At 63.5% G+C, this 114,597-nt stretch carries 101 protein-coding genes; 43 read left to right on the plus strand and 58 right to left on the minus strand.

Annotated elements, in window-relative coordinates:
• Window positions 1-57: 57 nt before the first annotated feature.
• The 4 genes from PO883_RS10730 to PO883_RS10745 form a co-directional block, all read right to left on the minus strand.
• Entirely contained in the window at window positions 58-618 is a 561-nt protein-coding gene (locus tag PO883_RS10730; RefSeq protein ID WP_289309750.1) for a lytic transglycosylase domain-containing protein, read from the minus strand.
• A gap of 786 nt (window positions 619-1,404) precedes the next feature.
• Window positions 1,405-2,865 carry an NAD(P)(+) transhydrogenase (Re/Si-specific) subunit beta gene (locus PO883_RS10735; protein ID WP_289309751.1) on the minus strand — a complete coding sequence of 487 codons (1,461 nt, stop codon included), beginning with the start codon at window positions 2,863-2,865 and terminating at the stop codon, window positions 1,405-1,407.
• Window positions 2,862-3,185 carry a proton-translocating transhydrogenase family protein gene (locus PO883_RS10740; protein ID WP_289309752.1) on the minus strand — a complete coding sequence of 108 codons (324 nt, stop codon included), beginning with the start codon at window positions 3,183-3,185 and terminating at the stop codon, window positions 2,862-2,864. Before PO883_RS10740 ends, PO883_RS10735 begins: the two co-directional genes overlap by 4 nt.
• Window positions 3,186-3,224: 39 nt before the next feature.
• Window positions 3,225-4,337 carry a Re/Si-specific NAD(P)(+) transhydrogenase subunit alpha gene (locus PO883_RS10745; protein ID WP_289309753.1) on the minus strand — a complete coding sequence of 371 codons (1,113 nt, stop codon included), beginning with the start codon at window positions 4,335-4,337 and terminating at the stop codon, window positions 3,225-3,227.
• 245 nt (window positions 4,338-4,582) lie between these two features.
• Here PO883_RS10745 and PO883_RS10750 point away from each other — a divergent pair, with 245 nt between their 5' ends.
• Genes PO883_RS10750 through PO883_RS10760 form a run of 3 tightly spaced genes read left to right on the plus strand, consistent with a single transcriptional unit; the run spans window position 4,583 to window position 6,730 of the window.
• Complete coding sequence (locus PO883_RS10750) at window positions 4,583-5,068, plus strand: NUDIX hydrolase (RefSeq protein ID WP_289309754.1); 486 nt, start codon at window positions 4,583-4,585, stop codon at window positions 5,066-5,068.
• Window positions 5,069-5,083: 15 nt separating this feature from the next.
• Window positions 5,084-6,199 carry a tRNA 2-thiouridine(34) synthase MnmA gene (gene mnmA, locus PO883_RS10755; protein WP_289309755.1) on the plus strand — a complete coding sequence of 372 codons (1,116 nt, stop codon included), beginning with the start codon at window positions 5,084-5,086 and terminating at the stop codon, window positions 6,197-6,199.
• On the plus strand, window positions 6,200-6,730 hold the full coding sequence (locus PO883_RS10760) for a DUF2812 domain-containing protein (protein ID WP_289309756.1): 531 nt from the start codon (window positions 6,200-6,202) through the stop codon (window positions 6,728-6,730).
• A gap of 27 nt (window positions 6,731-6,757) precedes the next feature.
• Here PO883_RS10760 and PO883_RS10765 read toward each other — a convergent pair whose 3' ends face one another.
• The 4 genes from PO883_RS10765 to PO883_RS10780 are packed head-to-tail and all read right to left on the minus strand — an operon-like array spanning window position 6,758 to window position 9,971.
• Window positions 6,758-8,110, minus strand: coding sequence for a tetratricopeptide repeat protein (locus PO883_RS10765; RefSeq protein ID WP_289309757.1), 1,353 nt, complete (start codon window positions 8,108-8,110; stop codon window positions 6,758-6,760).
• A 6-nt stretch (window positions 8,111-8,116) separates the two neighbouring features.
• Entirely contained in the window at window positions 8,117-8,500 is a 384-nt protein-coding gene (locus tag PO883_RS10770; protein WP_167090379.1) for an ANTAR domain-containing response regulator, read from the minus strand.
• Window positions 8,501-8,518: 18 nt separating this feature from the next.
• Window positions 8,519-9,295, minus strand: coding sequence for a 5'-3' exonuclease H3TH domain-containing protein (locus tag PO883_RS10775; RefSeq protein WP_167090381.1), 777 nt, complete (start codon window positions 9,293-9,295; stop codon window positions 8,519-8,521).
• A gap of 4 nt (window positions 9,296-9,299) precedes the next feature.
• Complete coding sequence (locus tag PO883_RS10780; protein ID WP_289309758.1) at window positions 9,300-9,971, minus strand: glutathione S-transferase; 672 nt, start codon at window positions 9,969-9,971, stop codon at window positions 9,300-9,302.
• Window positions 9,972-10,042: 71 nt separating this feature from the next.
• Here PO883_RS10780 and PO883_RS10785 point away from each other — a divergent pair, with 71 nt between their 5' ends.
• Together PO883_RS10785 and PO883_RS10790 are read left to right on the plus strand one after the other, a co-directional pair.
• On the plus strand, window positions 10,043-11,668 hold the full coding sequence (locus PO883_RS10785; RefSeq protein ID WP_167090385.1) for an FMN-binding glutamate synthase family protein: 1,626 nt from the start codon (window positions 10,043-10,045) through the stop codon (window positions 11,666-11,668).
• 212 nt (window positions 11,669-11,880) lie between these two features.
• Window positions 11,881-13,809, plus strand: coding sequence for a CocE/NonD family hydrolase (locus PO883_RS10790; protein WP_289309759.1), 1,929 nt, complete (start codon window positions 11,881-11,883; stop codon window positions 13,807-13,809).
• Window positions 13,810-14,154: 345 nt separating this feature from the next.
• On the opposite strand, the gene PO883_RS10795 is transcribed toward PO883_RS10790, so the two are convergent.
• On the minus strand, window positions 14,155-14,454 hold the full coding sequence (locus tag PO883_RS10795) for a hypothetical protein (RefSeq protein ID WP_289309760.1): 300 nt from the start codon (window positions 14,452-14,454) through the stop codon (window positions 14,155-14,157).
• A gap of 3 nt (window positions 14,455-14,457) precedes the next feature.
• Between PO883_RS10795 and PO883_RS10800 the strand changes: the two genes are divergently transcribed.
• Window positions 14,458-15,846: an alpha/beta hydrolase gene (locus tag PO883_RS10800; RefSeq protein ID WP_289309761.1), complete on the plus strand. Its 1,389-nt coding sequence runs from the start codon at window positions 14,458-14,460 to the stop codon at window positions 15,844-15,846.
• A 70-nt stretch (window positions 15,847-15,916) separates the two neighbouring features.
• On the opposite strand, the gene PO883_RS10805 is transcribed toward PO883_RS10800, so the two are convergent.
• Genes PO883_RS10805 through PO883_RS10815 form a run of 3 tightly spaced genes read right to left on the minus strand, consistent with a single transcriptional unit; the run spans window position 15,917 to window position 18,328 of the window.
• The gene (locus PO883_RS10805; protein ID WP_289309762.1) at window positions 15,917-16,147 is read right to left on the minus strand and encodes a hypothetical protein; all 231 of its coding nucleotides are present in this window, start codon (window positions 16,145-16,147) and stop codon (window positions 15,917-15,919) included.
• Window position 16,148: 1 nt separating this feature from the next.
• Window positions 16,149-18,041, minus strand: coding sequence for a ferrous iron transporter B (locus tag PO883_RS10810; RefSeq protein ID WP_289309763.1), 1,893 nt, complete (start codon window positions 18,039-18,041; stop codon window positions 16,149-16,151).
• Window positions 18,042-18,061: 20 nt separating this feature from the next.
• Window positions 18,062-18,328, minus strand: a complete 267-nt coding sequence (locus tag PO883_RS10815; protein ID WP_167090398.1) for a FeoA family protein — start codon at window positions 18,326-18,328, stop codon at window positions 18,062-18,064.
• A 236-nt stretch (window positions 18,329-18,564) separates the two neighbouring features.
• Here PO883_RS10815 and PO883_RS10820 point away from each other — a divergent pair, with 236 nt between their 5' ends.
• From PO883_RS10820 to bfr, 3 genes are all read left to right on the plus strand, one after another.
• Window positions 18,565-18,777 carry a bacterioferritin-associated ferredoxin gene (locus PO883_RS10820; protein WP_167090400.1) on the plus strand — a complete coding sequence of 71 codons (213 nt, stop codon included), beginning with the start codon at window positions 18,565-18,567 and terminating at the stop codon, window positions 18,775-18,777.
• Between the two features lie 8 nt (window positions 18,778-18,785).
• Window positions 18,786-19,490 (plus strand): energy transducer TonB, encoded by a 705-nt coding sequence (locus PO883_RS10825; RefSeq protein WP_289309764.1) that lies wholly within the window; start codon window positions 18,786-18,788, stop codon window positions 19,488-19,490.
• A 104-nt stretch (window positions 19,491-19,594) separates the two neighbouring features.
• The gene (gene bfr / locus PO883_RS10830; protein WP_054265020.1) at window positions 19,595-20,071 is read left to right on the plus strand and encodes a bacterioferritin; all 477 of its coding nucleotides are present in this window, start codon (window positions 19,595-19,597) and stop codon (window positions 20,069-20,071) included.
• Here bfr and PO883_RS10835 read toward each other — a convergent pair whose 3' ends face one another.
• From PO883_RS10835 to PO883_RS10865, 7 genes are all read right to left on the minus strand, one after another.
• Window positions 20,072-20,995, minus strand: coding sequence for a PfkB family carbohydrate kinase (locus tag PO883_RS10835; protein WP_289309765.1), 924 nt, complete (start codon window positions 20,993-20,995; stop codon window positions 20,072-20,074). It lies immediately after the preceding gene.
• A gap of 37 nt (window positions 20,996-21,032) precedes the next feature.
• A complete protein-coding gene (locus PO883_RS10840; protein ID WP_289309766.1) occupies window positions 21,033-22,379 on the minus strand; it encodes an MFS transporter in 1,347 nt (448 codons plus the stop codon).
• A 17-nt stretch (window positions 22,380-22,396) separates the two neighbouring features.
• Entirely contained in the window at window positions 22,397-23,335 is a 939-nt protein-coding gene (locus PO883_RS10845; RefSeq protein WP_289309767.1) for a PfkB family carbohydrate kinase, read from the minus strand.
• Between the two features lie 43 nt (window positions 23,336-23,378).
• Window positions 23,379-25,229 carry an alpha-amylase family glycosyl hydrolase gene (locus PO883_RS10850; RefSeq protein WP_289309768.1) on the minus strand — a complete coding sequence of 617 codons (1,851 nt, stop codon included), beginning with the start codon at window positions 25,227-25,229 and terminating at the stop codon, window positions 23,379-23,381.
• 63 nt (window positions 25,230-25,292) lie between these two features.
• Window positions 25,293-27,575, minus strand: coding sequence for a TonB-dependent receptor domain-containing protein (locus PO883_RS10855; protein ID WP_289309769.1), 2,283 nt, complete (start codon window positions 27,573-27,575; stop codon window positions 25,293-25,295).
• A 204-nt stretch (window positions 27,576-27,779) separates the two neighbouring features.
• On the minus strand, window positions 27,780-28,826 hold the full coding sequence (locus PO883_RS10860; protein WP_289309770.1) for a LacI family DNA-binding transcriptional regulator: 1,047 nt from the start codon (window positions 28,824-28,826) through the stop codon (window positions 27,780-27,782).
• A 17-nt stretch (window positions 28,827-28,843) separates the two neighbouring features.
• On the minus strand, window positions 28,844-29,452 hold the full coding sequence (locus PO883_RS10865) for a glutathione S-transferase C-terminal domain-containing protein (protein ID WP_167090411.1): 609 nt from the start codon (window positions 29,450-29,452) through the stop codon (window positions 28,844-28,846).
• Window positions 29,453-29,629: 177 nt separating this feature from the next.
• On the opposite strand from PO883_RS10865, the gene purB reads away from it, so the two are divergent.
• Together purB and PO883_RS10875 are read left to right on the plus strand one after the other, a co-directional pair.
• The gene (gene purB / locus PO883_RS10870; RefSeq protein ID WP_289309771.1) at window positions 29,630-31,009 is read left to right on the plus strand and encodes an adenylosuccinate lyase; all 1,380 of its coding nucleotides are present in this window, start codon (window positions 29,630-29,632) and stop codon (window positions 31,007-31,009) included.
• A gap of 151 nt (window positions 31,010-31,160) precedes the next feature.
• The gene (locus tag PO883_RS10875; RefSeq protein WP_289309772.1) at window positions 31,161-31,730 is read left to right on the plus strand and encodes a glycine zipper 2TM domain-containing protein; all 570 of its coding nucleotides are present in this window, start codon (window positions 31,161-31,163) and stop codon (window positions 31,728-31,730) included.
• 192 nt (window positions 31,731-31,922) lie between these two features.
• Here PO883_RS10875 and PO883_RS10880 read toward each other — a convergent pair whose 3' ends face one another.
• The gene (locus PO883_RS10880; protein ID WP_289309773.1) at window positions 31,923-33,848 is read right to left on the minus strand and encodes a TonB-dependent siderophore receptor; all 1,926 of its coding nucleotides are present in this window, start codon (window positions 33,846-33,848) and stop codon (window positions 31,923-31,925) included.
• A gap of 184 nt (window positions 33,849-34,032) precedes the next feature.
• Here PO883_RS10880 and PO883_RS10885 point away from each other — a divergent pair, with 184 nt between their 5' ends.
• The 3 genes from PO883_RS10885 to PO883_RS10895 are packed head-to-tail and all read left to right on the plus strand — an operon-like array spanning window position 34,033 to window position 35,763.
• Window positions 34,033-34,560, plus strand: coding sequence for a cytochrome b (locus tag PO883_RS10885; protein ID WP_289309774.1), 528 nt, complete (start codon window positions 34,033-34,035; stop codon window positions 34,558-34,560).
• A 28-nt stretch (window positions 34,561-34,588) separates the two neighbouring features.
• Window positions 34,589-35,143 (plus strand): YceI family protein, encoded by a 555-nt coding sequence (locus PO883_RS10890; RefSeq protein WP_167090421.1) that lies wholly within the window; start codon window positions 34,589-34,591, stop codon window positions 35,141-35,143.
• A 50-nt stretch (window positions 35,144-35,193) separates the two neighbouring features.
• Window positions 35,194-35,763 (plus strand): YceI family protein, encoded by a 570-nt coding sequence (locus PO883_RS10895; RefSeq protein ID WP_289309775.1) that lies wholly within the window; start codon window positions 35,194-35,196, stop codon window positions 35,761-35,763.
• Between the two features lie 89 nt (window positions 35,764-35,852).
• On the opposite strand, the gene PO883_RS10900 is transcribed toward PO883_RS10895, so the two are convergent.
• Window positions 35,853-36,995 (minus strand): hypothetical protein, encoded by a 1,143-nt coding sequence (locus PO883_RS10900; RefSeq protein WP_289309776.1) that lies wholly within the window; start codon window positions 36,993-36,995, stop codon window positions 35,853-35,855.
• Between the two features lie 460 nt (window positions 36,996-37,455).
• Between PO883_RS10900 and PO883_RS10905 the strand changes: the two genes are divergently transcribed.
• The 15 genes from PO883_RS10905 (at window position 37,456) to PO883_RS10975 (ending at window position 55,270) form a co-directional block, all read left to right on the plus strand.
• Entirely contained in the window at window positions 37,456-37,725 is a 270-nt protein-coding gene (locus tag PO883_RS10905) for a GlsB/YeaQ/YmgE family stress response membrane protein (protein ID WP_289309777.1), read from the plus strand.
• Window positions 37,726-37,785: 60 nt separating this feature from the next.
• Window positions 37,786-39,063: a cardiolipin synthase gene (gene cls, locus PO883_RS10910; protein WP_289309778.1), complete on the plus strand. Its 1,278-nt coding sequence runs from the start codon at window positions 37,786-37,788 to the stop codon at window positions 39,061-39,063.
• A gap of 159 nt (window positions 39,064-39,222) precedes the next feature.
• Window positions 39,223-41,379 carry a S46 family peptidase gene (locus PO883_RS10915; RefSeq protein ID WP_289309779.1) on the plus strand — a complete coding sequence of 719 codons (2,157 nt, stop codon included), beginning with the start codon at window positions 39,223-39,225 and terminating at the stop codon, window positions 41,377-41,379.
• 457 nt (window positions 41,380-41,836) lie between these two features.
• Window positions 41,837-43,054, plus strand: a complete 1,218-nt coding sequence (locus PO883_RS10920; RefSeq protein WP_289309780.1) for an MFS transporter — start codon at window positions 41,837-41,839, stop codon at window positions 43,052-43,054.
• 20 nt (window positions 43,055-43,074) lie between these two features.
• Window positions 43,075-44,544, plus strand: a complete 1,470-nt coding sequence (locus tag PO883_RS10925) for a glycosyltransferase (protein ID WP_289309781.1) — start codon at window positions 43,075-43,077, stop codon at window positions 44,542-44,544.
• Window positions 44,528-45,136, plus strand: a complete 609-nt coding sequence (locus PO883_RS10930; protein ID WP_289309782.1) for an N-acetyltransferase — start codon at window positions 44,528-44,530, stop codon at window positions 45,134-45,136. Before PO883_RS10925 ends, PO883_RS10930 begins: the two co-directional genes overlap by 17 nt.
• On the plus strand, window positions 45,133-46,104 hold the full coding sequence (locus tag PO883_RS10935) for a phytanoyl-CoA dioxygenase family protein (RefSeq protein WP_289309783.1): 972 nt from the start codon (window positions 45,133-45,135) through the stop codon (window positions 46,102-46,104). Before PO883_RS10930 ends, PO883_RS10935 begins: the two co-directional genes overlap by 4 nt.
• A gap of 29 nt (window positions 46,105-46,133) precedes the next feature.
• The gene (nagZ, locus tag PO883_RS10940; protein WP_289309784.1) at window positions 46,134-47,675 is read left to right on the plus strand and encodes a beta-N-acetylhexosaminidase; all 1,542 of its coding nucleotides are present in this window, start codon (window positions 46,134-46,136) and stop codon (window positions 47,673-47,675) included.
• A gap of 136 nt (window positions 47,676-47,811) precedes the next feature.
• Window positions 47,812-49,557: a GMC family oxidoreductase N-terminal domain-containing protein gene (locus tag PO883_RS10945; protein WP_289309785.1), complete on the plus strand. Its 1,746-nt coding sequence runs from the start codon at window positions 47,812-47,814 to the stop codon at window positions 49,555-49,557.
• 9 nt (window positions 49,558-49,566) lie between these two features.
• On the plus strand, window positions 49,567-50,202 hold the full coding sequence (locus PO883_RS10950) for a hypothetical protein (protein ID WP_289309786.1): 636 nt from the start codon (window positions 49,567-49,569) through the stop codon (window positions 50,200-50,202).
• Window positions 50,203-50,206: 4 nt separating this feature from the next.
• Entirely contained in the window at window positions 50,207-51,244 is a 1,038-nt protein-coding gene (locus PO883_RS10955) for an AraC family transcriptional regulator (protein ID WP_289309787.1), read from the plus strand.
• Window positions 51,244-52,236: a hypothetical protein gene (locus PO883_RS10960; RefSeq protein ID WP_289309849.1), complete on the plus strand. Its 993-nt coding sequence runs from the start codon at window positions 51,244-51,246 to the stop codon at window positions 52,234-52,236. The genes PO883_RS10955 and PO883_RS10960 overlap by 1 nt, the downstream gene beginning before the upstream one ends.
• A gap of 17 nt (window positions 52,237-52,253) precedes the next feature.
• A complete protein-coding gene (locus PO883_RS10965; protein WP_289309788.1) occupies window positions 52,254-53,627 on the plus strand; it encodes a peptidylprolyl isomerase in 1,374 nt (457 codons plus the stop codon).
• Entirely contained in the window at window positions 53,624-54,157 is a 534-nt protein-coding gene (locus PO883_RS10970; RefSeq protein WP_289309789.1) for a hypothetical protein, read from the plus strand. The genes PO883_RS10965 and PO883_RS10970 overlap by 4 nt, the downstream gene beginning before the upstream one ends.
• Window positions 54,158-54,247: 90 nt before the next feature.
• Window positions 54,248-55,270, plus strand: a complete 1,023-nt coding sequence (locus PO883_RS10975; RefSeq protein ID WP_289309790.1) for a phospholipase — start codon at window positions 54,248-54,250, stop codon at window positions 55,268-55,270.
• 27 nt (window positions 55,271-55,297) lie between these two features.
• Here PO883_RS10975 and PO883_RS10980 read toward each other — a convergent pair whose 3' ends face one another.
• The 3 genes from PO883_RS10980 to PO883_RS10990 form a co-directional block, all read right to left on the minus strand.
• Entirely contained in the window at window positions 55,298-55,912 is a 615-nt protein-coding gene (locus PO883_RS10980; RefSeq protein ID WP_289309791.1) for a hypothetical protein, read from the minus strand.
• A 54-nt stretch (window positions 55,913-55,966) separates the two neighbouring features.
• Window positions 55,967-57,439: an amino acid permease gene (locus tag PO883_RS10985; RefSeq protein ID WP_289309792.1), complete on the minus strand. Its 1,473-nt coding sequence runs from the start codon at window positions 57,437-57,439 to the stop codon at window positions 55,967-55,969.
• Between the two features lie 150 nt (window positions 57,440-57,589).
• Window positions 57,590-58,495, minus strand: coding sequence for a DUF2167 domain-containing protein (locus PO883_RS10990; RefSeq protein WP_289309793.1), 906 nt, complete (start codon window positions 58,493-58,495; stop codon window positions 57,590-57,592).
• A 153-nt stretch (window positions 58,496-58,648) separates the two neighbouring features.
• Between PO883_RS10990 and PO883_RS10995 the strand changes: the two genes are divergently transcribed.
• From PO883_RS10995 to PO883_RS11010, 4 genes are all read left to right on the plus strand, one after another.
• Window positions 58,649-59,113, plus strand: coding sequence for an Rrf2 family transcriptional regulator (locus tag PO883_RS10995; RefSeq protein ID WP_289309794.1), 465 nt, complete (start codon window positions 58,649-58,651; stop codon window positions 59,111-59,113).
• A gap of 87 nt (window positions 59,114-59,200) precedes the next feature.
• Window positions 59,201-60,397 (plus strand): globin domain-containing protein, encoded by a 1,197-nt coding sequence (locus tag PO883_RS11000; RefSeq protein ID WP_289309795.1) that lies wholly within the window; start codon window positions 59,201-59,203, stop codon window positions 60,395-60,397.
• Between the two features lie 129 nt (window positions 60,398-60,526).
• Window positions 60,527-60,967: a hypothetical protein gene (locus tag PO883_RS11005; protein ID WP_289309796.1), complete on the plus strand. Its 441-nt coding sequence runs from the start codon at window positions 60,527-60,529 to the stop codon at window positions 60,965-60,967.
• 241 nt (window positions 60,968-61,208) lie between these two features.
• Window positions 61,209-62,003, plus strand: a complete 795-nt coding sequence (locus PO883_RS11010; protein WP_289309797.1) for a PEP-CTERM sorting domain-containing protein — start codon at window positions 61,209-61,211, stop codon at window positions 62,001-62,003.
• Between the two features lie 32 nt (window positions 62,004-62,035).
• Here the strand turns inward: PO883_RS11010 and PO883_RS11015 are convergent, their stop codons facing one another.
• The 9 genes from PO883_RS11015 to PO883_RS11055 all read right to left on the minus strand — a co-directional run bounded on the left by PO883_RS11015 (window position 62,036) and on the right by PO883_RS11055 (window position 76,621).
• Complete coding sequence (locus tag PO883_RS11015) at window positions 62,036-63,148, minus strand: NADH:flavin oxidoreductase/NADH oxidase (protein WP_289309798.1); 1,113 nt, start codon at window positions 63,146-63,148, stop codon at window positions 62,036-62,038.
• Window positions 63,149-63,198: 50 nt separating this feature from the next.
• Complete coding sequence (locus PO883_RS11020) at window positions 63,199-64,221, minus strand: succinylglutamate desuccinylase (protein ID WP_289309799.1); 1,023 nt, start codon at window positions 64,219-64,221, stop codon at window positions 63,199-63,201.
• Window positions 64,222-68,922, minus strand: coding sequence for an NAD-glutamate dehydrogenase domain-containing protein (locus PO883_RS11025; RefSeq protein ID WP_289309800.1), 4,701 nt, complete (start codon window positions 68,920-68,922; stop codon window positions 64,222-64,224).
• Between the two features lie 126 nt (window positions 68,923-69,048).
• On the minus strand, window positions 69,049-70,392 hold the full coding sequence (gene astB, locus PO883_RS11030; RefSeq protein ID WP_289309801.1) for an N-succinylarginine dihydrolase: 1,344 nt from the start codon (window positions 70,390-70,392) through the stop codon (window positions 69,049-69,051).
• An 8-nt stretch (window positions 70,393-70,400) separates the two neighbouring features.
• Window positions 70,401-71,882, minus strand: coding sequence for a succinylglutamate-semialdehyde dehydrogenase (astD, locus tag PO883_RS11035; RefSeq protein ID WP_373890051.1), 1,482 nt, complete (start codon window positions 71,880-71,882; stop codon window positions 70,401-70,403).
• Window positions 71,875-72,909, minus strand: a complete 1,035-nt coding sequence (gene astA, locus PO883_RS11040) for an arginine N-succinyltransferase (protein ID WP_289309803.1) — start codon at window positions 72,907-72,909, stop codon at window positions 71,875-71,877. The genes astD and astA overlap by 8 nt, the downstream gene beginning before the upstream one ends.
• Before the next feature lie 11 nt (window positions 72,910-72,920).
• A complete protein-coding gene (locus PO883_RS11045; protein ID WP_289309804.1) occupies window positions 72,921-73,952 on the minus strand; it encodes an arginine N-succinyltransferase in 1,032 nt (343 codons plus the stop codon).
• A gap of 72 nt (window positions 73,953-74,024) precedes the next feature.
• Entirely contained in the window at window positions 74,025-75,278 is a 1,254-nt protein-coding gene (gene astC / locus PO883_RS11050) for an acetylornithine/succinylornithine family transaminase (RefSeq protein ID WP_289309805.1), read from the minus strand.
• 362 nt (window positions 75,279-75,640) lie between these two features.
• Window positions 75,641-76,621 (minus strand): GlxA family transcriptional regulator, encoded by a 981-nt coding sequence (locus tag PO883_RS11055; protein ID WP_289309806.1) that lies wholly within the window; start codon window positions 76,619-76,621, stop codon window positions 75,641-75,643.
• 273 nt (window positions 76,622-76,894) lie between these two features.
• Between PO883_RS11055 and PO883_RS11060 the strand changes: the two genes are divergently transcribed.
• The 4 genes from PO883_RS11060 to PO883_RS11075 all read left to right on the plus strand — a co-directional run bounded on the left by PO883_RS11060 (window position 76,895) and on the right by PO883_RS11075 (window position 79,912).
• A complete protein-coding gene (locus tag PO883_RS11060) occupies window positions 76,895-77,362 on the plus strand; it encodes a MarR family winged helix-turn-helix transcriptional regulator (RefSeq protein WP_289309807.1) in 468 nt (155 codons plus the stop codon).
• Entirely contained in the window at window positions 77,359-77,640 is a 282-nt protein-coding gene (locus PO883_RS11065; RefSeq protein WP_167093335.1) for a hypothetical protein, read from the plus strand. Before PO883_RS11060 ends, PO883_RS11065 begins: the two co-directional genes overlap by 4 nt.
• A 120-nt stretch (window positions 77,641-77,760) precedes the next feature.
• The gene (locus tag PO883_RS11070; RefSeq protein ID WP_289309808.1) at window positions 77,761-78,594 is read left to right on the plus strand and encodes an HDOD domain-containing protein; all 834 of its coding nucleotides are present in this window, start codon (window positions 77,761-77,763) and stop codon (window positions 78,592-78,594) included.
• A 289-nt stretch (window positions 78,595-78,883) separates the two neighbouring features.
• Window positions 78,884-79,912, plus strand: coding sequence for a LacI family DNA-binding transcriptional regulator (locus PO883_RS11075; RefSeq protein WP_289309809.1), 1,029 nt, complete (start codon window positions 78,884-78,886; stop codon window positions 79,910-79,912).
• Between the two features lie 204 nt (window positions 79,913-80,116).
• Here the strand turns inward: PO883_RS11075 and PO883_RS11080 are convergent, their stop codons facing one another.
• The 20 genes from PO883_RS11080 to queA form a co-directional block, all read right to left on the minus strand.
• Complete coding sequence (locus PO883_RS11080) at window positions 80,117-82,468, minus strand: GH36-type glycosyl hydrolase domain-containing protein (RefSeq protein ID WP_289309810.1); 2,352 nt, start codon at window positions 82,466-82,468, stop codon at window positions 80,117-80,119.
• A 20-nt stretch (window positions 82,469-82,488) separates the two neighbouring features.
• On the minus strand, window positions 82,489-83,847 hold the full coding sequence (locus PO883_RS11085) for an MFS transporter (protein ID WP_289309811.1): 1,359 nt from the start codon (window positions 83,845-83,847) through the stop codon (window positions 82,489-82,491).
• A gap of 203 nt (window positions 83,848-84,050) precedes the next feature.
• Window positions 84,051-84,665 (minus strand): glutathione S-transferase family protein, encoded by a 615-nt coding sequence (locus PO883_RS11090; RefSeq protein WP_289309812.1) that lies wholly within the window; start codon window positions 84,663-84,665, stop codon window positions 84,051-84,053.
• A 62-nt stretch (window positions 84,666-84,727) separates the two neighbouring features.
• Window positions 84,728-85,075 (minus strand): YafY family protein, encoded by a 348-nt coding sequence (locus PO883_RS11095; protein ID WP_289309813.1) that lies wholly within the window; start codon window positions 85,073-85,075, stop codon window positions 84,728-84,730.
• A 68-nt stretch (window positions 85,076-85,143) separates the two neighbouring features.
• Window positions 85,144-85,548, minus strand: a complete 405-nt coding sequence (locus PO883_RS11100; protein ID WP_289309814.1) for a thioredoxin family protein — start codon at window positions 85,546-85,548, stop codon at window positions 85,144-85,146.
• Entirely contained in the window at window positions 85,545-86,894 is a 1,350-nt protein-coding gene (locus PO883_RS11105; RefSeq protein ID WP_289309815.1) for a hypothetical protein, read from the minus strand. The genes PO883_RS11100 and PO883_RS11105 overlap by 4 nt, the downstream gene beginning before the upstream one ends.
• A gap of 67 nt (window positions 86,895-86,961) precedes the next feature.
• Window positions 86,962-87,939, minus strand: a complete 978-nt coding sequence (locus PO883_RS11110) for a hypothetical protein (RefSeq protein WP_289309816.1) — start codon at window positions 87,937-87,939, stop codon at window positions 86,962-86,964.
• A 24-nt stretch (window positions 87,940-87,963) separates the two neighbouring features.
• Entirely contained in the window at window positions 87,964-88,941 is a 978-nt protein-coding gene (locus PO883_RS11115; protein WP_289309817.1) for a hypothetical protein, read from the minus strand.
• A 10-nt stretch (window positions 88,942-88,951) separates the two neighbouring features.
• Entirely contained in the window at window positions 88,952-90,328 is a 1,377-nt protein-coding gene (locus PO883_RS11120) for an HNH/endonuclease VII fold toxin-2 domain-containing protein (protein ID WP_289309818.1), read from the minus strand.
• A gap of 8 nt (window positions 90,329-90,336) precedes the next feature.
• The gene (locus PO883_RS11125) at window positions 90,337-90,726 is read right to left on the minus strand and encodes a DUF4150 domain-containing protein (RefSeq protein ID WP_167093312.1); all 390 of its coding nucleotides are present in this window, start codon (window positions 90,724-90,726) and stop codon (window positions 90,337-90,339) included.
• Between the two features lie 20 nt (window positions 90,727-90,746).
• On the minus strand, window positions 90,747-91,778 hold the full coding sequence (locus tag PO883_RS11130; RefSeq protein WP_289309819.1) for a hypothetical protein: 1,032 nt from the start codon (window positions 91,776-91,778) through the stop codon (window positions 90,747-90,749).
• A 39-nt stretch (window positions 91,779-91,817) separates the two neighbouring features.
• On the minus strand, window positions 91,818-92,909 hold the full coding sequence (locus PO883_RS11135; protein WP_289309820.1) for a DUF2169 domain-containing protein: 1,092 nt from the start codon (window positions 92,907-92,909) through the stop codon (window positions 91,818-91,820).
• A 13-nt stretch (window positions 92,910-92,922) separates the two neighbouring features.
• Window positions 92,923-93,450, minus strand: a complete 528-nt coding sequence (locus tag PO883_RS11140) for a DUF6484 domain-containing protein (RefSeq protein ID WP_289309821.1) — start codon at window positions 93,448-93,450, stop codon at window positions 92,923-92,925.
• On the minus strand, window positions 93,450-95,717 hold the full coding sequence (locus PO883_RS11145; RefSeq protein WP_289309822.1) for a type VI secretion system Vgr family protein: 2,268 nt from the start codon (window positions 95,715-95,717) through the stop codon (window positions 93,450-93,452). The genes PO883_RS11140 and PO883_RS11145 overlap by 1 nt, the downstream gene beginning before the upstream one ends.
• 285 nt (window positions 95,718-96,002) lie before the next feature.
• Entirely contained in the window at window positions 96,003-96,695 is a 693-nt protein-coding gene (locus PO883_RS11150) for a YafY family protein (protein WP_289309823.1), read from the minus strand.
• 125 nt (window positions 96,696-96,820) lie between these two features.
• Window positions 96,821-97,840, minus strand: a complete 1,020-nt coding sequence (gene secF, locus PO883_RS11155; RefSeq protein ID WP_167093252.1) for a protein translocase subunit SecF — start codon at window positions 97,838-97,840, stop codon at window positions 96,821-96,823.
• 27 nt (window positions 97,841-97,867) lie between these two features.
• Window positions 97,868-99,742 carry a protein translocase subunit SecD gene (gene secD / locus PO883_RS11160; protein ID WP_289309824.1) on the minus strand — a complete coding sequence of 625 codons (1,875 nt, stop codon included), beginning with the start codon at window positions 99,740-99,742 and terminating at the stop codon, window positions 97,868-97,870.
• 55 nt (window positions 99,743-99,797) lie between these two features.
• Entirely contained in the window at window positions 99,798-100,133 is a 336-nt protein-coding gene (gene yajC / locus PO883_RS11165) for a preprotein translocase subunit YajC (protein ID WP_289309825.1), read from the minus strand.
• Between the two features lie 326 nt (window positions 100,134-100,459).
• On the minus strand, window positions 100,460-101,599 hold the full coding sequence (gene tgt / locus PO883_RS11170; protein WP_054265073.1) for a tRNA guanosine(34) transglycosylase Tgt: 1,140 nt from the start codon (window positions 101,597-101,599) through the stop codon (window positions 100,460-100,462).
• 12 nt (window positions 101,600-101,611) lie between these two features.
• Window positions 101,612-102,634 (minus strand): tRNA preQ1(34) S-adenosylmethionine ribosyltransferase-isomerase QueA, encoded by a 1,023-nt coding sequence (gene queA / locus PO883_RS11175; protein ID WP_289309826.1) that lies wholly within the window; start codon window positions 102,632-102,634, stop codon window positions 101,612-101,614.
• Window positions 102,635-102,737: 103 nt separating this feature from the next.
• Between queA and recG the strand changes: the two genes are divergently transcribed.
• Complete coding sequence (gene recG, locus PO883_RS11180) at window positions 102,738-104,789, plus strand: ATP-dependent DNA helicase RecG (protein ID WP_289309827.1); 2,052 nt, start codon at window positions 102,738-102,740, stop codon at window positions 104,787-104,789.
• An 88-nt stretch (window positions 104,790-104,877) separates the two neighbouring features.
• Here recG and PO883_RS11185 read toward each other — a convergent pair whose 3' ends face one another.
• From PO883_RS11185 to pyrC, 3 genes are read right to left on the minus strand one after another with little or no spacing between them, the layout of a single operon-like run.
• Complete coding sequence (locus tag PO883_RS11185) at window positions 104,878-105,861, minus strand: Gfo/Idh/MocA family protein (RefSeq protein ID WP_289309828.1); 984 nt, start codon at window positions 105,859-105,861, stop codon at window positions 104,878-104,880.
• A 9-nt stretch (window positions 105,862-105,870) separates the two neighbouring features.
• Complete coding sequence (locus tag PO883_RS11190; protein ID WP_289309829.1) at window positions 105,871-106,662, minus strand: DUF3025 domain-containing protein; 792 nt, start codon at window positions 106,660-106,662, stop codon at window positions 105,871-105,873.
• 3 nt (window positions 106,663-106,665) lie between these two features.
• Window positions 106,666-107,715: a dihydroorotase gene (gene pyrC, locus PO883_RS11195; protein WP_167093266.1), complete on the minus strand. Its 1,050-nt coding sequence runs from the start codon at window positions 107,713-107,715 to the stop codon at window positions 106,666-106,668.
• 157 nt (window positions 107,716-107,872) lie between these two features.
• Here pyrC and PO883_RS11200 point away from each other — a divergent pair, with 157 nt between their 5' ends.
• Both PO883_RS11200 and PO883_RS11205 read left to right on the plus strand, forming a co-directional pair.
• Window positions 107,873-108,145 carry a YlcI/YnfO family protein gene (locus tag PO883_RS11200; RefSeq protein WP_167093267.1) on the plus strand — a complete coding sequence of 91 codons (273 nt, stop codon included), beginning with the start codon at window positions 107,873-107,875 and terminating at the stop codon, window positions 108,143-108,145.
• Entirely contained in the window at window positions 108,142-108,441 is a 300-nt protein-coding gene (locus tag PO883_RS11205; protein ID WP_289309830.1) for a type II toxin-antitoxin system RelE/ParE family toxin, read from the plus strand. The genes PO883_RS11200 and PO883_RS11205 overlap by 4 nt, the downstream gene beginning before the upstream one ends.
• A 23-nt stretch (window positions 108,442-108,464) precedes the next feature.
• Here the strand turns inward: PO883_RS11205 and PO883_RS11210 are convergent, their stop codons facing one another.
• Entirely contained in the window at window positions 108,465-109,190 is a 726-nt protein-coding gene (locus tag PO883_RS11210) for an amino acid ABC transporter ATP-binding protein (protein WP_289309831.1), read from the minus strand.
• Between the two features lie 206 nt (window positions 109,191-109,396).
• On the opposite strand from PO883_RS11210, the gene PO883_RS11215 reads away from it, so the two are divergent.
• The 3 genes from PO883_RS11215 (at window position 109,397) to PO883_RS11225 (ending at window position 113,183) form a co-directional block, all read left to right on the plus strand.
• A complete protein-coding gene (locus tag PO883_RS11215; protein WP_167093270.1) occupies window positions 109,397-110,656 on the plus strand; it encodes a dicarboxylate/amino acid:cation symporter in 1,260 nt (419 codons plus the stop codon).
• Between the two features lie 126 nt (window positions 110,657-110,782).
• Entirely contained in the window at window positions 110,783-112,066 is a 1,284-nt protein-coding gene (locus PO883_RS11220) for an amidohydrolase family protein (protein WP_289309832.1), read from the plus strand.
• A gap of 58 nt (window positions 112,067-112,124) precedes the next feature.
• Entirely contained in the window at window positions 112,125-113,183 is a 1,059-nt protein-coding gene (locus PO883_RS11225) for a type II asparaginase (RefSeq protein WP_289309850.1), read from the plus strand.
• 266 nt (window positions 113,184-113,449) lie between these two features.
• Here PO883_RS11225 and PO883_RS11230 read toward each other — a convergent pair whose 3' ends face one another.
• Window positions 113,450-114,553 (minus strand): hypothetical protein, encoded by a 1,104-nt coding sequence (locus PO883_RS11230; RefSeq protein ID WP_289309833.1) that lies wholly within the window; start codon window positions 114,551-114,553, stop codon window positions 113,450-113,452.
• Window positions 114,554-114,597 lie beyond the last annotated feature (44 nt).

Raw genomic sequence — 114,597 nt, forward strand, 5'->3', positions numbered from 1 at the left:
TGCAATTGAAATGTCAAGCTATTTATCGCATTTTCAGCATATTTTCGAGGAAATTCCTTAACTTGGGAGGATTGGGACCGCACTGCCACTGCGCGCCACGACGGCACGCCTGATAGATGCCGCTGCGCGCGCTTGATTGACCGGGATTCGCGGTAATGCAGCCTTACCGTTGCCGCTCGCGCTCACTACTTTCAATACATACCCCAGCCGGAATCCGCTGATGAAATTACCTGAGTAATAGCAACTGAAGGCCGCACGCAACGCATCCTGCTCACTGCGCCCGGTCTTGCCGGCGCGCTGATAGCATTCCGCAAGGATTGCGCTTCCCGCACTCAGGTTTCGGCACGGATCAAAGGCGGTCGCCAGCGTCAGTCCGTACTTGGCCAGATTGCGCTTGTTCACCTGCGCCAGGCCCATGCTGAAGTTGTAGCCATTCTTCTCCAGCCACTCCGCAGTGGCCAGCGCCTCGCCGCTATTGCGCGGCTGGCGGTCGAGCCGCCCACCGACCACGCCAATAGCATAGGGATTAAACGAGGACTCGACACGAACAATCCGTTGCATCGTGTCAACATGGACACCCGGCGCACACTGTTGCGCGAGAAACACAAAATCGATCATTCGTCCATTTGCCTGTGTGACACCACTTGTTGTGATCCGCGTCATTCGACCCTACGGACAAACCTCAAATACTCTCCAAATCACTCACAGCAGCAAATTTTTACCTAGCAAGGTTTCTTCATGGGAATTATTTTGCAACAATGTCACAGATAATCATTTAGTGAGTGGGAAATACTTTATTTATCTTATTGTCAACTTACACATGCATACTGTCAACTCATATTGTGTAAAAATGTTGACTTCATGCAACATACCACCTTTTCGACGAGACTCACCTGCGCCCCGTCAAGGAAGCAACAACGCCCTGGGCTGGCGCCATGCCGGGCTACCTTTTACGCGAGCTTTACTGCTTCTATCACTGCGCCAAACACTATTCTACCTAGAAAAAATAGCTGCAAATAAATTTCACCAGAGAATCATTGGACTTGATTTCGCGGGACGACTGATGTGTTGTTTTCAACGCAAACTGATATTGCCATTTAACCAATTTTCTTGTCGGAAATTTTCTGCGGCGCGCGTATGTGCCGTGGTGAGTTCACCCTGCCGCACATGTTGCGCAAGCTGCTCCGCCACCCCGAAAATTTGCCGATCGTTTTTCTGTTTGTCGGCGCAGTGAGCCTGACCAAGCCACATCCCTGCCGAGTTTGTGCGCCCCACGCCAACATCTGGCGCGCTGCTGGCGCAATGCCGCATCAAAATGGCCGGATGCAGGCCGCAGCGGCACCCAAAAGTAAAAAACGCGCCAGCCTCATCGGGTGGCGCGTTTTTTGCTTGGCGCAGCCGGTACTAGTCGACTGCCTTGACCATCGCCTCGATCACCTTCTTGGCATCGCCGAACACCATCATGGTATTGGCCTGGTAAAACAGGTCATTATCCAGGCCCGCATAGCCGGACGCCATCGACCGCTTGTTGACGATGATGCTCTTGGCCTTGTACGCCTCCAGGATCGGCATTCCGGCGATCGGCGACTTGGGATCCTTGGCCGCCGGATTGACCACATCGTTCGCGCCCAGCACCAGCACCACGTCGGCCTGGCCGAATTCGCCGTTGATGTCCTCCATCTCGTACACCTGGTCGTACGGCACCTCGGCTTCGGCCAGCAGCACGTTCATGTGCCCCGGCATGCGCCCCGCCACCGGGTGGATCGCATACTTGACGATCACGCCCTTGTGGGTCAGCTTCTCGACCAGCTCCTTGAGCGAATGCTGGGCGCGCGCCACCGCCAGGCCATAGCCCGGCACGATGATCACGGTTTCGGCATTGCTCATGATGAAAGCCGCATCGTCGGCGGAACCCGACTTGACCGGACGCTGTTCCTGCGCGCCGCCAGTGGCCGCCGCCGCCGGGTCGCCGCCGAAGCCGCCCAGGATCACATTGAAGAACGAGCGGTTCATCGCCTTGCACATGATGTACGACAGGATCGCGCCGGACGAACCGACCAGCGACCCGGCGATGATCAGCATCGAGTTATTCAGCGAAAACCCGATGCCCGCCGCCGCCCAGCCGGAATAGCTGTTCAACATCGACACCACCACCGGCATGTCGGCCCCGCCGATCGGAATGATGATCAGCACGCCCAGGATGAAGGCCAGCACCGCCATGAGGATGAACGGCGTCCATGCCGGTTCCACGCCGGGCGCGAAGCAAAACACCAGGCCGAGCGCGATCAGGGCGATCGCGATCCCCAGGTTGAGCATATGCTGGCCGGGGAAGCTGACCGGCGCGCCCTGGAACAGGCGGAACTTGTATTTGCCCGACAGCTTGCCGAAGGCGATCACGGAACCTGAGAACGTCACCGCGCCCACGAAGGTCCCGATGAACAGCTCCAGGCGGTTCCCGAACGGCAGCGCCACGCCGGCGGTGGTGATCTGGAACACCCACGGTTCGGCCACCACGGCCACCGCGATGCACACTGCCGCCAGGCCGATCAGCGAGTGCATCGCCGCCACCAGTTCCGGCATCTTGGTCATCTCGACTTTTTTGGCCGCATACGCGCCAATCCCGCCGCCCACCACCACGCCCAGCAGCACCAGGCTGAAACCCAAGCCGCCGCTGCCGGCCGCCTGCGCCTGCAGCTTGAAGATCAGCGCCACGGTGGTAAGCGTGGCAATCGCCATGCCGCTCATGCCGAAGGCATTACCGGTGCGCGCCGTGGCCGGCGACGACAAGCCCTTGAGCGCCTGGATGAAGCACACCGACGCGATCAGGTAAAACATCGTTACCAGGTTCATGCTGATATAACTCATGCGTGATCCCCCGCCTTGGCCGCTGCCGCCTTGGGTTCCTTCTTGCGGAACATTTCGAGCATGCGCTGGGTGACCAGGAAGCCGCCGAACACATTGACCGCGGCCAGCGCCACCGCCACCGTGCCGGCCACCTGCCCGACAATCCCGGTAGTGAGGCCGGCAGCGAGCATGGCGCCCACGATGATGATCGCCGAAATGGCATTGGTGACCGCCATCAGCGGCGTGTGCAGTGCCGGGGTGACGGTCCAGACCACGTGGTAACCGACGTAAATCGCCAGTACGAAGATGATGAGATTAATGATGGTGTGACTGACTTCCATGCTGCCTCCTCTAAAGTTGATGTGATGTGGCGGCGCGCGCTAGGTGCGCAGCACCGTGCCGTCGGCGCACACCAGGGTGGCCTTGAGGATCTCGTCTTCGCGGTCGATCACCAGCTGTTCATCCTTGTCGATGACCAGCTTGAGGAAATCGAGCACATTGCGCGCATACAGGGCCGAGGCATCGGCCGCCACCAGGGTCGCCAGGTCAGGCTCGCCGATGATATGCACACCGTATTTGGTGACCGTCTTGTTCAGTTCCGACAGCGGGCAGTTACCGCCCTGCGACACGGCCAGGTCGACGATCACGGAACCGGGCTTCATGGCCTTGACCGTCTCTTCGGAAATGAGCACCGGCGCGGCGCGCCCCGGAATGAGCGCGGTGGTGATGATGATGTCGGCCAGCTTGGCGCGTTCGTGTACCAGTTCGCCCTGGCGCCGCATCCAGTCGGCCGGCATCGAGCGCGCATAGCCGCCCGAACCCTTGGCGATTTCCTTTTCCTCGTCGGTCAGGTAGGGCACGTCGATGAACTTGGCGCCGAGCGACTCGACCTGCTCCTTGACTGGCGGACGCACATCCGACGCCTCGATCACGGCGCCCAGGCGCTTGGCTGTGGCAATCGCCTGCAGGCCTGCCACGCCCACGCCCATGATCAGCACGCGCGCCGCTTTCACGGTGCCGGCCGCGGTCATCAGCATCGGCATGAAGCGCTGGTAGGTATTCGCCGCCATCATCACCGCCTTGTAGCCGGCGATGTTGGCCTGCGAGGACAGCACGTCCATCGACTGCGCGCGCGTAATGCGCGGCACCGCTTCGAGCGCAAAGGCGCGCAGGCGGGCGGCGGCCATGGCGGCGATATTGTCGGCATCGAAAGGATTGAGCATGCCGATCAACACGGCATCCGGTTTCATGAGGGGGCGTTCGGCGGCGTTCGGTGCGCGCACCTTGAGCACCACGTCGCAGCCGAAAGCATCAAGCGCGGTGCCGATGCTGGCGCCGGCCGCCGCATACGCTTCATCGGTGACGGATGCCATCAGGCCGGCGCCCGCCTGGACGACGATCTGGTGCTTGACGGCGAGCTTCTTGACCGTCTCGGGAGTTGCAGCAACACGTGTTTCACCCGACCGCGTTTCGGCCGGTATGCCTATTCTCATGACGCCTCCATAGAATTAATAAACTGCTCACGATAGTACACGCAAACTTCAAAATGGCACGACCATCCGTTTTTTCTAGATGAACTCTTCCACATCCAAACCGGTTGCACTGCGCGCTACGCAAAATCCCGCATTTTCTTGTATCAGATCAATACCGTGTTCCCCGATTCAGGCTTGTGTTCGGTGACGGATCGGCAAGCGATGCTGCATGAAGGTAAAATGACGGCTCATTTTGAAGGACACGCATGCCGCATATCTGGAAACCCTCCGTTACCGTTGCCGCCATCATCGAGCGTGATGGCAAGTTCCTCCTGATTGAAGAAGAGACCAGTGAAGGCATCCGCCTGAACCAGCCGGCGGGCCACCTCGACCCGCTCGAAACGCTGGCCCAGGCGGTGGTGCGCGAAGTGCTGGAAGAGACGGCGCATGACTTCACGCCGCAGGCGCTGGTGGGCGTGTACATGTCGCGCTACGCCTCCAGGCGGCGCGGCACCGACGTGACCTACCTGCGCTTCACCTTTTGCGGCGAGGCCGGCGCCGAACATGACCAGCCGCTCGACGATGGCATCATCCGCACCTTGTGGATGACGCGCGACGAAATGGCGGCCTGCCAGGAGCGCCACCGCAGCCCGCTGATGCTGCAGTGCGTGGACGACTACCTGGCCGGCCGGCGCGCGCCGCTGGACATGCTGCACACCCACGCCTCGGTGTTCGAGGGTGGATTAACCTAAGACGGATGTAATGCAATGACAAACGCAGGGAAAAAGCAGAAAGTCGTGATCGGCATGTCGGGCGGAGTCGACTCCTCGGTCGCGGCGTGGATGCTCAAGGAACAGGGCTACGACGTGGTCGGCCTGTTCATGAAAAACTGGGAAGACGACGACGATTCCGAATACTGCTCCACGCGCCAGGACTGGATCGACGCGGCCAGCGTGGCCGACGTGGTGGGCGTGGACATCGAAGCGGTCAATTTCGCGGCCGAATACAAGGACCGCGTGTTCGCCGACTTCCTGCGCGAGTACCAGGCCGGGCGCACTCCGAATCCGGATGTGCTGTGCAACGCCGAGATCAAGTTCAAGGCCTTCCTCGACCATGCGATGCACCTGGGCGCGGACCTGATCGCGACCGGGCACTATGCGCGTGTGCGCCAGAACGGCGCCAGCTTCGAGCTGCTCAAGGCCTTCGACCATACCAAGGACCAGAGCTACTTCCTGCACCGCCTGAACCAGGCGCAGTTGTCGCGCACCCTGTTCCCGCTGGGCGAAATCCCCAAGACCGAAGTGCGCAAGATCGCCGAAAAGCTGGCGCTGCCCAACGCCGCAAAAAAGGATTCGACCGGCATCTGCTTCATCGGCGAGCGTCCGTTCCGCGATTTCCTGAACCGCTACCTGTCGTACAAGCCGGGCCCGATGAAAACCGACGACGGCACGACGGTGGGCGAGCACGTGGGGCTGTCGTTCTACACGCTGGGCCAGCGCAAGGGTATCGGCGTGGGCGGCATGAAGGCATACAAGAACCCGGACGGCAGCAGCGACGCCTGGTATGTGGCGCGCAAGGATATCGCCACCAACACCCTGTACATCGTGCAGGGACACGACCATCCGTGGCTGTTGTCGAGCGCCCTGCGCGCCGACCAGGCCAGCTGGGTGGCGGGCGCGCCGCCCGCAGCGCGCGCCATGTCGGCCAAGACCCGCTACCGCCAGGCCGACGTGCCGTGCGTGGTCACGCCCGACGCCATGGGCAATTTCAGCTTGAGCTTCAGCGATCCCCAGTGGGCGGTCACGCCGGGGCAGTCGGCGGTGCTGTACGACGGCGACGTGTGCCTCGGTGGCGGCATGATCGATACGTCGACGGCGGCCTGAGTGGGCGCGCACGTCCGGATCTTCAAGTGGTTCTGGGCGGCCCGCGAGCACGAGCAGGAGCTGTGGCTGCGCCGGATGGCGCAGCAAGGCTTGCATCTGGCGGGCGTGAATGTGCTCTCGCTCTGGACGTTCAAGCAGGGCGCGCCGGCCGATGTGGTGTACCGGCTCGATTGCAGCGACAACGTGGACGAACCGGAGCAATACTGGGGACCGTTCGCGGCATTGGGCTGGGAACGCGCGGCCGATGCCGGCGGCTGGAAGTATTTTCGCCAGACCGCCGTCAACGGCAAGGTGCCGGCATTCCCGCCGGACCAGTATTCGAAGCGCGACAATCTCAGGGCCATGCTGTTCCTGCTGGCCGTCATCGGCGGCTGCCTCGGCCTGTCGGCCTGGCTCATGGTCGACTGGGACGAGCTGCGCACGCTGTCGGGAGATTACCTGCAGCTGGCGCTCGCCTTCGGCGCCGTGGCGGCGCTCGTGTACGGGTACGGCGTGTACCGGCTGGTCATGCGCATCCGCCAGTTGCGCTGAACCGGCGTTCGCCGCTTGCTATGCCGCTCATGCCGGCGCCAGCGATGCCGGGTCAATCTGGTCCCAGTCGACGCTGACCGGATTGAAACCCACGACGTAGGTGCTCGCCACGTCGTAGTACCCGTTCTGGAGCCAGTGCCGGGCCGCCTTGGCGTGGAAGGCGCGCGCCTGATCGTGCTCGCCGCGCCGGAAGCACAAGAAGCCCATCAGCCAGTTGGGCTGCGGCTGGTCCGCGTCAAAGCGCAGCGCCTGCGCCAGGTCACGCTCCGCGGCGGCGAAGTCGCCTTGCGCGATGCTGGCCTCGCCCCGGATCCAGTAAGCTTGCGTCAGCGGCTGATCGTTCCAGTGCGAGACCTGGGTAAAATCGATCGACTGTGTCGCCAGCTCGCGCGCCAGTTCCAGCCGGCCCAAGCGCAAGGCGAGGCGCGCGGCGGCGTTGAGGGCTTCGTTCACCAATCCGGTTTGCTCCGGCGGGAACAGCTTGCTCGCTTCCAGGTACAGATCGAACGCCTGGGCGTACGCCTGGCCCGCGCGCATGGCGTCGGCCATGCCCATGGTCGCGGGATAGTAAGCCGGCGCCATGGCCGCCGCCTGCTTGTACCGCACATGGCCCAGCCGGAAGTCAGCGCTTGCCATCGCCGCGCCGGCCGCGTCCATCGCTTGCTCGCAACGCAAGTCGACACCGGCGCGGTAGATGCTCTCGCCAGCGGCCAGGGCGTTGATGATGGCGCGGCTGTCCCAGATGTCTTCTTCCGTGTTGATGCAAGTGTAGGGCTTGAGGAAACGGCTGTCGATCACATGGATCATTTGCTGGTGAGCGTAGCAGCGGTTCGGCAGCGTGGAACCCCACCACTCGAAACCGAGGACGAACATGACGGCGTCCGGGTTCAGGTCGATGTTGTCGGGTTTGAAGTTCCATAAAAACAGCAAGGGCGTGTCGATGCGGGTGGCTGGCAAGTCGAGCATCCACCCCTCGTCGCTGGCGCTGACGAACACGCAATCGCTGGCGAACACGCGCCCGCACACCGAGAAGCTGGCCCAGGCCTTGTCGATCCCCAGCCAGTTGCAATACAGGTTGCCACTGACGGCAAACAAGGCGTCCGTTCCACCGTCGACGCGCACGCTGCCGTCGACGGCAATGCGCAGCGTCCAGTTCTCTTCGAGTTCCAGTGCCGCTTCCATTTCCCTGGCCTGCTCTTGCGAGATGCTGACGTCGCCGCTGATCACAATGAATTCGAGGTCGTCGATATCGCCGTCGGTCAGACCGGTCTCCCCGGCCTCGTAGGCCGCGTCGATCACGGGAAAACGCTCGAAAAATTTATCGACGTTCAGGCGCGGCAAATCGGACCACGCGGTCAGTGCCGGAAATGCGGGAGTCATCGCGTCCTAAGTGGCTTTCTGTTTTCTGATCACGGCGATCACCGTGTTGCGGATGGTGTTAAGCACCGCATCGGCCTTGAACGGCTTGACGATAAACCCGTGCACCCCGCGCGCCACCGCTGCCTGCACGGTGGGCGCGTCGAGCGTGCCGGAGACCATGAAGATCAGGGTCTTCGGAAAATGCGCGCGGATCTGTTCGACGATCTCGCCGCCATCCTCGACCTGTTCCAGCGCCACGCAGACAATCTGCGGGTGATGCTTCTGCACCATCAGATAGCCCTTGGCGCCCGTGTGCGTGTCGCCGAGGACGTTGTAGCCACCCTCGCTCAACACGCTGTTCAACAAGCCCCGCGAAATCGCATTTCCATCGACGATCACTGCTCTTAACATCGCGTCTTTTCCTTTTCGTCAGAACGTCTCGAATGCCAGCATGTTCCAGGTCACGCCCAGGCGCACATCGGTCTTGAGCTGCACCAGCTGGCGCGACAAATACAGGACCTCGCGCTCGGCGCGCAGGCGTTCGCCGACCGGGGTCTTGAGAATGCCGGCGCCGGCCATCACCGCATCGAGGTTGCCGTAGGCGTTGAGCAGCTTGGCCGCAGTCTTCATGCCGACCTTGGACACGCCCGGCACGCCGTCGGTCACGTCGCCCATCAGCGCCAGCAAATCGACCAGCAGCTCGGGCGCGACGCCGAATTTCTTGCGCACCCAGGCGTCATCGTGCCACTCGCCCTTGAAATGGTCCCACACCAGCGCCCCTTGCGCAATCAGGCCGTGCAAGTCCTTGTCGGTGCTGGCCACGATGGCGTCGCCGCGCCCTTCGGCCAGCCAGCGCAGCACCCCGGTGCCGATCACGTCATCGGCTTCGACCCCGGGCAGCGTTAGCACGTGCAGGCCTTCCCCCGCCAGCTTCGCATGAAACCCGGGAAGCGCGTCGCGCAGGAAGGTTGGCATCGGCGCGCGCTGCTCGCGGTAGCGCGGATACAGCGCGTGGCGCCACGTGGGCCCGCCAAAGTCGAACGCCGCCAGCACGTGGGTCGGCGCGTGCGTGGCCAGCAGCTTGCGGAACGACGAGAGCGCGTGGCGCAGCGCGATATCGGCCTTCTCGGCCGAATCGGGCTCCGGACTGGCCTCGTACACGCGCCGTACGATATTGAGCCCGTCGATCGCAAGCAGCTTGCCCACGGCCTTACCTGAGCAGTTCGTACAGGCCGCCGCGCTCCAGCGCGCGCTGGTAGGCGGCACGCGCATGGATGCGGTTCAAGAAGTCCATCAGCTTGGGGTACCTGTCGCCCAGGCCACCGCGTGCGGCCGCCGCCTCCAGCACGAAGCTGATCTGGATATCGGCGCCGCTGAACTCCGGGCCGGCGAACCAGCTTGACTTGGCCAGTTCGCCTTCAAGGTAGGCCAGGTGCTGCGCGATCTGCGGCAGGATGAAGGTGCTCCTGACCTTTTGCGCGATACCGCGCGCAATCGGCTTGGCGAAGAACGGCATCGGGCTCTTTTCAACGCGGTCGAACACGAGCTTCATCAGCAGTGGCGTCATGGCCGACCCTTCGGCGTAGTGCATGAAGTAGGTGTAGCGCAGCTTGTCCGGGGTACCGGCGGCGGGCACGAATTTGCCGTTGCCATGGCGTTCGAGCAGGTATTCGATGATGGCGCCCGATTCGGCCACCGTGTTCGCGCCATCGGTAATCACCGGCGACTTTCCCAGCGGGTGCACCGCGCGCAACTCGGGCGGGGCCAGCATGGTCTTGGCATCGCGCTGGTACTTCTTGATCTCGTACTCCAGTCCCAATTCTTCCAGCAGCCACAAAATACGCTGGGAGCGCGAATTATTCAAATGGTGGACAATGATCATCGGGTTCTTTCGCCGGTATGGAATCGGCGCTAGCTTAGCATTGTTGCTGCCTATTGACCATGGAGTCACCAATGAGTTTCGCCGCGCCGCGCTATCTGCCGTTCCTGATCTCGCTGATCGTCTTTGCCTGGTCGGGCGCCCTCGCGCTGCGCGGCGAAGGCCCCGGATGGTGGCTGGTGGTCCTGAGCGGGGCCCTGGGTGCGGTCGGCATCGCCGACCTGTCCCAGACCCGGCGCGCGCTGCGCCGCAACTACCCGATCCTGGCGCACTTCCGCTTTTTCTTCGAATCGATCCGGCCCGAGATCCGCCAGTACTTCCTCGAAGACGATACCGACGCCAAGCCGTTCTCGCGCAACCAGCGCAGCATCGTCTACCAGCGCGCCAAGATGGAAACCGACAAGCGCCCTTTCGGCACCCAGCTCGATGTCTACCAGCCGGGCTACGAGTGGATCAACCACTCCATGGCGCCGGCGCCCATGGGCGACTATAACTTTCGCATCGAGATCGGCAACCACCCGTCGTGCCCGCGCGCGCAGCCTTATAGCGCCAGCGTCTTCAATATCTCCGCGATGAGTTTCGGTTCGCTCTCGGCCAACGCCATCCTGGCGCTCAACGGCGGCGCGCGGCTGGGGGGCTTCATGCACGACACCGGCGAGGGCAGCATCAGCCGCTATCACCGCCAGAACGGCGGCGACCTGGTATGGGAGATCGGCTCCGGCTACTTCGGCTGCCGCAACCCGGACGGCAGCTTCTCGGAAGCGAACTTCGTCGCCAACGCCATTCAGCCGCAGGTGAAGATGATCGAACTCAAAATGTCGCAGGGCGCCAAGCCGGGCCAGGGCGGCATTCTGCCGGGCGCCAAGGTGACCATCGAAATCGCCGCCGCGCGCGGCGTCACGGTGGGCGTGGATTGCCTGTCGCCGGCCAGCCATTCGGCCTTCTCGACGCCGATCGAGATGCTGCACTTTATCGAGCGCCTGCGCACGCTCTCGGGCGGCAAGCCGACCGGCTTCAAGCTGGCCATCGGCCACCCGTGGGAATTTTTCGGCATCGTCAAGGCCATGCTGGCGACCGGCATCCTGCCCGACTTTATCGTGGTCGACGGCGGCGAAGGCGGCACCGGCGCCGCGCCCGTCGAATTTTCGGACCACGTCGGCACGCCGCTGCAGGAAGCGCTGCTGCTGGTGCATAACACGCTGGTCGGCGCACGCCTGCGCGAGAAGATCAAGATCGGCGCCTCGGGCAAGATCATCACCGCGTTCGACATCGCGCGCACCATCGCGCTGGGCGCCGACTGGTGCAATTCGGCGCGCGGCTTCATGTTCGCGCTGGGCTGCGTGCAGTCGCAAAGCTGCCACACCGACCGCTGTCCGACCGGCGTGGCGACCCAGGACGAGCAGCGCCAGAAGGCGCTCGACGTGCCCGACAAGACCGCGCGCGTGGCCAACTTCCACCAGAATACGATGAAGGCGCTGGCGCAGCTGATCGCCGCCGCCGGGCTGACCCACCCCAACCAGCTCAACCCGCATCACCTGGTGCGGCGCGTCTCGCCGAACCAGGTCAAGCAAGTCTCGACCCTGCTGCCTTACCTGAGCGAAGGCGAACTGCTCGACCCGGACCAGCTCGAACGCCTGCCGCCGGTCTTCGGGCTGTACTGGCCGATTGCGCAGGCCGAATCGTTTCATCCCCTGTCTTGAAGGATGGAGCGCTTGTCCGCGCGGGAAGCGCACGGCGGCGAGCATACACGGATTATCCGGCTGAAAAAGCGCGGTTTGTCACAACGGCACTGAATTTTCCATTCGCCGCAAATGTCGCCGCATGCGGATTGCATACGTGTGTTTGATTAGGTACTATCAAGCAATATTGCAATAAAGATCGCATTGACGATCAGTTCACCCTGGAGACATGAATGCCGCGCCAAAGCACCATCCGCCTGTCCGCCCTATCCCTGTTACTCCTTTCCGTGCCGCCGCTGGCCTCCGCCCAGACCGCGCCGATGGCGCCCGACATCGCCGCCACCGCGTTTGTCCAGCCCGATAACGGCGCCGATTACGTCAAGCGCATCGTGATGATTCAGATGCGCGACGGCGTCAAGCTGCACACCGTGATCGTGATCCCCAAGGCTGCCGCACGGGCGCCGCTGGTCCTCTCGCGCACGCCGTACAACGCGGCCAAGCGCACCGAGCGCAATGTCAGCCCGCACATGGCGTCGATGCTCTCCGAGGGCGACGACGGCTACGTCGCCAACGGCTACATCCGGGTGTACCAGGATGTGCGCGGCAAATACGGCTCGGAAGGCGACTACGTGATGACGCGCCCCCTGCGCGGCCCGCTCAACGACAGCGCGGTCGACCATGCGACCGACGCCTGGGACACGATCGACTGGCTGGTCAGGAATATCCCGGAAAGCAATGGCAAGGTCGGCATGGTCGGCTCGTCGTACGAAGGCTTCACGGTGCTCATGGCGCTGACCGATCCGCATCCGGCGCTCAAGGCCGCGGTGCCGATGAGCGCCATGGTCGATGGCTGGCGCGGCGACGACTGGTTCCACAACGGCGCCTTCCGCGTCACCAACCTGTCCTACATCGCCGGCCAGACGGCCACGCGCGGCAATGGGCCCGGCCTGGCCACGGGCGTCTACGACGACTACGAATACGCGCTGCGCGCCGGTTCCGCGTCCGACTACGCCAAACGCTTCGGCGTCGACCAGCTCACCTTCACCAAGAAACTCTTCGAGCACCCGGCCTACGACAGCTTCTGGCAGCACCAGGCGCTCGACCGCATCCTCGGCGCGCGCCCGCTCAAGGTGCCGACCATGCACGTGGTGGGGCGCTGGGACCAGGAAGATATCTACGGCCCGTACGCCGCCTACGCCGCCGCCGAAAAGCTCGACACAACCAACAGCATGAACCACCTGGTGGTCGGCCCGTGGCGCCACAGCGGCGTCAATTACGACGGCTCGAACCTGGGCGCGATCCGCTTCACCGGCGACACCGCCGCCGAATTCCGGCGCGAAGTGATGCTGCCTTTCTTTAACCAGTACCTGCGCGACGACGCCACTAGGGCCGACACGGCGCCGGTGCTGTCGTACCGCACCGGCACCAACAAATGGCAGCGCCTGGACAAGTGGCCGCTCACCGAGGCCATGAAACCGGTCTACCTGAAAGCCGGCGCGCGCCTGGACTTCGACAAGCCGGCCGCCGCTGCCAGCCTTGGCGCGGCCCAGGCCGACGACTACGTCTCCGATCCGGCCAAGCCGGTGCCCTTCATTGCGCGTCCGGTGCGCATGCACGATGGCGCGGTCTGGAAGCCATGGCTGGCCAGCGACCAGCGCTCGTTCTCGGACCGCCCCGACGTGCTCACCTACGTGTCGGACAAGCTCGATGCGCCGCTGCAGATTTCCGGCCAGCCGATGGTCAACCTGTTCGCCGCCACCACCGGCAGCGACGCCGACTGGGTCGTGAAACTGATCGACGTGTATCCGGACGAAGTGGCCTCGCAGCCGGAACTGGGCGGCTACCAGCTGGGCATTGCGATGGATATCTTCCGTGGCCGCTACCGCACGGGCCTGGACAAGCCGGCGGCGATCGCGCCCAACAAGGTGGAACGCTACCGCTTCGCCCTGCCCAACGCCGACCACGTGTTCCTCAAGGGGCACCGGATCATGGTGCAGGTGCAATCGAGCTGGTTCCCGCTGTACGACCGCAATCCGCAAACCTTCGTGCCGAATATTTTCTTCGCCAAACCGGGCGACTACCGCAAGGCCACGCACAAGGTGTTCCACGCGCCGGGCATGGAAAGCGCGGTCGAACTGCCGGTGGTGCCGGCGGCGAAGTAAAACTGGCCGCGGGCACGGGCTCTTGCGGGACAGCCTATAATCGTGCACAGGCAAGTTCCTTCGGCTTGCATTGTTTCTGAATAGGGGTCTCGTGCGAAATCGATCCGGCTTGGTGTTGGCACTTCTCTGTTTCTGCCTGAGCGCGTGCTCGCTGGTCAGGCTCAAGGAAGCATCGAAGAACTTTTATTCGTCCACGGTGCTGGCCGGCGACATCTCCAGCGCCGTTGCGTGGGACAAGCCGGTGGTGGTCGCCGCCTACACGCGGCGCAATGGCCAGATCGAGATCGCGCACTACACCATGCTGCATGAAGCCGGCGGCTACGAACTGATTGTGCAAAAGGGCGACTACGCCCTGTTTGCATTCGGCGACGCCAACGGCAACCTGACCCTGGACGCCGGCGAACCGGTCGGCGAATACGGCGTGGCGCCGGTGCGCGCCAGCGGCACCGGCTCGCTGGTCAATCTCGATCTGGTGATGTCCGACAAGGCGCAAAGCGCCATCCCGATTGGCACGGCGGTAGGCACGGCGGTAGGCACGGCGGTAGGCACGGCGGTCGGCACGGCGGTCGGCGCACGGCGGTCGGCGCACGGCCGTCCGGCAAAGCGCACAGTACCCAGGTCGGCGCCATCGCCACGCTCGACCATCCCTTGTTTTCGGCCGATGCCGGGCGCCGCGGCTACTGGGCGCCGGTCGATTTTTTCAAGGAAGTGGGCGGCAATATCTACTTCCTGGAAGAGTACGATCCGCGCAAGACGCCGGTGCTGTTCGTGCACGGCGCGGCCGGCTCGCCACAGGACTGGGCCTACTTCCTCCAGCACCTGGACCGCAGCCGCTACCAGCCATGGATTTTCTATTACCCGTCCGGCTCCTCGCTCGATTCCATGTCCTACCTGCTGTACTGGAAACTCGGCAATCTGCAGAGGCGCTACCATTTCGACCGGCTCTACCTGACCGCGCACAGCATGGGCAGCCTGGTGGTGCGCTCGTTCCTGGCCAATTATGGCGACCAGTTCCCGGGCGCGAAACTGTTCATCACCTTGTCGGCGCCGTGGGGCGGCGACGCGCTGGCCGACCAGGGCGTCGCGTACTCTCCCGCCGTCATCCCGTCGTGGAACGATGTGCGGGCTGGCGGGCGCTTCGTGCAAACGCTGTTTCAAAAACCGCTTCCGCGCGAGATCGATTATTACCTGTTCTTCGGCCACGGCGGACGTTACAGCATGCTGCGCCCTGCCAGCAGTGACGGCGTCATCACCCTGGCCAGCCAGTTGCGGGCGGACGCGCAATCGGAAGCGCGGCGCGTGTTCGGCTACGACGAAGACCATGTCGGCATCCTGTCGTCGCCGCAGGTGTTCGCGCAGTACGCGGCACTGCTCAAGGAGGCCGACCAGCGCGGGAGCGATGAGCATGCGGCGGGCAAGGGCAATCTGCGGGTGGCGTTCTCGTACGCGCGGCCGGACGAGACATCGGCCTCGACGCCGGTGCTGGTACTGACACCGCTCGATGCGGCGCGCGAGCGGATCGTGTGGCCGCTCAACGCGCTCGACAGCGGGCGCGAACTGGGCCCTTTCCCGCCCGGCACCTACAACGTGGGCCTGGTGACGCGCGCATTCAAGACCACGCCGGCCAGCACGCAGGTGACCATCGGCCCCGGCGGCATCCCCGACCTGGCCTTCCAGCTCACGCCGCAGGGCATCCTGTCCGGCTACATCGGCGCCGACGTCACGCCGGCCGACAACCCGGCCGGCAGCTTCCGCGCAGGCCGGCGCGACATCGAGATCGAGTCGATCGTACTTGCCAACGGCAGCGACCGGCGCGAGATCACGCCGAGCGCCGACACCAGGGACCGCACCCTCGAAGCCAACATGGCAGGCCAGGATTACATGTTCAAATCGTTTTTTTCGTTTGTCGGCTTGAACGAAGGCAGGTATGAATTGACGATCAAGGTAAGGGGTTACCCGCCGTACCGGCATACCTACGATGTGGTGCCGGGAAAATATGGCTATGTGACGCCGATCGATTTGAGTGCACCGGACTAAACGTCCAGGCGCGAAGAACCCGGCGGCGGGTCGCGCCGGCCAATGCGCGGAAGCACTGAGGGAAGCCGGTTTACTTCAGGTGAAGCTGGATCACCCGCCGTGATGGCGGCGCGCCCGCATCGATGCGCGGCGCCGCCGGCCCATCCTCGCACGTTCCGCAGCTGCTGCACCCGCTGCCGCAGCCGGCGGACGCTTTCTTCTTGCCGAACAGCTTGGCCCGCAAGGTGGCAGGCAGGTATTTCGACGCCGCATACCATGCGGCCACGGCGACGATCAATGCAACGATCAGGTTCTCCAGCATATCAGGCTCCCATCGCGATCGCGGCGCGGTAAGTGATGAACGAGGCGGCATACGCCAGCGCGAACATATAGCCGGCCATGATGAAGGCGTAACGCACGCTGCCCGTTTCGCGCCGCACCACCGACAGGGTGGCGATGCACTGCGGCGCGAACACATACCAGGCCAGCAGCGACAGCGCGGTCGGCAGCGACCACGATTGCGAAATGATGGGCGCGAGCGTGGTGGCCAGTTCGTCGCCGGTCTGCGACAGCGCATACACGGTGCCCAGTGCGCCCACGGCCACTTCGCGCGCGGCCATGCCCGGCACCAGCGCGATGCAGATTTGCCAGCCGAAGCCGATCGGCTCGAACAGCACGGCCAGCGCGCGGCCCAGCATGCCGGCGATGCTGTAATAGATCGGCGGCTGGGTGGCGCCTTCCGGCGCGCCGGGGAAGCTCGACAGGAACCACAGCAGCACCATCAACGCCAGGATCACGGTGCCGACGCGGACCAGGAAGATCTTGGCGCGCTCCCACAGGCCCAGCGCCAGGTTGCGCAGGTGCGGCCAGTGGTAGCTGGGCAGTTCCAGCATCAGCGGCTGGTGGCTGTTGGCGCCCATGAAGCGCTTGATCACCCAGGCCACCGCCATGGCGCTGAAGATGCCGGCAAAGTACAGGATGAACAGCACCAGCCCCTGCAGATTGATCCACCCGCCGCCCACGTCGCGGTTGGGAATGAAGGCGGCGATGATCAGCGCATACACCGGCAGGCGCGCGGAACACGTCATCAAAGGCGCGATCATGATCGTCACCAGGCGGTCGCGCGGATTCTGGATGGTGCGCGCGGCCATCACGCCCGGAATGGCGCAGGCAAAGCTCGACAGCAGCGGAATGAAGGCGCGTCCCGACAACCCGACGCCGCCCATGACGCGGTCGAGCAGGAAGGCGGCGCGCGGCAGGTAGCCGCAGTCTTCCAGCACCAGGATGAAAAAGAACAGGATCAGGATCTGCGGCAGGAATACCAGCACGCTGCCGACGCCGCCGAGGATGCCCTCGACCAGCAGGCTGCGCAGCAAGCCCTCGCTCATCATGCCGCCGACCCAGGCGCCGACCGCTTCGACCCCGCCGCTGATCATTTCCATCGGCACCGCGGCCCAGCTGAACACCGCCTGGAACACCAGGAACATCAGCACCGCCAGCAGGATCGGGCCGAACACGGGATGCAGCACCACGTCGTCGATTTTTTCGGACAGGTTGCCGGTATCGTTGGCGTAGCTCACGCACGCCTCCAATATGCGGCGCACTTCGCGCTGGGTTTCTTCGACCGGCACGGCATCGATGGCCGACAGCGGCGCGGCCTTCACGGTAGCCGCGTGCGGCATCAGGTCGAGCGCCTTGAGCAGCGCAATTTCGCCGCCGCTCTGCACGGCCACGGTTTCGACCACGGGCATGCCCAGTTCGCGCGCCAGCTTGGCGCTGTCGATCTTGATGCCGCGCTTGTTGGCCACGTCGACCATGTTCAGCGCCAGCACCATCGGCAAGCCGAGGCGCTTGATTTCGAGGACCAGGCGCAGGTTCAGGCGCAGGTTGGTGGCATTGACCACGCAGACGACGGCGTCGGGCGCCGGTTCGCCCGCACGCAGGCCGCCGACCACGTCGCGCGTGATGGCTTCGTCGGGGGTGGTGGCCGCCAGGCTGTACGCGCCCGGCAAGTCCAGTACTTTATAGGCGCGCCCCATGGGCGAAGTGAAACTGCCCTCCTTGCGCTCGATGGTCACGCCGGCGTAATTGGCGACCTTCTGGCGCGCGCCGGTGAGGCGGTTGAACAGGGCAGTCTTGCCGCAGTTCGGATTGCCCAACAGCGCAATGAGCGGCGTGCGCGTCACTGCCTGGACTTGTGGTTCTACAGCACCCATTGTCGTTTCCGTTGTTTCGGTTATTCCGGTTTGAGCGAGATCAGCGACGCCTCGAAGCGGCGCAGCGCGAAGGTGGAGTCGCCCACCTTGACCGCCACCGGATCGCCGCCCGGCAAGCGCTTGAGCATGCGGATCGACTCGCCCGGCACGAAGCCGAGCTCCATCAGGCGGCGCGCGACATCGACGCCGCCGCCCGCGTCCGCCGCACACGGCGCGATATGGATCACGGTGCCGCTCTGGCCGGGAACGAGGGCATCGAGCGTGATCAGGGTGGGGGCAAGAGTCATATTGTCACTTCACTAAGATAAGTGGAATTCGCGCTACATCGTGTTGGATACTAGCATCATAAACGTAAATGCGACTTATTTCTATTTGGAGTTGGCCCTTTTTTGAGAAAACCACTTGCAAACGATCTGGAGTTGCGACAGAATACAAATCTTAATGATAATGATTCTCATTATAGTGAAAGCGGCAAGATTGTCCGCTGAGCCAACGCAAAGCCAAGTCAAAGGAAGGTGCTTCGATGATCGTCTGTGTTTGCAATAACATTTCCGACCGCGAAATTCGTCAGGCGGTCGATCTGGGCCTGTCGTCGATGGCCGAGCTGCGCCGCGACCTGGGCGTGGCCACCTGCTGCGGCAAATGCGCCAGCTGCGCCAAACAAGTGCTGAACGAACACCTCGACAGCAAAATCCACGCCACCGAGCTGTCGTTCCGCTCGGCGCAAACCGCCTGAGTATCGCCATGAGCGCAATGACCTTTTCCACCGACGCCGGCATGGGCGATCCCACCGCCGTGGTGGCGAAGCTGCGCGCCAAGTTCGGCCCTTTCGCCGCCGTGCTTGCCATCCACGCGGTGCTGTTCTACCTGATTTCGAGCGGCCTGCTGCACCGCATGGTCGAGGTAGCGATCCCGCAAGCGGTGATGGTGACCTTTGTCGCCCCGCCGCCACCGCCACCCAGGCCGGCCGCCCCCGCCGCGCCGAAAACCGTCTCGATCGCCAGGCTGCGGCCACCGCCGCCGGTGATCGTGCCGCCGACGCAGATCGTGCAAACGCCGCTCCAGAATACGATTACCGCGTCGCCCGCGTCGGCCCCTGCCGTGACCGAGGCGCCAGCCGCGCCGGTGGCCGTGGCGGCGCCGCCGGCCCCGCCGGCGCCAGGTCCCAAAACGATCACCTCCGGCGTCGAATACATCCAGCCGCCGCAGCCGGTGTACCCGACCATGTCCAAGCGCATGGGCGAACAGGGCAAGGTCGTGCTGCTCATCCTGGTCAATGAAAAAGGCATGCCCGACCAGGTCAAGGTACAGAGCTCATCGGGCTCCTCGCGCCTCGACGAAGCGGGCCGCCAGGCCGCCTTGCGCGCCGTGTTCAAGCCGCACGTGGAAGATGGCCATCCGGTCTCGGTCTACGTGATTGTCCCGCTGACCTTCCAGCTCGCCAGCTGATCGGTTTGGGAGCAACAAACGATGGCCCCGCGAGGGGCTTTTCGTCATTCTGCCGCGTTTTTTGCTATGATGAACATACTCTCCATCATTAAAGAAAGCCTCCCATGAAGGGCGACAAGAACATCATCCGGCTGCTCAACGCACAGTTGACCAATGAGCTGTCCGCGATCAACCAGTACTTCCTGCATGCGCGCATGTACCGCCACTGGGGCCTGGAAAAACTGGCCAAGAAAGAATACGAAGAATCGATCGGCGAGATGAAGCACGCCGACAAGCTGATCGACCGCATCCTGATGCTCGACGGCTTGCCGAACCTGCAAGCGCTGCACAAGCTGCTGATCGGCGAATCGACCCAGGAAATGATCGAATGCGACCTGAAACTTGAGCAAGCCGCGCACGCCACGGTCAAGGAAGGCATCGCCGCGTCCGAAGTGGCCGGCGACTACGTCACGCGCGACCTGTTCCTGATGATCCTGGAAGACACCGAGGAACACATCGACTGGCTCGAAACGCAGCTGGACCTGATCGTCAAGGTCGGCATCCAGAACTACCTGCAAAGCCAGATGGGCGAGCACGCATAATTACCCGGCGCGCCAGCGCGCCACCCACTTGTCGTAAAAGGCGAGATTCCTCGGTACCGCACCGGGGATCGCGCACACCGCGCCGGCGAACTCGTTGGCGCGCGCCAGGGTCATGCCAAGTTCCCAACCGCGCATGCGGCCCAGCAAGAACATCGCCGAAAACGCATCGCCCGCCCCTACCGTATCGATCACGAACGGTGGCAGCGGATTGTCGCGATGGACCAGCACCGTGCCGTCGGCCCCGAAGTACACCGAACCGCGGTGGCCCAGGGTCACGATCAGCGCCTCGAGCCCGAACAACTGCACCAGCACCGCGCACGCGGCGCGCACCTCGTCGCCTTCCAGCGGCGGCGACGTTGGATGGATATCGACATACCACGCAAACAGCGATTGCAGTTCTTCCTCGTTGACCTTGGCGATATCGGCCGCGTGCAGCGAATGGAACACGCAGCGCTCGTCGAACTGGCCTTCGCGCAGGTTCAGGTCGAGGTAGCGCGTGGCATTGCTGGCGTCGAGCAGCGCGTACAGCGTGTCGCGCGAACGCGGACAGCGCTGCGCCAGGGTGCCGAAATAGATCGCCGACGCAGCCACCGACTCGATGGCGGCCAGCGCCTGCTCCGGATTGATGTAATCGTAGGCCTGGCCCGGCAAAATCACGAAGCGGTGGCCGCGCATATGGCGCCGGGCCGCGACGCGCCCGGTTTCTTCCATCTGGTCGAGCTGCAGGCCGGCGTCGGACATGGCGAAGCGCTCGAACTCGGCGCGCACGATGGCGCCGTTACGGTCGTTGCCGATGCGCGTGATCGCCAGCTGCGGCGACATGAATGCCGCCAGGTGGCGCGCCACGTTGAACGGCGCGCCGCCCACCACCTGCTCGCTGAGGAAGTCGTCGACCAGGGCCTCGCCATACACTACGGTTGTCATCTTCTGCGTTCCTTGCGCATTGCGGCGCCGGGAACGCCTATGGCTTGGCGCCGGCGAGCGCGGACGGCGCATCGGCGCGCCGCGGTTGATCGACCTTTACGCGCAGCACCGCCGCCGCCGCGCACAGCATGAGGGCGCCGGCCAGCATTATAACGTTCTCGGGATTGCCGCCAAGCCAGCTGCGGTAGTACAGCGGCAGCGTGACAATCTGGATGATCATCGGGATCACGATGAACATGTTAAAGATGCCCATGTAGACGCCGGTGCGCTCGGGCGGAATGCTCCCGGCCAGCATGATGTACGGGTTGCCCATGATGCTGGCCCAGGCCAGGCCGATGCCCACCATCGGTATCAACAGCAGCGCCGGCGACTGAATCTGGGGAATCGCCAGCATGCCGATCCCGGCCAGCGCCAGGCACACGCAATGCGTGGCCTTCGGTCCGTGGCGGCGCGTGTACGGCACCAGCGCGAAGGCGCCGATAAAGGCAACGAAGTTATAGAACGCCCCGACCTTGCCATTGAGTAGCCCGGCGTCGCGAAAGCCCTGCGAGGCCGGGTCGGTGGTGCCGTAGATGGTGGTGGCCAGCGACAGCGTGATGTATTGCCAGTAGCAAAACATGGCGTACCACTGGAACAGCTTGACCAGCGCCAGCTGCTTCATCGTCGGCGGCATCTCGCGCATCGCGCTGCCGATCTCGCGCAGGGTGTGCGTAAAGCCCTGCGGCTGGCTGCGGATCGCCGCCAGCTCGCGCGCGCTCAACGCATGCTCCTTGGTGGTCCTGAGTGTCCACAGCACCGACGCGATCGAAAACACCGCGCCGATCAAGAACGCGGCGATGACGATGTGCGGAATCTGGCTGGCGTTGACGGCATCCTTGTTCATCCCCGCCAGCACCAGCAGCGACGGCGTGAGGTAGGCCAGGGTCTGCCCCAGTCCCGTGAACGCGCTCTGGGTCATGAAGCCCAGCGAATGCTGCGCGGGATCGAGCTTGTCGCTCACAAAAGCGCGGTACGGCTCCATCGTCACATTGTTGGCCGCATCGAGAATCCACAGCAGGCTGGCGGCCATCCACAGGGTGGGACTGAACGGCATGACCAGCAGGCCAATGCTGCACAGGATCGCGCCGAGCAGGAAGTACGGCGTGCGCCGCCCCCAGCGCGTGACGGTGCGGTCGCTCAGGGCGCCCACGATGGGCTGGACGATCAGCCCCGTCACCGGGCCGGCCAGCCACAGGTAGGGCAGGCTGGCCTCGTCGGCGCCGAGGTAGTTGTAGATCGGGCTCATGCTGCTTTGCTGCAGGCCGAAGCTGAACTGGATGCCGAAGAATCCGACATTCATGTTCACGATCTGCCAGAACGACAAGGTGGGTTTGGTGGTCGACATGGTGCTCTTTCGTGGGGTCAGTCGGCGAGCCAGCGCGCGACATAGGGCGCGTAAAAGGCGCGTTCGGCCGGCACCGCGCCGGCAATGGCGCAGACGGCGCCGGCAAACTCGTTGGCGCGGGCCAGGGTGAGTTCGAGCGGCCAGCCGCGCTCGCGTCCCAGCAGGAAGAGCGCGGAAAAGGCGTCGCCGGCGCCGACCGTGTCGACCATGCGCGCCGGCTTGACGGTATCGGCATGGACCAGGGTGGCGCCGTCGGCGCCGAAGTACACCGAGCCGCGCGGCCCGAGCGTGACGATCAGGGCGTCGAGCGCGAAGATGCGGATCAGGGCCGTGCAGGCGCCGCGCACCCCGCTGCCGCCCATGTCGCCGGTGTCCTGGCGCGTGTGGGTGTACCAGCCGAACAGGTCCCGCAGTTCCTCTTCATTGACCTTGACGATGTCGGCTTCGTGCAGCGACTCGAACACGCAGCGCTCGCTGACCTGGCCTTCGCGCACATTCAGGTCCAGGTAGCGCACTGCGTCGCAGGAGCGCAACAGCGCGCGCAGCGCCGCGCGCGAGGTCGGGTGGCGCTGCGCCAGCGTGCCGAAATACACGGTCGATGGCGTGCATGCCGCGGCCGCGGCCAGCGCGGCGGCGCTGTCGATGTGGTCATAGGCCTGGTCGGGCAGGATGGTGAAGCGATGACCGTGCTCGCCGCGTTCGACCAGCACGCGTCCGGTCGGCTCGGTGGGATCGCGCTGCAAACCCTGCTGCGCCAGGCCGAAACATTCGAATTGCGCGCGCAGCAGCGCGCCGGCCTGGTCGTCGCCGATGCGCGTGATCATCAAGGGCGCGCTGCCGAATGCCGCCAGGTTGCGCGCCACGTTGAAGGGCGCGCCGCCCACCACCTGCTCGCTAACGAAATCGTCCACCAGCGCCTCCCCGAACACCACGATCGATCCTGTCGCCATCTCCATGTCTGCCGCCCTCATTAAACCTGATCCATCGTTAAAAATCATACTACGCCCGGCGTTCCAGCCACAGCATGTCCCAGGGCGCCAGCGTGATGGCGTCGCCCGCGCCCGGCCACTGCCCCGCGCCGATATCGGACAGGCGAAACGAGAGCGGCTGCGCCGAAAAATTCGACAGGCTCAAAAAACGCTCGCCGCGCGCCAGGGCCAGCAAGGCGGGGTATGGGGTGTCGAGCAGCGTGCGCGGCGCATCGGCGGCCAGCACCGGCAAGCTGCGCCGCCGTTCAAGCAGCGCGCGCAAGGCGCCAAACACACGCCCGGCCGGCGTCGATGGATCGTGGCGCTGCGCGTAACGCAACTGGTCGAACGGTGCGCGCTGCACCCAGCGCGTGTCGCGCGCACGCTCGGCATCGTCGAGATACGCGTGATCGTTTTGCATGCCCAGTTCATCGCCCATGTACAGCATCGGCATGCCGCCGAAGGCCAGCGCCAGGCCATGCAGCAGCATCAGGCGGCGCAGCGCGCATGCCTCCTGCTCCGGGCCGCGGGCCGTCTCCAGGCCCGCCAGCGCGGCGGCGCTGCCATTGGTGCCATGCACGGCGCGCCCGGCGCTGGTCTGGAACGCCACGCCGGCGGCGAAGCTGGCGCTGTCGCCGCCCCCGTAAAAATCGGCGATGGCGGCCAGCCGCTGCGGCGACCGGGCCTCCGCGCGCAGCACGTTCCAGCCGATGTCATCGTGGCAGCGCACATAGGTCAGCCAGTTGGCGGCCGGCGGCAGTGCCGGCGTGGCGGCGGCGACGGCGCGCAGCAGGCCGGCGTCCTGCTCGGCCAGCGCGGCCCAGCCGGCCGCCATCAGGGTGCTGTGGTAAGCCAGGTGGCATTCGCGCGCGCCGCCGCCGGCGTCGCCGAAGTAGGCGGGCAGTTCGCGCGTGGGCACGATGGCTTCGGCCTTGAGCAGCACCCCGGGCGCGGCGATCTCCACGATCGCGCGCAGCACCTGCAGCAGTTCGTGCGCCTCCGGCTGGTTCATGCAGTCGCTGCCCTCGCGCTTCCACAGGAAGGCGGTCGAATCGAGCCGGAACACCTCCACGCCGCGGTTGGCAAGGCCCAGCAGGCTGCGCACCATCGCCGCCAGCACGTGCGGATTGGCGTAGTTCAGGTCCCACTGGAAGGGATAGAAGGTGGTCCAGACCCACGCCTGCATCGGGTCGACCCAGGTGAAGTTGCCGGGCGCCGCCTCGGGGAAGATCTGGCCCACCGTCTGTTCGTAGCGATCCGGCTGTTCGCGCTCGGGGAAGACATGGAAGTAGTCGCGCAGCGCCGCGTCGCCATCCTTGGCGCCAAGCGCCCAGGCGTGATCGTCGGCCACGTGATTGAGCACCAGGTCGCAGCACAGGCTGATGCCGGCGCCGCGCAGCGCCGCCGTCAGGTCCAGCAGGTCGGCCGCGCTGCCGAGGGCCGGATCGACCTCGTCGAAGCTGGCCACGGCAAAGCCGCCGTCGCTATCGCCGGCGCGCGGGCGCAGGAACGGCAGCAGGTGCAGGTAAGTGACGCCCATCTCGCGCAAGTGGGGAATGCGCCCGATCACGCCGCGCAGGCTGCCGCCGAACTGCTGCACGTAGGCGCTGTAGCCGAGCATGTGCTCGCTGGTGAACCAGGCCGGATCGGCGGCGCGCCTGGCGTCCTGCGCCAGCAGCTCGGGCGAACGCGCGCCGTGCAGCGCGCCGACGGCGCCCATCAGGTCCGCGTACCACGCGTGAAAATCGGCGCGATGGCCGTACAGCCGCCGCAGGCGGTCCAGCAGCACCGGTTCGTGCCGGGTGTAGCGCTGCGCCGCCTGCTCGCGCAGGTGAAGCGGCAGCGGATCGAGCATGCGCTGGCGCGGAGAGAGTGTGGTCATGGTTGCCAAAAAAGAGAGGAGGCAGCGGCCGGCGCGCTGGGAATGCGCCGGCCGCGGCGGGACTTAAAACGCGTACTTGATGGTGGCCTTGATGGCACGGCCGCTGATCGAACGGGCGGCGTGGCCGTCGCCTTCGACTTCGGTGTAGCCGATCTTGTTGAACAGGTTGTTCGCGCTCAGCGCGAGCTGGGTACGCTCGCCCAACTGGTAATTGAAGAAGCCATGCACCACCGCGTAGGCCGGCATGATGATCGTGTGCGGGTCGTCGGCCCACGACTTGCCGGTGCCGATCACGCTCACGCCGAAGCTGGCGTCCCCGATCACGTAGCTCGGCGTGAGCTGGTACACCACCTTGGCCTGGCGCCGTGGCGTGTTGCCGATAATGGCCTCGGCGCCGGGCGCGGTGGCGGTGATTTTGGCATGCGTCCAGGTCAGGCCGCCGGCCACGCGCAGCGCGCCGCCGTTGTAGGCCGCTTCCAGCTCGACGCCCTTGGCGTCGTAGCTGTTGGCGGTGCTGCGCTGGGTGGTCGCCTCGTAATTCGATTCGCGCGTCTTGGCCTGGAACACCGTGGCGAAGGTGCTGATGCCGCCCTTGCGCCACTTGACGCCGCCTTCGAGCTGCTTGACCGTGTTGATGCTGACCGGCGCGCTGCCGTCCAGCGGAGCGCCGAACAGGATGCGGTCGGCATTGAAGGCGACGCCGTCGCTGGCGCGCGCGAACACCGCCAGGCCGGTGCCCAGCCTGTAGTTGCCGCCCACCGAATACGAGGTGCGCGCAAGGTCATAGTCGATCCGCTGCGCCGTCGCCGGATCGTAGCGCGTGGCGCCGGTGGCGATGTTGGCGCTGCCGCTGGCGCTTTGCATGTCGCGCCGCAGGCTGGCGTCGACATTCAATGCGCCGCGCTCGACACCCAGGTTCACGTACGGAGAGGTCAGCTTGTATTGCATGTCGACCGCGCGCGAACAGCAGGCGCTGAACGCCGGTCCGACCAGGCCCGGGGTGGCGCTGGCGGTGCGCAGCAGCGCCGGCTGGTCGCCGCTGGCCTGCATCAGGTACTCGTTGAAGTTCCAGGTCAGCCCGAGGTTTTGCACCGACAGGTACAGGCCGCCCGTGGCGGTCAGCCTGGTGCCCTGGTCCAGGGTAAAGGTCTTCGACAGGCGGGTGTCGTTGAACACCGCGCCGGCGTCGTCGATCGAGGTATTGAATACCACGGCGGAAAAGGCGCGGCCGCTGTAGGCCTTGCCGGCGTTCGGCCCGGTGGCGAAGGTGTACTCGCCCATGCTGCCGTTGTTGCCCGCGAAGACGCCGATAAAGCGGCCCGTGTTATCCGACCAGCGCAGGTTGTCGCTCAGGGTCCAGGCGTCGCCCAGGGTGAAGCGCGCTTCCAGGCCGATGGCGGTGCTCTTGACCGCCAGGCCATCGTTCACATCGCTAGCGACCTTGCCGTTATCCTTGGCGAGCGTGACGTCGCGCACCCAGTGCGGCGAATAGAAGCTCACCTCGCGCGGATCGATGCCGGGAATCTCGGAGATGACCTTGTTGTTCACCTGGACCGGCACCGGCATGCCGGCCGGCGTCCTGTCGTTGACGTGCTTGAACGACAGCCGGATGAAACCATTATCCAGTTCATGGGTGACATTGGCGCGGATCTGGCCGCCCTGCTCGGTGTTCATGCCAGTCTTGCGGATACCTTCGCCGTAGCGGTAAAAGCCGCCCACGAAGAAGCGCGTCTTGTCCGACAAGGGCGCGCCGTAGTCGAAGTCAACCCGCGTGGTGTCGTAATCGAGGCCCTTGGTCAGGCCGACGCTGCCGCCCTTCTCCACCCCGTTCTTGCTGATGAAGTTGATGATGCCGCCCGGCGCATTGCTGGCCAGGGTCGATGCGGAACCGCCGCGCACCACTTCCAGGTGATCGAGGCCGCCGTCGATCTTGACGTAGCTGTCGGGCGTGATGAAGTTGAAGTCGCCCGATTGCAGCACCGGCAGGCCGTCTTCCTGGATCTGCACGTAGCGCGCGCCGCCGGCCGACACCGGCACGCCGCGCACCGAGATGTTGGCATTGCCTTCGCCCCCGGATGACTCCGAGCGCACGCCAGGGATAGCGCGCAGCACGTCGGCCGCGCTGGTGGGCGCGGTCTTGAGGACGGCGTCGAGCTCCAGGGTGCTGAGCGAGACGCTCGACTTCATTTTTGACGAGCCGCCGCTGGTGCCGGTGACGACGACGCGCTCCATGTTCAGGCCATCGCTGGCGGGCGCCTCGGTGGACGGGGTTTGCTGGGCGGCGGCGCCGATGTGAAGCACCGCGATGGACACGGCCGCGGCCATGCGTGTGGTCTGGAATTTCATAGTCTCCTCCGGTAGGGGATGCGCCGTAGACCGGCGCTTATTGGTGTGTGCGAATAGATTATGACTCAGGCAAATTCTTAATGCAATCGATTGCATAACTGTTCAATACAACGAAATGAGGCATTTTTGCCGCAACATCGTGGATTAATGCAATCGATTACATTCTAGCCGAACAGGCGCTGGAAGGAAGATGCGAACGGAAGATCAGGCGGACGTGGCGCGCACGATCAGCTCGGTCGGCAATTGCAGGGAGCCGGCCGGCTTGCTGTCGATGATCGCCAGCAGCGCCCCCACCAGGGCCTGTCCGGCGGCGCGGATCGGCTGGCGGATCGTGCTCAGCGGTGGATGGAAGTAAGTGGCCAGTTCAATGTCGTCATACCCGACCACGGCGACATCATCAGGCACCTGCTTGCCGAGCGCGCGCAGGGTGTTAATCGCGGTCATCGCCAGCAAGTCGCTGCAGGCAAACGCCGCATCGTAGGGCACGGCGCGGCGCTCGATTTCGCGCACCGCCTGGTCGCCGCCCTCGGGCAGGAACGACACCGACACCCGCAGTTGCGGGTCGAGCGGCAAGCCATGCGCGGCCAGCGCGTTGCAATAGCCGCTGTAGCGCTGCGCGACTTCAGGCAGGTTGATATCGCCAAAAAACGCGATGCGCCTGCGCCCGGCCGCGATCAAGTGTTCGGTGGCCAGCATGCCGCCGCTGACGTTGTCGCCGCCGACGGTGGTATAGAGCTGCTGCGGCAGCTGCGCGCCCCACACGACGATCGGCACGTGGCGCGCCGCCAGCTGGTTGAGCTGGTCGTGATGGCGCCACTGGCCGATCAGGATCAGGCCGATCACGCGCCCGGTATCGAAAGGCATGGCGGCCGCGTCGAGCTGCTCGGCGTCCACGCGCGAGAGCAGCATGTCGAAACCGCGCTCGGTCAGCGCATCGGCCAGGCTGCCGAGCATGCTCAGGAAAAACGGATCGGACAAATGCTGGCGCGTCGCCGAATCGTAGGGAACCACCACGCCGATCGTGCGGTTCTGCTTGAGCCGCAGGTTTTGCGCGCCGATATTGATGGTGTACTTGAGGGAACTGGCCAGCTCCAGGATGCGGGTGCGGGTTTCCTCGTTGACCAGCGGGCTGCGGTTCAACGCGCGCGACACGGTCGCTTTCGACACGCCGGCAAGGCGCGCGATGTCGGCCATCTGCAAACGCTTTTGCGCGGCGCTGCCTGCAGCGTGATCCGGTGGAGAAGTACCCATTGCCCCGCAGTGCGCGTTTAGAACGGCACCGTGTCTTTGAACGACTGGCGCTCCGACAGCTTGTCGAACAGCTTGGCCAGGTTGGGGTAGTCGGTGCGCCAGTCGATCTCGGGGAAGCGGAAGGCGATCCAGCCGAGCGCGCAGCCGACGGCGACGTCGGCCAGGGTGTAATGGTTGCCCTTGCAGAAAGGCGACTCGCCCAGGTTGGCCGACATGATGGCCAGGCCCGCATGCACCTTGCCCATCTGGCGTTCGATCCAGGCGCCGCTCTGCTGCTCTTCCGGACGCAGGGTTTTTTCCAGGCGCACCAGCACCGCCGCGTCGAGCACGCCGTCGGCCAGCGCTTCCCAGACCTTGATGTCGGAGCGGTCGCGCCCGTTCGGCGGCAACAGCTTGCATACCGGCGTGAGCGTGTCGATGTACTCGACAATGACGCGCGAATCGTACATCGAGCTGCCGTCTTCCATGATCAGGCAGGGCACCTTGCCCAGCGGATTGGACAGATGAATTGTCGTTTCGGCGGTCCAGACGTTTTCGAGTTCGAGATCATAGTCGAGCTTTTTCTCGGCCATGACGACACGAACCTTGCGGACAAACGGACTGGCGGTGGAACCGATGAGTTTCATAGATGCTTAGAGTGGACGATTGACCGACAGTATAGCATCGCGTCCGGCGTGCGATGGCCCCCGACAAGCCGCCCGGACGCGCTTGCAACATGGGCTTGACAAGGCCGCCGGTGGTAAAATGTCGGTCTTTGCAGCCATGCACACAGTTCACCCACTCCTCCTTAAGCGCCCCCTCCCATGACCTCTACCGCTCCTTACTCCACGCTGTCGGCCCTGTCCCCGCTGGACGGCCGCTACGCCGCCAAGACCGACAAACTGCGTCCGATCCTGTCCGAAGCCGGCTTCATGCACCACCGCGTCAAGGTGGAAATTTCCTGGCTGCAGGCGCTGTCGCAAGCCGGCTTCGCCGAGATCAAGCCGTTCTCGGCCGAGGCGACGGCCCTGCTCGACAAGATGGCCAGCGATTTCACGGAAAACCATGCGGCGCGCATCAAGGCCATCGAAGCGGTCACCAACCACGACGTCAAGGCGGTTGAATACTGGCTCAAGGAACAGGTCAAGGATGTGCCGGAACTGGTCGCGGCAACCGAATTCATCCACTTCGCATGCACCTCGGAAGACATCAACAACACCTCGCACGGGATGATGCTCAAGGCCGCGCGCGATGGCGTGATGCTGCCGGCGCTGCAAGGCCTGGTCGCCAGGCTGACCGAGATCGCGCATGCCAATGCCGAACTGCCGATGCTTTCGCGCACGCACGGCCAGACGGCCAGCCCGACCACCCTGGGCAAGGAAATGGCGAACGTGGTTGCTCGCCTGAAACGCGCGATCAAGCGCATTGCCGACGTTGAAATCCTGGGCAAGATGAACGGCGCGGTCGGCAACTACAACGCCCACCTGTCGGCCTATCCAGATTTCGACTGGGAAACGTTCTCCAAGAACGTGATCGAACAGCGCCTCGGGCTGAGCTTCAATCCGTACACGATCCAGATCGAGCCGCACGATTACATGGCCGAGCTGTTCGACGCAATCGCGCGCACCAACACCATCTTGCTCGATCTGAACCGCGATATCTGGGCCTATATTTCGCTGGGCTACTTCAAGCAGACCACCAAGGCTGGCGAGATTGGTTCCTCGACCATGCCGCACAAGGTCAACCCGATCGACTTCGAAAATTCCGAGGGTAACCTGGGGCTGGCCAATGCCGTCCTCAAGCACATGGCGGAAAAGCTGCCGGTGTCGCGCATGCAGCGCGACCTGACCGACTCGACCGTGCTGCGCAATATCGGCGTCGGCTTCGGCTATGCGCTGCTGGCCTACGACAGCTGCCTGCGCGGCCTGAACAAGCTGGAAGTGAACGCGGCGCGCCTGGAGCAGGACCTGGACGCGAACTGGGAAGTGCTGGCCGAGCCGGTGCAGACCGTGATGCGGCGCTACGGGATTGCCAACCCGTACGAGCAGCTCAAGGAGCTGACGCGCGGCAAGGGCATTTCCAAGGATGCGCTGCGCGAGTTCGTGCTGACCCTGGCGATTCCGCAGGAAGCGAAAGACTTGCTGCTGGCGATGACGCCATCCAATTACGTGGGCATTGCGGCCAAGCTGGCCAAGGCTATTTGAGTTGGTGGACCGCGTGATGTGACGCACAACGTAAAAACGGGCCTGCGGGCCCGTTTTACATTCACTTACGACTGATACGGCTTTCGGGCTAGCTGCCGGGGGTATCCTCCGTTAATCTTTTACTCAAGATCAAACGAACAGGAGCACTACCATGGAACAGATCAACAAAGCCTCGCGGATTCACCCATTGATGGCGGCAGCGGCGCTGTCGGTCATCGCGCTCAGCGTGGCGGGCACGGCGGCCATCACTGGCCTGCTTCCAAGCTCCAAGGCCGACACCAGCGCGGCCGCCACGGCGCCGCAAGCACTGCTGGCGCCCCAGGCACTCGCGGCACAGCCAACCCCGACGGCCCAGCAACTGGCCGACGCACAGATGATGGTGGCAAAGTATTCGCCGCCAGCCGCGCAGCCGGCACCGGAAGTCGTGTACGACAAGCCGGTGGCAAAGAAAGCAGTTCATACGCAGCACCGTGCACCGCAGCACACCCGGGTTGCGCAACACCGGTCGGACAACTACCGCGCACTGCCGGTGCAGCAGCAGCAGCCGCAGCCGCAGCCGCAGGCCAGCCAGCCTAACTATGTGGGCATCGGTGCCGGCGCTGTCATCGGCGGCCTGATCGGTAACCAGATTGGCGGCGGCAAGGGCAAGAAGATTGCCACGGTGGCCGGTGTGATCGGTGGCGGCTTCCTGGGCAACGAAATCGCCAACCGCAACAAGTAAGACGGCGGCGCGCGAAGCACACTGACTCAAAAAAGATCGCTAAATGACGATCCCGTCGTTTCCGGCAGTGCCGGGAAGTCGTTTCCGGCAGTGCCGGAAAGTCGTTTCCGGCAGTGCCGGAAACGACGGATCATAAGTCAACGGCGCACAGGATCGGCGCCGCAGTAACCGGTAGCGCGACACCTGGCTACGTCAATTGAGCCACACCAGCTTGAGCGCGATCTCGCGCGGCACTTCGGAGCGCGTGGCCAGCGGCCCGTACTCGGCGTGCGCGCCATTGAGGTTATTCCCCGACACCGACAGCTCGACATTGCGGCGCAGGCGCCAGCCGAAGCGCGCATCGAGCGCATGGTAGCCGGGCACCTTGTCGCTTTCCAGGCGCGCCACCTTGCGCACGGCCAGCTCCAGTTCCTTGCCATCGGCCACGGTGAAGGTGGAACGCAGCTGCGCCGTGTGCGAGGGATCGCGTCCGCTGGTGCGCGGTCCGGCCGCGTCGTTGCTGCCTGGCTTGAGCCAGAAGCGCTGGTGCAGCACCATCCAGCCCGCGCTCAGGCGCCAGTACGGCGTGGCTTGATAGCTGCCCCACATCTCGATGCCGCTAGCCTTGCCTTCCATCTTGCTGTCGAAGGTCAAAAAGGTGCCGCTCACATCGACTTCCTGGGTGCGCAAGTAATCGTAGCGGTTGTGGAACACCGTGGCCGAGTACGACAGCTGCGGCAGCGGCCGGCCGCGATAACCGAGCTCGAACACCTGCGCCACTTCGGAGCGCACCTGCGGCCCGCCGCGCAGTATGAACGGGGCGTTGCCGGGAATAAAGGTGTCGGCGCCGAGGCGCGACGGCGCGCGCACCGTGCGCGAGGCGCCGCCCCACAGCGCATGGGTGGGCGTGAGCTGCCAGGCCAGGCGCATGCTGGGGAGGTATTCGGCGCCGGTGTAGTCGTTGCGCTCGACGCGCGCCCCGAGGATCAGGCGCAGGTCCTCGCGCACGGCCAGCTCGTCCTGCACGAACAGGCTGGCCCAGTCCTGATTCACCTTGGCGGGCAGGAAGGCGACCGTCTTGCTGTTGGTCACCGCATCCCAGGTGTGGCGCACATTGGCACCCCACACCAGTTGACCGATGCCGCTGGCCGGCAGGCTGTGCTGGAATTGCAGGTCGGCCACCTGGATCCGTTCGGCATACGTCGGCGGCACCTCGCGCTCGCTGTGGTCGATGTAGCCCTGCAGCATCACGCTGCCGCCGCCGGCCAGGGCGTGGGTCCAGCGCCCCGTCAGGCTGGCGCCGGACGAGCGGACCGTGCCCAGGTCGAGCTTGGTGCCGGTGGAGAGCGCGCCCGGCTCCGGCTGGTCGAGCGCGCCGCGATAGGCATTGCCGGCCACGCTGAACTGCTCGGCGCCGCTGCCCCAGTCGCGCCGCATCCCGGCCTGCCACTGGTGGCGCGCATCCCTGACCGGCGCGCCGCTGGCCAGTTCCGTGTGGCGCTCGTTGACATCGGTGGCGTGCAGGCGCCAGTCGCCGCCCCCGCCCTGGCGCAGCGCCACGCTATTGCCGCGCTGGCCGGCGCGCAGCGCCACCAGGCTGCCCTGGGTCGCGCTGGCGGCGCGCGTGCTGATATTGATGACGCCGTTGACGGCATTCACGCCCCACAAGGTGCCGCCGGGGCCGCTGATGACTTCGATCCGCTCTATGTCTTCGAGCATGACTTGCTGGGCATCCCAGCTCACCCCGGAAAAGAAGGGCGAATACACCGAGCGTCCGTCGATCAGCACCAGCAGTTTGTTGGGGACGGTATTGCGGCTGCCGTTAAAGCCGCGCGCGCTGATGGCGTAGCCGTAGCCGCTGGCCTGCGCCACCTGCAAATTGGGCGCCAGGCGCAGCGCCTCGGGCACCGTGGCCGCGCCCGAACGGCGGATGTCGTCGGCCGTGATCACGAACACCGAGGCGGCGGCGGCGGCCAGGCGCTCGGGCTTTTTCGACACCGACGTGACCTCGTTATTGGCCAGTTCCTCGATCGACATGTCGGCCACGGTGCCCGCCGCGAACGCCGATAGCTGCGCCGACACCGGCAGCGCCAGCAGCAGCGGCGCGAGTCCGATCCAGCGAGAAAAAGTCGTAGTCATGCCGCTCCAAGCTCAACGATGCAACCAGGATTCCCGGCATCGACGCCGAACCGGGCATCAGGCAATTTTACGATAGTCAACGCGCTGCACGGCGCCCACACTATGGTAATCTGCCCTTCGCAAGCGGCGATGCTGTTTATTTGGTATATTAGTCCTAATACGTACTATTTCCAGGAGCAGGTCCATGCAGGAACGCTACACGCTGACCGCGATTATTTTCCACTGGCTCATCGCCCTGCTGATCGTGGGCGCCTTCATCATGGGCCTGGTGATGACCGACATTCCCGGCCTCACGCCGACCAAGCTCAAATACTATTCCTGGCATAAATGGGCCGGCGTGACCGTGCTGGCGCTGGCCGCCCTGCGCCTGCTGTGGCGCCTGACCCACGCCGCGCCCGCCTATCCGGCCGCCATGCCCGCCTGGCAAAAAGGCGCCGCCCACGGCTTGCACGGCGTGCTCTACCTCCTGATGTTCGCGGTGCCGGTGTCGGGCTACCTGTACACCCTGTCGGCCGGCATTCCGGTGGTCTATTTCGGCCTGTTCCAGCTGCCCGTCATCATGGCTGCCGATCCGGACTTGAAACCGGTGCTCAAAGGCGTGCATTTCTGGCTCAACATGGGGCTGGCCAGCGCCGTCGCCATGCACCTGGCGGCCGCCCTGAAACACCAGTTCATCGACCGCGATGGCGTGCTCAAGCGCATGCTGCCGTAAGCCACCCTATTCATCCCAAGGAGATTGTATGAAGTTTACCAATGGCACTTTGCTTGCCTCCCTGCTCGCCGTGGCGCTGGTCGCCAACGCCGTGCCGCTCAAGACCGACCCGGCCAAAAGCATGGTGTCGGCCTCGTTCAAGCAAATGAACGTGCCGGTCGAAGCGACGTTCACCAAATTTACGGCCAGCATCGATTACGACGCGGCCAAGCCGGACGCCGCCAAAGCCAGTGTCGAGATCGACACGACCAGCCTGGACCTGGGCGATCCGCTGATGAACAAGGAAGTAGCCAAGAAAGACTGGTTCAACTCCGCACAGTTTCCTAAAGCGACGTTTGTCTCTTCGGGAATCAAGGCGGCCGGCCCGGGCAAGATGACGGTGACCGGCAAGCTGTCGATCAAGGGCAAGACGACCGATGTCAGCTTTCCGCTGACGGTGAAAACCGAGGCCGGCAAGCACACCTTCGACGGCACCCTGCCCATCAAGCGCCTTGCTTACAACATCGGCGACGGCGAGTGGAAAGACACCAGCATGGTGGCCGATGAAGTCGTCATCAAATTCCGCGTCAGCGCGGCGCAGTAAACGCACTAGCTTCTTCCTCACACACCAAACAGTTAACTCAAGGGACACCCATGAAACTCAAGCACCTGATCGTTGCCATGCTCGCCACCGCGACCGCGACCGCCGCCTTCGCCGCCGACACCTACAAGATCGACCCGACCCATACTTTCCCGAGCTTCGAAGCCGACCACATGGGCATTTCCATCCTGCGCGGCAAGTTCACCAAGACCGAAGGCAGCGTGACGCTCGACCGCGCCGGGAAAACCGGTGCGATCGATATCAAGATCGATGCCGATTCGCTCGATTTCGGTAACGAAAAACTGAACAAGCACGCCAAGAACGAAGACATGTTCGATGTCGCCAAGTTCAAGGACGTGACCTACACCTCGAAATCGATCACCTTCAAGGGCGACGTCCCGGTATCGGTCGACGGCACCCTGACCTTGCACGGCATCAGCAAGCCGGTGACCCTGACGATCAACAAGTTCAAGTGCATCATCCACCCGATGCACAAGAAGGAAGTCTGCGGCGCCGATGCGTCGGCTGAATTCAAGCGCACCGATTTCGGCATCAGCTACGCCGTGCCGCCATTCGCACCGGAAGTCAAATTGATGATCCAGGTCGAAGCGGTCAAGAACTAAGCAATCCTTCGCGCCAGATGTAAAAAAGCCTCGCTTCCCTGACGGGAAGCGAGGCTTTTTTACGTGCCGCCTGGACTAGTCAGTCCGGCTTAGCGGCCATCGCGGTCGAAGTCGCCCGGAATGGCGCGCTCGACTTTATCCCATGCCGCGCGGGTGGCCGACTTGGCTTGCTGCCAGTTCAGGCGCGATTTGCCCTTGACGGTTTCCCACTCGTCCGACAGGTTGTTCTCCACCGAATCGAAGCTGGTACCGGCATAACGGCCGCGGCTGTTGTAGCCGAGTTCGTAGGCAGGACCGTAATCGTCATAGGTGTAGCCTGGCGAATAGTACGGCGCGCTCTGGTACGAGCTGCGCCAGTAAGCCGACTCTTCTTCCGGATTGACCAGCTGGCCAGCCGCTTTACCGGCCATGCCGCCCGCCATTGCACCGATTGCCGCGCCTGCCGCCATGCCGACCGGACCACCGACCGCACCGGCGGCCGCGCCCATCGCCGCGCCGCTACCGGCGCCCATGCCCTTGGCAAAATGATGCTCGTGCAGGTCGTCGCCCAGTTTCGGGTTGATGACTTCGGCAGCGCCCTTGCCTGCCAGGCCGCCGGCGATGCCGCCGATGGCCGCACCGGCCGCCATGCCGATCGGGCCGGCAGCGGCGCCGATACCGGCCCCGGTCAGTGCGCCAGCGCCGGCGCCGACGCCGGTACCAATGATGTGCTCGCCTTTGTTTTCAGTCCAGCTGCGCTCGATGTGGGTGGCGTCCTCGTCGTTGCGTGGATTCACGCCCATCAGGATGCCGCCGCTCTTGATGCCTTCTTCGTAATGCACGACGCGCTCTTCAGGGATGCCGGCGCCGATCAGTGCGCCAACCAGGCCGCCGGCGATGCCGCCAGCGCCAGCACCGGCCAGTGCCGCTGCGATCGGACCGGCCACCACCAGGCCAATGCCAGGCAGGACCAGGGTGGTGCCGACGGCGGCGATGCCAGCCAGGACAGCGCCGATGGTGCCGCCGATGCCGGCGCCAACGCCAGCGCCTTCAGCCGCTTTGCTGCCGAGTTCAGTATCGGTATCGTTGAAATAGGTTTTCCGGGTATCGTCCGACATCATCAAGGTGACGTCGTCCTTGCTGTAGCCGCGGTCGGAGAGGGAGGTGTAAGCCCGCTCCGCACTGTCGCGATCACGGAACAGGCCGGTGACCATGCGGGAATCTTTTTGGGTCGTGCTGTCGTCATTGCTCATTTCAATTTCCTTTCGAATTTTTGATGTGCGGGGCTCGCATGCAAACCTGGAAATCAATGCCAGTGACGAAACGATAATGCCGGCGGAACAATGCTTCCGTACGTTGCCGCACTCAAAAACAGTGTTTCCAAATGGCATAAAAATTGGTGCGGCGCAGCGTGCGACGCTCGCTGGCCTATATCAACGATGCGCGTGGCGGCAGCGGCACAGTGGGAATGGATAGGGCTGGGTTCGCCTTATCGGCGGCTGCACCGTAGCGTGCACGCCCGCTGCCGGCGGCGCGCCGCCCCGCACGGGATGATGGCCGGCGTAGCGGCGACGAATCATCGGAAAGATGTTGATTCGTCCATTACGTTCGTTGCCGCACCGACCGTGCAAAACGGGCGAATTATTCTTTTCCCATGGCCCGGCGATTGCATGGGGCCGGGGGTAAATCACTTAACCAACTGGAGGAATCATTATGTTATTCATCATCTGGATCATCGTCGGCGGCATCTTGGGTTGGCTGGCTAGCATGGTCATGAAAACGGATGCCCAACAAGGCATGATCCTGAACGTGGTGGTCGGCATTGTCGGCGCCTTCCTGGGCGGCTGGCTGCTCTCTCCCCTGTTCGGCACCGGCACCATCAATGCCGATGACTTCAGCATGTCGTCGCTGCTGGTCTCCTTCCTGGGCGCCGTCATCCTGCTGGCCATCGTCAACCTGCTGCGTCGCGGCAAAGTACGCTGAATGCCGCTCTCCCCATGACCAACGCACACGTGCGTTGGTTTTTTTTTGCCTGGAATATCGATGACCAAGAAACCGCTCTACGTCGCACTGATCAGCTGCGCGCTTACCTTGCTGGGCGTGTTTTTGGTTTTCAACTTCATGCCAAGCGAAAAGAAAATCGAGCGCCAGCTGCACCGTCTGTACAACACGGACGACCCGCAATTCCGGCGCTCCATGGGCGTGCTGCTGGGTCCGCCAATTCTGGAAGGAAACCAGGTCCAGGTCTTGTTGAATGGCGACCAGATCTTCCCGTCCATGCTCAAGGCCATCCGCGAAGCCAGGCACACGATCACGCTGGAAACCTATATCTACTGGTCCGAATCGATCGGCCAGGAATTCACCGAAGCGCTGAGCGAACGCGCGCGCGCCGGCGTCAAGGTCCACGTCATGCTCGACTTTATCGGCAGCATAAAAATGGATAACGCCGCGATGGAGCAGATGAAGCAGGCCGGGGTCCAGCTGCAGCGCTACCACAAGCCGGTCTGGTGGAAATTCACGCGCCTGAACAACCGCACCCACCGCAAGCTGCTGGTGGTGGATGGCAACATCGGCTTTACCGGCGGGGTCGGCATCGCCGACCAGTGGCGCGGTGCCGGCCAGGACAAGCAGCACTGGCGCGACACCCACTTCCGCGTCGAAGGCCCGGTGGTCGGCCAGATGCAAGCCGTGTTCGCCGATAACTGGACCAAGGCCACCGGCGCCGTCCTCGACGGCCCGCATTACTTTCCTCCACTCAAGCCGCTGGGCGGCCACGCGGCCCAGATGTTCAGCAGCTCGCCCAGCGGCGGCAGCGAAAGCATGCTGCTGATGTACCTGATGGCCATCACCGCGGCGCGCGACACCATCCACCTGTCGAGTTCCTACTTCGTGCCGGACCAGCTGACCATCCACGCGCTGGTGGCTGCTGCCAAACGCGGGGTCAAGGTCAAGATCATCACCCCGGGCGAAGACATCGATTCGGACCTGGTGCGCATCGCCTCGCGCGAGCGCTGGGGCGACGTGCTCGCGGCGGGCGTCGAGATTGCCGAATACCAGCCCACCATGTTCCACGTCAAGGCGCTGGTGGTCGACTCGCTGATGGTCTCGGTCGGCTCCACCAACTTCGACAACCGCTCCTTCAGCCTCAACGACGAAGCCAACCTGAACGTCATCGACCGCGCCTTTGCCAGCGAGCAGGTCGCCATCTTCGACCAGGACTGGCGCCAGGCGCGCCAGATCACCCTGCAGGCATGGCAGCAGCGGCCATGGACCGAGAAAGTGGCGGGCCAGCTGGCCTCGCTGGTGGGCGACCAGCTGTAAAGAAGGAGCGAAGAAGGAGCGCGCAGGCGGCGCATGTCCCGGCGCGCGCGGCCGGCAGTCCATCAAAATTTGATTGACTATTATTTGGGCGATACGGATACTCTAGGGCGCTCAGCGAGCCAAGACAGTTCCGATTGACCAAAACGAGACGAAATTCGAATGAAAAAGACCTTCCTAACGCTAGCCATCCTCAGTACCGTCGCACACGCCGACGAAGGCATGTGGATGCCGCAGCAGCTGCCACAAGTAGCCAAGCAACTCAAGGCCGCCGGGCTCAAGCTCGATCCGGCCAGCCTGACCAAGCTCACCGAATTCCCGATGAATGCGATCGTCAGCCTGGGCGGCTGCTCCGCATCGTTCGTCTCGCCGCTGGGTCTGGTAGCGACCAACCACCACTGCGTGTACAACAGCGTGGCCGTCAACTCGACGCCGGAGCGCGACCTGCTGGCCAACGGCTTCCTGGCCAAGACCCATGCGCAAGAACTGCCGGCCGCGCCGGGCAGCCGCATCTACGTCACCAAGGACGTCGCCAACGTCAGCGACAAGATCATCAGCCCTGACGTTGCCAAGCTGGCCGGCAAAGCCCGCGTCGACGCGATGGAAAAGAACATGAAGTCAATGGTAGCCGAGTGCGAAAAAGACGCCGGCCACCGCTGCACCGTGGCCAGCTACTACGGCGGGCTCGAGTTTTACCTGATCAAGCAGCTGGAAATCCGCGACGTGCGCCTGGTGCACGCGCCACCGTCGGGCGTGGGCAAGTTCGGTGGCGACACCGACAACTGGATGTGGCCGCGCCACACCGGCGACTACGGTTTTTATCGCGCCTACGTGAGCAAGGATGGCAAGGCTGCCGACTTCTCCAAGGACAATGTGCCGTACGTACCGAAAACCCACCTCAAGATCGCCAGGGAAGGCGTGAAAGAAGGCGACTTCATCATGGCGCTGGGCTATCCCGGCCGCACCAACCGTCACCGCCTGCCGTCGGAAGTGGCGTTCACCTTCGACTGGAGCTACCCGGCCTTCGTGAAAGCCTCGGCTGAAACGCTGGCCATTATCGAACGCGAAACCAAGACCAACGAAGATGCCAAGTTGAAATACGCGGGCCAGGTCGCCAACGTCAACAACTACTACAAGAACCGCAAGGGCATGCTGACCAGCTACGAAGGCAGCGACTTCCTGGCACGCAAGACCCGCGAACATGCGGACATGAAAGCCTGGGTCAACGCCAACCCGGCGCGCCAGAAAGAATACGCGGCCGACATCGAGCAGGTCGAGAAACTGATTGCCCAGCGCGATGCCGAAACCAAGCGCGACTTCTTCCTGAACGCGTCCGCACCGCGCCTGCTGACGGTGGCACGGCGCCTGTACCGCCTGTCGAACGAAAGCACCAAGCCGAACGTCGAGCGCAAGTCGGGCTACCAGGAACGCGACCTGCCGGCCCTGAAATCGGCCGTGGCCGCGATCGAGCGCACCTACGATGAAAAAGTCGACAAGGCGCTGGTCCTGAACAGCCTGAAGAAATACGCAGCCCAGCCAAAAGCCGAGCGCAACGCCAGCTTCGACGCTGCGGTCGGCATTGCCGACGGCATGAGCGAAGCGCAGCTCAAGAGCGTGCTCGACACCATGTACGCCGGCTCCAAGCTCGGCACCGCGGCTGAGCGCGCGGCATGGATCGGCAAGACCCCGGCCGACTTCAAGGCCAGCGGCGACAGCTTCATCAAGGCTGCCGTGGCCATGTACGACGCCGGCATGAAAAGCGAAGCCGAGGAAGAAGAGCTGGCAGGCAAGATCCAGCAAGCCTACGCCAACTACATGAAGGCCAAGATCGCCTACATGACCGGCAAGGGCCAGGCGGTCTACCCTGACGCCAACAGCACCCTGCGCGTCACCTTCGGCAAGATTGCCGGACGCGATCATGGCGCCGACGGTACCGGTTCCTGGACGGCGTTCACGACGGTCAAGGGCGTGGTAGCGAAAGCGACGGGCGAAGGCGAGTTCAACGCCCCGGCGGCGCAACTGGCGGCGATCAAGGCCAAGGACTTCGGCAAGTATGTCGATCCGAAGCTCAAGACCGTGCCGGTGAACTACCTGGCGACCTTGGACATCACTGGCGGCAACTCCGGTTCGGCTGCACTGAACAGCAAGGCCGAGTTCATCGGTTTGGCGTTCGACGGCACCCTGGACTCGATCATCTCCGACTGGGACTTCAACAAAGCCAACACGCGCGACATCCAGGTCGACGTGCGTTACATGCTGTGGAACATGAAGCATGTCGACAAAGCCGACAACCTGCTGAAAGAAATGAACGTGGAATAAGCCGACGCCGGGCGCCGCCCGGGAGGCGGCGCCAGCCCAGCGTCCACCAAGAATGCCTGCCTCCTCCGGGACGCGGGCATTTTTTTCGTCCGTACGGCCCGTGGCCGGGCGGCAAGCTCGGTCCCAATGACAAATTTCTACAATTTATTAATACCAATCTACGACCAGTCGAGTTACTATACATTCCAATCTAAGACCACATTCCCAAACCGGGGTCTGACCTCTGATTTGAAACATTTGCCAAACCGACTCGTTTCCTAACCGGGGTCTGACCCCGGTTAGACCCCGGTTAGGAAACTATTGGGATGGATGTCGCCGAAAGTGACGGTTTTTAGCAACCAGGCAGGTCGAGCCGCCGGTTTGGCATCAGTTTGTTGCTAATCAGAGGTCAGACCCCGGTTGTAGGAGTTCGGGATCTCAGCCATAGGACTTTTAGAAGATTTTTCAGGTGGAAAACATGTTCGAAAAACGCCCGCAGTTGCTCTACTTTTCCCTGTTTTTCATCCTCTACGAGCTGACCGTTTACTTGTCGAACGATATGATCATGCCGGCCATGCCGCAGGTCGTGCGCGAGTTCCAGGCGTCGAACCGCACGATCGGCCTGTCATTGAGCCTGTTCATTCTCGGCGGCAGCATGCTGCAGATCTTCCTCGGCCCCATCGCCGACCGCATCGGCAAGCGCAAGGTCATGCTGGCCGGCGTCGCCCTGTATCTGGTGGCGACCTTGTTCGTGCCCTTTTCCGCCACCATCGCCCAGTTCCTCACCGCCCGCTTCTTCCAGGGCATGGGCTCGTGCTTCATCTTCATCGGTTACGCCGCCATCCACGAATTGTTCGACGATGCCGATGCCGTCAAGCTGACCGCCATGCTGTCCAATACCACCGTGTTCGCCCCCCTGATCGGCCCCGTGGTCGGCAGCGCCGTCATCAGCATCGCTCCGTGGGAATCGATCTTCGGCATCGGCTTCGTACTCGGCAGCATCGCCTGGCTCGGCCTGTTCGCCTTCATGCCGCGCGCCGACACCGTCAAACCCCGGGCCGACCTGGCGTCGATCCGCGCCAGCTACCTGACCATCGTGCGCAACAAGAAATTCATGTCCGGAATCCTGATCGCGGCAATGGCCATCACACCGCTGACGGCGTGGATCGGCCTGTCGCCCGTGATCATCATGGAACACATGGGCAAGTCGTACGGCACCTATATCCTGTACCAGCTGGTGATTTTCTCGGGATTCATCCTCAGCACCATGGCGATTCAAAAACTGGGCGACGGCTTTTCGCTCACGCGCCTGATTCGCCAGGGCGCGGGACTGGCCGTGATCGGCATGCTGGGCGCGGGACTGGTGCATCAGCACGGGCATCTGTTCATCGTCTGCATGTTCATTTTCTCGGCCGGCTTCGGCCTGTTCAACGGCGCCCTGATCCGCCTGTCGCTGACCGCCACCGGCGTGTCGATGAACCTGACCTCGTCCGCAATGAGCCTGCTGTATTGCGTGTATATCGCCGCCGGGGTCCAGATCTATAACCTGGTGTGCGCCCAATTCAATTATTCGCTCGCGTCGTACGCGCTATTCAACGTGCCGCTGGGTCTGGCGCTTGGCGCCTGCCTGATGCGCTTCGCGAAAAACCACGATCAACAGGAACCAGCCCTGGCGCAATCGCCCCAGGCCGAGTAAGCAATCGGACAGGAGGCAGCATGCATGTCGATCTGGAATATGAAGTGCTGATCAAGGATCTGAAGGCCGAATTCCTTGCGTACAAACAGTGGGAAGCGTTCTGCCGGCAGGATGCGCATGGCGGCGCCGATGCCCAGGCCCGCCTGCAGGCATCGGCATCGGCCTACTACGGCCATCTGCGCGAATTGCGCCACTTCGTGCGCCGCCACGCCAGCGGCTTCGATGCGCGCAAGATGTCGTCGCTGCTCGCGCTCCCCACCCAGCCGCTGGGCGCCGACGAAATGATCATGCACCGGATCTGGCTCGGCGGCCCGCTGCCGGCCATGGCGCGCGAATCAATCCGCCAGTGGGATTGCGCCCTCGACGATATCGGCCCGCTCGACGCCGGCCCTTATCGCCTGATGCTGTGGGTCTGGAATGGCGAGCAATTGCGCGGCGACCCGTGCTTTCATCCCGCGCCAGCCGCGCAGCATGTCATCGGCACCTATCTGTGCGGGGCGCGCCTGTTGACGGTGCATTCGCTGCAGGCGCTGGCGCGCGAGCATGGCGCCGATAGCGCGCCGCTGCTGGCGCAATTGCACTGCAAGCGCTATTTCGTCAATCTGGCCGATTATTTCCGGCTGCTGATCCTGCACCGCTGCGGCGGCATCTATCTCGATGCGGACACCCTGCCCTACCGCGCCGCCACGCTGTTCCTGTGCAAGCCCGAAGTCCCCGATTACGTCAGCTTCACGGTGAACCGCGACAGTGGCCGCATCGACGCCAGTTTTGTCTGCTGGATGAATCTGTACAACGATGAAAATGGCGTACTGGTGGCCCGCAAAGCCAATCCGGCGATAGCGCAGCTGATCGCGCGGATCGACGCGAACCTGGCCGCCATGGGCCACGACGTGCCCGCTAAAGCCGCTGGCGGCGGCGCCTGGACCGCCGCCCTGCACGACGCCACCTACGGCGCCTGGCACGCCACGATCGGCCGCTCGCTGACGGCCTACCACGACCTCGCCGCGCGCCACGGCGTGCTGCATGACGACACCACCGAACACATCGTCAGCGGCCTGCACGGCATGCGCCTGCGCATGGACGCGCTCACGCACACCCCGGTGCCGCTCACCAGCGCCGAACAGCACAGCTACGAGCGCTGCATCGCCGGCCTGGAACAGCGCGGCTGGTCCCTGCCCGAGATCCGCGAACTGGCCAGCGTGGCCCAGGTCCTGAGCACCACGGAACTGCCGCGCATGGCCTACGCCGCACAGTTGCGCGCAACGCCCGAGGGCTGCCATTACTATTCCTTCCTGTCGCAGGACCCCAGGCTGGACCGGGTCAACGATTTATTCGGCGTCTATCTGATGGCGATCAATGCCGACCGCATCCTGCGCGGAAACTTCTGGCGCAAGACGCACGGCCCCGACGCGCCGCGCGAGCGCAGGTATGCCAGTGTCCACGCCGCCACCGCAACACGCATCCATAACGCCCATGCAAACGAACGCTGACACGCAGGTCTTCGTGCCTGGCCCCTTGCTTCCCGATGCCTGCCGCGAGCGCATGGCGGCGCTGCTGTTTGCCACCAGCTATCTCGAATACTGCTCGTTCGGCAATCGCCTGCGGCTGCCGCTGGTGGCTTTGCAGCGGCGCCAGAATATCGATCCATTCATCGCTCATTCGGTCGGCCTGTTCGACGCCGCCGGCCAGTTCAACGGTTTTTACACGGCCGCCACCATCGGCGAATTCGGAAAAATCAAGACGGTATCGTATTACCGCGACGAAATGCACGCGATGGATGCCGCCTACGACGCCTTTATCGCCCTTCACGCGCGCGAAAACGATCTGTTCGTGGCTAACCTCGCGGTCGAGGAATGCTATCGCGGGGGTGGCCTGTTCAATGTCATGCTGGCCCATATCGGCACACTGGCGCGCAGCAAAGGCAGCCCGCGCATCGTGCTGACGGTGTGGGAAAACAGCGCCGCCATGGGCATTTACCTGAACAAGGGCTTCCGCTCGCGCGCGGTGTTCGATTACGCCGCCGAGCTGTTTTTCGACCGCCTGCATTTCATGGAACTGGCGCTACCTGGAGGATCGCAATGAACGGCAATATCGAGGCAATCGGCAAGCACAGCGTCGACACGCGCAATCAGTCGACCGTGACGCAGGCGGCGGCACGCCTGAACGACCGTTCCAATGGCGCGCCTCTGCGCGTGCTGTCGGAACAGGACTGGGATTTCTGGATGAAGAATGGCTATATCGTCATTCCCAAGGCGGTCGATGGCGCCGCGCTCGAGCGGCTGGAGCAATTGATCTGGGAATTCGAGGAACTCGACCCGGATCATCCCGGCAGCTGGTATCCGCCCGAAAAATCGCGCCTGCGAAAAACAGAGCTGAGCTTCAATGCGGGGATGATAGAGTTATACAACCACCAGTATCTGTGGGATACGCGCCAGATGCAGCGGGTGTATGACGCCTTTGTCGATATCTGGGGCACGCACAAACTGTGGGTATCGATCGACCGGATCAACCTGAACCTGCCGCCCGAGCCGGGATTCGAATTCAAGAGCTTCATGCACTGGGATTACGACCCTGAAAGTGCGTCGCAAAATGTGCAGGGCGTACTATCGATCAGCGACCAGACGGATATTGAAGTAGGCGGCTTTGTCTGCGTACCGTCGCTGTTCCAGGATTTCGAGGCCTGGCGCCGCACCCAGCCGGCCGATTGGGACTGGTACCGGCCGGACGTATCCAGCCTGCCGCACGTGCCGGTGCTGCTGAAAAAGGGCGATCTGCTCATTTTCAACAGCCGCCTGTGCCACGGCATCCGCCAGAATGTCTCGGCGGATAAGGTCAGGATGGCGCAATATATCTCGATGATGCCGGCGCAGGAGCACGACGAGGCATTGAAACAATGGCGCATCCGCTCCTGGCGCGAGCGGGAAGCGCCGGCCGGATACAGCCTGCACGGCGATCCGCGCCAATGGGAACAGACCAGATACGCGCGCGCGCAATTGAGTGCGCTGGGCGAACAACTGCTGGGCCTGCGCCCATGGCAGGACACGGAATAACGTTTTTACGGATAGCGAGGAAATTCAAGATGCAATCGGATATGCAGCACAAGATCGGACAGTTATTCATGGTGGGCTTCGACGCCCTGGAACCGAACGACCATATTATCGGCCTGATCCGCGAGCGCCGCATCGGCGGCGTGATCCTGTTCCGGCGCAATGTCCACACGCCGGCGCAAGTGTCCGCGCTGTGCCAGAAGCTGCAGGAAATCAACGCCGAGGTCAGCGACGAGCCCCTGCTGATCGCGCTCGACCAGGAGGGCGGCATGGTGATGCGCATCGAACAGGGCGTCACGCCGATTCCCGCAGCCATGGCCTTCCAGGCGGCCGGTTCGGTGGACGAGTGCCGCCAGATCAATTTCATCAATGGCGACGAAATGCGCCAGATCGGCATCAACATGATGCTGGCCCCGGTTCTTGACGTAAACAACAACCGCCTGAACCCGATCATCGGCGTGCGTGCCTATGGCGAAGATGCCGACACCGTGGTGCGCTACGGCATGGCGGCCCTGCGCGGCCAGCAAGAAGCCGGCGTGATCGTCACCGCCAAGCATTTCCCCGGCCATGGCGACACCGCCGTGGACTCGCATTATTCGATGGCGCTGGTGCCGCACGACCTGGAGCGCCTGCGCGCGGTCGAGCTGGTGCCGTTCCGGGCGGCCATTGCCGGCGGCGTGGACGCGATCATGACGGCGCACGTGGCCTTTCCCGCCATCGAAGCGGACCCGTCGGTGCCGGCCACGCTGTCCAGGGCCGTGCTGACCGGGCTGCTGCGCGAAGAGATGGGTTATGAAGGCGTGATCATCTCCGACTGCCTGGAAATGGGCGCGATTGCCGATGGCGTGGGCGTGGCGGCGGGCGCGGTGGCGACCCTGCAGGCGGGCGTCGACATCGTGCTGATCTCGCACCGCGAAGACCAGCAGCGCGCGGCGCTGGCGGCGGTGTCCGACGCCGTGACGCAGGGCGCAATCGGGGCGCAGCGCATCGACGACGCGCTGGCGCGCGTGCGGCGCGTGAAACAGGCGCGCGCGGTGGGCGGCTGGCGCGAGCGCACGGCCACCCCAAGCGGCCTGATGACGGCCGCATCGATTGCGCTGGCAAAAAAAGTGCAAAAAGCGGCGCTGCGCGTGCAGGGCGAATTCCGCCCGCTCGACCGAACACTGCCGGTGAGCCTGATCACGGTCGAGGTGCGTTCGCGCAGCGAAGTCGACGAAGTGGCCAACGGGCGCAACAACGAAGCGCGCAGCTCGATGCTGCCGGCGCTGAAGCAAGCCGGGTTCGACGTGCGCGAGTACGCGATGTCGGCCGACGCGCTCGATGCCGAAGTGGCCGCAGCGATTGCCTTTGCCGCCGGCGCGCCGCAGATCGTGGTGCAGACCTACAACGCCATGCTGGTCGAGGGCCAGCGCCGCCTGCTGGCCGCCATGCCGTCCGACAAACTGTGGGTGGTCGCGGGCCGCCTGCCGTACGACCTCGACCTGGCGCCGCAAGCGCAAGGCCGCTTGGCCGCGTTCGGCTGCCGTCCGGCCGCGCTCGAACCGGTGGTCGAACGCCTCGCCGGCGCCGCCTGAGCCGATCCGACTGGCGATAACGGATCGCTTACCGATGGCGGTTTTGGCGTAACTCCACCATTGCCTGTCGCATTCGGACAAGACGCTGTACATATGCTCCTTTACATTGGCTGCTCCATCGCACGGAGGAGCCACCATGTCGGACAGCATCAAGCGGCGTCATTTTATGGCAGCACTGGGCAGCCTGGTCGCAGGCGCCAGCCTGGCCCCATCCCCGGCCCGGGCCGCCACGCCCCCTCCCCGCATCCCGCTCAGCCGCGCGCCGGGCCAATTGGCGAGCGTCTACGATGTGCTGGTGGTCGGCTCCGGCTACGGCGGCGCGGTGATGGCGGCGCGCCTGGCGCCGGGCCGCTCGCTGGCCGTGCTCGAACGCGGCAAGGAATGGTCGCCGGACGCCTTTGCCACCGGCCTGGTTGATACCCTGGCGCAATTTCGCACCGCGTCCTCACCGCTCGGCCTGTTCGATTACCGGGCCGGCGGCAGCATCGATGTTCTCAGCGGCAATGGTGTCGGCGGCACCTCGCTGATCAATTCGAGCGTGGTGCTGGCCCCCGACCGGGATATTTTCGGACGCTGGCCGCAGGCCATCCGGGACGCCTACGCCAGCGGCGCCATGGATGGCTACGAAGCCCGCGTGCACAGCATGCTGGGGGCCGACACCGTCACCGAGGCGGACGCCCTGCGCAAGAGCTGGTTCCACCTGTCCACCACGGCCGCGCGCAAGCGCCAGGGCGCGCCGGTGCAGCCGCGCGCGCTGCCAATCGCGGTCAACCTGCGCCGCTACCAGGGCCAGCCGAATGCCCAGGGCGTGTTTCAAGCGGCCTGCACCCATTGCGGCGATTGCGTCACCGGTTGCCGCATCGGCGCCAAGAACAGCCTCGACGTCAACTACCTGCCGCTGGCGCGCAGCGGCGGCGCCCAGATTGTCGCGCGCATCGAGGTCGACTGGATCGAACGCCTGCCTGACAACCGCTGGCGCGTGCATTACCTGGCGCGGCCCGACAGCGGCCCCGCCGTGGCCGGTTCGGTGGTGGCCGCCAGCGTGATCCTGGCCGCCGGCTCTCTCGGCAGCACCCAGATCCTGCTGCGCTCGCAGGCGCGCGGCCTGGCCCTGTCGCCCGCGCTCGGTACGCGCTTTTCGACCAATGGCGACCTGCTGGGGCTGGCCTACAACACGCGCGTGCAGACCAATGTGATGGGTTTCGGTGCCGCGCCCGCGCCGTTCGGCCTCAAGCGCGTGGGACCGACCATCACCGCCATGGCCGACTACCGCGCTGCCGGCACCCCGGTGGCGCAGCGCTACCTGATCCAGGATGCGGCCATCCCCAGCGCCCTGGTCGACGCCCTGCGCCTGGCCATGCCGCTGGCCGCGCCCGGCGGCAGCGATTTTCCGGCGCTGCAGCGGATCGCGCGCGATGTTGCCAAACGCGGCACCGATGGCGCCCTCAACCACAGCATGGTGTACCTCGGCATCGGCCACGACAGCGCCTCCGGCAAGGTCGAGCTCGACGCCAGCGGCAACGCGCGCGTGCTGTGGCCCGGCATCATGAAGGAACCCTTCGGCCAGCGCATGCGGGCCGAAATGGCGCTGCACGCGCAAGCCTTCGGCGGGCGCTACGCCGACGGTCCGCGCAGCAGCCCGCTGTTCGGCGGTGCCATGACCACCGTACACCCCTTGGGCGGCTGCCCGATGGCCGACCGGGTCGAGGATGGCGTGGTCGACGCCGACGGCCGCGTATTCAATCCGCATGGGGCGCCGCAAGCGGTGTACCCGGGCCTGCGCGTGATCGACGGCGCCATCGCGCCGGCCTCGCTCGGGGCCAATCCCCTGCTCACCATCGCCGCGCTGGCCGAGCGCGCCGCCGACCGCTATCGTCTCTGAGGACCGACCATGACCACGTTCCTGCACAAACTGTTGCTGCTGACCGGTCTCGCGCTGCTGCCCGTCCTGGGCTGGGCGCGGGGCATCGCATTTTCCGAGGAAATGCATGGCTACGCCTATCACCAGGGCGAGTACCGCTACGTAAGCGTGTATTTCAAGGTCGTCATCGACGATATCGATGCCTGGCGCGCCAATCCCCAGCATCTCGCCAAGCTTAGTGGCGAACTGGTGCTCGACCGTGTGCCGGCCGGCAGCGTCAGCGGCAGCTTGCAGATCCTGGCGCCGGCGCCGGGCGCGGACGGACGGGTGCTGACTTACCGCTTCCAGGGCGCGGCGCTGCAGTTCGTCGGCATCAAGCACGTCTACAACAATGCCGGCCCCGACATGCTGGACGACATGAGCACCCTGCGCGGCGTGTTCCAGACGCAGGGCCAGGCCCAGCCGAGCGTGCCGGATTTGCTCAAGGGCGATGCCTGGACCTCGGAACTGCACTTCGAGTGGTGGCAGCCGGCCACCTTGTGGAATTTTTCATGGTCGTTCAGCACCATCGCCACGCCGTGGTACGAGGAACTGGCGGTGAAGATCCTGTTCCTCAAGACGATCTTCGGCAACCTGGCCAAGGTGCTGTTCCCATGGGCGGTCTGAAGCGATGCTGACGCGCGCCGCGCCCAGCGTATCGACCCTGTACGCCGATGCGCTGGGCGCGTTCCTGGCCGAGCAGGGCTTGCCGCGCGACGCAGGCCCGGCACCGCTTGGGCCGCGCCTGTGCGGCAGTGCCTTTGCCGGACTGATGACGGGCGGCGCGCGCGAGCTGGGCGACCCGGCGCTGGGCCTGCGTTTCGGCACCCGGGTGGGCGCGGCGGGCTTTGGCATGCTGGGCATCGCCGCAGCCAGCGCGCCCACCCTGCGCGACGCCATCGGCCACCTGACCGAACTCGAATCGATCACCAGCACGCTGGGACGCGCGCGCGTGCTGCGCCGGGGCCAGCGCGTGCATCTGGTGTGGCAGCCGGCGCAGACGGTGGCGCCGGCCGTGATCGAGGGCATCCTGGCCGGCTGGGTCTCGTTCGGCCGCTATCTGCTGGGCGGGCAGGCCGACGTGGCGCACGTGTCGCTGCGCCACAGCCGCATCGCGCAGCTAGCAGAGTACGAGGACGCCTTCGCCTGCCCGCTGCGTTTCGGCACCTGCTGCTACGGCGTGACGATCGCCACGGAGCTGCTCGACGCCACCCCGCGCTTTGCCGACGCTGCGCTCAATGCGGCGCTCGGCACCTGGCTGGGGCATTGCGCCCGCACCAGCGCGCGTGACGGGGCGGTCGTGACGCGCGCGGTGGGGGTGCTGTTCGCGTCCAGCGTGCCGCTGGCGGAGGCCGACGAAGCGCGCACTGCCGCCGCCCTCGGCCTGGCGCCGCGCGCATTGCAACGGGCGCTGCGGCGCGAGGGAGCCAGCTTTCGCCAACTGCTGGGCGCGGCGCGCGCGCAGCAGGCGCTGATCGGCGTGCTGCGCGGCGACGCGCCGCTGGCGCAGCTGGGCGCGGCGGTCGGCTTCGAGGAGCAATCGTCGCTGTGCCGTGCCTTTCGCGGCTGGACTGGCTATCCGCCGCTGGTGTTCCGGCAACGCATGGCGCAGGTATTTCGTCCGCTGCGGCTGGCGCAAGAGCCGTTCGGCGCAGGGCCGCACGCGTGATGACACTGGCCGACGCCAACCGCTGCCGCTTCGTGCCGGGCAGCCGCGCCGGCCATTACGAGAGCTATTTCCTCAGGGCCAACGAAGCTGGCCGCGTGCGCGCGTTCTGGATCCGCTACACCTTTTTCAGCCCGGCGGGACAGCCGCGGGAGGCCGTGGGCGAAGTCTGGGCCGTGTTCTTCGATGGCGAACGGCGCCGCATCGTGGCGGCGAAGAACCAGTTTGCGCTGGACGACTGCGCAATCGGCCCGGACGCGCCGGACTTGCTGATCGGCCAGTCGCAGCTCAGCGCCAGCTGCCTGATGGGCAGCGCCGCCACGCCCGCGCATCGGATCGCATGGGCGCTCGGCTACGACGCGCAGCAAGCACCGCTGCTGCTGATGCCGGCCTCGATGTACGCGGGCCGCTTTCCGCAATCGAAGGTGCTGGTCGGAGCACCGGGCGCGCTGTTTGCGGGTGAGCTGGAGGTCGATGGCGAAACGGTCGCCGTGCAGCAATGGCGCGGCAGCCAGAACCACAACTGGGGCAACCGCCATACCGATACCTATGCCTGGGGCCAGGTGGCCGGCTTCGACGATGCGCCCGAGGTGTTCCTCGAATGCTCGACGGCGCGCCTGAAATTCGGCCCGGTCTGGTCTCCGCAGATGAGCCTGGTAGTACTGCGCATCGGCGCGCTGGAATTCTCGCTCAACAGCATCACGCAAGCCTTGCGCACGCGCGCGCGGATCGACGGTTTCAGCTGGGACATCGACGCCCTCGCCGCCGGCGTGCGCGTGCAGATCCGCATCGACGCGCCGCGCGCAGCCTTTGCCGGCTTGCATTATCCGAATCCTCCGGGCGGCGTCAAAACCTGCCTGAACTCCAAACTGGCGTCGTGCACGCTGACCGTGACCCTGCGCGGGCAACCGCCGCGCATGTTCGTCTCGCGTCACGGCGCCGCCTTTGAAATCCTCACCGACCGCACCGACCACGGCGTGGCCATTCTCGCTTGAAAACAATGACAACCGACATGACACTGATCACTCCCACCCCACGCCTTCTGGCCGCGCTGCTCGTGCTGGCAAGCACCCTTGGTCCTGCACATGCCGCGCATGCCACGCCCGACGATGCCACCGTTGCCGCGCACATCAACGGTGCCCCCGTGCATGCGCTCACCTTGCGCGCGCTGCAACACCAGGCGCGCGACCAGCCCGGCCACCCGTCCGCCGATGCGGTACTGGCCGACATCGTGGCCGACCGCCTGCAAGCGGACTGGTCGCGTGCGCGTTTCAGCGCCGCCCAGTTGTATCCCGCCAGCACGGTCGGCTTCGCACCCGAGGTGGGGGTGGACGACCGCCTGGTCGGCCTGCTGCGCAGCATGTACGCCAAGGAACTGGAAGCGGCCCTGCGCGCCCTGCCCGGCGCCACCCTGGCCGGCGTGATCGAGGCCACTTTCCCCTTGGCGCCGGCGCAGCTCGAGCGCCTGTTCGGCGCACCGCGCGCGCTGCGCCTGGGCTACGACTTCAATCCGGAGCAGGCCGCGCTGGCCGCGCAAACGCCGCTGCTGCGTTTTCGCCTGGGCAGCGCGGCGCCGGTCACGCTGACGCTGCGCGATGTGTACCAGCGCCAGAATGTGCAGGGCCGCATGGACTTCTTCAACCGCAAGCTCGACTTCATCTATCAACAGGCGCGCCTGCGCGTGGCCAGTCTGTTCGTGCTGGACTGGGCGGAGCGCAAGTTCGGCGCGCAGGCGCTGACCGACCTGCGCCAGGCGCTGGGCGAGCAGGAAGCGGTGCGCGGCGCCATGCGCCAGTACGGACTGGCCGACGGCGCTGAAGCGCACAGCCCGCTGCAAACGGCGCTGGCGCGCCAGGTGACGCAGGCCGAGATCGGTGCGTTCTACACCGCGCACAAGGACCAGTTCCGGCGCACCGAGAAGGTCCGGGCGCGCCACATCCGCGTCGACAGCGAAGCGCTGGCGCAGCGGCTTGCGGCCGAGGCGGCGGCCGGCAAGGACTTCGGCCTGCTGGCGCGGCGCCATTCGGCGGCGCCAAACGCGGCCCGTGGCGGCGACCTGGGCTGGGTGATGCAAACCGAGGCGCCGGACTGGCTGTCGGCGCTGGCGCTGTTGCAGCCCGAAGGCAAGGTGTCGAGCCCGTTCCGCGCGCCGGTGGGACCGGGCGCGCAGGCGACCTGGGACATTGTGCTGGTCGAAAAGCGGGTCGAGGGCTATCACCCGCCCGACTCGGAAACGGTGCGCTACATGGCGCGCAAGGCCATCGCCCACGAGCGTGCGCGGGCGGAATTCGCCGCCGCGCGTAGCAAGCTGGTGCGCGCGGCCACGGTCGCGCTCAACCGCAAGCTGATCGATGAACCGGCGCGCGGCACCGGGGGCGCGCCATGAAGCCGGTGCTGCTGGCGCTGGCCGGCGCGGCGCTGGTCGGCGGCGCGCTCTGGCTGGTATGGCCGCAGGATGACTTGCCGCCCGATGCAGGCGCGGCCCAGGCCAGCGCCGGCACGCCAGCGCCGCCTGCCGCAAGGCCGTGGCTGGATGCCTGGCCTGCGCCCACCCAGGCCGCGCCGGCCGGCGAGGCAGCGCTGCCAGCGGCGCAAAGCCTGGCGCAGACGCGCCTGCACGGCGACCCGCAAGCGCCGCCGATTGCGCTCGACGTGCCGGCGCGGGCTCGCCCCACGGCCGAAGAACTGGCGGACCCGAAGGCTTACCAGGCATTTGAAGCGCGCCAGAACGCGCAGGTCATGGCCGCTTACGTCAAGGCGGTGGACGAGGAACTGCCGCGCCTGCGCGACGACATCGCGCGCGGGCGTGCCATGGGCATCGCCGCCGACAAGATCGCCAAGGCGGAAGACAAGGCCCGCGGGCTGGAGAGCATGCGCGCGCAGCTGTTGAAAGATCATCCCGCTAGCGGGAAATGAGGCCGCACACGCGGTCGTGACAATGCAGCAAGCCAGTCGGGCATCGCCTTCGCGCTGTCCGTACACATAATGAAAATAAAAGGAGAACTGATGAAAGCAGTATTCAAGCTCGCCCCCGTCGCATTCGCCCTGCTCGCCTGCCTGCCGGCCAAGGCATGGAATACCGAAACGCACCGCCGCATCGTGCTCGACGCCGTCGAATTCATGAAAGCGCATCCAGACCAGACCCGCTACGCGACGCTGGTGGCGGGCGTGACGCGGGCGGGCTACACGATCGAGCAGTTCGCCGCCGCCATTGGCCAGGGCGCGCACGATGTCGACTATTTCGAGGATACCTACATCTGCGGCGCGACCACCGGCAACTGCCAGGGTTCGCCGCTGTGGGGCTTGGGTTCCGGGCTGGCGCGCTACACCTCGTTCTGGCACTTCCAGAACCACACGGCCGGCGCCGACGTGCACGGCAACGACTTCGGCGGCTACCACTACGCCAAGCTGGGCAATCCGGGCGACATCGACAAGCTGGCGGCGGTGTGGCTGGTCAACGATTACCTGGATGACGGGGCCGGCGGGATGGGCGGCTGGTTCGGCGACGCCAGCAAGTACAACAGCTTCGGCGTCACGGAAGCGCGCTACCGCCAGGGCGGCTATTCGACCGCCAGCATGTACCAGGATTACCAGCAGTTCCCGTTCCAGCCGCTCGACAACCTGGCGCAGCATTTCTGGACCCGTTTCCTGCAAGCGCCGTCGGCGCAATCGCTGGGATTCACCCTGCACTCGACCGATTTGCTGCAGCCGCACCACACTTTCAACGTGCTCGGCCACAACCATTCCGGCTGGGAAGGCTGGATCGGCGACTATTACGATACCGAAAAGCTGAACGACCCGGCGCTGGTGCTGGCAGCGCTGAACGATTTCACGCCGCTGGCCAATACCGCGACCGATATCCGGCCGCTGCTGACGCAAGGCGGCACGTATTCGTATAAATATGGAGGCGCGGTGATGTCGTCGACCGATCACGCGGTGCGGCGTGGCGTGGCCAAGAAAATGGTGCCGCACGCGATTGCCATGGTGGTGCGCGTGCTGGACCGGGCGGCCGTGCGGCTGGCGCTCTAACAGCCAACAAGCGCTGTCGCTCTGGCGTCAGCGCTTCTGCTCTTCCAGCAACTGCAACATGCTTTCGGTGGGGACTGTCACGATATTCGACTCGACATAGGAGCCGGTCCACATCGCACCGCCAGTGATGCGCCAGCACAGATCGGTCCTGGCTGTTTGAGGATCAAACACGCGTCTCGTGTTCCGGTCTGGAATCACGCTTTTTTGACGCCAACGCAGCACGTCGCCATCCAGCGGAATCAGTGCGGTGTAGGCGATACGGCCATTGCTTTCGCGCAGATGCTCAAGATTCGCAAATTTCTCGAAGTAGACAGCAGTCTCCAGCGACATATTGTCGGCACGCAGATACGGGATCGCAAATACCTCCGTTCCCAACGCTTCCCCTGGCTTGCAAAGGAAGGCTTGATGGGAAAAGTGAAGCGCATGTTTTTTCGCGGATTTTACAATATCCAATGTCGTGGAAACGGTCAGTTTTACCAGCGCGATGTCGCTCCTTGCCGCCCCGCTTTCGTCCCTGACTGAACGCCAGGCATCCGGCACATCGGAGAGCTTTATGAGCTCAACCTTCTCCAGCCGCAAGTCCAGCGGCGCCGTTCCACATCCTGCCAACATCAGGCACGCAATGAAGAGGACGTATCGCAAAGGCGGCCCTCTTCTTATCGGTGCCGGACCTGGCAAACGGGCAAGCCCCAGCCGTCAGGCCGCGCTATCGTTCAGCCGCGAATGGCGGATGCTGTACGCGAAATACGCCAGCACCGCCACGCTCATCCAGATCGCGAAGACGGTGAACGTGGTCTTGGACAAGTCTTTCATGATGTACAGGCAGGCACAGATACTCAGGCCCGGCACCACGTACGGGCCGAACGGCACGCGGAAGCCCTTGACCAGCGATTCGCCCATCTTCTTGCGCATCACCGGCACCGCCACCGACACCACGATGAACGCCGTCAAGGTGCCCATGCTGACCATGTCCCACAAATAGGTCGAGTCGACAAATCCCGCCACCAGCCCCACCACCAGGCACACGATCAGGGTATTGCTGACCGGCGACTGGGTACGCGGGCTGACTTTCTGGAACGTTTGCGGAATCAAACCATCCTTGCTGATCGCATACAAGATCCGGGTCTGCCCATAAATCGTCACCAGCGTCACGCTGAACACGGAAATGACGGCGCCGGCCGACAGGATCAGCGCCGGCCAGGTCTTGCCCGTCACATTTTGCAGAATCACCGCCAGGCCGGCTTCCTGGCCTTCGAACATCTTGGCCGGCTGGGCGCCCAAAGCGGCGACCGCCACCAGCATATAGAACACGGTGACGATGCCGAGTGCCGCCAGAATGCCGATCGGCACGTTGCGGGTCGGATTGCGCACTTCTTCGCCAGCCGTGGCCACTGTATCGAGGCCGATGAACGAGAAGAACACCGTGCCGGCGGCGGCCGTCACCCCGGCCATGCCGGCAAAGCCCTTGCTATTGTCAGTGTTAAAGAACGGCTTGAAGTTATTGATGTCGAAGCCGGAAAACGCGATCACCACGAAGAACACCAGGATCGCCAGCTTGACCAGCACCATGATGGCATTGGTGGTGGCCGATTCCTTGGTGCCGCGAATCAGCAGCACGCAGCACATGATCACCAGCAAAATCGGCGGCAGGTTGATGTGCCCCGCCCGGATTTCCATGCCGTGCTCCCCGGAGACGAACATCGGCGTTCGCAGCAGCTCCGGTATCTGCCAGCCGAAGGCGTTGGTGAGGAAGTTGTTCAGGTAGGCCGACCAGCCGATGGCGGTGGCGCTCGCCGCCAGCCCGTATTCGAGCAGCAGGCAGGCAGCCATGATGAAGGCGGCGAATTCGCCCACGGTGGCATACGCAAACGAGTAGGACGAGCCGGACGCCGGAATGCGGAACGACAGTTCGGCGTAGCACAGTGCGGTCAGACCGGCGGTGAGCGCAGCCAGCAGGAACGACAGCACGACCGAGGGGCCGGCCTTGGGCACCGCCTCGACCATGGTGAAGAAAATGCCGGTGCCGATGGTGGCGCCCACGCCGATCATGGTCAGCGGGAACAATCCCATGGTGCGCGCCAGGCCCGTTCCTGCGTGCCCGGGTGGGGGGTTGGTCGTGCTACCGGCAGGTTTGATGCGGAACAGCTTCTGGCCCAGAGTTTGATTCACGGATTCGTCCCTTTTGTCGCGCTAGATGAATGGCAGCAGCGATTATAGGGGCTATTGCCATTTACTTATACACATCTTTTGCACGCGAAAAACGGGCTGGGTCAGACTGACAACGGCCCTTCCAGGCCGGGGCGCGAACAGGCCGCCATATCACTTGCCGAGATCGACTTTGTCGCCGCGCTTGCCCCGGAAAAAGTTGACAATCGCCACGCCAGCGCCGCCGACGGCGATGATGATCAGCTTCTTGAAGGCGAGCAGAAAAACCAGCAGTTTGCCGAACAGGCCGAGCTTGGAGGCCACGCCACCGGCGACCAGGGCCGCCAAGCCGTATTCGGCCATCTTGTCAGTGGCCGGGTTGTAGTCGGCGTAGCGGTTGCCCGGCGTGAAGTCGCTGAAGGCTGTCACTTTGCTCATTTCCTGGCGGATGCTGGCGATCTGGTCCATGCTGGCGACCGCGTTGAGCACCAGCACGCCCTGGCGGCCGAGCACACGGATGTTGTAGTTCAGGCTATGTTCCGCCTCGCCCGCGATCGACAATTCCTTGGCCCAGAACATCTTGTGCGTGGTTTTTTCGTAGCTGGGCTTCTCGGCCCAGCCGACCAGCTGCATCGCCGCGTAGCCCTGGGTCTTGCGCTCCTTGTTTTCCTCCAGCACCGCTTCCTGCATGTCCTTGAGCAGCTCGTCGTACTTGATGGTATCGGCTTCATTGTCCGCGACGTGGCCGTCGCCTTCATAGGTGATGATCACGCCCCAGCCATCCTTGCCCATCACGCCGCTGGCCGGCACGATCATGCCCAGGCTTTTGTGGCCGGGTGGATTGCCCCAGGCCTGCACCAGCACGCGCTCGGCGTCGGCCGGCGCGAGGTAACGGAAGCTGTCGGGCAGGTTCAGGGTGGCCAGTCCGCCGGGCAGGTCGATCTTGCCGCTTTGCGGCTTGAGCGAGGCGACGAATTGCTCGACGCTGACGGCCTTGTCGTCACCAGGCGCCTGGGCGTGGGCGCCGGTCATGCAGCCGAGCGCCAGCAGGAACAGGGCCAGGGAAAGGTGTTTGAACATGGCATTCTCATCTGTACATATAGGCCGGACATTTTACGGCTGAATCATTGCGTATAGAATAATTATTTCGCTGAAACAACATCCTGTCGTATTTTAAACATGCATTTCCAATGCACCTTTGCTAGAATGCATGTGTTCATCCCGGGAGTTCCCATGCGCCTCACCCGTTTTACCGATATCGGCCTGCGCGTCCTGATTTACCTGGCGCGTGCGGGGGAGCGGCGCGTGCCGGTGACGGTGGCCGAAGTCGCCGCCCAGTTCGAATTGCCGGTCAACCATCTGGTCAAGGTGGTGGGCCATCTGGCGCGCGCCGGCTGGGTCAGCGCCATTCGCGGACGCAACGGCGGCCTGCGCCTGGCCGCCAATAGCGCCACCCTGTCCATCGGCACGGTATTGCGGGCGCTGGAAGGCGACAGCGAACTGGTCGACTGCGAAGGCAGCGGTTGCCGCCTGAGCGGCGACTGCCAGCTGCGCGCCGCCCTCAAGACCGGCATGGATGCGTTTTATGGCGCCATGGACAAGGTCACCCTGGCCCATATCACCCACGGCAACACGGGTGAGAAAATCGTGCTCATGCACAGGATGTTCCTCGACCAGGGCAAGGGCATCGCTGCCTGACACCGCTGGTTGGCACGGACGCGTCGATATGCGTCTTTTTTACGACATTAAAGTTGCATCTTATATGCAACATATTGAAAGGTTACCATGATTTCTGCCGCATCCCGTCCCTACATCGACGCCAGCGTTCCCGTGCTGCGCCAGCATGGCGTGGCCATCACCACCACGTTCTATCGCAATATGTTCGCCGAGCATCCTGAGCTGAGCAATCTGTTCAATATGGGCAACCAGGCGACTGGCGTGCAGCAGCAATCGCTCGCGTCTGCCGTGTTCGCCTACGCCGCCAACATCGGCGACCCGGGCGCACTGGCGCCGGTGATCGAGCGCATCGTCCACAAGCATGTGTCGATCGGCATTCGCGCCGACCATTATCCGATCGTGGGGCGGCACCTGCTCGGCGCCATCGCCAGCACCTTGGGCGAGGCCGCCACGCCGCCGCTGCTGGCGGCCTGGGACGAGGCTTATCACGCGCTGGCCACGCTGTTCATCGAGGCCGAGCGCGCCATGTACGCCAACGCCGGCATCACCCCGGGCCAGCGGCGCGCCATGCGCGTGACCGAGGTGACGCAGGAAAGCGCGGACGTGGTGTCGATCCGCATGGCGGCGGACGATGGTGCACCGGTGGCCATGGGCAAACCCGGGCAGTACCTGAGCGTGGAGGTCGACTTTGTCGACGGACATCGCCAGATTCGCCAGTACAGCCTGTCCGACACCACCCAGCCGGGCAGCCTGCGCATCTCGGTCAAGCGCGAAGCGGCCGGGGATGGCACGCCGGCGGGGGAGGTGTCGAACTGGATTCACGACAATGTGCGCGTGGGCAGCGTGTTGCAGGTGTCGCCGCCGTTCGGCGACTTCGCCCCCGAGTCCGAATCGGACGAGCCGCTGGTGCTGCTGTCGGCCGGGGTCGGCATTACGCCGATGATCGCGGCACTGAAACGCATTGCCCAGGTCAATCCGCAGCGCCGCGTGATCTTTGCGCACGCCGCCCGCAATGCCGCGCATCACGCGCACCGGCTTGACATGTCCGCTGCGCAAAGCGTCATGCCGCACTTGCAGCTGGTCACGTTCTACGAGGAAGTAAGCGCTCACGACGGCGGTGTCTTGCCCGGATGGATGGAGGTGGCGCGCCTGCCGGCCTGGCCGCGTACGGAAGTCAATGTCTATATGTGCGGCCCGCTGCCATTCATGCAGGCCCAGTGGCTGGCGCTGGTCGGCGCAGGGGTGCCGGTGACGCGTCTGCACCGCGAAGTGTTCGGGCCGGACATGCTCGATCATTTGTTGTAAGCCGCGCGGAGCCGCAGACCTGACAAAAAAAGGTACTGCCCTCAACGCAATATAGGAATTATGATAAGGGAGCACGCCGGAGGAGTTGCTGGCGTGTCCGCGTCGTCCCTCCCTATACGAAAGAAATTGATGGCACAACAATACCGGCCGGCGGCCGGCGCCGCCGCCCTGGCGCTCGTCCTGGCAGCCTTGCCCGGGCTTGCCGGCGCCGCGCCGCGCTTCGGGGATTACCCGGCCGCCGCCATCTATCAGGGCCCCAGCGCCAGGCCGCTGCTGGCCAACGCACAGAGCCGCAACTACGCGACCCGTCTGCGTGCCGCCGCCAGCGGCAAGCCCGACTTCGCCGGCCGCTACGTGCTGGCCACTTGGGGCTGCGGCGCATCCTGCACGATGTCGGCCGCCATCGATGCCAGGACGGGGGCGGTCACCTGGCTGCCCTTCACCGTGTGCTGCTGGGATGCGGACGTCGAAGACCATCTGGAATACAAACTCGACAGCCGCCTGCTCATCGTGCACGGGGCCCGTAACGAACAAAGGCGGCGGAACCCACTACTACCAGTTCAACGGTAAACGTTTTACAGAGATCCGCCAACCGCCACGCCGTGCCCCTCACCCATCCGTAGAACACCGGTGACACGCCTTCAGCGCATGAGCAAGGATACGTACCGCCCTGCTCAGGTTAACGCTGCCCGGGCGCGGGCAACATGCTTGCAAAAGATAGCTATCAATTTTGCAATGTGGGATTTATGATAAGCCGCTTCACGCAAAACCTTGCCGCGTGACAGCTATTATCCCTACAAGAAAGAAATTGATGACAAAGACATACCGCCTGACCAGCATAACGGCCGCCCTGTTCGGTTTTTCCCTGGCGCTGGCCGGGCACGCCGCGCAAGCGGCGCCCGGCATCAGCGTCGGGGCCTCGATCAGCAAACCTGCATTCACCGTGATCGATCTGACGCCGAATGACGACTACAGCGCAGCTTATACGCTGATGCCGAACTTCTCCATGGCGCGCTCCGACATCATTACCCCTGCCATATCCGTGGGGAAAGAATTGAACGCGAAACACGGCGAATTCGAGCCGATTACCGCCACCACAACCCACGGCACATCGACTTCGGCCAGCAGCGCGGATCAGGCGGGCGAACTAAGCTCACGGATTGAAGTACTGGACGCCGGCACGAAAGCCTACGGCTACGTTCTGCAATCGATAGAAGTGCAGATCGCTGCCCACACGCAGCTTGTTTTTACGGGATACAGCACGCTGTCGATCAGCGACCCCAGGCAGCATGGCGCCCTAAACTTTGCAGGCGAAGTGTCCACGTTTCTGTCCTTCTCCGAACAACCCGCCATATTGGGGTTTCTCATGAGGCAACGCTTGGGGGAGTCCGGCGATCGCGGCGTTCGTACCGATCCGTTTTCATTAACCGTCGACAATAATAGCGATCAAGACATGTCGACGACCTTGGTCATGACCGTGCTCGCCAGCGCAGTCTACCAAGCACCGTCCCCGGTGCCGGAACCGGCTACCTACGCCATGTTCGGCCTGGGCGCGCTGATGGTCGGCGCCATGGCACGCCGCCAGCGCCGCCGCGCGCAAGCCTGACGGGCGAGCGCTGACGGGCCCCGCCAGCGAGCCTAGCGCTGGCCCAGCATGGTCGCGCCGAACAAGTCCTTGTACTCGCGCGGCTGCGAGCGCCAGTACTGGGGCGGCGCTTCCACCTGCGCGCCCAGCTGCGCCGCCGCATGCCACGGCCAGCGCGGATCGAACAGCATCGCGCGCGCCAGCGCCACCACGTCGGCGTCGCCGCGCGCGACGATGTCTTCGGCCTGCTGCGCCTCGGTGATCATGCCCACGCCGATGGTCGGCACGCCGGTCTCCTCGCGGATGCGGGCGGCAAAACCGATCTGATACGACGGCCCCACCGGAATTTTCTGCAGCGGCGAAATGCCTCCGCTCGACACGTGAATGAAGTCGGCGCCGGCGGCGCTGAGCTCCTGCGAAAAACGCACGCTCTGTTCCAGGTCCCAGCCGCCGTCGACCCAGTCGGTGGCCGAGATGCGCACGCCCACCGCCATCGATGCCGGCACCGCCGCGCGCACCGCCGCGAATACTTCCAGCGGAAAGCGCATGCGGTTTTCCAGCGCCCCGCCGTACTGGTCGCCGCGCTGGTTCGACAGCGGCGACAAAAATTGATGCAGCAGATAGCCGTGCGCCGCATGCAGTTCGATCGCGTCCAGGCCCAGTGCATGGCTGCGCTGCGCCGCCGCGACAAACGCGTCGCGCACGCGCGCCAGGCCGTCGTCGTCGAGTTCGAGCGGCACCGTCTCGCCGTCCGCATGCGGCAGTGGCGAGGGCGCCACCGTTTGCCAGCCACCATCGCCGATGGCGATATTCGCGCCGCCTTCCCACGGCACCATGGAAGACGCCTTGCGCCCCGCATGCGCGAGCTGGATCGCCAGGCGGATCGGCGCGTAGCGGCGCATGGCGGCCACGATGGGGGCCAGCGCGGCGGCATGGTCGTCCGACCAGATGCCAAGGTCTTTGGGAGAAATGCGTCCTTCGGGCGACACGGCGGTCGCCTCCAGGAACAGCAGGGCCGCCCCGGACAATGCCAGGTGGCCCAGATGGATCATGTGCCAGTCGCTGGCCATGCCTTCGTCGGCGGAATACTGGCACATCGGCGCGATCGCGATGCGGTTGGCCAGCGTGAGCGGACCCATACTGAAAGGTGTGAACAAGGTACTCATGGACTGCCCTGTGAATCATCCGAAAAACGATACGGGGCAAGCCAGGCCGGCTAACGCGTCCGCACCACCATCAATCCGGCGCGCAGACCGACGCGCACATCCGGGTTCGGGAATACTACCAGCTCCTCCGGATGTTTGACGGCGTACACGATGTCGCCATCGGTGGCGATCACCTGCCCCTGCCCGAGCGCGGTGAAGTTCTGCGTGCCGCGGTCGAACGCCATCGTGAAAGCGTCGCTATGCTTGATGATCTCTTGCGCCACATCGAACACGTGCGGTTCGACTTTCGGCCCGGCCGGCTTGGCACCGCGCAGCAGGTCGTCGAGCGCGGTGCCGACGTCGGCGAACAGGCTCAGATCGTTCTGCCCCAGGGTACCGACCCGGCCCAGTTCCACGGTGCTTGCCGCCGCGCCGTGAAACTCGGCCGAATAATAACTGTACGTTCCGGCCGACTGCGGATTCATGACAATGGCGCCGATGGCGGCCTGGCCCAGCCAGGCGATCAGCGCACACTTGCCCTCTTCCGCGATCAGGTCCGGCACGATCGCAAACGTCGGGTACACCGACGGCCGGATCGCCGTATGCAGGTCAAGGTGCCAGCGATCCGGCCCGGCACCGTCGAAGAACGCCACCGTGGCGGCGATCATGGTGTCTGCGCGGGCCGCTTCCGCCGCGCTGGCGAGCGAGCCGCGAACAGGACGGAACATCCGGTTCAGGTCCGCATCGATGAAGCGCTTGCCGGCGGCGATGGCGTCGATATTGCCGACGCAGACCATCAAGTCCACCGCCAGCGCGTCCGGTCCCTGCGACAGCGCATCGAGCACGTACGCCAGCACTTCGATCGGACCGGTTTCATCGCCATGCACGCCGACCGACACGATCACGCTGGCGCAGGCGGGCGCCTTGCCGGACTTGATCGTCACGATGCCGGGCGCCGGTTGCAGCACGCTGAAACCGGCATCAAGGAAGCGCTTGGCCAGCACGCCGAAATCGGCGCCGGCCAGCGCCCGCACGGCGGCGGGAAGCGCCTGCGCGCCCCCTTCCGCTGCCGTTGGTGGAACGTAGGCGGTCATTTACGCCGCCACCGGCGCCGCGTTGGTCGCCTCGGACAAGGCCCACACGTCCAGCATCGCCTGTTCCAGGTCGACCGCCGGCGCGTAGCCCGACAAGCCCATGGTGTTGGTCACCACTTCAACCGCTTCCAGGGTGTCGCTGCCATCGCTGGAACGGGCCAGCACTTGCTGCAACAGGCGTTGCTGGGTGCGGCGCAGTGCCTGCATCGCGTAGTTGCGCAACTGCTCCTGCGACTTGCTGTGCGGCGCGAGCTTGAGGCCGCGTTCCAGCGTATCGATGCCGGCCTGGCCGCGCAGCGCCATCCCCACCTGCAGGAATTGCGCCAGACTCATGCCCGCCGGACGGTTGACCGACACCGCCGCGAACAGGAAGGTGGCCACCGCTTCGATCGCGTCGACCGCTTTCCAGGCATGCGTGAACGATGCAGGCAGGGACACGAAAGCATCGGCATCGGCAGTTGCCGGCAGCAGCTGCTTGAGCATTTCCGGCTGGGCGAACAGGCGCGACAATTCTTGCATGCCGCCCGTGGCGCTTGGTGCCGACAGCACGCCTTCGACGATCGCCTTGAACAGCACGCGGGTGCGCGCATCGACCTTGACCGACACAGCGCGCGGCACGCTCAAGGCATCCGCATCCAGGGCGGCGAAGATCGGCGCCAGGTGCAGCGCGGACCACGACTGGCCCCAGGCCTTGACCACCTCGGTCTCGTCGACCTGGTGGGCGCTAGCGAGGTCGCGGATCATCAGCGGACCGCAGCGGTTGACCGATTCATTGGCCAGCACGGTCGCCAGGATCGCATTGGCCAGCGGGTGCGCCAGCGCGTTACGGGTAGCGACCAGCTGCGCCGGGAAGTAAGGCTTGAGCACCGACTCGGCCCAGCTCAGTTCCGTCAGCGGCAGCGCGGCCAGCAGGCGCTTGAAGCGGTTCTTGACGTTGGCAATCACCACCGCCAGTTCCGGCGCCGTGAGGCCGGCGCCCAGCGTCTTGCGGCGCTGCAGTTCGGCGTCGGTCGGCAGCTGTTCCAGTTCGCGCGAAAGCGCACCTTCCGCTTCCAGGCTGGTGATCAGCGCCGCGTAACCGTCGACCACCGCAGGGTCCACCTGGGCCTGCACTTCGCGCACCAGCAGGTGGGTTTGCAGGGTGTTGTCGCGCAGGACCAGGTCTTCGATGTCCAGGGTCATCTCGTTGAGGATGCGGTTGCGGTCAGCTTCCGGCAGTTCACCGGCATTGACTTCCGTGTCGAGCCAGATCTTGACGTTCACTTCATGGTCCGAGCAATCCACGCCGGCCGAGTTGTCGATCGCATCGGTGAAGATGCGGCCACCGGCAAGGGCGAATTCGATACGGCCGTTCTGGGTCGCGCCCAGGTTACCGCCTTCGGACACCACCTTGCAGCGCAGCTGGTTGCCGTCGACGCGGATATTGTCGTTGGCACGGTCCTTGACCTGCGCGTGGGTTTCGGTCGATGCCTTGATGTAGGTACCGATGCCGCCGTTGTAGAACAGGTCCACTGGCGCGAGCAGGATGCGGTGCATCAGTTCTTCAGGCGGCAGCACGGTTTCGGTGATGTCGAGCGCGGCGCGCACTTGCGGCGACAGTTCGATCGAACGGGCGCTGCGCGGGAACACGCCGCCGCCCGCCGAAATCAGGTCCTTGTTGTAGTCTTCCCACGACGAGCGTGGCAGCGCGAACATGCGCTCGCGCTCGGCGAACGAGGTAACGACGTCCGGAGTCGGGTCGAGGAAGATGTGGCGGTGGTCGAACGCGGCCAGCACTTTCAGTTGGCGCGACAGCAGCACGCCGTTACCGAACACGTCGCCCGACATGTCGCCCACGCCGACCATGGTGATCGGGGTGGTGTTCATATCGTGGTCCATCTCGTAGAAGTGGCGCTTGACCGCTTCGAACGCGCCCTTGGCGGTGATGCCCATTTTCTTGTGGTCGTAACCGTTCGAGCCGCCCGACGCAAACGCGTCGCCCAGCCAGAAGCCGCGCTTGACCGCGATGCTGTTGGCGATGTCCGAAAAAGTTGCGGTGCCCTTGTCGGCGGCGACCACCAGGTACGGATCGTCCTGGTCGTAGCGTACCGTGTCCGCTGGCGGCACGATGGCGCCGCGCACGCGGTTGTCGGTCACTTCCAGCAGGCTGGCAATGAACAGGCGGTAGACTGCTTCGCCTTCAGCGGCGATGGTTTCGCGCACGGCGTCCTTCGGCATCTGCTTGCAGACAAAACCGCCTTTGGATCCGGCCGGCACGATGACCGCGTTCTTGACCATCTGCGCCTTGACCAGGCCCAGCACTTCGGTGCGGTAGTCTTCCATGCGGTCCGACCAGCGCAGACCGCCACGGGCGACCGGGCCGCCGCGCAGGTGCACGCCTTCGAAGCGGCGCGAGAACACGTAGATCTCGCGGTACGGACGCGGTTCCGGCACCAGGGCCAGGTTGCTGGTGTCGAACTTGAAGATGATCTTGTCGCCTTGCTGCTCGTTCTGGAAGTAGTTGGTACGCACGGTGGCCAGGATCAGGTCGACCAGGGCGGCGACGATTTCCTCGGTGTCGGCATGGTTGACGGTGGCAAGGCTGGTCTTGATGGCGGCGATGCGCTCGGCCGCGGCCAGGCGCTGCTCTTCCGGCACGGATGGATCGAAACGCTGGCGGAAGCCTTCGACCAGTTCCTTGACCAGCACCGGCTGGCGGCGCAGGGTGTCGGCCATGTAGCGCACCGAGAATTTGCTGCCGGTCTGGCGCCAGTAGCTGATGTAGGCGCGGATCAGCTGCACTTCGCGCATGCGCAAGCCGCCTTCGATCACCAGCCCGTTCATGCGGCCATCTTCGGCTTCATTGTTGAACAGCGAGGCAAACAGTTCCTGCGCCACGGTCACCACGTTCGGCTTGGCCAGCTTGGCCGCGCTTTCGGCGTCGACCGCCAGGCTGGTAACAAAATGGCGGCTGCCGTCGGCCACGGCAATCGCGTACGTCTGTTCGCGGTCGATGGCAACGCCGGCATTATGCAGCGCCGGCAGGATGCGCGACAGCGACGGCACGCCGTCCACCGAGTACAGGCGGATGGTGGCGCTGCCGGCGTCGTCGGACTCCACACGCACCGATACGCGGCCGGCGTGGCCGTTGTGCAGGATGGCATTGAGGTCGCGGAAGGCGACCGCCGGCGCGGTGGCGCTGACGTAGTTGACCGGCAGGGTCGAGCAGAGCTTGCGCAGGGTGCTGCGGGTCGGTACATCGAACACGTTATCGGTCAGGGCGGCGAACTTGTCGTGCCAGCCGTCGAGCACCGACAGGAGCGGCTGCTGGATATCGGTTTCGAGGTCGAGCGGATTGCGCGCGGCGTGGGCGATCAGGTACACGCGGGCCAGCGGGCCGTCGGCCACCAGGGTTTGCGAACGCACGTCGGTCGCGCCCGAGCTTTCTTTCAGCGCGTGGGCCAGGCTGGCGGCAACGCTGGCGCTGTAACGCTCGCGCGGCATGTAGACCAGCACATTGAGGTGGCGCGCGTAGACGTCGCGGCGCGCGAACACTTTGGCGCGCGGCTGCTTGTACAGCGACACGACCGAGCTGCACACCTGCGACAGCCATTCCGGATCGGCTTCCAGCGCTTCGGTGCGCGGCAGCGATTCGAGGATTTCGAGGAATTTCTCGGCACGGAAGCCTTCCTGGCGCACGCCGGCCAGGCTCAGGACCTTGGCCACGCGGCCGCGCGCGAACGGCAGGCGCGCCAGCGGGGTGGCGGTGGCGGCGCGGGTGAACAGGCCGACGAAGCAATGCTCGCCGCGGATATTGCCCTGGGCGTCGGTGTCGCGCACGCCGATGAAGTCGAGCGGCTGGTCGCGGTGCAGCGTGCCTTCGACGTCGGCCTTGACGATCGACAGCGCATCGAGGCGCTTGGAGAGGGTATCGAAGTCGCCCGGAATATTGGCCAGGCAAGTGCCGTAGACCGGGTGCGAGGTATCCTGCAGCACGCCGATGCGGCTCGGGATATCGCGTTCCAGTTCACGCTCGCCGGCCTTGACGACGTAGTAGGCGTAACCGAACGGCTCGAAGCCTTCGTTCTTGGCCCACTCCAGGAAGGCAGCGGCTTCCTGGCCTTCGGTGCCGTTGGCGGCGGCAGCAGCGGCCACCGCGGTCAGGCGGTCGCCCATCGCGACGGAATCGCGGCGCACCACGGCGGCGTCGCGCGCCACCATGTGCAGCTTGGCGACCAGCGCGGCCAGTTCGTCGGCGCCCAGGTCTTCGGCCAGCAGGCACAGGACCACGGATTCGAGCGGTGCGCCGGCTTCGCCGACGGCGACGGCGGTGCCGCTGGCGTCACGGCGCACGGCCAGCACGGAATTCATCACGCCATTGACGGCCACGCGCTGCTTGCGCATCGCCATGACGATCGAATCGACCAGGTACGGCATGTCATCGTTGAGGACCAGCAGGGCCGTGGCTTGTCCGCCGCGGCCATCGGAGTAGCGCAGCTGCGCGATCTGGCAGCCGGCGGCGGTGCGCCGGGCTGCTTGCGTAAAGCCGTCGCGCAGGACCGGCGCCAGATTGCCCGGCGACGTGCCCGCGAGATCTTCGTCGTCGAGCGAACCGAGCCAGGCGGTGATCAGGGCCGGCACCTGGCCGCCATCGGCGGCAGGCTGGCTCGCATTGATCAGGTCCAGCGTCTGTTTACGCAAATCTTGTGGCATCTGTTTCATCGTTGCTTCTCCGTTGCTTGGTTTGTATTCCATCGGTCCGGCGCCTGCTTGTGGCGGCGCGTTCGCGATTTGCAGGTAGGCGGGTTTACCCGCCCAAATAGGGGGCACCGTCCGGCTGGCGGTATTCTACGTCAGGTCGTACAGGCCGGGCAGTCCCAGGATGCGGCTCAACTCCTCCAGTGCGGCGCTGCATTCAAGCGCCAGCTGGGGGTCGGCCAGGTCTTTCGGTTCGAGGTGGTCGCGGTAGTATTTACCTACCCACGCGACCAGGGTGTCGTACAGCGCCTCGGTCATGATCACGCCCTGGTGCATGGCCGCGCTTTCCGCCCCGGTGAGCGCCACGCGCAGGCGCAGGCAGGCAGGCCCGCCGCCGTTGCGCATGCTCTGGCGCAGGTCGAAGTGAATCAGTTCGTCGACCGGGCCGCCGCTGGCGACCAGTTCTTCGAGGTAGCGCGCCACGGCGCGGTTTTCCTGGCATTCCTGGGGAATCACCAGCGCCATGGTGCCGTCAGGCTTGGTGAGCAGCTGGCTGTTGAACAGGTAGCTGGCCACCGCGTCGCCCACCGCCACCACCTGGCTGGCCACGCGGATCGCCGTCAGTTCGGTCTCGACGCCGGCCAGCGCATTCCTGAGCGAATTCAATACCGCGCCTTCGTCGTGGAAGGCTTGCTCGTGATAGAACAGCACATTGCCGTTACCGACCGCGATGACGTCGTTGTGGAACACGCCCTGGTCGATCACGTCCGGGTTTTGCGCGGCGAACACGGTGCGTGCCGAGTCCAGCCCGTGCAGGCGCGCGATGGCTTGCGACGCTTCCAGGGTCTGGCGTGCCGGGTATTTTTTAGGGGCCGGCGCGGACGGATCGAACTCCACCCGGCCATAGGTGAAGAACTCGACGCCCTTGCCGCCGTGGGAGGCGCTAAAACGCGTATGGTTGGCAGCGCCTTCGTCGCCGAAGGCCGACGTTGGCGGCAGCGCTTCGTGCACCGCAAAATGGCGCTCGTCGGCGAACAGCGCGCGCAGCGTGCGGGTCGATTGCAGATGCTCTTCCGAGCGGTGCAGCTTGTTATTCAGGTTGGCGGCCGTGAAGTGCGCGCGGCCGTCGAAGGTGTCCGCCGACGGGCTGACCGTGGCCGCGTTGGCGGTCCACATGGATGAAGCCGAATAGGCGCACGCCAGGATCACGGGCGCCTCGCGGTAGGCACGCGCCAGCACGTCGGCGTCGGTGCCGGTGAAGCCGATGCGGCGCAGCAGGCGGAAGTTGGGACGCGCCTGCGGCGGCATGACCGCCTGCGCAAAGCCGCGCGCGGCCAGTTCGCGCATCTTGGCCAGGCCCTGCAAGGCCGCCTCGCGCGGGTTCGACGCGCTCTTCACATTGCTGAAAGAGGCGACGTTGCCGAACGAAAGGCCGGCGTAGTTATGGCTCGGCCCGACCAGGCCATCGAAGTTGAATTCGCGTGCGCTTTGCATGGTGGATCCTAGAAAGTGAGACCGGGCGACAGCTTGGCCGGCATGTCAAGTTCGCTCGTTTCGATCGAAGCGACCGGATAAGCGCAATAGTCGGCCGCGTAGTAGGCGCTCGGGCGGTGGTTGCCCGACTTGCCCACGCCGCCGAACGGCGCGCTGCTTGCCGCGCCCGTGGTGGGGCGGTTCCAGTTGACGATGCCGGCGCGTGCCTGCACCGAGAACTGCTTCCACAGCGCTTCATCGTTCGACAGCAGCGCGGCGGCCAGGCCGAATTCGGTGGCGTTGGCGACCTTCACGGCGCTGGCGAAATCCTTGACGCGGATGATTTGCAGCAGCGGTCCGAACCACTCTTCGTCCGGGATGCCGGTGGCGTTGGTAACATCGACGATGCCGGCCGTGACAAAACCGGCGTTCGGGTCGAGCTGCTTCATTTGCAGCAGCACGGTGCCGCCCTTGGCTGCCATGTCGGCCTGCGCCTGCACCAGGCGCGCCGCCACGGCGCTCGATACCACGGGGCCCATGAACGGTTGCGGTTCGGCGTTGGACGCGCCCACGGTCAGGGTGGATGCGACTTCGACCAGGCGTTTCACGAAAGCTTCGCCGGCCGGGCTGTCCTGCACCACCAGGCGGCGCGCGCAGGTGCAGCGCTGGCCGGCCGAGATAAACGCCGACATCACGGCGTGATGCACGGCGGCGTCGACATCTTTGACGTCCCACACCACCAGCGGATTATTCCCGCCCATTTCCAGCGCCAGCATCTTGCCCGGCTGGCCGCCGAACTGCTTGTGCAGCGCGACGCCGGTCTGGCAGCTGCCGGTAAACAGCACGCCGTCGAGGCCCGCATCCTGGCCCAGCGCGACGCCGGTATTGCGCCCGCCGTTGACCAGGTTGATCACGCCGGCCGGCACGCCGGCCTGCTGCCACAGCTGCACGGTCTTGATGGCCGTGCGCGGTGCGTACTCGCTCGGCTTGAACACCACCGTGTTGCCGGCGATGAGGGCCGGGACGATATGGCCGTTGGGCAGGTGGCCGGGGAAGTTATACGGGCCAAACACGCCGAACACGCCATGCGGGCGGTGACGCAGCACGGCATCGCCGTCGGCGACCTTGGCCGCCACTTCGCCAGTGCGCGCGCCGTAAGCCTGCACCGAAATATCCACCTTGTTGGCCATGGTGGCCACTTCGGTGCGGGCTTCCCACAATGGTTTACCGACTTCTTCGGAAATGGTTTGCGCCAGGTCCTCGGCGTTGGCCTTGAGCAGGTCGCGGAAGCGGCCGCACAGGGCGATGCGTTCGTAGAGCGGGGTCAAGGCCCAGGCGTCGAAGGCGGTGCGCGCGGACTGCACGGCGCGCGCCACATCGTCGGCGGTCGACTCCAGGCTGCTCCAGGTCTGCTTGCCGGTGGAGGGATCGATGGTGACAAGTTCAGCGCCGCTGCCGGCCAGCCACTCGCCGTTGACGAAGTTACTTACTACGTTACTCGAATCAGACATGGACATTTTTCCTTACATTGAGTGACAGCGTGCGAACCGTGTCGCCGCCTTGGCAATGCAGCAGCGCCTGTTCGTCCGGGGTCAGGGCAAGCTTGCCCGAGACCGGATTGGCGTGTGCGACGATCATGCGAAAATCATTGAGCTTGGTGTTCGATACCAGCAGCGGATCGGTATCAAGCGGCGTGGCGCCGGCATCGACCGTGGCCACCGTGCTGTCGCGCATGGCGCGCAGTTCCGACACGCGCGCCTGCAGCACCGGGCCGGCGTCGAAAATGTCGACGTAGCCTTCGAAGTGCATGCCTTCCTGCTCCAGCAGGCGGCGCGCGGGGGCGGTCGACAGGTGCACCTTGCCGATCACTTCCTGCGCCGATTCGGGCAGGTAGGCCACGTACAGCGGCTGGCGCGGCATCAGTTCGGCGATGAAGGACTTCTTGCCCATCGCCGTCAGGTGATCGACGTGGTTGAAATCCATCTTGAAGAAGTGGCGTCCCAGGCCTTCGTAAAACGGCGAGCTGCCGTCGTCAAGCTGGTAGCCGCGCATTTCGGCGATCAGCTTGGCCGTGAACAGGTGCGGGAACTGGGCGATGAACAGGAAGCGGCTTTTCGAGAGCCACTTGCCGTTGTTCCCGCTGCGGTAATCCGGATGCAGGAACAGCGAGCACAGTTCGGTGGCGCCGGTCAGGTCGTTCGACAGGTACAGCGTGTCCATGCGCGTGAACACATCGAGTTCGCGGCTGGAGTGGACCAGGGTGCCGATGCGGTAGTTATAGAACGGCTCGTCCAGGCCGACCGCGCCCTTGATCGCGCACACGCCGGCCAGGCGTCCGCTGGTGGTGTCTTCCATCACGAACATGTAGTCGCGCTGTTCGGGCGGGATGGTCTCGGCAAAGGAAGCCACGGCCACCGAGACACGGTCGCCCAGCATCTTGCGGTCCGGTTTGAGCGTGGTCATGCCGCTGCCGACCTGGCGCGCCAGTTCGATCAGGGCATCCAGATCGGACGCGTGAATTGCGCGTACAACTAGCATAGGGTTCTCTTTCAGATTCTGACGCAAATGACGTTATCGCCCGGGGCCACCATCAGCGCGTCCTGCGCGTCCTGCGGCAGGAAGACGGTGTCGCTGCCTTCGGCGGACGGGCACGAGACGGTGATGGCGCGGAAATTCTGCTCGTTGCTGGCGGCGACCGCGTACATCACCGGCAGCTCGGACGACATGCCCGCATCGAGCGGCGCCACGCGGCGCGGCATCGAGCCGGCGAAGGTGCGCAGCGCGTTCTTGTGGGCTTGCAGGATCGGGCCGCCGTCGAAGATATCGACGTAATCGTCGGCCTCGAAGCCTTCCTCGGTCAGCAGGTTGAAAGCGAGTTCGCCGTCGCCGTGGATCTGGCCCATGGCCGCCTGGGCGTCGCCCGGCAGCAGCGGCACGTAGACTGGATAGTGCGGCATCAGTTCGACGATCAGGGTGCGGTTGCGCGCGCCGCCGATGACCCGTTCGGCCTCGAGGAAATCCATCTTGAAGAATTTGCGGCCCAGCGCTTCCCAGAACGGCGACTGGCCGTTCTTGTCAGTGACGCCGGCCAGAGGGACGAAGAAGCGGTCGCCGAAACGGTGCGGCGCGAGTACCGCGAACAGCAGGCGTGCGCGCGACAGCAGGGCCGCTTCCAGGCCCGCCGAACTGCGGTTGGTGACGTAAAAGCCGGACAGCTGGGAGTACGCGGTCAATTCCGAGCAGAGCGTCAGCGCATGCACGCTGTGGCTGATATTGAGGTCGCGCGAGACCTGCTGGATGACGTCGTTACGGAACGAAAAATAGGTGCCGTTGGAACCGGCCGACGCGAAGATGGCGGCGGTGCCGACAATGGCGCGGGTGGCCTGCTGTTCGAGCACGAAGAGGTACGACTCTTCGCTCGGAATGTCGACATGGGCGGCGAAGGAAGCGATCGAACGTTCGACCGAGGCGGCGATTTTCTCGCGCGTCTTCGGCAAGGTATGCACGCCCGGCATCGTCACTGCTGCCAACGTTTCGAGGGCGTCGATATCCGACAGTTCAACCGGACGGACAACAAACATGTGATTTCCCTTTATAGGCAAAGCGTGCCGCGGCCGGCCGCGGCGAGTGCCGCGCCGGCCGTGTCCAACTGATTACTTGGCGGGAGCCGCGTTGAGCATGCCGTCGACGGCGGCGCGCAGGATGCGGTCGGCCTCGGCGATCTGTTCGTCGCTGACGATCAGGGCGGGCGCGAAGCGCACCACGTCGGTGCCGGCGATGAGCAGCATCAGGCCGAGCGCTTCACAGGCCTTGGTGATGTCTTTCGCACGGCCCTTGAACGCTTCCGCGACCGGCAAGCCAATCAGCAAGCCGCTGCCGCGCACTTCGCCGAACACTTGCGGGTAGTCGGCGGCCAGTTTGCGCAGGTTGGCGAAGATATTGTCCGACGCTTCCTTGACGCGTGCCAGGAAGGCTGGCTGGTTGATCGTTTCGATCACGTTCAGCGCCACGGTGGCGGCCAGCGGATTGCCGCCGTAGGTGGTGCCGTGCGAGCCGACGCCGAAGTGGGCTGCGATCTCGTGCGTGGTCAGCATGGCGCCGATCGGGTAGCCGTTGCCGAGTGCCTTGGCGCTGGTCAGGATGTCGGGCGTGACGCCCTTGTCCATGTAGGCGTACAGGGCGCCAGTGCGGCCCACGCCGGACTGCACTTCGTCGAAAATGAGCAGGGCGCCGGTTTTGTCGCACAGTTCGCGCAGCACTTTCAGGTAGGCCGGATCGCCTGGAATGACGCCGCCTTCGCCCTGGATCGGCTCGACGATGACCGCGCACACGTCGTCGCCGATGGCGGCGCGGGCCGCTTCGATATCGTTGTACGGAATGTGGTGGATCTCTTGCGGCAGTGGCTCGAAGCCTTCGGTGTATTTCGGCTGGCCGCCGACCGACACGGTGAACAGGGTACGGCCGTGGAACGACGACAGGCAGGAAATGATGCGCGACTTGTGCGGGCCGAATTTGGTGTGGGCGTACTTACGCGCCAGCTTGAGGGCGCCTTCGTTCGCTTCGGCGCCGGAGCTGCAGAAGAACGCGCGGTCGGCGAAGGTCGCTTCGGTCAGGGCCAGGGCCAGGCGCAGGACCGGCTCGTTGGTGTAGCCATTGCCGAGGTGCCAGACGTTGTTGAGCTGAGCGGTCAGGGCGGCGACCAGGGTCGGATTGCAATGGCCGAGGCTGGAAACGGCGATGCCGGAGGTGAAATCGAGGTAATGCTTGCCGTTCTGGTCCCACAGATCGAGGCCGGCGGCGCGCACGGGCACCATCGCGGCGGGCGCGTAGGTTGGGACGAGGACGTCGTCGAAGGTTTGTCTGGTCACCGGCCGCGTGGTTGCACCCGTTTCAAGCTTTGCGTTCATGGCATTCCTCATCCAATGTTAGTAGGGCGTACCAGGGGGAAACCGCTGGGCACGTCGGACCATTATAAGAACAGCAGCCCCAAACATCTTTTGAATACGCGACAAGCATTTTCATTTTTGCTCGCCGCCAAAACTTCCCCAACCGGGGTCTGACCCCGGTGAAGCACGCCCACAACCGGGGTCTGACCTCTGATTAGAAATTAATTGCCGAAAAGCTGACAAAAGTGGCGTCCGGCGCACCCGGCGACCGTGCCGGCACGAAAACGTGCGCCCAACGTTGCCGATTCAGAGGCATGATCCGTGGACGATGCGCAATTATTGCTAATCAGAGGTCAGACCCCGGTGTGGACTTCCAATTATTGCTAATCAGAGGTCAGACCCCGGTGTGGAGTTGAGGTGGGTGGGGCGGCGAGTTTGCGCTGGCGTTCTTCGCGCGGGGTGTTGCCGAACAGGGCGCCGAAGGCGGTCGAGAAGTGCGAGCCGCTCGAAAAGCCACACATCAGCCCGACCTGGACGATCGAGTAATGGGTGTCGAGCAGTAATTGGCGCGCGCGCTGCAGCCTCAGCTCCAGGTAGTAGCGCGATGGCAGGCTACCCAGGTATTGCTTGAACAGCCGCTCCAGCTGGCGCCGCGATATCCCCACCAGATTGGCAATGTCGTCCGTCGACAGCGGTTCTTCGATGTTCGCTTCCATTAAGGTCACCGCTTCGGTCAGCTTGGGCTGCAGCGCGCCGAAACGCGCCTGAAGCGCCACCCGCTGCCGCTCTTCCTTGCCGCGCACGCGGTCGATGCACAGCGTTTCCTTGATGCGCGCCTGGACCCCCGCCCCGAAAATGATCTCGACCAGGTTCAGCGCAAAGTCGATGCTGGCCGCGCCGCCACAGCAGGTGAGCCGGTTGTCGTCGATCTCGAACAGGTTCGGGGTGAACACGGCACGGTCGGCCACCGTGTCGACCTCGGCGTACAGCGCCCACGGCAGCGCCGTGCGCACGCCGTTCAGCACGCCCGCGTCGGCCAGCCACAGCACCCCCGCCCCAACCCCGCCCCAGAACGGCGCGGCGCGGCAGCGCTCGATCAAAACGCGGCTGTTGGCCGGTTTCAGCGAGGCTTGCGCTTCGTCCGCCACCAGCAGCACCAGATGCCAGTGGCGCTGGGCGTCGGCGGCAAACTTGTCGGGACTGCGCACGTCCACGTGCAAGCGCTCGGGACCGAGGATCTTGGCAGCCAGGCGCAGCGGCTGGAACAGGCCGGCCCAGGTCAGCGCGTCAGGTTCGCCGGCGTTGATGAGGAGCACGCGCAGCGGTGTTTCTTGCGCCAGGCGGGCGAGTTTGGCTAGTGGCATTGGACGGGCATGGGTGCGTCTGCAAAGTGCGTCATGACAAAAGGACCAGCGCCAGCAAGGCGCCGCGGATTTCCATTGGCCGACTATCATACCGGAGATCAACGAACCTGCCCGGAGCCGGCCGCGCCGCGCCAGGCCGGGCCACGCCAAGCCACCCCCCCGCCTGCGCGCTGTATCAAATCAGCATCAGTGCGAGGGATACCGGGGCCGCACAGCCCGCATAAGCCCGCGTGCCGCCGTCAAACCGGGCGCAGCCAGCTATAATCACGGCCTATGGGGGAACGTTATTTAAGGAGTGTGCGCTTGCTGGCCGAGTGCCTGCAGAGCTTCGAGCGCTTTTCGGGCGAATCGGTGCGCCAGTGCGGCTTGACGCATGCCCAGTTCGATATCATCGCCACGCTCGGCAATACACAGGGCATGACGTACAAGGAACTGGGCGAGAAAACCTTGATCACCAAGGGCACGCTGACCGGCGTGATCGACCGCCTGGAACAGAAAGGCCTGGTTGCGCGCGAACGCAACTGCGACGACAAGCGCTCGTTTTACGTGCGCCTGACGGCCTGCGGCGAGGCGGTGTTCCAGGATGTCTTTCCCAAGGTGGTCGAGCACGGCAGGCAATTGTTTTCGTCGCTCTCGGACACCGATTTCGATGCCATCGATGCCAGCTTGCACCAACTGAAGCAAGTGATCGCCCAGCATGCCGTTTGCCCCACATCACAACAACACAAGGAAGAAGATTGAAAACGACTCTGCTCGAAGGCAAAAAGCCCGCCCATTTTGACAAGCACATCATCGGCAACCTCCTGCTCAACGTGGCCACGCCGGACGAAGTGCGCCAGGAAAAAATGCTGATCGGCGTGCGCAACGAAGCCGGCGACATCTATCGCCTGATCGGTGCAACCAAGCTGAACAGTTTCATGAATGCAGTCGAGGAATTGTTCGACCTGGGCCTGATCGATGAGTTGCAGGATACCGAAGCGACCCAGGATGGCTGCGACGCGATCTTCAGCGAGCCCTGATCGCCAGGCCGTGTCCACCGGCCAGCCCCGTGAGCGGGGTGTCCGGGTGGCGCGTAGATTAATGCTTTAAAGCACGTTTTTACGACAAACACGGCTGGGTTATCGGAGTATAATTTTTTCATGGACAGACTCGAAGCGTACAAGAGCATCGCTGCTCAAGCAAGCCGGGGGGAACTGAGTTTTCCGACCAACGTCGACGCCACGCTCAAGCTGCAGCGCGCGCTGAACGATCCCGACTGTCATGCCGATACGGCGGCCCGCCTGGTACAGGCCGAGCCGCTGCTGGCGGCGCGCACCGTGGCGATCGCCAATTCGGTCGCCTACAACCGTTCCGGCAATGAAGTGACGAATGTGCGCACGGCCGTGCAGCGGGTGGGATTTCGCACCCTCAACGCGCTGGGCGCGGCGGTCATCGTGCGCCAGCTCGACAGCAAAATCACCGAACCTTCCCTGCGCGCCAAGGCCAACCAGTTGTGGCAGCACTCTGCCCACGTGGCGGCGCTGTCGCAGGTGATCGCGCGGCGGGTGGCCAATCTCGACCCGGAGACGGCGATGTTCGCCGGCATCGTACACGAGGTGGGCGGCTTTTACATGCTCTCGCGCGCAGATGAGTTCCCTGGCCTGTTCGAAGGCGAACCGGACGACTGGATCGAACATGGCGAACAGATCATCGGCCGCTGCGTCCTGCAACGCCTGGGCGTGCCGGCACCGGTCATGGCGGCCATCGAGGCCCTGTGGGTGGGCATGCGCGCGCTGCCGCCCGAAACCCTGGGCGACACCCTGTTGCTGGCCAACGACCTGGCGCCCGTCCCCTCGCCCCTGTACGAGCGCGCCGCTGCGACCTCGCGCCAGGCGGCCGCCACCATCGACTTCGTCATCGGCGATGGCACGCTCAACAGCATCCTGGAAGAATCGGCCGCCGAAGTGAGCAGCCTGACCTCGGCCCTGATATAAGCTGGCGGCGCGGCGTCCTGCCGCGCCCCGTTTTTCCCCGTGTAGCGATCCTAACGCTTTTCGTCCAGGCAAAAAAATGCCCGCTGTATCAGAGCGGGCGAAGTCCAAAACTAGGGATGTCCTGAAAGAGACAGTTCCACTATAGTCCGCCGTATGCCCCACTTCTGTGCGTGAACACACACAAGTAGAAAATTCCCCATGGAAACTTCTCTTGTTTTGACAGAAAGCATGCCCATTGGGGATGAAATCCGACAAAACTTTTCATAATGTTATCGCGACCAGTGACTTCATGAGCAAAACGAGCAGCAACAAGAGTCGGGCCAGCGGTAAAACCACGCTCGCTGCGGTGGCCGCGCATGCCGGGGTATCGGCCATGACTGCCTCGCGCGCACTGAACCAGCCGGCGCTGGTATCGGCGCCCGTGCGCGAGCGGGTCGAACTCGCTGTTGCCGAACTCGGCTACGTGCCGAACCGCGCCGCGCGCGCGCTGGCCTCGGCGCAGTCGAATGTGATCGTGGTGCTGGTGCCGTCGCTGTCGAATGCCGTGTTCACCGCCGTGCTGGAGGGCATCCAGGATGCGGTGGGGGCCAGCAACTACCAGCTATTGATCGGCAACACCCGCTATTCCGATGCCGAGGAAGAAAAGCTGCTGGGTATTTATCTGCAATCGAACCCGGACGGGATTTTGCTCTCCAGCCTGAGCCACAGTGCGCGGGTGACGCAGATGCTGGCCACCTGTGGCGTGCCGGTGGTGTCGATGATGGACCTGGGAAGCGCGCCAGGGCAGGTGTCGGTCGGGTTTTCGCAGTTCGACGCGGGATATGCGATGGCGCGCCATCTGATCGGGAAGGGCTACACCCGCATCGGCTTCATCGGCGCCCAGCTCGACGAACGCACCCTGCGCCGCGCCGACGGCTACCGCAAGGCGATGAGCGACGCGGGCCTGCTTGATGCGCGCCTGGAGCTGATGGTGGGCGAACCGTCAACCATCGCGCTGGGGGCCGAGCTGCTGGGGCGGATGCTGGACCAGGCGCCGGACTGCGACGCGGTTTTCTGCTGCAATGACGACCTGGCGCATGGCGCGATTTACCAGTGCCAGCGGCGCGGGATCGCGGTGCCGGGGCAGCTGGCGGTGTGCGGGTTTAACGATTTGCCGGCGTCGGCATGGATGACGCCCTCGGTGACCACGATCGGTACGCCACGCTACCAGATCGGGTTCGAGGCGGCCAGCCTGCTGCGCGCGCTGATCAAAGGCGAGACGCCGCCGCTGACGCGGATCGACCTGGGGTTTACGCTGATGGCGCGCGAGAGCGCGTAGCTCTGTTGGCGCACCCGTCGTGCCCATTAACGCCGCCGTACCCATTAACGCCGTCGTACCCATTAACCCCGTCGTACCCGCGCAGGCGGGTATCCAAGTTCCATGCGGACCAACGAAAACTTGGGTACCCGCCGAGTGCCGCCTTGGCGCGGGTACGACGGGTTATCGGGTGATCGGGTAATCGGGCAATCACGAACCACGCGCTCAGGGCACAAATACATCCAGCCGGTACTCCGCCCCCGCCACGACCCCGGTCATGCGCGCCTCCGGTAAAAATTTACCCTCATGCCTGACCATCACCCCCTCCACCTCCGCGCGCTCGACATGCACGTGAAAGCGCGCCCCGCGAAAATCGCGCTCCACATCCATGCGCTGCCACCCGGCCGGCATCTGCGGATTGATCGTCAGCCCGTCCACATCGCCTTTCAGCCCGCACAAGCCCTCGACAATGCAGCGGTACACCCACGACACGGTCCCCGTATTGAACAACTGGCTCGACCTGCCCGCCGTGCGCGGATACTCGCGGTGTGCGCCCCGGTAGTAATTGGGAATGAACACCGGCAGCTGCCCGCGCTGCCGATAGTCGGCATCGTCCGGCCCCGGAATCATTTGCCGCAGCAGCATGTGCGCGCGCTCGGACTGGCCGATGCCGTACAAGCTGAAAATGTAAAAAACCGCCGCGTGGTTGTACACCGCGCCATTTTCCGCCGACCCGGGGTGCTTCTGCGTCACCCGCCCGACATCGTCGCGCATCGCGCTGTACGGCGGCGCGAACATCGTCACGCCATACGGCGAATACAGCTGGCGCTCGACTTCGGCCAGCATGCTGGCCGTCTGCGCGCCATCGGCGGCCCCGCTCAGGATCGCCCACGCCTGCGGATTGAGGTAGATGCGCCCTTCCGCATCCGTGCTCACGCCGAACTTCACATCGTCATCCGTAATGCCGCGCGCGAACCAGGCGCCATCCCACAGATGCGCATTGGCCGCCGCATTCATCGCCGCCGCGCCGACGCGGAAGTGGCGCGCCTTTCCGGCCTCGCCGCATTGCTCGCACACGCCAGCCCACAGCGTGAGCGCGTACGCCGCCGCCAATGTCAGCCAGCCGGACACGCCGCGCCCCTTGTAGCCCACCATGTTCATCGGATCGCACCAGTCGCCCTGAGCGATGAACGACAGGCCGCGATGATCGCGTTCGGCCAGCAGCCAGTCCATGGCGCGCCCGACGCGCGCAAACGCGCTCTCGCCACGCCCCTGCGCATCGGCCACGGTTTCATCGAGCATGGCGTAATCGGCCGTCTCGTCGAGGTAAGCCTGCAAGCATACGGGCAGCCACACGCAATGGTCGGTGTGCGGCACCTGGTTGATGTACTTGAGCTGCGCGCCGGCCACCAGCAGGATCCCGTCGGGCATGGCGCCGGAAGCTTCCTGCTGGCTGAGCGCATGCAGGAAGGCGGCCCGCATCACGGATGGACGCACGAAGCTCATGCCCATATTGTCCTGCAGGTAGTTGCGCGTCTGCGGGTCGGTCGTGAGGCGGTTCACGTCGCCGTGGTAGAACACCTGGCGCGGCAGCCAGTGGTTGACGAAGTTATCCAGTTCCTTGTCGGGCGTGGAGATGCGCGCGCAACCGCGTCCGCCGGCCACGTAAGCCTGCGCCTGCGCGGCGGCACGGGCGAAGCCTTCTTCGCTCAGCCAGGTGCTGCGCAGGGCCGCGATCTCGGCGTCGTCGAAGGCGGGGCCGAACAGGAAACGGTACGTGCTGGCCGCGCCATCCGCCAGCGCCAGCCGGTATTGCACCACCGCGGCCGGCGTCTCGTAGCGCGCGTCGCCATTGGCCAGCGCACCGCGCTGCAAGGCTGACGGATCATGCAGGCCGCCCTCCCCTTCAAAGGCGGCCTGGTTGGCCTCCCACGAATCGGGCGCCTGCTCGCACAGGAAGAAGGTCTTGTCCTTGAAGTCCTTGTTCTTGAAGTAGTCGGCCACTTTCTGGTACGGCGTAACGCTGCTGGCGACGATGCCGCCCAGGTCGGCGCGGTACTCGGCCGACTGGTTCATCCACGACATGTACCCGATCGGGAAATACGGCGTCACGCTGATCCTGCGCGGGCGGGCGGACAGGTTGGTGACCTGCAGCGACCACAGTTCGGCCACTGCGTCCGGCGCCAGGCAAAGGCGCAGGTCGATACCGATGCCGAGATGTTCGACGTGCCACGCCAGGTCGCTCTGGCCGACCGAGAAGCTGAAGCGGTCGACCGCCGCGCGTACCGGCTCGTAGGGGGCCGAAAACAGCTCGCCCGTGTCTTCATCCTTCACGTAAAAGAAGCGGCCCGGATGGTGCGCAAAATAGGCCTGCTCCGGCTGCATGAAGGACTTCGCTTCCATGTTCGGCGCGTGCGCATACTTGGCCGGCTCCGGCTGCATGAACTGGGCCACCGCGTAACCGCGGCAGGTCACCTGGATCATCATCGTGCGGTTCCACAGGAAGCCGGCGGCGTGCGGCATCGCGGTCGGGCTGCTCAATTCGTAGCGGGCACCGTCGTCGGTGGGGCGTAACATAAAACGTCTCCGGAAATGGGTTACAGCGGCGCCTTGCGCGCCATCAGGTCGGCCTGGATGCGCCGCAGTTGGTGGCTGTCGAGGTGATAGAAAAACATGACCGCCACCGCCAGCAGCGCGAACAAGGCGGGAATGACGGACATCAGCCAGACGATGCCCGCTTGCGAGCCGCTCGACTGGGCCGCATTGGGCACGTAGCCGAGCGCCGTGAAGACGGCGCCGATCACGCCCAGCGCCAGCGCCGTGCCCAGTTTTTGCGAAAACGTGGCGGCGGCGAAGGTCATCGCGGTGGCGCGCCGGCCATTGCGCCACTCGTTGTAGTCGGCCGTGTCGGCGTACATCGAAAACGCCAGCGGCGACTTCGGTCCCAGCACCAGGCCAAGCGCGATCTGGAGCGCGTACATCGCGCCGATCTGGGTAGCGTCGACGAAGAAAAAGGCCGCGGAGAGCAGCGCGGTCAGTGACATCAGCACCATCATCAGCGTTTTCTTGTCGACCAGGCGCGTGATGACCGGCGTGAGGGCGGCACCGGCGGCAGCGGCGGCCATGTAGGCGGGCAGGAAGGACTTGAGCAGCTCGGGCCGTCCCACCACGTACTTGAAGTAGTAGGCGGCGGTGGTGGTGCGCAGGGTGATCGACACCATGATGATCAGCGCCAGGAAAAACAGCACCATCCACGGACGGTTGCCGGCCAGGTCGCGCAGGTCGTCGCGCACACGCGTTTTTTGCCGGGGCGGCGGCGCGATGCGTTCGCGCGTGTTGAAAAAGGTGAGCGCGAACAGCAGCGAGGCGAGCACGCCCCAGGCCAGCATGGTCAGCTGCCAGCCGCGCCGGGTCGCGTCCATGCCCTCGCCGGCGCCGAAAAAGCTCACCATGCCCGGCGTGGCGGCCGTGACCAGCATGCTGCCCGCGAAGGCGAAGATGAAGCGCAGGCCATTGATGGTGGAACGCTCCTGCGGCTCGGCCGACATCACGCCGGACAAGGCGTTGTAGGGGATGTTGATGCAGGTGTAGCAGACCATCATGAGCAGATAGGTGGCATAGGCCCAGGCCAGCTTGCCGTCGCCGCCGAGGGCGGGCGTGGTGTAAGTGAGCACGCCGGCGCCGGCCAGCGGCAGCGCCATCCAGACCAGATAGGGGCGGAACTTGCCGAAGCGGGTGCTGGTGCGGTCGGCCACGGCGCCGATCAGGGGATCGGTGAAGGCGTTGATGATCTTCACGACGAACATCATCGACGCGGCGGCGGCGGCCGAGATGCCGTACACGTCGGTGTAGAACATCATCAGGAAGGTCGCGATATTGGCCCAATAAAAATTGAAGCCCATGTCGGCGACGCCATAACTGATCTTTTCGCGCCACGGCAGCGGTGTTGCAATCAACGCAGACTCTCCTCGGTCGCCGGGGACCAGGGCGATGGCACCCGCACCCGATGGTAGCGCTAACATGCGAGCATCAAGTATGCCCACGCCCGGCATGAGTGTCAATGGAGAAATTGCCTAACCGGGGTCAGCGCTCTGACTAGAAAGATTTCTAATGAGAGCTCTGACTCCGGATGTAGGGCGATTCGCTGCCGGCTGAGGCGTTATCCGGCTTCGGTGTTTTTCCAGAGGTCGAGCTGGCGGATGCGGTCGAACCAGCGCATCAGGTTGGGAAAGTCGCCCAGCGGCAGGCGGGCTTGTTCCAGGTACATCAGCGGCGCGACGACGGCAATGTCGGCCAGGCTCACGGCCTCGCCCACCAGCCAGTCGCGCTGCGCCAGGTGAGCGTCGAGCACGGCGCCAAGCTTGCGCAGTTCGCCCTCGGCACGTGCCACCTCGGCCGGGTCGGCCTCGCCCATGCCGATCATGCCCTTCCACAGGTTCTCGAACGACAGGATGCTGACCGTCTCGGCGAAATGCTGGCTGCCCCAGAACAGCCAGCGGTTGACGTCGGCCCGCACCCGCGCGTCCTGCGGATACAACTGCTGGCGCGGCGTGATGTCGCACAGGTATTGCATGATGGCGCACGATTCCCACAGCAGGAAGCCGCCATCGTCCAGCACCGGCAGCTTGCCGTTCGGGTTGATTTCGTGCAGGCGCGTGCGGTCGCCTTCGCTCATCAGGTCGACATTGACGATGTCCAGCGGCAGGCCAAGCTGCTCGGCGACCATCAGCACGCGGCGCGCATTCGATGACAGGGAATGATGAAACAGGCGCATGATGCAGCTCCGTGAAAAGTTGTTGGAGCGGCCATGATAGAAGCGAATCCCGTCAGTTTCTGTCAGGAGTCGTCACTCATGCACATCTCGGCGCGCCAGCGCTTGATGAGCGCGCGCCGGTGTTCCGGATAGCGCTCGCCGTCCGAGGCGGCACTGGCGATGCGGTCGATGCGAAAGTGGCGGTTGGCGCCGCGCAGCTCGCACCAGGCGGCCAGCACCCGCGCGCCCTCGAAAAAGGCCAGCGCGAACGGCCACACGGTGCGCTCGGTCGCCACGCCGCCGGCGTCGCGGTAGCCGATGCGCAGCTTGTGCTGGTCGCGGATCGCTTCAGATGGCCGCCGCAGGCCCGGACGATGTTGCCGCTCGCGCCCACGTCGGGCGTGATGCAGGGGAGCACGCCGGCACGCCATCCAGATCGGAGATGGGCGGAATTTGCCGAAGCGGGTGATGTCGCGCGGGAAGAAAGCCTCGTCTGGTGTTACAGCGCCCAGTCGTTTGCCATCAGACGGCCGCGCACGTCCGGCAAATTGCTGTGCTCGATGACGGACGGCCGAGCCAGCAACTCCAGCAAATCGGCTTCGGTGACCCGGGTAGGGATCACAGCGTGGCTGAGCTCGGCCCCACTGTAGCTCATCAGCAGCGGCAAGCTGTCCGGGATGAAGTTGTCGAGGAAGTCGGCGTGATCTTCGAGGTCAAGCCAGAGCCAGGTATCGTCTTGCTTGCTACTCTGCTGCGCCAGCGTGTCGAAAACGGGGCCCAGGGCGCGGCAGGTTTCGCACCAGCTTTCGGCCCCGATGATCAGCACCAGCCGCGCGGATCTGGATTTCAATCGCGCCGCGATGACAGCGGCATCGTTCCATGGGTCCAAACGGGCAGATGTCATTTTTCCGTACCTCGGGAAATGATCTCATCAAGGGCATCCATCGCAATTATCTGCTCAGCGGTACTGGCGCGTACATTGAAAATCAACCACGATTGGGATAAGTTGAGCGTGTGGGCAGCAAGGGCGCGGATGCACTGCGGCGCGTCCTTGAGTAATGCCAGCGCGCTGGCAAGATCGCGCTGCTGGCCAAGCAGGACGCGCACCCCCCGCAATCGGGAAAACGGCTGCGTTGCCATGTAGGCGGCAAGCGCAGCGTGGTTCGGCTCGGGCAGGCCGTTGTCGGCATCGAGACGGGCTTGCGTTACCGGCCCGCTTGGGGCGAGCGAGACACTGTCATCGTCACTGACTGTCCAACCCATCCTGGCCAGTTCCATTCCAGTCAGTGTCTGCCATACCCAACCGGCGTACCGGCTGACACTTGGGTCCCGTATTTTATCGAGTGCGAACGGCAGGTAGGCCAGGTCGCCATGCGCAAGCACCATGGTGAGTGCAATGCGCGTGGGCAGGAGATTAAGCAGATCCGGGAGCTGGGGGGCGCCAATAGGCAAGACATGCGCGAGATACCTGGCCCAACGCTCAAGACGCCGGGATGCCTGCTGGCGAAACCATCCGCTTGATTTATCAAATTCAGCAGTTTGTTCAAGCAAACATGCCGCCAGGACAGCGACTGCCTGCGCTTTCAGATCGGTGTTCAGGCAAGCAATGCTCGCCTCTGCCCGAACCTGGAGGTCGTCGTCCAGCATGGCGATGCCCAGCAAATCAAGCGCGACAGCGTGGTCCTCATGCGTGAGCGCGGCCCGACAGGCTGCGGCACGAATGTGGGTGTTGGCATCCTCGAAGTAGGCGCTCAGTTTGCACGCGAGCGCGGAATGCGATCCGGCGCCACGCAAGGCGATCGCACGCAAGGCCGCCACTTTTTGCACTGGCTTTGCTGGCCGGGCAGACCATTTGGATATCAGGCCGATCGCTTGATCTTCGGGCAGGTGAAGCAAAGCTGAAACGAGGCCACGAACCATCCCGTCAGGCTGGTTCTGGACGCGCTCAACCAGCGTGTCGAGCGGATCGGTGAGGCCTAACTTACTGGCAAGGAGGACGCATGTGAATAAGTTTCCGCTCTTTTTCCAGCGATCAAACATGGATACGCAATGTTGAAATCCCGGCAGGCCAGCTATGGCAAGGCCATCCAGATGCGCGGCGAGCAGGTTTTCCGTGCGGATCTGGTCATCGAAGCGCCAATGATAGGAGCGTGACGCGCTGTCCAGCTGGGACCAGTAAAAAGCTGCATCGTCGGCATGGCGAACCAGTATGGGACCGATCACCGGAAATTCTCTATCGTGCATTTTCAAATGAATTGATTTCTAATTAAAAATTGAAAAATATGTATTTTGCGATTTCCCGAAAATGAGCGCGCACTTAAAAAATGACAGTCCATTTTCCTGCCTGGCAGTACGAGGCACCGCTATACCAGCCGAGCAACAAGGTGCCGCCCTTGACGGACATATACCCAGATGCGACCTTTACTTCGTCGCTAACGTCAGCAACCTCGAGTTTATCATTTTCGATGGTCCACAATCCGTAATCACTGGTGCACCAGACTTTGCCTTGATACCAAACCATTCGCTTGAAAGGCAGCGTCATGGTGTCATCATGAATTTTCTTCCACTTGTTGTCGCGGCCTTTGAAGGTAGCTCCTCCATAGCCGCTAATATATACAAATCCATCTCCTGCACAGCAAACGGAATATAAGCGGATATTGCTGGGAAAATGCACCCGTGCCCAGGTTTTTCCATCAAATTTCCACACATCGCCTTCACCTCCTACGCAATAAATTTCAGACCTGCCAAAGCCATCAATGTCTCGAAAGCCACTCGTGCTCCGATCAATATCGTATGAATAACTTATGCCTTGCGTAAGCGATATCCACTGATCTGGACCTTCGCGATAGCCGACCGACCGGCCGGTGCCAGCTATATAGAGAAGGCCCTCGATTGTGCGTAGTCGCGTAATCGCGCCACGGGCGACACCATTTTCCTTCCCGTTTTTCAGAGGCTCCTCAATGTCATCGTCGCCACCACCTAGCACATAAATATTTCCTTGGATGTCAGACCCAACGAACTGCTGTTTCGGCACCTCACTGACACCTGCCACGATATTTGAAAACCCTTCCAGTTCCGTGTGTGTCCATCGCTCATCCGGTGCAGCATTACGGGCATAACACACGATACGGTGCAACAACTCGTCCGATGAAGGACCCTCACCGCCCTTCCAATCGGGGCTCTTTGTATAGTCCTCCATCAGGGAAAAATAAAAGAGGTCATCGCTGCGCACAACACAGTCGACAATCTGATAACCCGCAAAACTGTATTCAAAATCACTTTCTGAAATTTCCACTGCAGTCCTTCAATGAACGGGCACTTAAAAAATGACAGTCCATTTTCCCGCCTGGCAATATGAAGCACCATTATAGCCGCCGAGCAATAACGTTCCGCCCTTCACTGACATATACCCAGACGCAACTTTTACTTCATCGCTGACGTCCGCAACGTCGAGTTTATCATTTTCGATGGTCCACAATCCGTAGTCGCTGGTGCACCAGACTTTACCTTCATACCAAACCATGTGTTGAAATGGCAGCGTCATGGTGTCATCATGGATTTTTTTCCACTTGTTGTCGCGCCCCTTGAACGTTGCACCTCCATAGCCGCTGATATAAACAAATCCGTCTCCTGCACAGCAAACGGAATGCAAACGGATATTGCTGGGAAAATGCAACGCTGACCAGTTTTTTCCGTCAAATTTCCACACATCGCCTTGCCCGCCTACGCAATAAATTTCAGACCTGCTAAAGCCATCGATGTCTCTAAATCCACCTGTGCTCCACTCAGTATCGGAACAATAACTCATTCCTTGGGTAAGCGATGTCCATTGATTTGCACCTTCACGATAGCCGACCGACCGCCCGGTGCCGGCTATATAGAGAACACCTTCGATCGTGCGCAGTCGGGTAATCGCGCCGCGTTTAATACCATTCTCAGGCGATTTTTTCAAAGGCTGCTCAATTTCATCATCGCCACTGCCCAAAACATAGATGTGACCTTGCATGTCGGATCCGACAAATTGTTGTTTCGGTACTTCACTAACGCCCGCAAGGATATTCGAAAACCCTTCCAGTTCTGTGTCTGTCCATCGCTCTTCCGGCGGCTCGTCACGGGCGTAACACACAATACGGTGTTTCAACTCGTTCGATGCAGGCCCCTCACCGCCCGTCCAATCGGGATGTTTTGTATAGTCTTCCACTAGAGAAAAATAAAAGACGTCGTCGCTCCGCACGGCACAATCGATAATCTGATAACCCTGAAAACAATATTCAAAATCGCTGTCTGAAATTTCCATTTCAACCTTTCTATTTTTTACGCCCGGCCTTGGCTCTAGGAGTTTTTGTTGGCACTGTCGTACTCGCCTGGGGTTTTTCTACCCTATTCACCTTGGGGTCCGGCTTGCCAGGATTTGGCTTCAATTGCGAGTCATTTTTACACTTAAGATCGTCTTTATAGTATTTATCGAGCTGCGCTTGCAAGCACTTTTCCGAGCAGTTCGGATTTGCTAGCCGTACCGCTTCAATTCCACGCTTACTCGCCTCTTTATAGGAAATCGCTGCGAGCCCTTTTTCTTTATATTCGTCAATCAAACGCTCCAATTCCTTATGCGCTGAACCATGACTTCCAACATGGTTATTCGTTCCCTCCAGGCATACCGTTGGCGCATTTTTATAGTCGTATTCATTACCGCATGGATTGCCTTCGACGTCAAACATCGCACTGGGCACAATATGATGGCCGGTTTGTCCAGGGCAACATCCCTGACCAGTAGTAGCCTGATCCTTTGGACTTAACGTTTCATCATACGGCACCAAAGAACATTTTCTTGCCTTAATACACGGATTAAAGTTTGCCTTTTCTGTCATCATTTCTGCAACAACAGAGGAAGCGGTGGTTGATTGTTTATCTGGCGACAGCAAATCCTGAATTTTACCCAGTTTCGGTTCGAGTAATTTGTACTTCGCCATCAGCTCATCTTTGATGTTGAGGGCAGCGATAGCAACCTTCCCAGCAGTCCAAGCTCCGTCGACAAAGTTCCAAATGGTGGTTCCCACCATCACAACTTCCCCTACAACCGGAACCACGAGCGACACTGCGGCGGCGCCAGTTCGCATTGCGGCTTTTTGCCCGTAGGCTAAGGCTGTATCTTTTGCCAATTCAATAACTTTTGCGCCTCCGCTTTCAAGTATGGCTTTGGCTTCCTTTTTTAGATCGTTTTCGATCTTTTGCAACTGTTCAGTAAAATGTTTGAACTCACCCGTTCCCATGGGTTTCAACCAAAGGCCGTCGCAATGCTCGTCCATCCACTGGGTATCGGGCTTGTCCTTATCATAGCCGTATTCTTTTTTAACCGTATCCTGAACAGTATCCAACGCGTTGTGGATCTTCTCCGACAACTGGCCCAACTTTGAATTCGTCTTAGGCGTCGCTTGCGATGATTTTTTCGACTCCGCTTTATCTTCGTCGCAATGTTTCTTGATGGCACTAGTTTCTTTTAGACAGTAGTGCCTTACCGTCCGATTGCTGAAGTAGAACATTGGACCGGTGTTAGTATTGCCAGCCTTGCCTTTGTCGCGATATCGTTTTGCTGGTTTGCCGTCTTGAGGTTTGGACGCAGGTTGTCCTGCATCGCTTTTATCTTGCGAACTTTTCCCTGTTCTGCTCTTCCGGACCCAATTCATGCGCGCCTTTACTTGTGATTATGAGTCATCGGATCGAAGTGGCGGCAAACGTTCAGGCTTTGAACTTTGACGTTGACCGACCAATCGATAAAGACTGCCTTGCCCTTGATCACGCCCGTGGCAATACCCTTTTGAAACGCCTGAGTCGCCGGCTCATTTCCCGTGCTAGTGGAAAAATAGGAAACATCCTTCAATGCAATCGGCGAATTTTTAATAAATACCGTGGTCGACCCGTTGTCGAGATCGCTGGCAAAAGAAGTATTCGGATACGGAATCGGTAGCGGACCGGCAGGCGGTCCGGGCGGACTCATGCAGACGTCACTGGGCATCAGGGTCGATTTTCCGTCAGCCGCCTGGCAGCAAATCTCATTGTCGTTAGCATAAACACCGGTAGTCATGATTTTTCCTGTTCTTTATTTTAGCGATAGTCAACCACGATGGCCGACCGCCTCCCATTGTCAGAGGCAAAATGTACAAGGCCGCAATCGCCCGGTTCATCCCGCATGCCCGCCAGCGAACCAAGGTAAGCCAAGGTTGCCGTAGCGGCCGCCGCACCGGTCTCGCCGATCGAATCCGCAATATGCAGGACCGGCAACCCAACGCCATCTTTCAGCATGATGCGGGCGAAGGCATTCGCCGCTTCCTTGACATAAAACTGTTCACCATTCTGGTCGCTCATCCGAAATGCAAGGGCCGATGGTTTCACGCCGGCACTCCCGAGCGCCGTCCTGATTGCCTTGGTCAGCCCAACAGCCCGGTTCGGAATGACGCCGTCGATCAAGGCTTCTTCGGTTTCTGCTCCGGCGCCGGTGATGTGCAAGCCGGTCGAGTCGCCATCGCCCAGGCTGAGCAGCAAGGCTGCCGCCGCTTCGCCGGGAATAAAACCGTCGGAATTGGCCGGACACAAGATACGATCCTGATTCAGGAAATAGCGGATGGTGTGCACATCGAGCAAGCAGTCGGCCCCGACCACTAGAACATGTTTAACTCCACCGGCACGCAGCAGGTTCTGCGCATGAATCAACGCATCTCCAATCGCGGCGCGGCCTTGCGGAAAGACCGCGGAACCTGCCTGGAACGATGCACCAAACTGCTCCTCGACCTTGCGATAAAGGCTGTTGTATTGCTCGGTTCCACTGTGCGGACGGCCGCGTTCGGGGGCGAGCAAAAGCAAGGCGGTATGGTCGGCATCGATCGGATCCTGTGCGTCGTTGCAGTCTGCGATCGCATACTGGATCAGTTCGGCCAGGCGTTCCGGCCCCCATTGATCATCGAGCGGCAATTGCGCTACCAGCAGAGGCTTCCCGCTCCCATCAACAAACATGCTTTCTTTAAAATGATCGATACGCGCACGCAGGGCGCACGATGCGGCCGCCAGCGAAAAGCCAACCGCGCAACATAAGCCCGACGATTTGACGACCAGAGGCGCCCATCCCAGATGATCACTCACTTGTTTTCTTTCTTATTTTCGTTCGACATATGAATCGAGTTAGCCGCAATTGCCGCAGCCGCCATTACCCGATGTCTTCTGGTGCCACCATTCCGTGTTAACCGGCCCGACAGCGATTGTCTTGAATTCCTGAACGCGGCGGTTGATCGGCACGCAAGTCCTCCACACCACGCTAAATCGCATCTGATCGGGCTCGAAGTAGAGTGTGTCCGCCACCGCTTCCGGCGCATCGGCGCTGTAGTCGTGGCGCAGAATCTGTACCTTGACCGCGTCCAGCTTGGGGAGCTTGAAGCGCACATCCGGGCGGCCCGCCATCATGTTGCGCAGAACGATGGCTTCGCCGCCGACGGGATACGGCATCTGCTGGTCGACCGGCGCGCACTGATGGAATTGTTCATCGAAGTCGTCCGGCAGGAACGGAAAAACCTCTTCCTCCCAGTGCTCATCGTAGGTACCGCCGTAACGTGGACGTGGCAACCAATGCCGTGCAATGGCGGAAAAGGCGATCGGCGCCTGATTGCCGTGCGGCTTGCGCACCGGATCGTCAAGCGCTTCCAGACTGGGAGCCGGCGCACCGTCAATCTCGTCCGTTGCGCGGGAGCCATACCAACCGATGCCCGCCGGATTGGCGGGGTGCGATTCGGCCAGCATCGCGTCGGCTCGGCTAAAAGCCTTCTTGTATTGACGGCTTCCTCCCAGCGCAAAACCAAAATGCAGTGGCGTGGAAGTGACTGGTTCGGCGCTCGACAGCGACACCGTTCCCAGCCGCTTTTTCCAGTGACGCGGCCCATGTGCCTTGAGTCCCTTGCGCAGCGGCCCGACCTGCCACGCCACATCGATTTCCCGCGCCGGCAGGCCATCCGGCGAGTGGGCCGAGGCGTTAAAGATGACATCGCAGCGCGGCTTGAAACGCGCCATGTCCGAACCGTACAGCATGGGACTGTTTTCGGGATCGCCAGCAAAGATATCCGACTGTTCAATTGGCTGCGGTGGAAGGGGCTTTGGCCGCTGGCCGGTTCCCGGAATTTGCCACGTCGATTTTGCGATAACCACCAGATGCTCGCGGCCTTTGACATCAAGTGCGCAATTTATTTCGACAGCGAGATATTTCGATCCGACGATGATTTCCAAAATGGTGCCTGCGTTAATTGATGTTGACCGAGCCGCCGAGAATGCGCTGCGTGGCGCTGGCATGACTTGTTATGTAGGTTCCACGAAGTTCGATGCGACCGTCCGCGCTGAGAATCAGCGCAGCCTCGCCGCAACGTAATTCGATCTCACGGGCCGCCGTCATGGTGACCTTTTCGCCATCAAGCAATACATCGGTCGTATCGCGCGGCAGGCTTGCCTGCTGGCCGGGCAATAGCGCACCCAGGATAATCGGCCGCATGGGATCGCACGCTTCAAAGCCAAGCGCGACAGCCTGGCCAATTTCCACAGGCTGCGCCAGCACCCGGGCCGGTACGCCAGTTAGACCAAACGACGGAATGCCGACCAAGACATGACCGTCGGGTGAAAACGCTTCGACGTGGCCGATTGCAATGCCCTCCGCACGCGCGTTGCGCGGCAACGTCTGGATGAGCACTTCTTGCAGTAGCTGTTCTGCATCGCTGAGCTGTTTTTCAACAGGCTCGGCATGCGCTGCCGATACGGCTTGAGGGGTGCGCTTCATCAATTCTCCAGGATTTGTTTGGCTGTCAAAGTCATGTCGCCATCGGCCCGGAACTCCTGCGTGTCGGTGGTCCCGACCAGGAAGGTGTGACCGTGGAATTCGATGGTGCCGTCTTTCTTCATGATCATACTGGACTTCCCGACGGTGATCGTCAGCTCGTCGCCCGCGGAAATCGAGATTTTTTTGCCTACCTGGGTCGATTGGTTAGTCCCGACCACCGTCGTCATCACCATGCCCACGTTCAGGCTATAAGCCATCCCGACGTTTTCCATACGTCCCATGCCCACGTTCTGCATATAGGCCATGCCAATGGTTTCGGTCTTGAACTTGGTCACATTGATCGACCAGCTCTTGCCAATCGAATCTTTCTCGTTCTTGGCCACCGACTTGGTACGATTGCCCCCGATATCGATTGTCTCGTTCTTGCCGACATCCTCGGTGCGGTTGTCCCCAATGCTGATTTTCTCGTCGTGGCCGACCCGCTCGGCGCGGTTATTGTGAATCGTAATCGTCTCGTCCTTATCCACCACCTCGGTGCGATTCCGATGAATCGTGATCGTCTCGTCGCGGTTCACCGTCTCGGTCCGGTCGCGCTTGACCAAAGTCGTTTCGTCGCGGTCGATGGTTTTGCGCCGGTCATTGCCGACCCACTTGTCCTCGTCATGCTCAACTTCAGTCAGCTGATCTTTTTCGGCGTGAATCCATAACTGCTCTTCGCCTTTTTTATCTTCAAAGCGCAGAGCGTTGGCATTGTCATAGCCGCCATTTGGCGTCGAGCGCGTCAGCACGCCACTCTGCGTTTTATTATCGGGCAGCGTCCACGGCGGCATCGTATCGGCATTCGGCACCATGCCCGTGATAATCGGACGATCCGGGTTTCCGTCCATGAACTGGACCAGCACCTCGGTGCCGATGCGTGGAATCGAGGTCATGCCGAAATTGGCGCCCGCCCATGGCGTGGCAACCCGAATCCACGCCGAACTCTTGTCATCGTTGGCGCCAACCCGATCCCAGTGAAATTGCACGCGTACGCGGCCGTACTTGTCGGTGTGAATCTCTTCACCTGGGGGGCCCACCACCGTCGCAGTCTGGATGCCATGGATCTTGGTCTCGACACTGGCCGCGCCGCGCGCGGGACGCCACGGGATGATCTTTCGTATCGCGCTCAGGCGATTTTCGTAGATCGACTCCGAACCGCTGTGCACGTGATAGTTATTGCTCGCGCGATGGCTCACTTCCGTGATCAGGAACTCGCGCGCCTGCGCGTCGCCACCACGCGCATCTGCATCGAAGTGGCCGCTCAGGCGGAACCAGCGGCCCGGCTGCGCGTTGCGGTTGTTGCCAGTGCCATCGAATTGTTTGCCTGCGGCTTCCATCGCTTCCATGCGCAGTTGCGCCAGGTCGCGCGCATCGCCGCTGTCCTTGAAGCCGAAGGCACCCGTGTACTCATACGATTCGATGTTCAGCACGTCGCCTTGCTGCTGCACCGTCGGCAGCGAGGTGCTGGCAGGACGCGGCGACTTGAAGTCGTACGAGGCGAGGGCGACCGTGCCCTGCTGGATGGTACGCCCTGGCGACCACTGGTGGATGCCGTCTTCCTCGGCTGCGCCGGCGTGGCGCTGGAATGGAATCTCCACGCTGCCGTCCACCGGCTCAGCCGCACTCGAATCATCGGACAGCACCAGCGTGTGCCCGCTCTCTGTGTGCTCGAACCAGTACAGGATGCCAGCATTGACCCAGCGCCGTTCAAGGTAATTACGGTCGGATTCATCGAACTGGCAGGCGTCGGTCATGACGCCGTTGGCGCCCTTGACACGCCAATCCCATAGTGCGACGCCGCCGTAATCGCCGAAAATGCTCGCAGTTTGCTGGTACAGCGTGGTGTTGTGGAAGAGGTAGTTATCCTTGCGCATGCTCAGGTACTGGTACCACGGCCCCAACTTGGCTTGGTAATAAGACACGCCTCCGTCGACAGTGGTCAGCTTGAAGCTGAACACCCGGCCAGTGAAGTAACGCATGCTGCCGTCGCGCCGCACCAACTGTACGCACATCAACTTGCCCTGCATATCCTTGAGGGCGATTCCAGGATTGTCCGACAACAGTTCAACCGTGTACTCGAATGGGCGCGACAATGCCTCGAAGGCTTCCAGGCTGTTGACAAGCAACTGGCCATCAGGTCCATCCGCATTGGGAAAAGAAAGCCGCAGCAAGCGATTATGCTGGCGCTCGCCAAGGAGTCCTTGCAGAGTTTGGTGCACTTTACCCATAGAAATTTTGTATCCGATGTCGTTGGTCCGTAGCTACGATTGCCCGATAAACAAGCCCAATGGGAAAGGTGAGATGCGGAGATTTTATGAAAGAGACTGCATGTATGTGATGTCACTTTGAAAACTTAACATAGCATTTTAGCACGATTACTACATGCCAAGTTTAGGCCTCATCGGTCATCCGCTCGCGCCCGACGAAGCAGGATGATGAAAGCGGGGCATGCTGATGAACTCAGGAGCAGTGGAATGAAACACCACGACAGAAGCAGGTAGCGGCAGTTGTCGTCAGGAGTCGTCGCTCATGCACATCTCGGCGCGCCAGCGCTTGATGAGCGCGCGCCGGTGTTCCGGATAGCGCTCGCCGTCCAAGGCGGCACTGGCGATGCGGTCGATGCGAAAGTGGCGGTTGGCGCCGCGCAGCTCGCACCAGGCGGCCAGCACCCGCGCGCCCTCGAAAAAGGCCAGCGCGAACGGCCACACGGTGCGCTCGGTCGCCACGCCGCCGGCGTCGCGGTAGCCGATGCGCAGCTTGTGCTGGTCGCGGATCGCTTCGCGCGCGGGGCGCACGAAGGCGGTCGTCTCGGGTGCGCTTGGCCCGACCGGCACCCACAGGCTGGTCTCGGCAATGCAGTCGCGCAGGTCCTTCGGTGTGGACGTGGCGATCTTGGCCAGCGCGTTCGATGCCGCCTCGGCCAGCGCGTCGTCGCCCTGACGGCGCACCCAGCGCGCGCCCAGTACCAGCGCTTCGAGTTCGTCGTTGGTAAACATCAGGGGCGGCAGGAACAGGCCGGCGCGCATCAGGTAGCCGACCCCGGCCTCGCCCTCGACCGGCGCGCCCAGTTCGGACAAGGTCTGGATGTCGCGGTAGATGGTGCGCTCGGACACGCCGAGGCGTTCGGCCAGCACGGCGGCGGTCACGGGCCGGCGGTGGCCGCGCAGGGCGTCGAGCAGCAGGAACAGGCGGTTGGTGCGGCTCATGGCAGCGGGCGGGCGTCAAACATCATGATTCGGCCAGGAGGTGAATGGTTGCACGGCGCGCAGCCATGAAAAATGCCGCGCAGCGTGAGCCGGGCGGCATTGTTCATGGAGTGGCGAAACTGCGCTTAAACGACGGCGCCGTCGGTTTCGTCCTTTTCCTTGATCGGCTTGATCAGGTCTTCGCGCTTCACGCCCAGCCACATGGCGATGGCGGCGGCGACGAACACCGACGAGTAGATACCGAACAGAATACCGATGGTCAGCGCCACGGCGAAGTAGTGCAGCGTCGCGCCGCCCAGCAGCAGCATCGACAGCACCATCATCTGGGTACAGCCGTGCGTGATGATGGTACGCGAGATGGTGCTGGTGATCGCATTGTCGATCACTTCCTCGACGCTGGCCTTGCGCTGCTTGCGGAAGTTTTCGCGGATCCGGTCGAAAATCACCACCGATTCATTGACCGAGTAGCCCAGCACCGCCAGCACGCCGGCCAGCACCGCCAGCGAGAACTCCCACTGGAAGAAGGCGAAGAAGCCAAGGATGATGACCACGTCGTGCAAGTTGGCGATGATGGCCGAGACAGCGTACTTCCACTCGAAGCGCACCGCCAGGTAGAACACCACGAACAGCACCACCATGATCAGGGCGTTGACGCCATTTTGCGCCAGCTCGTCGCCCACCTGCGGACCGACGAATTCAACCTTCTGGAGACTGAGCACCTCGGCGCCGGCCGGGTTATGGCAGACATCCTTGGCCACGCTCTGGCCCTTGACCACGGCATTGATCTTGGTGACCGCGCCGCCTTCGGACTTGCACAGCCCGTCGAACACGATCTGCGAGCCGCTCGAACCGGCGACCGCCTTGGTGATCGGCAGGCGCAGCATGACTTCCTGCGCGGTGCCGAAGCTGGTCACTTCAGGCTGTTCGTAGCCGAGCTTGACGAGGTCGGCCCGGATCTTTTCCTGGTTGGCCGCGTTCGGGTACTTCAGCTCCATCACGGTGCCGCCCTTGAACTCGACCGACAGGTGCAGGCCCCTGGTCGCCAGGAAAAACACGGCCGCCACGAAGGTCAGCGCCGAAATCACGTTGAAAATCAACGCATGGCGCATGAAGGGAATATCTTTCTTGATTCGGAAAAATTCCATCTTGAATCCTGTTGTAGTAAGTGCTTGTTATTTCGTGACCGACAGGCCAGGAGTCCAGACAGTACCGATCGAGACCTTGTTCAGCTTTTTGGTGCGGCCGTACCAGAGGTTGACCACGCCGCGCGAAACGAACACGGACGAGAACATCGAGGTCAGGATGCCCAGGCAGTGGACCACGGCGAAGCCGCGCACCGGACCGGAACCGAATACCAGCAGGGCGATACCGACGATCAGGGTGGTCACGTTCGAGTCCAGGATGGTGGCCCAGGCGCGGTCGAAACCGGCGGCAATCGCTTTTTGCGGCGGCTCGCCCGCGCGCAGCTCTTCGCGGATACGCTCGTTAATCAGTACGTTGGCGTCAATCGCCATGCCGAGTGCCAGCGCGATTGCGGCGATGCCGGGCAGGGTCAGGGTCACTTGCAGGCACGACAGGATCGCCAGCAGGAACAGCAGGTTCGAGGCCAGCGCGATCACGCTGAAAAAGCCGAACATGTGATAGTAGAGGATCATGAAAACGGCGATCGCGGCGAAGCCGTACACGGTCGAGTACAGGCCCTTGGCGATGTTTTCGGCGCCCAGTTGCGGGCCGATCACGCGTTCTTCGATGATTTCCATCGGTGCCGACAGGGCGCCGGAGCGCAGCAGCAGCGCCAGGTCGTTGGCCTTTTCCAGGGTGCCCATGCCGGTGATCTGGAAGCGGCTGCCCAGTTCACTGTTGATGGTCGGTGCCGACAGCACGGTGTACTTGCCTTTTTCCTTGAGCAGGATGGCCATGCGCTTGCCGACGCGGTCGCGCGTCGCTTCGCGCATCTTGCGTCCGCCGTCGCCATTGAGGTCCAGGCCCACGGCCGGCTGGTTGTTCTGGTCATTGGTGCCGATGGCGCTCGAAATGTAGTCGCCGGTCAGGATCACGTCTTTCAGCAGCACGATCGGGCGGCCCGTGTCGTCGGTAAACAGTTCGGACGTGAGCGGAATGCTGGCGGCCGATTCCATGCCCGGCACGACGGTATCGTCGACCATGCGCATTTCCAGGGTGGCGGTGCGGCCGATGATGGCCTTGGCGCGCGCAACGTCCTGCACGCCGGGCAGCTGCACCACGATGCGGTCGCGGCCCTGCTGCTGGATGATCGGCTCGGACACGCCCAGTTCATTGACACGCTTGGACAGGGTCGAGATGTTTTGCTTGACGCCTTCTTCGATGGTGGTCTGGAGCGCTTCCGGCTTGAGCGAGACGACCAGTTTCAGGCCGCTGGCGTCGCTGGTGTCGGCAAACTGCAGGTCGTTCGATTCGCGTGCCAGTAGCTGGCGCGCGCGGGTGCGGTTGCCGGCATCGGCAAAGCGCACTTCGATGGTCTGGCCCACGCGTTCGATGCCGGTGTGGCGCGCATCGTCCTTGTCGCGCAGCTGGCTGCGCACGCTCGACTGGATGCCCTTGATCTTGGTCTCGGTGGTCGCGGCCACGTCAACCTGCATCAGGAAGTGCACGCCGCCGCGCAAGTCCAGGCCCAGGTTCATCGGCAGCGCGTTGATCGCCTGCATCCATTTCGGGGTGTTCTTCACCAGGTTGACGGTGACGATGTAATCCGGTTCGGCCGCGCTGCGGTTAAGCGCCTTTTCCAGCGCATCCTTGGCCTTCAACTGAATGTCGGTGGTGGTGAAGCGCGCACGCACGGATGAGGTGTTGCCATTCCCGTCCAGGCTCACGCCATCGGACTTGATGCCCGCTGCCGCGAGGGCGGCTTCGACCTGGTCGGCCGTGTTGCGGGTGATCTTCAGGGTCGAACTGCCTGTCGTCACCTGCAGCGCGGGCGATTCAACGAAGTAGTTGGGCGCCGTGTACAAGGCGCCGAACAGCAACGCAATGACGATGAGAATGTATTTCCAGACGGGATAGCGATTCATAGTGTTCCAGCGTTCAATGTTGAGCAGGCAGGCGGCACAAGGCCGCCCATCAGGCTTACAGGGACTTCATCGTGCCGATTGGCAACATCGTGGTGATCGAATTCTTTTGTACGATGACGTGGGTATTGCTGGCGACCTCGATGGTCACATAGGTATCGTTGACCTTGATGACTTTGCCGAGGATGCCGCCGGCGGTGACGACTTCGTCGCCCTTGGCGAGCGCGTCCATCATGGATTTCTGCTCTTTCGCGCGTTTCTGCTGCGGGCGGATCATCAGGAAATACATGACCACGAACATCAGAACCAGCGGCAGGAAGGTGGTCATATTACCCATCAAACTGGTGTCGGCGGCAGCGGGAGCGGCTTGCGCGTAGGCGTTGGAAATAAACACGGGGACTCCGATATTGAGGTTAGTTTCGTTAAAAAATCAGCGCTGTATTCTAGCACCGGAGGCTGCGGGCAAGCCAATTCGACCTATTTGGCTACCATCTTCGTTTTTGCAAGCGGCTGAAAGTTATTTAATTTTCAACAACGGCGGGCGGCGTTGCCGATTTTCCCAGCAGTTGCTTAACCGGGGTCAGACCCCGATTTTCCCTAACCGGGGTCAGACCCCGATTTTCCCGCCCCCATCCTCAAGACCGTCATTTCTGCCATTGGCAGACATGACGGAGCTTAAGTAAGCGGCATCAGGGTCTGTTCCCGGTTGCGCATCCGTCCTCAGACGCCCCGGGCGCGGCCGGCGTTGAATTCGAGGCGGAAGGCGTGGAAACGGTCGGCATCGATCGCGTCGCGCATCTCACTCATCAGCTTCAGGTAGTAGTGCAAATTGTGGATCGTGTTCAGGCGCGCGCCCAGGATCTCTTTCGAGCGGTGCAGGTGATGCAGGTAGGCGCGCGAAAAATTCTTGCAGCAGTAGCAGTCGCAGCTCTCGTCGAGCGGCCCCTGGTCGTCCTTGTAGCGCGCATTCTTGATCTTGACGTCGCCAAAGCGGGTAAACAACCAGCCATTGCGCGCATTCCGGGTCGGCATCACGCAGTCGAACATGTCGATCCCGTTGGCGACACCGGCCACCAGGTCTTCCGGCGTGCCCACACCCATCAGATAGTGCGGCTTGTTGGCCGGCAGGCGCGGACCGACGTGTTCCAGCATGCGCATCATGTCTTCCTTCGGCTCGCCCACCGACAGGCCGCCGATCGCGATGCCCGGAAAATTGATCTCTTCCAGGCCCGCCAGCGACTCGTCGCGCAGGTTCTCGAACATGCCGCCCTGGACGATGCCGAACAGCGCGTTCGGATTTTCGCCCTGCGTGAATTCGTTCATCGAGCGCTGGGCCCAGCGCAGCGACATGCGCATCGATTGCGCCGCTTCCACCGAGGTGGCCGGGCGGCCGTCGATTTCATACGGCGTGCATTCGTCGAACTGCATGACGATGTCGGAGTTGAGCGCGCGCTGGATCTGCATCGAGATCTCGGGCGACAAAAACAGCTTGCTGCCGTCGATCGGCGACGAGAACTTGACGCCCTCCTCCGTGATCTTGCGCATCGCGCCCAGCGAAAACACCTGGAAGCCGCCGGAATCGGTCAGGATCGGCTTGTCCCAGCCCATGAAGCCGTGCAGGCCGCCGAACTTGTTGAGCACTTCGGTGCCCGGGCGCAGCCACAGGTGGAACGTATTCCCCAGAATGATCTGCGAGCCGACCTCCTTCAGTTCGACCGGCGACATCGCCTTGACCGAGCCGTAGGTCCCGACCGGCATGAAGATCGGGGTTTCGATGACGCCGTGATTGAGCGTGAGGCGGCCGCGCCGCGCGTGCGACAGGCCGCTGGTGTCGGTCTTGAGAAGTTGGAAGTCGAGCATAGTTTGTCTGGTCTACTGGTTGTCGGTCGTGAGCAGCATGGCGTCGCCATAGCTGAAGAAGCGGTATTGGCTGGCGATGGCGTGCGCGTAGGCGGCGCGGATGGCGTCGTAGCCGGCAAAGGCCGACACCAGCATCAGCAGGGTCGATTTGGGCAGGTGGAAGTTGGTGATCAGGCGCGATACCGTCTTGAAGGTATAGCCGGGCGTGATGAACAGGGCCGTGTCGGCGCTGCCGGCCACCAGTTGGCCCGACTGCGAGGCCGATTCGAGCGCGCGCAGGCTGGTGGTGCCCACCGCGACCACGTCGTGCCCGGCCGCTTTGGCGGCACGCACCGCGTCCACGGTTTCCTGCGGCACGGTGTACCACTCGGTGTGCATCTTGTGCTCGGCCAGCGCCTCGACCCGCACCGGCTGGAAGGTGCCGGCGCCCACGTGCAGGGTGACGTAGGCGAAGTTGACGCCCTTCGCCTTCAGGGCCGCCAGCAGCGCTTCGTCGAAGTGCAGGCCGGCCGTGGGCGCGGCGACCGCGCCCGGTTCGCGCGAGTACACGGTCTGGTAGCGCGTTTCGTCGAATTCGTCGGCATCGTGTTCAATATATGGGGGCAGCGGCAGGCGCCCGTGCGCTTCGATCAGCTCGAACACGTCGCCATCGAACACGAGGGTGAAGAATTCGCCGGCGCGCTCGCCCGCGGTGACGTTGAAGGCATCGGCCAGGCGGATGCGGTTGCCGGGCTTGGGCGACTTGGAGGCGCGCACCTGGGCCAGCACGGTGCGGCTGTCGAGGATGCGCTCGACCAGCACCTCGACGTTGCCGCCGGTTTCCTTGACGCCGAAAAAGCGCGCCTTGAGCACGCGCGTGTCGTTCATCACCAGCAGGTCGCCGGGCGCGAGCAGGCCGACAATGTCGGCGAACTGGCGGTCGACAATGGTCGTCCCGTCCAGGTGCAGCAGGCGGGAAGCGCTGCGGTCGGGCAGCGGTGTTTGCGCGATGCGCTCGGCGGGCAGGTCGAAATCGAAGTCGGAGAGCGAGTACATTCTGCTAATTTTGTAAAAAAGAGGGTCAAGAGCCGTACAATAGGGCTCACGCGTGCAGGGCAACCCTCTATTTTACCCCCTTACGCACTGAAGTTGCTTCAATATGCCGCCGACCAAACCGAAAACACCGCCGAAAACCAACGAAAGCAAGCTCGCCAAGCTGGGCCTGCACACCGACATGGACCTGGTGCTGCACCTGCCCATGCGCTACGAGGACGAAACCTGCGTGGTGTCGATCCGCGAAGCCTGCCTGCGCGGCGGCCATGTGTCGCAGGTCGAGGGGGTGGTCACGAAAAACGAGATCAGCTTCCGCCCGCGGCGCCAGCTGCTCGTCACCATCGCCGACGAGAGTGGCGACCTGCTGCTGCGCTTCATGAATTTTTACGGCAGCCAGGTCAAGCAGCTGGCCGAAGGCACACGCGTGCGCGCCCGCGCGGAACTCAAGCATGGCTTCTTCGGTGCCGAAATGGTGCACCCGACGTACAAGGTGATCAACGAAGGCGCGCCGCTGCCGACCGTGCTCACGCCCGTGTATCCCTCGGGCGAAGGCTTGTCGCAGGCGATTTTGCGGCGCGCGATTGCCGATGCGATGAAGCGCATCGACTGGCACGATACCTTGCCGCCGTCGCTGCGCGCGGAAATGAACCTGACCGACTTCGAGCCGTCGGTGCGGCTGCTGCACTATCCGCCGCAGGAAATCGACGCCCATTCGCTGGTCGAGCGCTCGCACCCGGCCTGGATCCGCATGAAGTTCGACGAGCTGCTGGCGCAGCAGCTCTCGCTCAAACGCGCGCAGCGGGCGCGCCGGGTCAAGGGCGCGCCGGTGCTCAAGGCGATCGGCGCGCTGTCGGAGGCGTTTTTGGGGCAGTTGCCGTTCAAGCTGACCGGCGCGCAGCAGCGCGTGCTCAAGGAAATCCGCGCCGACCTGAAAAACGGCTATCCGATGCAGCGCCTGCTGCAGGGGGACGTCGGCAGCGGCAAGACGGTGGTGTCGGCACTGGCTGCGGCGCAAGCCATCGACAGCGGCTACCAGGCGGCGCTGATGGCGCCGACCGAAATCCTGGCCGACCAGCACTTCCGCAAGATCGCCGGCTGGATGGAGCCGCTCGGCGTGAAGGTGGCGTGGCTCACCGGCAGCCTGAAAAGGAAGGACAAGCTGGCCGCCACGGCGATGGTGGAGTCGGGCGAGGCGCAGCTGGTGATCGGCACGCACGCGCTGATCCAGGACTCGGTGCAGTTTGCGAAACTGGGGCTGGTGATCGTCGACGAGCAGCACCGCTTCGGCGTCGGCCAGCGTCTCACCTTGCGCAACAAGGGCAGCAACGGCAAGACGCCGCACCAGCTGATGATGTCGGCCACGCCGATTCCGCGCACGCTGGCGATGACCTATTACGCCGACCTGGAAGTGTCGGTCATCGACGAACTGCCGCCGGGGCGCAGCCCCATCGTCACGCGGGCCATCGACCAGAACCGGCGCGATGAAGTGATCGAGCGGGTGCATGCCGCTGCGCTGGAGGGACGGCAGATTTACTGGGTTTGTCCGCTGATCGAGGAATCCGAGGCGCTGCAATTGCAGACCGCGACCGATACCCATGCGATGCTGGCCGAAGCGCTGCCCGATTTGCAGGTGGGGTTGGTGCACGGGCGCCTCAAGGCCGCCGAGAAGCAGGAGGTGATGGATGCTTTTACGGCGAATGAGGTGCAGGTGCTGGTGGCCACCACCGTGATCGAGGTGGGGGTGGATGTGCCGAATGCGTCGCTGATGGTGATCGAGCACGCGGAGCGGTTTGGCTTGTCGCAGCTGCACCAGTTGCGCGGACGCGTGGGACGGGGATCGGCGGCCAGCGTGTGCCTGCTACTGTATCAGAGCCCGCTCGGGCCAATCGCCAAGCAGCGCTTGATGACGATGCGCGAGACCACGGATGGATTCGAAATCGCGCGCAGGGATCTGGAGATTCGCGGGCCGGGCGAGTTTTTAGGAGCGCGCCAATCGGGGCAGGCGATGCTCAGGTTTGCCGATCTGGAAACCGACCAGTGGCTGGTGGAACAGGCGCGCGACGTGGCGCACAACCTGATTCATGAAGCGGTCGATGACGTGGTGGAGGCGCATTTGGCGCGCTGGCTGGGTGGCAAGGAGGAGTTTTTGAAGGTGTAAGGGCGCTGCCGCGCACCTTCAACCGCTAAACTCAAAACCGTCGTTCCCGCGCCAAGGCCGGGAACGACGGGGGGATCGGAACAGCGTGTTAGCGGTCCGCCGAATACCGCAACCCAATCTGCCCGCGAATCGTATCGAGCACCCCCATCAAGTGCAGCGTCTCGTCGAGCGGCATCCCCGGGCTTTCCAGCAGTCCCTCTTTCAAACAGCGCCCTACTTCCATCGCCTCGTGCACATACCCGTTGCCGAGATAAGGCGTATCGATCGTGCGCGCCCCATCGGCCGTGGTCACGGTCACCGACTGCGCCCGGTGGAACATGGTATTCATCCGCACCTGCCCCAGGCTCCCTGACACGGTCAGCTCCGCTGGCGTCCTCGCCCTGAGCGAACAGCTGCATACCGACATGCCGCCACCTTCGTGCGTCATGGTGAAGCCGGTCTGGATATCGACCCCGGTCTCGCCCATCAGCGCCATGGCCTGCACATCGGCCACCGGCCCAAGCAGCGCAGCCGCAATCGACAGCGGATAAATCCCCAGGTCGAGCAGCCCGCCGCCACCCAATTCCGGATTATTCAAGCGATGCAAAGGGTCCTGCGTGCCCGCGAACCCGAAATCGGCCGTCACCTGGTGCACCGAACCGATTTCGCCGGACGCGATGATGCGCCGCACTTCGGCCAGCGCCGGCATGAAGCGGGTCCACATCGCCTCCATCAGGAACAGCTTCTTCTCGCGCGCCAGCGCCACGATCTGCTCGGCCTCGCGCCGGTTCATGGTGAACGGCTTTTCGCACAGCACGCCCTTGCCGCCGTTGAGGGCCATCACGGCATTTTCGACATGCATCGGGTGCGGCGTGCCGATGTAGACAACATCGATATCGCCGGCATCGGCCAGCGCCTGGTACGAGCCATAGCATGCAGTTGCGCCGAATTCGGCGCCGAACGCCTGCGCACCTTCCAGGCTGCGCGAGGCCACGCCGGCCAGCACCGCACCCGGCGTATCGCGCAGCGCCGTCGCAAACGCGCGCGCAATCTTGCCCGTGCCCAGAATTCCCCAACGAACCGCTTCAGTCATGTGTTCTCCTCAAACAGCCCGCTTGGGCCGGAATACCGTGGTGTCGGCGTAAAACGCGTGCTCCTGCCCTTCCCACCAGCCCGGCACGCCCAGCACCGGCAAGGGGGTGAAGCAGGCGGTGCTTAATCCTTCGGCTGCCAGTTCGGCCGCCACCTGGCGGTCGATCCACGCGCGCCGGGCGTCGTGCGCGAGCGCGAAGTAATCGTCGCCGGCCACCACCACGCGGGTATGCGCGGTGATCGCCTTGCGCGGGGCGACCAGCTTTTCCATCAGCGCGTGGCCGAACAGCCAGACCTCGGCGTCAACGCCGAAGGCAGCGCGCCGTTCGTATAGTGCCTCAATCCAGCCGTGCGCGCGCAGCGCGGCCACGAGCTGCTCGCCCGGCAGGCCGGCACGCACCACCAGCAGCGCCGAGTTTTCATCAAAAATCGTGGCGCCGTCACGCGCCGCGCCACGCGACTTGCCCACGCCGGCCAGCGCGATCTGCGCCGCCTGCAAGGCGTTCAATTGCTGCTTGATGCGCGGGAAGGTGAGCCACACGAGGCCATTGAAAAAGTCGTGCAGGTTGTCGCGCGTGGGCACGCAGCCGGTGGCGCCGATGAATTCTTCGTAGGCGCGCCCTTCCGGCAAGTCCGCCTGCGGCACGAAGCGCAGCGGCAGGCCGCGCTGGTTGACCAGCGCCAGCGGCGCGGCAGCCGCATTGAGGGCGTCGGCCACGCAGCTTTCGTCGATGTCGAGCCGCGCGAAGGCGGGGCGCACCGCGTCGTACCACGGCCGCGCCCAGTCAATCTGCGACAGCATCGCTTACAGCAGTTTCCAGTTAATCTGCTCGCCGCCGTTGAGCGGTACCAGGCTGCTGTCGGCCATCGGCACGGTTTGCGGCAGGGTCCAGGCTTCGCGCTTGAGCGTGACTTGCTCGGTATTGCGCGGCAGTTCGTAGAAGTCGGGACCGTGGAAGCTGGCGAAGGCTTCGAGCTTGTCGAGCGCACCGGCGCGCTCGAATGCTTCGGTGTACATCTCCATCGCGTGCAGCGCGGTGTAGCAGCCGGCGCAGCCGCACGAGGTTTCCTTGGCGCCCACCGCGTGCGGGGCCGAGTCGGTGCCAAGGAAGAAGCGCTCGTCGCCGCTGGTGGCGGCCGTCATCAGCGCCAGGCGGTGTTCTTCGCGCTTGAGCACCGGCAGGCAGTAGTAATGGGGACGAATGCCGCCCTTGAAGATCTCGTTGCGGTTGTACAGCAGGTGATGCGCGGTGATGGTGGCGGCGATCGGGCCGTCGGCTTCGGCCACGTACTGGGCCGCATCCTTGGTGGTGATGTGCTCGAACACGATTTTGAGCTCGGGCATGTCGCGCCGCAGCGGGCGCATGACGCGCTCGATGAAGACTGCCTCGCGGTCGAACAGGTCGATATCCTGGTCGGTCACTTCGCCGTGCACCAGGAAGGGCATGCCGACTTCCTGCATCACTTCCAGCGTCTTGTAGCAGCGCGCCAGATCAGTCACGCCGGCGTCGGAATTGGTGGTGGCGCCGGCCGGGTACAGTTTGACGGCGTGGACAAAGCCGCTGTCCTGGGCGCGCCGGATTTCGTCCGGGTCGGTGTTGTCGGTCAGGTAGAGCGTCATCAGCGGCTCGAAGCGCATGCCGGCCGGCAGCGCGGCCAGGATGCGCTCGCGGTAGGCTTGCGCCATGGCCGTGGTGGTGACCGGCGGCTTCAGGTTGGGCATGACGATGGCGCGGGCGAACTGGCGCGCGCTGTGCGGCAGCACGCTGGCCAGCGCGGCGCCGTCGCGCAGGTGCAAATGCCAGTCGTCGGGACGGGTGATGGTCAGGCTCTGGAGGGTATCGATGGTGGACATGGCGGCTTTCGGAGAACGAATGCGGTATTTTAACCTCCGCAGGCATCCCATCGCTCGTGCTTCGTCCAAGAAACCTGACGCACGTTTGCACAAGCTGCTTGCATCCGCTTCGGGGGCTTGAGATACTGCGTTGCAAATGCAACGCATGGAGCCCATTGTGAAAACTGCCAACTTCCCATCCCTCCGAGTCTCACCCGAATTGCGCGAAGCCGCCGAAAGCGTACTGGAAAGCGGCGAATCCCTGTCCAGCTTTGTCGCGGAATCGGTGACGTTGCAGATTCGGCAGCGCCGCGCACAACGCGACTTTATCGAACGCGGTCTCGCCTCGCGCGATGCGGCCCTGGAAAGCGGCGAGTATTACAGCGCCGACGATGTGCTGCGCGAACTCGATGACGTCATTGCGGAAGCAGAGGCCCGGGTGGAAAAATGAGTTTTCGCGTCAGGTATACAAAAGAAGCGCGGGCCGACTTGCGTCGCCTGTATGCCTACCTGGCCGCCAAAGACCTTGGCGCGGCCAGGCGGGCGCGTACGATCATTGCCAAAGCCATGCCGCTACTGGAGGAATTTCCCTTCACCTGCAGAAAAGCGGCTGCCCACTCGCCCCGTCTCAGGGAGTTGCTGATCGATTTCGGCGGCGCCGGGTATGTCGCCTTGTTCGAGATAGAGGACGCACACACCGTCACCATCCTCGCGGTGCGGCACCAGCGCGAAGACGACTTCCTGTAACGGCGCCGGGCGCGCCACCGCGCTTAATGAATGATCCGCGCCAGGAACTCGCGCGCGCGTTCGGAGCGGGGCGCGCTGAAAAACTCCTGGGTCGGGCTGTCTTCGACAATGCGGCCGTGGTCCATGAACAGGATGCGCCCCGCCACCTTGCGCGCAAAGCCCATTTCGTGGGTGACGACCATCATGGTCATGCCTTCCTGCGCCAGGCCGACCATCACGTCGAGCACTTCGTTGATCATTTCGGGGTCGAGCGCGGAGGTAGGCTCGTCGAACAGCATGGCGATCGGGTCCATCGACAGGGCGCGCGCGATCGCCACGCGCTGCTGCTGCCCGCCCGAGAGCTGGTTCGGGTATTTATCCTGCTGCGCCAAGAGGCCCACCCGGTCCAGGTACTGCAAACCCTTGGCGGTGGCCTCTTCCAGGCTGCGGCCAAGCACCCGGGTCTGGCCAAGTGTCAGATTTTCGCGTACAGACAGGTGCGGGAACAGCTCGAAGTTCTGGAACACCATGCCGATGCGCGCGCGCAGCGCCGACAGGTCGGTTTTCTTGTCGCCCACGGCGATGCCGTCGACCCGCACCTCGCCCTGCTGGAACGGTTCGAGCCCGTTGACAGTCTTGATCAGGGTCGATTTGCCGGAGCCGGACGGGCCGCAAATAACCACCACGTCGCCCTTGCCCACCTGGGTCGTGCAGTCGGCCAGTACCTGGAACTGGCCATACCACTTGCTGACATTTTTTAGTTCGATCATGTTGTTTTCGTCTGTTCTAACAGGGGACGTACGAGCTTGACAGCACCTGCGCCCCCTAGGATACTGCGGAACTTGCCAAGAAAATCATCACATTACTGGCTGGTTCGCTCACAAAATACCGCTATTTTGCCCGAGAACGCAGGGAGACCGGCTTTCAACTGCTCACTGACGCCGCCGAATCGACTCAAATACAGGACGCACAGCCCATGAACCAGAAAAACCGCCTCACCCTCTACATCCTGCTGGCACTCGTGCTCGGGGTGGTGGCAGGCTATGTCATCAACGTCTCCATGGCCAACCCGGCCTCCTTTGCCGAATACATGTCGCTGGTGACCACGCTGTTCCTGCGCCTGATCAAGATGATCATCGCACCGCTGGTGTTCTCGACCCTGGTGGTCGGCATCGCCAAGATGGGCGACGCCAAGGAAGTCGGCCGCATTGGAGCCAAGGCGCTGGGCTGGTTCGTGATCGCCTCGGTCATGTCGCTCTCGCTCGGCCTGATCCTGGTCAACCTGTTCCGCCCGGGCGACGCCATGGTGGCCCACCTGCCGGCGGCAGGCGCGGTGTCGGGCATCGCCACCAGCAGCCTGACGCTCAAGGAATTCGTCACCCACCTGGTGCCGTCGTCGATCGTGGACGGCATGGCCAAGAATGAAATCCTGCAGATCGTGATCTTCTCGCTGTTCTTCGGCACCGCGGCGGCAGCGGTCGGCGCGCGCGCCAACCCGATGATCGAAGCCATCGACGGCGTCGCCCACGTCATGCTCAAGGTGACCGGCTATGTGATGAACCTGGCGCCGATCGCGGTATTTGCGGCCGTTTCCGGCATTATCGCCAAGAGCGGCATCGGCATCCTCTCCACCTACGGCATTTTCATGGGCGAGTTCTACATCGCCATCGCCGTGCTGTGGGTGGCGCTGACGATTGCCGGTTTCCTGTTCCTGGGCCCGCGCGTGTTTGCGCTGCTGCGCGAAGTGCGCGAGCCGACCATCCTGGCGTTTTCCACCGCATCGTCGGAAGCGGCTTTTCCAAAGACCCTGGAAGGCCTGGAGCGCTTCGGTGTGCGCAACCGCATCGCCGCTTTCGTGCTGCCGATCGGTTACTCGTTCAATCTCGATGGCTCGATGATGTACTGCACCTTCGCGACCGTGTTCATCGCCCAGGCCTACGGCATCGAAATGTCGCTCTCGACCCAACTGACCATGATGCTGGTGCTGATGCTCACGTCCAAGGGCATGGCCGGCGTGCCGCGCGCCTCGCTGGTAGTGATTGCCGCCACCCTGGGCCAGTTCAACATTCCTGAAGCGGGCTTGCTGCTGTTGCTCGGTATCGACCACTTCCTCGACATGGCGCGTTCGGCCACCAACGTGATCGGCAACGCCATCGCCACTGCGGTCGTGGCCAAGTGGGAGGGCGAATTGAGCGACCCGAGTGCGGTCGATCCGGCCACCGCGCCGCTCACGTAAAGTCGTTCACGCTTGCCGGGGCGGAAAAGCACAGCTTTTCCGCCCTTTGTCTTTTGGCCGGTGCGTACTTGCGCCGAGCGATTTCGTGTATGCTCTTTTGCCATTATTGCTTCCGGGAGAACCGCCTTGCATAAACTGTCCGCCATCGGTATTTTGCTCGCTTGCGGTAGTGCGCAAGCGGCCACCCAGACCGTCGATTGCGGGCGCCTGCTCGATGTGAAGAGCGGCGCCTGGCGCGACAAGGTGAGCATCGTGATCGAGGACGATTCAATCACGTCGGTCGGCCCGATGAGCGCGGGACCCGGCCACATCGACCTGTCGGCCCATTCCTGCCTGCCCGGCCTGATCGACATGCATGTGCACCTGAGCGGCGAATCGCGCAAGCAGGCCGACGCCCTGCGCGACACCATCAGCCTCAATCCTGCCGACCATGCCTACCGCTCCGTCGCCTATGCCGAGCGCACCCTGAAAGCCGGTTTTACCACGGTGCGCGACTTGGGTGCCGACGATGGCGTGAACGTCGCGCTCAAGCGCGCCATTGCGGCCGGCAGCATTCCCGGCCCGCGCATGTTCACGGCGGGGAAATCGATCGCCACCACCGGCGGGCACGCCGACCCGACCAATAACTATTCGCAACGCTTCAGTCGTGCGCTTGGCACGCCAGGCCCCGACGAAGGCGTGGTCAATAGCGCAGACGACGCGCGCGCAGCGGTGCGCGCGCGCTACAAGGAAGGGGCGGACCTGATCAAGGTCACCGCCACCGGTGGCGTATTGAGCCAGGCCCGCAACGGCCAGAATCCCCAGTACACCGAGGATGAATTGCGCGCCATCGTCAACACCGCCAAGGACTACGGCTTTCGCGTGGCAGCCCACGCGCACGGCACCGATGGCATCAAGCGCGCGCTGCGCGCCGGGGTCGATTCGATCGAGCATGGCACCCTGATGGACGACGAGGCCATCGCCCTGTTCAAGAAGCATGGCGCCTGGTTCGTGCCCACCATGTCGGCCGGCCGCTACGTGGCCGACAAGTCCAAAGACCCGGATTATTATTCACCGCTGGTGCGCCCCAAGGCGGCGGCCATCGGCCCGCAGATCCAGGCCACCTTCGCGCGCGCCTACAAGGCCGGCGTGAAAATCGCCTTCGGCACCGACGCCGGGGTGTTCCCGCACGGCGAGAACGCCAAGGAGTTCGCCTACATGGTCGAAGCGGGCATGCCGCCGCTCGAAGCGATCCGCTCGGCCACCCTCAATGCCGCCGCCCTGCTCGACCAGGGTACGCGCCTGGGTTCCGTGGAACCGGGCTACGCGGCCGACATCATCGCCGTCACGGGCGACCCGCTGCGCGACATCGCGCTCATGCAGCAGGTGCGCTTTGTGATGAAGGATGGCGTCGTCTACAAACAACCATAACGCATCCGTTTACGCACCCCAAGGAGAACCCATGCTGTACCAAAAAACCACGCAATCGATGATTGCCCTCTTCGCCCTGCTGGTGGCGGTGACGGGCGCCGTACAAGCCGAAAGCGCCGCGCCGAAGCTGGCCAACGTGACCATCCTGGCCACCGGCGGCACTATCGCCGGCACCGGCGCGAGCAGCACCACCACGGTCGGCTACACCGCCGCCACGGTGGGCGTGCAGAACCTGATCAAGGCGGTGCCGGAACTGGCCAAGGTGGCCAATGTCACCGGCGAGCAAGTGTTCCAGATCGCCAGCGAGAACATGAGCAACGAGCATTGGCTCACGCTGGCCAAGCGGGTCAATGTGCTGCTGGCCCAGAACAATGTCGATGGCGTCGTCATCACCCATGGCACCGACACGCTGGAAGAAACCGCGTACTTCCTGAACCTGGTGGTCAAGAGCCGCAAGCCGGTGGTGCTGGTCGGCGCAATGCGCCCGTCGACCGCGCTGTCGGCCGATGGTCCGATCAACCTGTATAACTCGGTGCTGCTCGCTGCGAGCCCGGACGCCGTCGGCAAGGGCGTGCTGGTGGCGATGAACGACCAGATCCAGTCCGCGCGCGATATCACCAAGGTCAATACCTCGACCCTGGACAGCTTCCGCACCCCTGAACTGGGCTTGCTCGGATATATCCAGGGCAGCAAACCCTTCTTCTATCGGCAGTCGGTGCGCAAGCACACCACCGAGACCGAGTTCGATATCGGCGCGCTGCAATCGCTGCCGCAGGTCGACATTGTGTACGGCTACGCGAACATGAATCCGGTAGCGCTGGACGCCTTCATGACGGACGGCGCGAAGGGCATCATCCACGCCGGCGTGGGCGATGGCAGCCTGGCCAGCAAAGTGGTGCCGTCGTTGAAGGCGGCGCGTGCCAAGGGCGCGGTCATCGTGCGCTCCAGCCGCGTGGGACAGGGGATTTTGGCGCGCAACGGCGAAGCCAATGACGATGAACTGGACTTCGTGGCGGCCGATACCCTGAATCCGCAAAAGGCGCGCATCCTGCTGATGCTGGCGCTGACCAAGACCAGCAACACCAAGGAAATCCAGCGCATGTTCTACACCTATTGATGCGGCGGGCCACGCGCCCGCTGATCGCGTCTTCAAGGGGCGGGCCTGCAGGTCCGCTTTTTTTTTGTTCCCCAGTACCTGGCGCGCTTTCTGCTCGATGCCACTTCGATTGCTCGATTTGGGCAAAACGCCATAGCTCCCATCGCGCATGGGCGGCTCCGAACAGCAGCACGCCATGCCGGGTAAAGGAATGGTCCGAACGCCGCTGCCAGATTGGCTTGCGACCACGCTCAAGCCTTGGTCTGGATCACTGCCCGGTGCGCATGCTAATCCTCATAACGATACCGGTATCGGCCAGGCGCAAGCATGAAACTGGGAGCAGCTTGTCCGGCTGTCGTTGATATGATGTCGAGGGCGATGGCGTCATCAGGCGAATTTTCCCGAAACGCGTATAGCAAGCGCCGTCCACTTTTCGGTAGCATGTCAGCCGGAGCTTTCATGGGTGCCAATCCAGCTAACTTGGCCATCCACGTGGGCCGCATTGTTTCCTTATCGATGCCGTATCCAGGGTACACGACCTGGAGATCGTACTGGCCTGGCAATTTGCCGACGGTGAGGAATTGACCGCCGCGCGTACTGAGTACAAAAGGTTGCGTGAGCGGATGAAACTTCACGGCCGCGCGGTAAAGCGTCTGTTGTTCACGTGTCTGATACTCCGGGAACAGCGTGACCTGATCGATGCTGAGCGGATCGATGCCAGTCAAGCGGCGAAGCTGTGCGCCAACATGCGAGGGCTTGTCATCCTCGCTTTGCGAAAGCGGCATCTTGCTGCCGTGGCCATACCCGACATACATGAATATTCTGGCTTTCGGGTTTTTCTCCAGAATGCGGGTAACAATATTGCGCGCCATCTCGTAATCACGGCGGCGCGCGTGCTGTTCAGGTGACACGCCCGCTTTGCTGGCCGGCTCATACGAGACAAACTTCCAGCCGTCCGCGGCAGCGTCCTGAAGAAACGTGGCGTACATCGGCTCCCGGGAAAAATAGCCGTCATTGGGATGAACGTAGCCCCCCGCTATCGGGTTCGGATGATCTGTCGCAAATGTTTCACATGCGAGGTAGTCGAACCCCATACGCCTTAATTCCCGCGCCAGCTTCATGGCGAAAGCGCGATGCATGCTCACGTTATGCGCTTCGTTGAGAATGACGATCTGGCGATTCGCGGCCGCCTTGACGATTGCCGCGATGGCGCTTTCAGCTCGAGCGTGTTGAAGCTGTGCCAGTTGTGACGTTCTTGCGGCGCTGATCTGCTTGCGCAAGCTCTGCGCAAGGCGGTTGCCTTCATTGGACGTCGCTATCGCTTCTGACGCGCTTCCAGCAAACGCCTGCGCTACCGCCAGCGTATCGAACGAGGACGCATATTCCCACATGCTGTCCTCCGATTTTCTATTCGCGCGTGCTCTCCATCTTTCTG

It is taken from the genome of Massilia sp. DJPM01 (genome assembly GCF_030348125.1).
GTDB lineage: Bacteria > Pseudomonadota > Gammaproteobacteria > Burkholderiales > Burkholderiaceae_D > Telluria_A > Telluria_A frigida.

What these genes read in the sequence shown, in the direction of transcription:
- PO883_RS10995 (WP_289309794.1), top strand. Translation starts at nt 58,649, where the DNA reads ATGCGCCTCACCCGTTTTACCGATATCGGCCTGCGCGTCCTGATTTAC.
- PO883_RS10900 (WP_289309776.1), bottom strand. Translation starts at nt 36,995, where the DNA reads ATGAGCAATGACGACAGCACGACCCAAAAAGATTCCCGCATGGTCACC.
- PO883_RS10960 (WP_289309849.1), top strand. Translation starts at nt 51,244, where the DNA reads ATGACACTGGCCGACGCCAACCGCTGCCGCTTCGTGCCGGGCAGCCGC.
- PO883_RS10930 (WP_289309782.1), top strand. Translation starts at nt 44,528, where the DNA reads ATGCAAACGAACGCTGACACGCAGGTCTTCGTGCCTGGCCCCTTGCTT.
- PO883_RS11115 (WP_289309817.1), bottom strand. Translation starts at nt 88,941, where the DNA reads ATGGAAATTTCAGACAGCGATTTTGAATATTGTTTTCAGGGTTATCAG.
- pyrC (WP_167093266.1), bottom strand. Translation starts at nt 107,715, where the DNA reads ATGTCCACCATCGATACCCTCCAGAGCCTGACCATCACCCGTCCCGAC.
- PO883_RS10750 (WP_289309754.1), top strand. Translation starts at nt 4,583, where the DNA reads ATGCCGCATATCTGGAAACCCTCCGTTACCGTTGCCGCCATCATCGAG.
- PO883_RS11005 (WP_289309796.1), top strand. Translation starts at nt 60,527, where the DNA reads ATGGCACAACAATACCGGCCGGCGGCCGGCGCCGCCGCCCTGGCGCTC.
- queA (WP_289309826.1), bottom strand. Translation starts at nt 102,634, where the DNA reads ATGTACTCGCTCTCCGACTTCGATTTCGACCTGCCCGCCGAGCGCATC.
- PO883_RS11230 (WP_289309833.1), bottom strand. Translation starts at nt 114,553, where the DNA reads ATGTGGGAATATGCGTCCTCGTTCGATACGCTGGCGGTAGCGCAGGCG.
- PO883_RS11000 (WP_289309795.1), top strand. Translation starts at nt 59,201, where the DNA reads ATGATTTCTGCCGCATCCCGTCCCTACATCGACGCCAGCGTTCCCGTG.
- PO883_RS10845 (WP_289309767.1), bottom strand. Translation starts at nt 23,335, where the DNA reads ATGGAGATGGCGACAGGATCGATCGTGGTGTTCGGGGAGGCGCTGGTG.
- PO883_RS10970 (WP_289309789.1), top strand. Translation starts at nt 53,624, where the DNA reads ATGAAGCCGGTGCTGCTGGCGCTGGCCGGCGCGGCGCTGGTCGGCGGC.
- PO883_RS10935 (WP_289309783.1), top strand. Translation starts at nt 45,133, where the DNA reads ATGAACGGCAATATCGAGGCAATCGGCAAGCACAGCGTCGACACGCGC.
- PO883_RS11020 (WP_289309799.1), bottom strand. Translation starts at nt 64,221, where the DNA reads ATGACCGCCTACGTTCCACCAACGGCAGCGGAAGGGGGCGCGCAGGCG.
- cls (WP_289309778.1), top strand. Translation starts at nt 37,786, where the DNA reads ATGACCAAGAAACCGCTCTACGTCGCACTGATCAGCTGCGCGCTTACC.
- nagZ (WP_289309784.1), top strand. Translation starts at nt 46,134, where the DNA reads ATGCAATCGGATATGCAGCACAAGATCGGACAGTTATTCATGGTGGGC.
- PO883_RS10835 (WP_289309765.1), bottom strand. Translation starts at nt 20,995, where the DNA reads ATGACAACCGTAGTGTATGGCGAGGCCCTGGTCGACGACTTCCTCAGC.
- PO883_RS10925 (WP_289309781.1), top strand. Translation starts at nt 43,075, where the DNA reads ATGCATGTCGATCTGGAATATGAAGTGCTGATCAAGGATCTGAAGGCC.
- secF (WP_167093252.1), bottom strand. Translation starts at nt 97,840, where the DNA reads ATGGAATTTTTCCGAATCAAGAAAGATATTCCCTTCATGCGCCATGCG.
- PO883_RS11015 (WP_289309798.1), bottom strand. Translation starts at nt 63,148, where the DNA reads ATGAGTACCTTGTTCACACCTTTCAGTATGGGTCCGCTCACGCTGGCC.
- PO883_RS10965 (WP_289309788.1), top strand. Translation starts at nt 52,254, where the DNA reads ATGACACTGATCACTCCCACCCCACGCCTTCTGGCCGCGCTGCTCGTG.
- PO883_RS10905 (WP_289309777.1), top strand. Translation starts at nt 37,456, where the DNA reads ATGTTATTCATCATCTGGATCATCGTCGGCGGCATCTTGGGTTGGCTG.
- PO883_RS11070 (WP_289309808.1), top strand. Translation starts at nt 77,761, where the DNA reads ATGGACAGACTCGAAGCGTACAAGAGCATCGCTGCTCAAGCAAGCCGG.
- PO883_RS10790 (WP_289309759.1), top strand. Translation starts at nt 11,881, where the DNA reads ATGCCGCGCCAAAGCACCATCCGCCTGTCCGCCCTATCCCTGTTACTC.
- PO883_RS11185 (WP_289309828.1), bottom strand. Translation starts at nt 105,861, where the DNA reads ATGACTGAAGCGGTTCGTTGGGGAATTCTGGGCACGGGCAAGATTGCG.
- PO883_RS10840 (WP_289309766.1), bottom strand. Translation starts at nt 22,379, where the DNA reads ATGTCGACCACCAAACCCACCTTGTCGTTCTGGCAGATCGTGAACATG.
- PO883_RS10950 (WP_289309786.1), top strand. Translation starts at nt 49,567, where the DNA reads ATGACCACGTTCCTGCACAAACTGTTGCTGCTGACCGGTCTCGCGCTG.
- PO883_RS10875 (WP_289309772.1), top strand. Translation starts at nt 31,161, where the DNA reads ATGGAACAGATCAACAAAGCCTCGCGGATTCACCCATTGATGGCGGCA.
- PO883_RS11025 (WP_289309800.1), bottom strand. Translation starts at nt 68,922, where the DNA reads ATGAAACAGATGCCACAAGATTTGCGTAAACAGACGCTGGACCTGATC.
- PO883_RS10815 (WP_167090398.1), bottom strand. Translation starts at nt 18,328, where the DNA reads ATGACTCTTGCCCCCACCCTGATCACGCTCGATGCCCTCGTTCCCGGC.
- astB (WP_289309801.1), bottom strand. Translation starts at nt 70,392, where the DNA reads ATGCAAAGCGCACGCGAATTCAACTTCGATGGCCTGGTCGGGCCGAGC.
- PO883_RS10730 (WP_289309750.1), bottom strand. Translation starts at nt 618, where the DNA reads ATGATCGATTTTGTGTTTCTCGCGCAACAGTGTGCGCCGGGTGTCCAT.
- PO883_RS10855 (WP_289309769.1), bottom strand. Translation starts at nt 27,575, where the DNA reads ATGAAATTCCAGACCACACGCATGGCCGCGGCCGTGTCCATCGCGGTG.
- PO883_RS11100 (WP_289309814.1), bottom strand. Translation starts at nt 85,548, where the DNA reads ATGACATCTGCCCGTTTGGACCCATGGAACGATGCCGCTGTCATCGCG.
- PO883_RS11090 (WP_289309812.1), bottom strand. Translation starts at nt 84,665, where the DNA reads ATGCGCCTGTTTCATCATTCCCTGTCATCGAATGCGCGCCGCGTGCTG.
- PO883_RS10890 (WP_167090421.1), top strand. Translation starts at nt 34,589, where the DNA reads ATGAAGTTTACCAATGGCACTTTGCTTGCCTCCCTGCTCGCCGTGGCG.
- PO883_RS11210 (WP_289309831.1), bottom strand. Translation starts at nt 109,190, where the DNA reads ATGATCGAACTAAAAAATGTCAGCAAGTGGTATGGCCAGTTCCAGGTA.
- PO883_RS10920 (WP_289309780.1), top strand. Translation starts at nt 41,837, where the DNA reads ATGTTCGAAAAACGCCCGCAGTTGCTCTACTTTTCCCTGTTTTTCATC.
- PO883_RS11145 (WP_289309822.1), bottom strand. Translation starts at nt 95,717, where the DNA reads ATGGGTAAAGTGCACCAAACTCTGCAAGGACTCCTTGGCGAGCGCCAG.
- PO883_RS10860 (WP_289309770.1), bottom strand. Translation starts at nt 28,826, where the DNA reads ATGGGTACTTCTCCACCGGATCACGCTGCAGGCAGCGCCGCGCAAAAG.
- PO883_RS11225 (WP_289309850.1), top strand. Translation starts at nt 112,125, where the DNA reads ATGATTGCCCTCTTCGCCCTGCTGGTGGCGGTGACGGGCGCCGTACAA.
- tgt (WP_054265073.1), bottom strand. Translation starts at nt 101,599, where the DNA reads ATGCTCGACTTCCAACTTCTCAAGACCGACACCAGCGGCCTGTCGCAC.
- PO883_RS10805 (WP_289309762.1), bottom strand. Translation starts at nt 16,147, where the DNA reads ATGCTGGAGAACCTGATCGTTGCATTGATCGTCGCCGTGGCCGCATGG.
- PO883_RS10795 (WP_289309760.1), bottom strand. Translation starts at nt 14,454, where the DNA reads ATGGTCGAGCGTGGCGATGGCGCCGACCTGGGTACTGTGCGCTTTGCC.
- astA (WP_289309803.1), bottom strand. Translation starts at nt 72,909, where the DNA reads ATGCTAGTTGTACGCGCAATTCACGCGTCCGATCTGGATGCCCTGATC.
- PO883_RS11190 (WP_289309829.1), bottom strand. Translation starts at nt 106,662, where the DNA reads ATGCTGTCGCAGATTGACTGGGCGCGGCCGTGGTACGACGCGGTGCGC.
- PO883_RS10780 (WP_289309758.1), bottom strand. Translation starts at nt 9,971, where the DNA reads ATGATCATTGTCCACCATTTGAATAATTCGCGCTCCCAGCGTATTTTG.
- PO883_RS10865 (WP_167090411.1), bottom strand. Translation starts at nt 29,452, where the DNA reads ATGAAACTCATCGGTTCCACCGCCAGTCCGTTTGTCCGCAAGGTTCGT.
- PO883_RS11150 (WP_289309823.1), bottom strand. Translation starts at nt 96,695, where the DNA reads ATGAGCCGCACCAACCGCCTGTTCCTGCTGCTCGACGCCCTGCGCGGC.
- recG (WP_289309827.1), top strand. Translation starts at nt 102,738, where the DNA reads ATGCCGCCGACCAAACCGAAAACACCGCCGAAAACCAACGAAAGCAAG.
- PO883_RS10825 (WP_289309764.1), top strand. Translation starts at nt 18,786, where the DNA reads ATGAGCGCAATGACCTTTTCCACCGACGCCGGCATGGGCGATCCCACC.
- PO883_RS10885 (WP_289309774.1), top strand. Translation starts at nt 34,033, where the DNA reads ATGCAGGAACGCTACACGCTGACCGCGATTATTTTCCACTGGCTCATC.
- PO883_RS10955 (WP_289309787.1), top strand. Translation starts at nt 50,207, where the DNA reads ATGCTGACGCGCGCCGCGCCCAGCGTATCGACCCTGTACGCCGATGCG.
- PO883_RS10975 (WP_289309790.1), top strand. Translation starts at nt 54,248, where the DNA reads ATGAAAGCAGTATTCAAGCTCGCCCCCGTCGCATTCGCCCTGCTCGCC.
- PO883_RS10880 (WP_289309773.1), bottom strand. Translation starts at nt 33,848, where the DNA reads ATGACTACGACTTTTTCTCGCTGGATCGGACTCGCGCCGCTGCTGCTG.
- PO883_RS11080 (WP_289309810.1), bottom strand. Translation starts at nt 82,468, where the DNA reads ATGTTACGCCCCACCGACGACGGTGCCCGCTACGAATTGAGCAGCCCG.
- PO883_RS11055 (WP_289309806.1), bottom strand. Translation starts at nt 76,621, where the DNA reads ATGCCACTAGCCAAACTCGCCCGCCTGGCGCAAGAAACACCGCTGCGC.
- PO883_RS10810 (WP_289309763.1), bottom strand. Translation starts at nt 18,041, where the DNA reads ATGGGTGCTGTAGAACCACAAGTCCAGGCAGTGACGCGCACGCCGCTC.
- PO883_RS10915 (WP_289309779.1), top strand. Translation starts at nt 39,223, where the DNA reads ATGAAAAAGACCTTCCTAACGCTAGCCATCCTCAGTACCGTCGCACAC.
- PO883_RS11120 (WP_289309818.1), bottom strand. Translation starts at nt 90,328, where the DNA reads ATGAATTGGGTCCGGAAGAGCAGAACAGGGAAAAGTTCGCAAGATAAA.
- PO883_RS10895 (WP_289309775.1), top strand. Translation starts at nt 35,194, where the DNA reads ATGAAACTCAAGCACCTGATCGTTGCCATGCTCGCCACCGCGACCGCG.
- PO883_RS11010 (WP_289309797.1), top strand. Translation starts at nt 61,209, where the DNA reads ATGACAAAGACATACCGCCTGACCAGCATAACGGCCGCCCTGTTCGGT.
- purB (WP_289309771.1), top strand. Translation starts at nt 29,630, where the DNA reads ATGACCTCTACCGCTCCTTACTCCACGCTGTCGGCCCTGTCCCCGCTG.
- secD (WP_289309824.1), bottom strand. Translation starts at nt 99,742, where the DNA reads ATGAATCGCTATCCCGTCTGGAAATACATTCTCATCGTCATTGCGTTG.
- PO883_RS10990 (WP_289309793.1), bottom strand. Translation starts at nt 58,495, where the DNA reads ATGTTCAAACACCTTTCCCTGGCCCTGTTCCTGCTGGCGCTCGGCTGC.
- astC (WP_289309805.1), bottom strand. Translation starts at nt 75,278, where the DNA reads ATGAACGCAAAGCTTGAAACGGGTGCAACCACGCGGCCGGTGACCAGA.
- PO883_RS11205 (WP_289309830.1), top strand. Translation starts at nt 108,142, where the DNA reads ATGAGTTTTCGCGTCAGGTATACAAAAGAAGCGCGGGCCGACTTGCGT.
- PO883_RS11045 (WP_289309804.1), bottom strand. Translation starts at nt 73,952, where the DNA reads ATGTTTGTTGTCCGTCCGGTTGAACTGTCGGATATCGACGCCCTCGAA.
- PO883_RS10850 (WP_289309768.1), bottom strand. Translation starts at nt 25,229, where the DNA reads ATGACCACACTCTCTCCGCGCCAGCGCATGCTCGATCCGCTGCCGCTT.
- PO883_RS10770 (WP_167090379.1), bottom strand. Translation starts at nt 8,500, where the DNA reads ATGTTAAGAGCAGTGATCGTCGATGGAAATGCGATTTCGCGGGGCTTG.
- mnmA (WP_289309755.1), top strand. Translation starts at nt 5,084, where the DNA reads ATGACAAACGCAGGGAAAAAGCAGAAAGTCGTGATCGGCATGTCGGGC.
- bfr (WP_054265020.1), top strand. Translation starts at nt 19,595, where the DNA reads ATGAAGGGCGACAAGAACATCATCCGGCTGCTCAACGCACAGTTGACC.
- PO883_RS10735 (WP_289309751.1), bottom strand. Translation starts at nt 2,865, where the DNA reads ATGAGTTATATCAGCATGAACCTGGTAACGATGTTTTACCTGATCGCG.
- PO883_RS11215 (WP_167093270.1), top strand. Translation starts at nt 109,397, where the DNA reads ATGAACCAGAAAAACCGCCTCACCCTCTACATCCTGCTGGCACTCGTG.
- PO883_RS10765 (WP_289309757.1), bottom strand. Translation starts at nt 8,110, where the DNA reads ATGACTCCCGCATTTCCGGCACTGACCGCGTGGTCCGATTTGCCGCGC.
- PO883_RS11075 (WP_289309809.1), top strand. Translation starts at nt 78,884, where the DNA reads ATGAGCAAAACGAGCAGCAACAAGAGTCGGGCCAGCGGTAAAACCACG.
- astD (WP_373890051.1), bottom strand. Translation starts at nt 71,882, where the DNA reads ATGTCTGATTCGAGTAACGTAGTAAGTAACTTCGTCAACGGCGAGTGG.
- PO883_RS10785 (WP_167090385.1), top strand. Translation starts at nt 10,043, where the DNA reads ATGAGTTTCGCCGCGCCGCGCTATCTGCCGTTCCTGATCTCGCTGATC.
- PO883_RS10740 (WP_289309752.1), bottom strand. Translation starts at nt 3,185, where the DNA reads ATGGAAGTCAGTCACACCATCATTAATCTCATCATCTTCGTACTGGCG.
- PO883_RS11060 (WP_289309807.1), top strand. Translation starts at nt 76,895, where the DNA reads ATGGGGGAACGTTATTTAAGGAGTGTGCGCTTGCTGGCCGAGTGCCTG.
- PO883_RS10820 (WP_167090400.1), top strand. Translation starts at nt 18,565, where the DNA reads ATGATCGTCTGTGTTTGCAATAACATTTCCGACCGCGAAATTCGTCAG.
- PO883_RS10945 (WP_289309785.1), top strand. Translation starts at nt 47,812, where the DNA reads ATGTCGGACAGCATCAAGCGGCGTCATTTTATGGCAGCACTGGGCAGC.
- PO883_RS10745 (WP_289309753.1), bottom strand. Translation starts at nt 4,337, where the DNA reads ATGAGAATAGGCATACCGGCCGAAACGCGGTCGGGTGAAACACGTGTT.
- PO883_RS11125 (WP_167093312.1), bottom strand. Translation starts at nt 90,726, where the DNA reads ATGACTACCGGTGTTTATGCTAACGACAATGAGATTTGCTGCCAGGCG.
- PO883_RS11140 (WP_289309821.1), bottom strand. Translation starts at nt 93,450, where the DNA reads ATGAAGCGCACCCCTCAAGCCGTATCGGCAGCGCATGCCGAGCCTGTT.
- PO883_RS11095 (WP_289309813.1), bottom strand. Translation starts at nt 85,075, where the DNA reads ATGGCGTGCCGGCGTGCTCCCCTGCATCACGCCCGACGTGGGCGCGAG.